Consider the following 115343-nt stretch of genomic DNA (forward strand, 5'->3'; position numbering starts at 1 on the left):
GAAACTTACGCGATGATCAAAGCGTTGAACAAACTCACTAGGCTAGGTATGCCAGAAAGTCAGTATATTGTTTGAGATGTAGTCATTTTAGAAGCATTGTGCCTTGAACTCGATTTAAGCAACAGAGCCTTGCTCTTGTTGAATCTGGGTCCTCTTCTCGATCCTGTCTAATTTAGGGTCAATACCTTCCTTCAGAAGTTTGCGCATCTCAAACGCTTTGTCACGAGCACCATCAACATTGAGCATGTCGAGGCTACCCAATCCCAAGAAGGTTCTGTTTTTTGTACCTGGCTTTATGTAACGAAACTCCCAGTATTTGAGGTTGTTGGGTTTCACTAGTAGATAGAGACCACCACCATCAGGTAAACGATAGATTCGATCTCGGCCCTGTGCTTGTTCGATTTCCTTGTCTTTCAGGCGATGTATTAAGTGCGACATATTGCCCCCTGGTATGACTGAGCTACACTCAGAAAAAGTTAAGTTTTTCGCGTCATACCACTTAACCCTAAGCTATTGATTTATTGAGAATCAAAGCTGTAACTCATGTAATTCCTAAGTTCCTAATCACTTGAATAGGAGCTAAGCAAATTAGGTTCAAATGGTATATTCCCGAAGTCGGGAAAGATTAAAACATACACTTTGTCATACCCCAAAATGGTGAACGAACTAGGACATCTTTGGACGTTATCGGACGATAAATTGTTGATTTAGAAGTATAATAGGTATAAAAAAAGACGCCCTAGGACGTCTTTCTTCAAGAAATTGGCGGTGAGTGAGAGATTCGAACTCTCGATACGTTGCCGTATACACACTTTCCAGGCGTGCTCCTTCAGCCACTCGGACAACTCACCGTATTGTTTGTTAGCGCTGTTGGCTAACGAGGCGCTAATTTAATGATTATCCTTGATGGGGTCAAGTGCAAATCGGGAAAAAAGCGCTCTTTTTTAATTGTTTGCTTACTTTGTGATTAATTCGATCAAATGATCGGCAAATCAGACGCTTTGGTAGTAACCCGGTACTCGGAACCAGCGGCGACATAGGTCTAGGAAGTAGCCGTAAAGTACGCCCATTCCGCATGATACTACTGCGTTACTCGATACTGCGGTGATGATTTGGTCAGTCGATGCGCCTACAGTAAATAGAATCGCTGCGTATACTGGCGACTGAAATGCTACATAGGCAATCAGGTCTGAAATGGCCTTCATGGTGCCCGAACCTGATACTTTCGCGCCTTGTCTTAGTGCCCAGTCACGGAAAACGCCATATGGCCATGCAATTGCAATATTAACGGGGATCGACAGTAAACGTGATGCCAGTGACTGTTCGAACGTCATGCCAGATACTAATACTTCGATTAGCATGCCAGAGACGAAACAGAAGACGACCATAGCAAAAGTGTCTGCTGCGGCGTTACGAATACAAAAAGGAGCTTTGGGTTTCAATTCAGGAATCTCACGGAATAATAAACTATCAAAAAATGCTTTTGGCAATTCATATAACTAGATATCTTTTACTATCTAGATTTCGTCGCTATTAGAACACCAATTTAGTAGTTTTACATACCGTATTTGAAGTCACTTGGTAAATTAATCACCAATTTTGAAGTTCAAACTAGATAAACTCGCTATTTGTTGTAATTTGATTACATTTATTGACTATGCCACTGATATTCAGTGAGTTAGTGGCACGTTATGTACAATAGTTACAGCTCTAAACAATTAGATGCTCTTGGCTAAGCAGAGTTTACTCAGGCTTACGGGGTGGATGGTGCCGAAATGGGTGTTTTATGAAATCTAATGAGTTGAATAACAAGCTAGGAAGGTGCAGTGACGCCAATAACAGCGTCACTACGAAGGGTTAACGCAGAGGCTCTACGTTCGAACGGCGTTTGCTTGAAAACTGGAATAGCTTGTTGGCGTATTGATACAGAGCATCGTCTAATACTCTTTCATCAATGGGCTTACCAACAATAAAGTCGGCGCCAGCGCCTAACATGCGCTCTCGAGTCTCTTTAAAGACATCGGCGGTACAACCGAAGATCAAGGTATCTTTTTCACGGCCGAGCATATTACGGATACCCGCGATAGCCTCTACCCCATCCATAACAGGCATATGGTTATCCATTAAGATAAGATCAAACTGTTGGGTTGAGACGGCTTTTAGTGCCAGTTCGCCGTTTTCTACCGAAGAAGTGATAAAGCCTTTACGCTTCATAAAGGTCTCGATAATGATGGTGTTGGTGCGATTATCCTCGACGATAAGCGCTTTGAGTCCACGATAGTCGAGGTGACGTTCAATATGGACATCTAACGCTTTTGGTTTGCATGGTTCAAGTTGGACGCGAACCGTAAACTCAGATCCCATCCCTTCCTGACTGGTGAGCGTGATGTTGCCTCCCATACAGTGAGTAATCTCTTGCACTATCGCAAGACCAAGCCCAGTACCTCCAAAGCGGCGCGTGGTGCTCGATTCGGCTTGCTCAAATGGCTTAAATACTCTTGATTGCGCATCGGGTGAGATTCCTATTCCAGTGTCTTTAACTCGGATAACGAGCGCAGTCACTCCATCATTCACTTCTTCAGACAAGTAGACTTCCACCATTCCTTGCGAAGTAAACTTAACCGCGTTGTTGAGCAAGTTAAATAGGATTTGGCGCAGGCGCGCTTTATCGCCGGAATACCAGCGAGTTTCATCAACTTCCGAGAAGACGCTAAAACGTAGCCCTTTCTCATTACATAAGGTGTGATACACGCTGTGCATACTGCCAATGATGGAGCTTAGCGGGAATGGACGATTTTCAAGCTCAAGGTGCCCTTGCTCAATCTTCGAGTAATCCAATATCTCATTCAACAGAGACATCATATGATCACCTGAATCATAAAGGGTTTTGAGTAGTTTACGCTGCTCTAGATTAAGGTCGGTTTTAAGCAGGATTTGAGCGGTGCCCAATACGCCATTCATCGGTGTTCGGATTTCATGGGAGAGCGTGGCTAGGAACGCCGTTTTTGCTTTAGTGGAAGCCTGTGCTTTGACGCGTTCTTGGTCTAAATAAATGGTTTTTTCATTGAAGGTGTCAATAAGGTAGCGAATCTCGTCCGGACTTTGATAGTTAATATCGATACTGCCGCCCTCTTTGGACTCATCGACTTTCTTAGCAATATCAGTAATCGGCTTAATGAGATATTGGCTAATAAGATAATAGCCAAACATCAAACAAAGCAGCATGACAGGCACGATACCCAACTCGACCGCCATTACGATGTCTGACACTTGATCAGATACCAGTCGTCTCGCATTGACGACTTCTAGACTCCAATCAAAATCACCAAATTGACGCTGGCTGACGTAGATATCACGCCCTACTCTGAAGTTGTGCTCGGTAATCACATGATTGTTCGTATCGCGCACGATCACCCCAAGATCGTGCTCTCTTGCTTTACTTTTGACGAATTTCACTAGGTTTTCCAATGAAAGATCGACGGTAGCAACTCCGGCAAATTGACCATTTAAGTAATAAGGGGCCGAGGCCGTTATCATTTGCACGTGGGTATAAGGATCGATGTACACCTCAGACCATGTAATAGTATTCACGGGCTGATTTTTTACTGAGGTGTACCACGGCTCTAGGTGATAGCCGTCAGCTTCGGGGTTGTTCCAAAGATCAATTTTATCCACCGTTCCATCACTGGTACGGTTATAGAACAGGCTGGTGAGTTTAATGTTGGGGTCTACCGAATACGGTTCAGGCCAAATTCCACCACTCACGGCGATGCCATCATTGAGCTTAAATACCTGACAGAGTGCCTCATCGAGTGCGGTGCGGTTTTCAATGGACTGCGCCATAGCGACGATGCTTTTCAATACACCCACAGAGCTGGAAAGTGGCGCTGAGATCTCGGCGGCGAGAAACTCGTTTTTGATATCGAGGTTTTCTTCTAGCTTGGCTCGAACTGGAGACTCCACCACCATATAGGTGATGCTTCCGAATACCGCGATAAACAGAGCTAGGTACAGCGCTAGCGCGACGACACTTTTCTTTTTGAGAGACTCGTTGATAACCATAACTAGAGAAGCGATCCTTTTCTTCTTGTTCGACTCAGATAATTTCGTCTATTTTATTCGTCTGTAGCTTGTTACTATTAAGCATCATTTTCGCCTTTACGGTAAAGCATTTTGACATTAAAAGACATACTTTCCCTTCCTGAGTTAGAAGGTAAACTTCTTAACGAAGCGCAAACACAAGGCTTTGTCACCTCGATGGCCGCTGCGCCACATACGTTACCACCTGAAGAGTGGCTACCGTTTCTGTGGGGTGGTGAGGAAGTAGCACCATTCACATCCGGTGAGCAGTTAGAAACTTATGCACAAGCAATTATTGGCTTGTGGAATGACTTCCGCCCTGCTCTATTAGACGGCGAATGGCAGTGGCCCGAAGGTTGTGAGCTAGACGAAGAAGAGATCGTGACGTTGGCAACCAAAGACTTCTGCGAAGGTGTTCTTCAAGGTTGGCAATTGGCTAGAGATGACTGGGAAACCATCATGCCAGAGCACAGTGAAGACAACGCTCTGTTAGGCGGGGTGCTACTGTCATTGAGTATGCTTTACGACCCAGAGACATCTATCGCAACGCTACAAGCACAAGGTATTGAAGGTTTGGAGCAGTTTGCTGAAATCTATAATGCCATGCCAATGATGCTTTGTGGCATTACGCAAAAAGGCGCGGTACTGGCTGAGCAGCAGTAATGCAAAAAGCTCCTCATTATGAGGAGCTTTTTATCATTTCTAGAAACGATAACCCATCGACACAATTAGCTGATTCCAGTTCAGAAAGCTGTATTCCGCCATCAAATTCCACTCTTTCTCATAGCCAAAGTCGTAGACTGCTGCGAGTGACATGTTGGATGTTTCTTTGCTTTTTAGGTTTACGTCAAAGCGCAGTTCATCAGCAAGGTTCAAACCACCAACTTGCAAGTCGGTTAAGCTACCTGTCACGTTCTGCTCAATGCTCTGATACTGATAACCCAATAGCATCGTTAGCTTACCGTAAGGTACGTCATAACGCTGACCAACTCGCACCGCACCGATTTTGGTTAAAATGGTACTGTCTGTAGTGGTGGTCCAAGCATTAGTTACCGCACCCGCTGCCGTGACAATAATCGGGTTGAATCCATCGATCACTTCAAACTGCGTCGCAAGTACCGCACCAATACCTAAGTTGTAAGCTTCATATTCGATGTTGATTGGTATGGTCGCTGGTACAGGAAACGGTCTGCCATTACGTGTTGCATTGGAAAGATCGGCGCTGATCTCCTTATTTCCTTCGGTATAGCCTGCTAAGCCATAAACATTTAGGAATGGAAATACCCATGCGTCGAGTCTAAGCTGAACACTCTTATCAGACCCTTTAATCGATACATCATCTGCTGGTACGACATAATGATTAGGCTTGTTACGACCGCCAAGTAGCCCGCCTGTTGCGTCAATTTTGAAATCATCCGTCGCCACATACTCAACATCTTGAGAGTTCATATAGATGCCAAAACCAACGGGAATCGGTAACTCATAACCTAGGTCACGAGCCTGCTCACCCCAAACCGGTAGACCACTCCAGTGCGCTTGGTTTTTCTCTCTTTCTACTTGTTGTTTCAGTTCATCACTCGCCGCATATACAGTATTTGATACCATATAAAGAGATGTAACAACGAGTATGGTTAGTAATCTAATCAAAACGGTTTACCTAAAAAGCTTCAGTAAAGTTGAAATAAAATGCCGAGCCATGTTTACCCATCCCTAAATCAAGGCGGATATTCATGCGCGGTTGAAGTTCATAGCGATAGCCAATGCCATAAGACAAAATAGCGTGTCCCGACAAATCTTCGACAGACTCTCCCACCGAGCCCACCCCCGTCCATGCGGTAATGCCATGGTTAGATAGCGCGCCTGAGCTTCGACGGAATGTATGTCGGTATTCTGCGGTTACTTCTGCCGTCACCTTGTCACGATATTGGCCTTGATAGTAGCCGCGCATCGAGTTTGCGCCGCCTAGTTCAGGCATGTCGTAATACGGAGTATCACCAAAAGCTTGTTGGAATCGACCTAACACTGCCAACACTCGACCCTTCTGGAAACTGTGGAAAGTTCGATATTCCACGTCCAGTTTCTGGTACTCAGCTTGACTGCCTAGTGCTTCGCTATACAGCAGCACCTCTGTTCTAAACAAAGAACCACTCCAAGGGTTAACGGCAACGTCACGAGAATCGTATTGAATGCTGCCACCTAGACCCCATGTAAAAGGTTTATCTTTGAACTCGTTAAAGTTCTCATCCAATATCGCCGAATCAGGTTCGGTGGTTGGACTAAAGTAATTCAGCTTAATTGCGGGGCCTGCAAACCAGTTGTCGACAATTCGAAAGATCAAATTGCCTTTATAATTGTTGGTGTTGGCTTTGTATTGAGTAACATCGCCAAAATCAAACTGTTGCGCGGCATCATAGCCGATACCCCAATAGTGTTTGCCTTGAGTACCTGCGTTCCATGCGCCTTGGAATTGAATATCATCGTTATTCCAAAACAGGTCATGTTTAGCTCTTAAACCATAGCCCACTTCCGAATCAACATAATTACCGATGATAAATGCCGAGACACTTGAGCGCTGGAGTTGTTGCTGTTCACGGTCGGTTTTGAATGAATACAAACCACCTACCGCAACAAGCACACCTTGTTCCGGAGTAAATGCAGGTCCACCTAGGAAGCTGAACATGGGTAACCCATTCACTTCACGGTAGTATTTTTTTGCGTACTTTAGATCTGAGATGGTCTCTGAATAGCGGCTATCGGTATTGTCGTCTTTTAGTTTTGAGATAGCGTCATCGTATTCGTCTACCTTAGCGTCTGCTTTAGTAACGTCGTGTTCGAACACCATGTCTTCTTTCTTGGTTTCAAGTTGAGCATAGCTAGGTATAACGACATCTTCTTTCGCGGCCACAATAGATGGTGCAATAGCAGAAAGGACAAGTAGCGACAGCAAGTTTACGCGCATGAATTGTAAGGTTCCCATAACCAATGAATGAACGTTCATTCATTTTTTAAAAAAAGCGCGCGCATAATAAACAGAACACATTTCCGTATCAAGATATTTTTCTTTCTCAAATTATTCACATTTCAAATATCGATGAACAATTTGATGACATAGGCTTGTGGCTAGAGGTTTTTCCAAGAAAAATTGTCAATTCGCTCGTCGGCGATATAGAACAATTTATTGCCAGCGGAAATGGATTGTTCGAGATCGGGGTTAAGAATGATGCCATTTCCTACATCCACTGCGATTAAAGTCGCTTGGTACTCCACTTTCATCCAGTTGAACAAGGCTTCGACCGATGAGTCTGGAGCATCGTTTGGGTAGTGAACCGAGTATTGTGTCATGCCTCGTGTTGAGCTTAATAGCTCTTGATGTAAGGCACTTGAACCAGGGTCAACCGCGGCCTTAGCAAGCATTTCCGCTCCTACAGCTGGGATGCATTCAGAGTTTGGACAGTGTTGATGTAGAAGGTCGCTCAGCGCTTCGTCTTTGAAATAAACCAGCAGGTGAGCATTAGGGTTGCGGTTTGAGCAATAAAGCGCCGCAGAGAGGGTTATATCGTCTTCGGGGTTATCAATAAGAATACAACTAGCGGTTTCGATGTTGGTTTTTTCCATTTCTCGTCCGTCGGTGTAGCTGTTCACTTTGACAAAAGAAATCTCACCGGGAAGCGGGTTTTCGATATCCGAACGACTGCACAACACTATAGGTCTGCGACCCGTCTCTTCATGTTGCAGCATACGAATAAGATGAATAGTACGTTGACCATTCCAACCCAACATTAGAATATGATTTTCCACAGTTACTTTCCTTTTACCGAGTTGTCCAGAACGCCAAGAATCGAGCCCGAGTGCTGCTAAGCGGCCAAGTAACGCCGCAAACAACATCAGTCCCCCAGGGATGACAAATAAGATAGCTACCCAACGACCTGCTTCTGTCGTTGGAGATAAGTCGCCATAACCAACGGTTGAAGCGGTAACGACGATAAAATAGATGAATTGAGAAATAGGAACCGTCAGGTCGGTTTCGCCACTGGCTCTGAGTAATACCCATGATAAGCCAGCATAAAGCAAAATGGCGGCCGCTAAGCTTTTAAACCTGAGTTCGAACAGATGAGAATGAAACCATTTTCTGAGTTGTAACCAAATCGCCACTGACTTCCCTATTCGTAGACGGATCATGTGTTAAGCATATATGAAAATGGCGAACAACATATACGAAAAAACCAGTCCGAAGACTGGTTTTTTGAGAACGGCGTTAACTTTAGTGGTTACGCGTTGCCTTTCACTTTAATTTGCAGTTGCTCAGCAAAGTCCAACATGCGATTTAAAGGAATCAGCGACTTAACGCGTAGCTCGTCATCTACGAAGATTTCGTGCTCTTCACCGCCATCTTTCAGTGCTTTTTCAATTGCACGTAGACCATTCATCGCCATCCAAGGACAGTGTGCACAACTGCGGCATGTTGCGCCAGCGCCTGCTGTTGGTGCTTCGATAAGTTCTTTCTCTGGCACCATTTGCTGCATTTTGAAGAAAATGCCTTTGTCAGTCGCAACAATCATTTGCTTGTGCGGTAGCTCTTTGGCTGCTTTGATTAGCTGGCTGGTAGAACCAACAGAATCCGCCAGTTCAACGACGCTAGCCGGAGACTCCGGGTGTACTAGAATCGCTGCGTCTGGATAAACTGACTTCATGTCTTTCAATGCTTTGGCAGAGAACTCGTCATGGACGATACACTCACCTTGCCATAAAAGCATGTCCGCACCAGTTTGGTTCGCGATGTACGAACCTAGGTGACGATCTGGACCCCAAATAATTGGTTTGTCTTCAGCGTCTAGGTGCTCGACGATTTCAAGGGCGATACTTGATGTCACAACCCAGTCAGCTCGTGCTTTTACGGCTGCAGAGGTGTTGGCGTAAACCACAACCGTGTGGTCAGGATGCGCATCGCAGAATTCAGTGAACTTGTCCGCTGGACAGCCAAGGTCTAGAGAACATTCCGCTTCTAGAGTTGGCATCAGAATGCGTTTTTCTGGCGTTAGGATTTTTGCTGATTCGCCCATAAAGCGAACGCCAGCAATGATCAGCGTCGACGCATCGTGTCGGTTACCGAACTTCGCCATTTCAAGAGAGTCACCCACGAAACCACCCGTCTCTTCTGCAAGAGCTTGGATTTCAGGATCGGTGTAATAGTGTGCAATCAAAACCGCGTCTTTTTGTTTTAATAGCGTTTTGATGTTTGCAATGTATTGCTGTTTCTCGTCATCACTTAGAGGAACAGGCTTAGGGGGAAACGGATATACCGTATCAATAGTGTCTAAGATGTGGCTCATAGCGCATGCTCTATGCTACTTCCAAATAGTCCGAGCATTGTACACGGATATTCCTACAAGGACAAAGGCAGGCCTGAGGTAATCGACCAAAGTTGAATAGAAAGTGGCCGTATCGGGCTAAGAGTGTGATGGGTTGTAAAGAAGCGTTGAGGTTGGAAGATAAAACAGTTATATCCACAACTGCCACAGCAGTTAATATGGTATTGGTCGTCACCCCTGCGGAGGCAGGGGTCTTATTTCAGCGAGTACTGAACGCGCTTTTAGTAAATTCCTGCCTGCGCAGGAATGACGATCCCTGGTGGTTGGGAGCGCTTTAGGTAAATGCCTGCCAGTGCAGGCGCCCGGCTATAAAAGCGACAACGCACTTGTCTGATTATTACTTCAAATTGGACTGAGCAACTTTTGCAGAAGAACTACCTGGGTACTCAGCAATTACTTGCTCGTAGTACTTTTTCGCTTCTGCTGCTTTGTTGCCGCGCTTCGCTAGGTCGCCCAATTTAACTAGTGCATCTGCACGTTTGTTGGATTCTTTAAAGCCTAATACCGCTTTAAAGCTCTTTTCTGCTTCTGAATCTTGGCGTTTAGCAAAGTAAAGCTGACCTAACCAGTAATGCGTGTTCGGCATAAAGGTTGAGTTTGGATAGTCTTTTTGGAATTGCTTGAATGCTTCGATAGCACCGGCGTAGTCACGTTTTTTCAGGATAAGGTCTACAGCATTTTGATAGGCAGTTTGCTCATCAGCGTCTGTGCTGAATTTGCCTTGAGGTGCTGTGCTGTCTTTTGCTACAGGAACTGGGACTGCGGCCGTGCTTGCTTGAGAGCGAAGTTTATCGATCTCAATGAATAGTTCTCTTTGACGCTGCAACATTTGCTCCATATCGTAGCTATTGCGTTCTAGCTGACCACGTAGAGTTGCGATTTCTTGCGTCATTTCATCGAGCTGTTGCTGCATTTGCAACTGAACTCGGTTTCGGTTCTGAAGCAGGCGTTCTAAACGTTGAACGTCAGTTTCATTGGTTGCAGCATGGGCTGCTGAAATAGAGGCAGCAGTTGCCGAGGAAGATGTTGCGCTCAAGTCGGTAACCGGTGCTTTTGTCGCGTAAGCTGTGCTTGCTGCGCCGGCTAGTAACGTAAGCGTAACAACGCGCTTAATGTTACTGTTCATAAAGGTTATTACCTCAATTGCCGTGGCTTAAAACAATGAGTCGCAGCGCAAAGGCTGCGACTCAACAATCTTAAGCAGATTGAATTAGTAAACTAGAACTGCGCGACGGTTTTTCGCGTACGCGTCTTCAGATTGACCTAGTACTAGTGGTTTCTCTTCACCGTAGCTTACGATAGAGATTTGGTCAGCTTGTACACCAAGAGCTTGGATGTACTTAGCTACAGCTTGTGCACGACGCTCGCCTAGTGCGATGTTGTACTCAGGAGTACCGCGCTCATCAGCGTGACCTTCGATAGTCACTTTTAGTGATGGGTCTTTGCTTAGGTATGCTGCGTGTGCTGCAAGCATATCTTCGTAGTCACCAGCAATTGTAGAGTTATCGAACGCAAAGTAGATAGTTTGGTTTTCACGAAGCGCTTTTTCTTTTAGCTCTTGCTCAGAAAGTTGTGCATTCTCATCGATTGGAGTAGCAACAACAGTTTCTTGCTGTTGTTGGTTAGAAGTTTCTGCACCTGTTGATGACGCAGCGTCATCAGTTGAGCTACATGCTGTCATCGCAAGAACTGGCAGTGCGATTAGCAACCCCTTAAAAACTTTGTTTAATTGCATTGTTATTTCCTTAACCTAAAAATTTAATTGCTATAAAAACGGTGACCATGCTGGGGCTCTTACACGCCCATTTGTAGCCGGTAATCTAGCTTTAAATCGTCCATCGATGGAGACCATAGAAAGGACGTTAGTTTTGTTATAAATAGAGCTATATATCACCATGCCACCATTTGGTGCGATGCTTGGTGACTCATCTAGCAGTGTTTTCGTGAGGATTTGCACTGAACCTGTCTCTAAGTCTTGTTTTGCAAGATTAAATCCAGAGTTCGAGCGATTTACCATCACGAGGTAGCGACCGTCAGGGGTGATCTGCCCACCGAGGTTTTGTCTACCCTGCCATGTGATACGTTTGGTTTTACCGTCGGACAAATTTACTTCATAAATCTGAGGGTTACCACCCCTATCCGACGTAAAAATAAGGGATTTGCCGTCTGGTTTCCAGAACGGTTCCGTATTATTTGACCTACCGCTAGTAATTTGACGCAGTTTTCTTGTTTCAAGATTTAACGTATATACATGCAGTTGCCCAGTCTTTGATAGTGTTAACGCTAACGTCTTGCCATCAGGAGAAAATCTTGGCGCACCATTGTGACGTGGGAATGACGTAATCTTTTCACGCTTACCGGTGTAGATGTTCATGATGAAGATTTCAGCTTGCCCGTTTTGGAAACTTACATAGGCAAGTTTTTTCCCATCTGGAGACCAAGCCGGAGACATTAGTGGCTGCTTAGAACGTAGAACAAGCTTCTCGTTATAGCCATCATAGTCAGCAATACGCATTTGATATGGGTACTGATCTTTGTCATTAACAACGACATAAGCGATTCGCGTTAAGAATGCACCACGCTCACCAGTTAGTTCTTCATAAACAAGGTCAGAAATGCGGTGAGCATATTCACGTAGGCGATTGCCTGGAACGGTTGCTTTCTTCTTGAATAGGACGTGGTCGTTCGACAGAACCAGTTGGCCATCACCACTTAGAGCCTTTGATTTGCCGCCAGTCAATTGACCACGCACCACATCAACCAGTTGGTAGCTTACTTCGTAATTACCTTCTGCGTTTTTCACGATGGTACCCGTTAGCAACGAATCAACACCAATGGATGTCCACGCTTCAAAGTTAATGTCTGACGCATCGTATGGCGTTTGCGGCATTTTACTAGTTGCTACAGGACTAAACTTACCACTTCGTTGTAAGTCTGATGCAATCACGGCCGAAACATCATGAGGAAGTTTTCCCTCACCTTCCCATTTAAATGGGACAATAGCGATAGGTCTTGCGGAATCAATACCGTCGGTAATGACAAGTTCTAAAGCGGCATTTGCAGTCTGAGCAGCGAAGCTCAGCACTAATGCCATTCCTAATAGTATTCGCTTAATCACGAGGTCTTCCTTTTTACTCTGGAACTACGGTCAGATTAATATTTTTAAGTTGTTGGTTCACATCCGCTTCTTTTGAAAGCGGGAAGGTCCCAACCTGAGCTATCGCACGCTTAGTCGCGGCACAAAGTCTGCTATCTCCATCGAGTACTGCAACTTGACCAGCGATAGCGCCGTTACCCGCAGGTATCAGTTTCAAGTTAACTCGACATTGCTTTCCCCGAAAGCTGTCCTCTAGAAGCAGCTTTTGTTGAATCAGCTGAGTGTAGATGGCGCCCATACGTTGTACTTCTGATGCAACGTGTTTTGAGCGCGCACTAGTATTCAGAGCTGCTTCACTTTCAAGGCCAGAGAAAATGTTATCTAGAGCGGCTTCTTGCTCCTTGCGCTCACGCTCAAGTTGCTGCAAACGCTCCTTCTCTATTCTGGCCTTTTCTGCTGCTTCTTTGGCGGCTTTCTCTTTAGCAATACGTTCTTTTTCGGCACGCTCAGCGGCTTCTTTCTCACGCTGGGCTTTTTGTTGTGCTTCTTTGATCGCTCGTTCTTTTTCTAAACGTTCTTTCTCGGCCTTAGCTATCGCCGCCTCTTTAGCGACTCGTTGTTGCTCAGCAACACGAACAGCTTCTTCTTTGGCTTTACGTTCAGCTTCAGCTTTTGCAGCGCGCTGCCTTTCCACTTCGCGGCGTTTCTCCGCCTCACGCGCTGCTTGAGCATCTTTCGCTTGTTGCTGTTTTAACTTGCGAATGCGCTCTTCTTCTGCTTTGCGATTACGCTCCAGTTGCTCACTTTCACGGCGTAACTTATCAAGGCGGTCTTGTTCTTTTTTAGCTGCGGTTTCGCGCTGCTTGCGAATCTCTTGCGCTTGTTGGCGCACTCTAGCAGGGTCGATGACCACCGCTTGCACCATGCCTGTTGGCTCCGCTTTGTTCATTGTGAAGTCTGTCCCCCACAATAAAGCGACAACCAGCATCAAGTGAGCAAACAAAGAGATCGCTATTGGCTTTCCGTAGCTAGAGTTATTCTTCTTATTGCTTTTCATACCGTTGCGATGGCTATTCCCTGATATCGGTTAGTAGGCCCACTTTTGGGATACCGGCCTGACTTAACTCATCTAACAACAACACTACCTCTGCGTAAGGGGTAGCTGCATCACCGCCTACTGCCACTGGCGAGTTTGGATTGATCGACAGTTCAGCTCGAACGCGAACAATAATGTCTTGTAAGCTAAGGCCTCTTTGCATATCTTCGTTATTAACGCTCAAACCAAAATTCCCATCACGGTCGACTTCAACAATGATAAAACTTGCGTCGCTGTCACCGGCTAGCTCTGTTGCTGGTTTAGCGGTGGACGTTTTTGGTAGTTCTACATCCACACCTTGAGTGACGAAGGGTGATGTCACCATAAAAATGATAAGTAGAACTAGCATGACGTCGATATACGGAACGACGTTAATTTCACATGTCAGCTTGCGTTTCTTTGGTTGGTAGCCAGCCATTACTGCTCCCTACCCGCCATTGCTTGTCTGTGCAGGATACTGTGGAACTCTTCTGAGAAGGTCGCGTAGTTGTGCTCCAACTTGCCTACTTTATTGCTGAGTCGGTTGTACGCCATTACTGCTGGGATAGCTGCGAATAGGCCCATTGCTGTTGCGATCAGTGCTTCTGCGATACCAGGTGCTACCATCGCTAGTGTGGCTTGTTTTACTTCACCCAGTGCGATGAACGCATGCATGATGCCCCAAACGGTACCAAAGAGACCGATATATGGAGAGATAGAACCAACGGTTGCTAAAAATGGTAGGTTTGTCTCTAGATCTTCTACTTCGCGAGAAACCGCAACACGCATCGAACGCCCCGTTCCTTCCATAATGAAAGCCGGTGATTCAGCGTTAGATTTACGAAGTCTTAAAAACTCAGTGAAGCCGCTATAGAAAATCTCTTCCGTACCAGAAAGGTCGTCTTTTCTTTTTTTCACATCTTGGTAGATCTGCGAAAGATCGGCACCTGACCAGAACTTATCTTCAAACTCGTCTGAGTCTTTAGTAGCCTGTTTTAGCACCTTGCTGCGTTTGATGATCATCGCCCAAGATACGACTGACATCCCAAGCAGAATCAACATTACCAATTGAACCAGTAGACTTGCCTCTAGAATGAGGTCCACAAACGAAATATCAGCCGTCACTGTTTTTTAACTCCAATAAGATAGTCGAAGGGATAGCCTTCGGCTTCATTTTTATATTATCGATACATGCCACTTTAACGAGAGCCTTTGCAATTGTCACATTTTGCTCATCAACAATTTCTTGTTGAAATGTTAATGACGCTCGTTTGAATTCAGAAATATGTGTCTTCACTGTGAGGTGGTCGTCTAGCCGTGCACCGCGGATAAAATCAATATCGATATGACGAACGACAAAACCTACTTGTTGGTCAAGCAACTGACGTTGGTGTACGTTTCTGCTACGAAGCAACTCGGTTCTGGCGCGTTCAAAGAAATTGAGATAATTCGAATGGTAGACCACACCGCCTGCGTCGGTGTCTTCATAATAGACAGTGATGGGGAATTCGAAATACGGTGATAACTGAGACAAACTGGTAACTTCCTAATGAATACTGCGCTCTAATATAACGCAAGTGATTGTGTTTGTTATAAGAGCTGACAAAAAATTTTGAATAAAGTGCCAAAATTTACACTCAACTGATGAAGTTATTAGCAGTTTCGAAAGTTTGTTTGTTTCAAAAGGTAAAAAACCCGAGCATAGCTCGGGTTTTCTTTAGATAACGTACATTAACGTTAAGTAACTCAACACAGTTAGTGACAAGTACGGACTGAACACCGCTTGCCAGAGCCAGAACCTCGGTCGGAATCCGACTCCAAACACCATGCTGGCACAGACAGACAATACAAATAGCAATCCTAAGAATGGCGAGAAGCCACCAATGGCGTCATCGTATTGGTCTGGACTCCACATAAACAAACCGACATTTACAAAGCCGAGTATCAGGGATAAGACGCGCAATAGCGTCTTATCTACTGGTTTGTGAAGTTGCTCTAACTGTTGGTTAAGGTTACTCACTGTCTTCGTCCATCATCTCACTATGCTCTAGCCAAAGAGCATTGATGATGCCAAATGCACACGCAAGTAATACACCTAAAATCCAAGCGAAATACCACATATCAAATGCTCCTTAGTAAAGTGAATTTTTGTTTTCTTCGATGAACTTGTCATCAAGACGACCAAACATCTTGTAGTAAGTCCAAGCTGTGTAGCTAAGAATTACTGGAACCATTACGAACGCTACTGCTGTCATTAGGTTCAGAGTCAACTCACTTGAAGTCGCATCCCACATAGTCAAGCTATGGTTAGGGTTTAGGCTACTTGGCATTACGAATGGGAACATTGCAAAACCAGCCGTAAAGATGATGCCACCGTTCGCTAGAGAAGAAGCAATGAACGACACTGCACATTTCTCTAGACGCGAAGCCAGTACTGCTAGTAGAGGCATCACCACACCTAGTGCTGGAGCAATCCAAAGTAGTGGGTACTTCTCAAAGTTCGCCATCCACGCACCTGCTTCACGAACCACTTCTTTATTAAGTGGGTTCGATGCTGCATTGCCGTCAATTGCGCTTACGATTGAGTAGCCATCGATGTTTTGAATCCAGAAACCTGCTGCTACAAAAGCCGCAACAACCAATAGACCCATTAGCTGTGCTGTGTTGCGAGCACGAGTATGGATATCACCTGTTGTCTTCATTTGTAGCCAAGTTGAGCCTTGTAGCAAGATCATGAACAAGCTTACTAGACCGCAAAGTAGCGCAAATGGGTTTAGTAGACCAAAGAACGAACCATGATACGTTGGCATCATGAATTCACTCAGTTGGAACGGTACACCTTGTAGCAAGTTACCAAATGCCACACCAAAGATGATTGGTGGAACAAAACCACTGATTGAAATAGCGATATCCCAAACGTTACGCCATTTGGTGTCTTCTAGCTTTGAACGGTAGTCCAAACCGATTGGACGTAGCCATAGTGCTGCTAGTGTCACAATCATTGCAAAGTAGAAACCGGAGAACGACGTTGCATAAACAAGTGGCCATGCAGCGAATAACGCACCACCAGCAGTGATCAACCATACTTGGTTACCATCCCAGTGAGGGGCAATCGAGTTGATCATTACACGGCGTTGGCTGTCCGTTTTACCTAGGATAGGCACTAGAGCACCTACCCCCATATCAAATCCATCGGTGATTGCGAAACCAGCCAATAGTACGCCGATCAGAATCCACCAGATGAGTCGTAAGACTTCGTAATCAAACATTCTTTTTCTCCTTGCTTACGCTTCTACTTGGCGACTAACTTTGTTCTCTACCGTTTCGTCATTTTGTTCGAAATGGTAACGACCAGTCTTCAAGCTACTTGGACCTTTACGTGCGAATTTCACCATCAAGTAAACTTCAGCAATTAGGAACACAGTATAGAGGGCGATGATTGCGAACAGTGAAGACCATAACTGGCCTACCGTTAACGCTGACGCGGCTACGTGAGTCGGTAGAATTTCACCAACAGCCCACGGTTGACGTCCGTATTCAGCAACAAACCAACCTGCCTCGATAGCGATCCAAGGTAGTGGGATACTGAATAGCGTTGCTTTGAGAATCCATCTCTTCTGTTCGATTTTTTGACGACATGTTTGTACAAACGCTGCGCCGAATACGAATAGCATGATAAAGCCACAGGCAACCATGATACGGAATGACCAGAATAGTGGCCAAACTTTAGGGATAGAGTCATCCGCTGCTGCTTGGATTTGGTCTTCAGTCGCATCAACAACTTTGTCTGTGTAGCGTTTAAGTAGTAGACCGTAACCTAGGTCATCTTTCACTTCATCAAACGCGGCAACGTTAGCTTCGCTGCGGTCACCTGCACGAAGTTTTTCTAGCAGCTCGTACGCATACATACCGTTACGAATACGATCGACGTGCTCTTCGCGTAGGTCACGAAGGCCAGTTACTGGAGTATCTAGAGAACGCGTTGCGATAATACCCATTACATATGGGATCTTAACCGCGAAGTCGGTGTGCATTTCTTCTTGGTTTGGTAAGCCAAACAGAGTAAATGCTGCCGGTGCTGGCTCAGTGTGCCACTCTGCTTCAATAGCTGCGAGTTTCACTTTTTGAACATCACCCAGCTCGTAACCTGATTCATCACCAAGTACGATTACCGATAGGATAGATGCCATACCGAACGAAGCTGCGATAGCAAACGAACGACGAGCAAATGCAACATCACGACCTTTAAGTAGGTAGTAAGAGCTGATACCTAGGATGAACATTGCACCCGTTGTATAGCCTGATGCTACTGTGTGAACAAACTTAACCTGAGCTACTGGGTTGAGTACTACCTCAGCGAAGCTCACCATTTCCATACGCATTGTTTCAAAGTTGAACTCAGCGCCTACTGGGTGTTGCATCCAACCGTTTGCAACAAGAATCCAGAGTGCAGAGAAGTTCGAACCAAGCGCAACTAACCATGTAACGGCTAAGTGCTGACGTTTTGAGAGCCTATCCCATCCGAAGAAGAAAAGTCCGACAAAAGTGGATTCGAGGAAGAAGGCTACGAGGGCTTCGATAGCAAGCGGGGCACCGAATATGTCGCCAACATAATGGGAATAGTAAGACCAGTTGGTACCAAACTGGAATTCCATAGTAAGACCGGTGGCAACACCTAGAGCGAAGTTAATACCAAATAGCTTACCCCAGAACTTTGTCATGTCCTTGTAGATTTGCTTATTGGTCATTACGTAGAGGGACTCCATGATGGCTAGCAGGAACGCCATACCGAGAGTCAATGGAACGAACAAGAAGTGATACATTGCCGTGAGTGCAAATTGCAGTCTCGACAGATCAACAACGTCTATCATGGTAACTCCTTTTGTGTCAGCTGAACGACACTTTCTACATTTAGCTTCAAGGACTTTGTTTAATAGACATTAAACTTGTTGAGCAAATCATCATCCTTGTTGCAAAAATGTACCTCAATGGTTAGTTAATTGTTAAGCTTGCGCTAATATAGCTGGCGCTAATATTACTGTTAAATTGACTCGGTTTCAAAAGGTTTATTTGTAGAGTTGCTTTGATTTACATCAATAAACACAAAGAGTTGATTGTACAATCTTTAATCACATTGATGCAGATCAATTTCAATGAATTTATGTAAGCAAATTAAGGGAAGTGTGAAGGGGAGGAAGAATTGGGAATACCCCTTTAGTAGCAAGGGATTATAGCGTGAAGTGTTAGCTATATGAAACAGAATTGGACTTCAAATCACACAAAACGATAGATATGACAAATAAAACAAAGCCGCATATTTGCAATATAAATTTACAATAATGCGGCTTAATAATTATTCACAAAAAGGAACTATTTGGATGAAATCTGACAATTATCAATGTTTATCGATACCGAAGTGTAAATAAGCTCGGTCAGACGCGATACGGCCACGAGGTGTGCGTTGTAAATAGCCTTGTTGTATCAAATAAGGCTCAATCACATCTTCGATGGTGTCTTTCTCTTCACCAATGGCTGCTGCTAGGTTGTCGAGACCTACAGGACCACCTGCGAACTTCTCCATAATTGCTAGCAAGAGCTTTCTATCCATGTAGTCAAAACCTTGATGATCGACATCAAGCATATTCAGTGCTTTGTCTGCGATATCCGCACAAATATGACCATTGCCTTTCACTTCCGCATAATCTCGAACGCGGCGCAGTAGACGGTTGGCAATGCGAGGTGTACCACGAGCACGACGAGCAATCTCCAACGCGCCTTCTGGTTCCATTGACAAGCCAAGACAAGACGCGCTGCGTTGCACGATCTTTTGCAGATCAGCAATTTTGTAATATTCCAAACGCTGAACAATACCGAAGCGGTCGCGAAGTGGTGAAGTCAGTGAACCAGCCCTGGTTGTCGCGCCAATCAAAGTGAACGGAGGCAAGTCAATCTTAATAGAGCGTGCAGCAGGGCCTTCGCCAATCATGATATCCAGTTGGTAGTCTTCCATCGCGGGATACAAAACTTCTTCAACCATTGGACTTAGACGGTGAATCTCGTCAATGAACAAGACGTCATTTTCTTCGAGGTTGGTCAACAGCGCAGCCAAATCCCCTGCTTTCTCAAGCACCGGACCGGACGTGGTGCGAATGTTCACTTCCATTTCATTGGCGACGATATTGGCTAAGGTTGTCTTACCTAGACCCGGAGGACCAAATATCAACAAATGATCAAGCGCCTCATTACGCAGTTGTGCCGCTTTGATGAAAATTTCCATCTGGTCACTAACATGCTCTTGGCCTTCATAATCGGCCAGTTTTTTAGGACGTATTGCTCGGTCAATCACGTCCTCATCTTTGAAAACAGGATTTTCAGGCGCTATTAAGCGATCGGCTTCAATCATGTCACGCTGTCTCTTTGCTATTCATTCAGCTTATTTAATAAAGGTGAGATTTAATTTCTCACAACTTAAACCATAGCACGCAGTGCTTCACGAATCAGCGCTTCGCTGGTCATATCTGGTTTCGCAACTTGAGAAACTACTTTTGATGCCTGTGTAGGTTTATAGCCCAACGCAAGCAGTGCACTGACCGCCTCTTCTTCCGCGTTGTCGGCATTCATAGCACCAACACTATCAACTGGTGCAGCGTCAGTCGCAGGCGTAAACAAGTCACCCGCGCCCCAACCTTTCAAACGATCTTTCATTTCAACAACTAGACGCTCAGCAGTCTTTTTGCCGACGCCAGGTAGCTTAACAAGAGTAGAAATGTCTTCACGTTCTACACACGCAACAAACTGAGTAGCCGACATGCCGGATAGGATACCAAGACCTAGTTTTGGACCAACACCATTGGCTTTGATGACCTCTCTGAACAGTGCACGTTCACGGACGGTATTAAAGCCATAAAGTAATTGCGCATCTTCACGCACTACAAAGTGAGTGTAAATGATCGCCTCTTGGCCAATTTCAGGTAGTTCGTAGAAACAGCTCATCGGCATTTGAATTTCGTAGCCAACGCCGCCCACTTCAATTAACAGTTCTGGCGGTTGCTTTTCGATTAGAGTTCCACGTAATCGTCCTATCACAGTTCAATGTCTCATGTTAGTTGCAATAGGGCTTAGGATATAGAATAACTGGATAGGTATCCAGTTATTCTAAGTAAAATTTAAGGCATAACAGAGCGTAGGCGCTCGGAGAGTTCAGTGCCCTCATGGATTTGCTGACCAAGCTGATCACTAATCGTTTGAATGTCTTCGGCAATCGCTTTACTGCCGACAACAGACTCCGCCACATCACTGCTTGCTTGGTCTAATTCGCCGATGGCTAAATTCTGTTGAGTGACCAACTCACTGAGCTCGGTAATTTCTGAAGAAATGGTTTGCACTTGTTCTATCATCATACTCAACTCAGAGACTGTGGTTTGAATGGTTTTTTGTCCGGAGTTGATTTCTTGCTGACTGTTGTTGATAAGAGTGCGAATCTCATCCACTGAATTACTGGTTTTAGACGACAGTTCTCTGACCTGCTCAGCAACGACGGCGAAGCCACGACCATGTTCACCTGCCCTAGCTGCTTCAATAGCAGCGTTTAACGCAAGCAAGTTGGTTTGCTCTGCCACGGAAGTAATCAGCTCAATAACCGACACCACTTTCTGATTACTGTTATCGATATTGGTGATGGCCTGCGTCGAAGCATTCAGCATTTCCGAGCTGCTCTCTGCTTGCTGCTTTATTGAATCGGTTTGGGTAATCACTTGCTCCATAAAGTTCACCGACTCTTGGGTGAACGACGACAGCTGTTCCAATTGCTGACTCATTTCCTCTGCGGCACTGGCTTGAGAAGCGCTGTTGAGGCTCAGTGACTGTACGTTACTTGTCAGTTGGGTAGATTGCGTGTTCACTTGATGAATCACTTCATCTAACTCTTGAACACTTTCGTTAACAGCGAGTAGCATGCTATCAAGTTTCTTCTCTCCTTCTGACGCTTTTTCTGCTTGTAACGCACTCTCTTTTTGCGCTTTTTCAGCGCGTGAAATCGCACTTTCTTTCTGTTTTGAAGTAAAACTTTGCGCGAAGCAAATGACAAATAGCGGCAGTAACATGCCAGACCAAATCTCTATATTCTGCTTAGATGCCGACAAGTTAATCGTTGGGAATTGATAGCCGGAAGTATGCAAATAGGTCATCACAGCGGATACCGCTAGAATCCCGACGCTCCACGTTAATGCCATAATACGAGATGCGGAAAGATAGAAGGCTACGATCAACAGCGGGGCCCAGAACGCTTGCGTCGAATCAACGATTCCACCGCTTTGGAAGATTATATTCACCGCATGCAGCACCATACCAAAGAAACCGATGTTCAGTGCAAGTGTGATCATCTTACTAAAACGAAGCACTGCTAAAGCAATAACTTCGACTAAGATCAACGCGATAGAGGTGAGAAATAGAGACGCGTGGCCATTGGATTGCCACTTAATCGCGCTGTATAAACCAACCACCAAAGCCACAACTGAGAAGACCGCGGTGATTTCCGCTTTACGAAGGGTGTTACGAGAAAGGCTATCCGAATTATTGATAAAATAATGCCACATGCCGTTGGAGTTCCTTGTTATTTGATTATTCGGACATTTGGTCCTTTGAATTAACTCATCGGACCAATATTAGGAAGTTAACAAATAATTAACAAGGTGAATTAGGCGAAAAGCTCTAAAAGTGTGGACTGGCTATCGTTAAAATTATCGGTATGGCGTTTATATCGCCACACTTCCTTGATGGATTCATGCGATTAATTTGATTAGCGATAACGCCCTTTTTTTGCGCCTGTTGCTTTACCCGCTAAAGCGACAAGTGTTTTGTTGGTGTTTGCATGACAGATTGCGACACCTAAGGCGTCAGCCGCATCAGCTTGAGGTTTGGACGGCAATTTCAGCATCGCCATAACCATGTGCTGAACCTGTGCTTTATCTGCTCCACCCGTACCCACTACCGCTTGCTTGATTAAGCGTGCTGCGTATTCGTAGACAGGCAAGTCGTTATTCACGGCAGCAACAATTGCGCTGCCTCTGGCTTGTCCTAACTTAAGCGCTGAATCAGCGTTTTTAGCCATAAACACCTGTTCAATAGCAAACACGTCTGGCTGAAATTGAGTAATGATCTCACTCACACCTGCGTAGATTTGTTTGAGTCTGCCCGGTAACTCTGCTTCTGATGTACGGATACACCCGCTACCGAGGTATTGCAAATGGCGACCCTGCTGACGAATTACACCATATCCGGTGATACGCGAGCCAGGGTCGATTCCTAGTATTATTGACATGACTTCTCGTTAATTACTCAAGGCTTGCTGCGACTTCGTCAGAGATATCACCGTTGTGATAGACCTCTTGCACATCATCAAGGTCTTCCAGTGCGTCAATCAAGCGCAGTAATTTTGGTGCCGTCGTCTCATCAAGCTCTGCTTTAGTTGACGGCACAAGCGTCACTTCTGCATTGGCGGCTTGATAACCAGCGCCATCTAGCGCATCTTTCACCGCACCAAAGTCAGCAGGTGTGGTGTAAACATCAATAGCGCCATCGTCTCCGGTTTCAATATCATCAGCCCCACCTTCTAGTGCGACCTCCATCACTTCGTCTTCGTCCAGACCTGGAGCATAAGAGATGACGCCCTTTTTATCGAATAGGTAGTTCACACTCCCGTCAGTACCAAGGTTGCCTCCTGCTTTAGAAAATGCGTGGCGTACGCCAGATACGGTTCGATTACGATTGTCGGTCATGCATTCCACCATGACTGCCGTTCCACCGGGACCGTAACCCTCGTAGATGATCGTTTCCATATTGTCATCGCCTTCCCCACCCGCACCACGACTCACGGCACGATTTACCGTATCACGAGTCATATTGTTGGAGAGTGCTTTATCAATAGCGGCACGAAGACGAGGGTTGTTTTCAGGTTCACCACCACCTTCTTTAGCGGCAACGACAATTTCGCGAATTAATTTAGTGAAGATTTTGCCGCGCTTGGCATCTTGCGCTGCTTTACGGTGACGAATATTCGCCCATTTACTATGACCTGCCATAACAAATCCTTTGAGTTCTATGAAGTTGGATTACTTTTTATGTTGGTATAACTATACAGATTTTGGAAACAAAAACTCCCGCTATTGCGGGAGTTTTGGGTATGTTGTGATCTTGGGTTTTAGTTTTGGTGCTCGCAGTTAGAAGATCCCTGCCTACGCAGGGATGACGATAGCTTGAGCACACCAAAGGTTGATGTGTTATTCCTGCGCAGGCAGGAATCTACCCAAGGCGTGCGACCTAACTAAAAAACCACGTCGTACCTTAAGAGTCTTTCTTCTCTTTCGCCGCCGTCACTGCAATCGCTAGCTCTTCAAGTGCTGCTGGGTTTGCTGCACTTGGTGCATCTGTCAGTAGACACGCTGCCGCGGTTGTTTTCGGGAATGCGATTACGTCACGGATGTTTTCCGTACCGCAAAGTAGCATAACAAGGCGGTCAAGACCGAATGCAAGTCCTGCGTGTGGTGGTGTACCAAACTTAAGTGCATCTAGTAGGAAGCCAAACTTCTCACGTTGCTCTTCTGCATCGATACCAAGGATCTCGAATACTGCTGCTTGCATTTCTGCGTTATGAATACGAACAGAACCGCCACCTACTTCATAGCCGTTTAGAACCATATCGTACGCGTTTGAGTTTGCTGCCGCTGGGTTCGCTTTTAGCTCTTCCGCAGTCATGCCTAGAGGAGACGTGAATGGGTGGTGCATCGCGTGCAGGTTACCCTCGTCATCTTCTTCGAACATTGGGAAGTCAACAACCCAAAGTGGTGCCCACTTAGACTCATCAGTAAGTTCAAGATCCTTACCAATCTTAAGACGAAGTGCACCCATTGCTTCAGCAACTGTGTTCGCTTTGTCTGCACCAAATAGGATGATATCGCCAGACTCAGCTTCAGTGCGCTCAAGAATACCGTTGATCACTTCTTCGTTTAGGAACTTCGCTACTGGAGACTGGATACCTTCCATACCTGCGGAACGGTCGTTAACCTTCATCCACGCAAGACCTTTCGCGCCGTAAATACCAACGTACTCTGCGTAACCATCAATTTGCTTACGAGTTAGAGAAGCACCGCCTGGTACACGGATAACCGCTACGCGACCTTTTTCGTCGTTAGCTGGGCCTGAGAACACTTTGAATTCAACGTCTTTTAGTAGATCAGCAACGTCTACTAACTCAAGCGGGTTGCGTAGATCTGGCTTATCTGAACCAAAACGACGAATCGCTTCAGAGAAAGGCATAACTGGGAACTGACCTAGGTCTACGTTCAATAGCTCTTGCCACATATCGCGAACCATTTTTTCTGTCACTTCACGAACTTGATCCGCAGACATAAAAGAAGTTTCGATATCGATTTGAGTAAATTCAGGCTGACGGTCAGCACGCAAGTCTTCATCACGGAAGCACTTAACGATTTGGTAGTAACGGTCGAAACCAGACATCATCAGCAGCTGCTTAAATAGCTGTGGTGATTGAGGTAGTGCGTAGAACGAGCCTTTGTGAACACGGCTAGGCACTAAGTAGTCACGTGCACCTTCTGGTGTCGCTTTAGTTAGTACTGGTGTTTCGATGTCTAGGAAGCCATTGTCGTCAAGGAAACGACGAACAAAGCTTGATGCTTTAGCGCGCAGCTTAATACGATCGCTCATTTCTGGGCGACGAAGATCGATGTAACGATACTTAAGGCGCTGCTCTTCAGTATTGGTTTGGTTGAAGTCTAGTGGCAATACATCACTGCGGTTGATGATTTCAAGGCCAGTTGCCAAGATCTCAACCTCACCAGTTGCCATGTCTTTGTTAACTTGGCTTTCTGGACGAACACGAACTTCACCAGTCAGCTTGATGCAGAATTCGTTGCGAAGTTGGTTTGCCACTTCGTAAGCATCAGCCATATCTGGATCAACGACTACCTGAACGATACCTTCACGATCTCGCATATCGATAAAGATAAGACCGCCTAAATCTCGGCGACGGTTTACCCAGCCGCACAGTTCTACAGTTTGTCCTGCAAGGGACTTGTTCAGGTGACCACAGTAATGGCTACGCATAGTGAATTTCCCAATTTCCAATAGTGATAATGAAACGTATAGTATGGGCGAGTGACTATTATCTAGCCAACTTACATTACACCCATAAAATCAAAGGTTCATTTATACTCGGAAAATCGTCTAAAATCGACCTAATTTGACAGAATTGTTGTGTTTAATTGCCAGTTGCGGCACTAGAACTCTTGAAATGGATAAAATATCAACAAATCCTGTTGATACGACTGAAGCTAGAACATTGCAATCAATACACGAGATGCCATAGATGGAAACGAAAGCAAGGGAAGATGATGAGCGAGCTTAAGTTAAGATTAGGTTTAACCATGTGGTCACACAGTGATTGGCAGCACTCATTCTATGGTAAAGGTACCAAGCCAAATGAGCGCTTGGAGCGTTATGCATCTGTTTTTCACACTGTGGAAGGCAATACCACCTTTTACGCTACACCGAATAATTCTACTGTCGATAGCTGGAATCGTGCGACTCCTGAAGATTTCCGGTTTACCTTCAAACTCCCAAAACAGATCACCCACGAGCAAATGCTCACTCAATGCCGAGCAGAGCTAAACAACTTCCTCAAAGTTATGGAACCGCTGCACTCGAAAATTGGTATGTGGACGATTCAGCTTCCGAGCAGTTTTGCTCCCGAACAACTCGCATCACTGCAATCTTTTTGCCAGTGGTTCCCTAGCGACATGCCGTTGGGGGTTGAGGTTCGCCATTTGGGATTTTTCAATAAATCTGATGACGAACGACGGTTTAACCAATGGTTAATGGAGCAAAATATCGACCGCATTATTATGGATAGTCGTCCTGTTTTCGCGGCCAAGCCGGATACCCCTGCCGTCATCGATGCTCATGAAAAGAAACCAAAAGTACCTGTTCACGCTATTGCAACCGCAGAACATCCAATGATTCGCTTTATTGGTCACCCAGATATGGAACAAAATCTTCGCTTCTTTAAGCCTTGGGAAAACAAACTTGCCGAGTGGGTTCAACAAGGTAAGCAGCCTTACGTTATGATTCATACTCCTGACAATGTCGAAGCGCCTGAGCTTGCCATTAAGCTTTATGAAGTGCTAAGCCAGCATATGGCGACGCTACAAACAACGCTTTCCCCACTCAACGCAATTCCAGCATTGCGCGACGATCATCAAATTTCAATGTTCTAATTCATTACTGTGTGTCTATCTCTCACTGATTTGACCTAACACAAGTTGCGATACAGCTACGTAGGATGACTTTTCTTGATGAATAACGTAAAATGCGCGCCTTTTTTATTGCCTCTGAACTTGTACTTAGCAAAGCGCTGAACCAAGTTTAGGACTGAGTGAGACCGCATGGGGAACAATGATATGCAGAACAAAGATACGATATTCTCTGCACCTATCGACAAAATTGGTGACTTTACCTTCGACGAACGCGTAGCGGAAGTCTTCCCAGATATGATTCAACGCAGCGTGCCGGGTTACAGCAATATTATTTCTGCTATTGGAATGCTGGCTGAACGCTTTGCAAAGCCTCACTCCACTATTTATGACTTAGGCTGTTCCTTGGGCGCTGCTACGCTATCTATGCGTCGTAACATTACTCAAGAAGGTTGCCAAATCATTGCGGTCGATAACTCTCCAGCTATGGTTGAGCGTTGCAAACTTCATGTGAATGCTTACCGCTCTGATACTCCAGTTAGTGTCGTTGAAGCTGATATTCGTGATATTGATATCACCGACGCATCCGTTGTGGTGCTTAACTTTACGCTTCAATTTTTATCTCCAGAGGATCGCCGAACTCTGCTTGAAAAGATCTACGCGGGTTTGCGCCCGGGCGGTATTTTGATCTTATCTGAGAAATATGTGTTCGAAGACGAAAGCGCCAATGAACTATTGATCGATTTGCATCATGACTTCAAACGCGCCAATGGCTACAGCGAGCTCGAAATTAGCCAAAAGCGCAGCGCCATTGAGAACGTCATGCGCCCAGACTCAATTGCAATGCACAAAGCACGCTTTGAAGAGATCGGTTTTAGTAGCTGTGAAGTTTGGTTCCAGTGTTTCAACTTCGGCTCTATGTTTGCTATTAAATAGCGCATTACGACCATTACCTAGATATACCATTAGCGAGATATCGCTAAGTTTAAAATTAGAGAATCCAATGTTTAATTTTGCAGACTTCTACCAACTTATTGCTCAAGATACACGCCTACAGCCATGGCTTAATGTGTTGCCTCAACAGCTGACTGACTGGCAAAACGCTCAGCATGGCGATTTTGATCGTTGGTTAAGAGCCCTAGCAAAGATTGATGTGGGTCAGCCTGATAACGTAGAGCTGAAAGATAGTGTAACGATTTCAAACTCTGAGCCACTGCCCACTGGCGAAATGAAAAAGCTTGAGAGCTTACTGCGTACTTTCCACCCTTGGCGTAAGGGTCCGTACCATGTTCATGACATTCATATTGATACTGAGTGGCGCTCTGATTGGAAATGGGATCGTGTGCTTCCACATATCTCACCGTTAAAGAATCGCTCTGTGCTGGATGTTGGCTGTGGTAACGGCTATCACATGTGGCGCATGCTAGGTGAAGGTGCACGTCTATGCGTCGGTATTGACCCATCACACCTATTCTTGGTTCAATTTGAAGCGATTCGCAAAATGATGGGCAACGACCAACGCGCTCATTTACTGCCATTGGGTATTGAACAGCTTCCTGAACTGCAAGCGTTTGATACGGTATTCAGCATGGGTGTGTTATATCACCGCCGTTCGCCGCTCGATCATCTTATTCAACTAAAGAACCAGTTGGTACCGGGTGGCGAGCTGATTTTAGAAACCTTGGTGATTGAAGGTGATGAGAATGCAGTCCTAGTACCGCACGATCGCTACGCTCAAATGCGCAATGTTTACTTTTTCCCGTCAGCACTTGCACTGAAAGTTTGGCTCGAGAAAGTTGGCTTTGAAAATGTACGTATCGTTGATGAGAACGTGACGACAATCGGTGAGCAACGCACTACCGAATGGATGACACATAACTCGTTGCCTGAGTATCTAGATCAGAACGATCCTAGCAAAACTGTCGAGGGCTACCCTGCTCCTCGTCGTGCTATCTTAATTGCTGATAATCCAAGCAATTAATCAATCGTAAGTGTTGTATACGTCTCACTTTATCGAGTTTTGACATGACGTTTATAACTCTAACGGAGCTCTGACAATAGGGAGTATCAAACTCCCTTATTGATCAGCTAAAATCCATACCACTTCCTGTTCCATTATTTACTGTTTTAGGGTTTAAGATGTACAAACGCTTGGCACCACTTGTCGCCATCGGTTTACTTTCCGGCTGTTCCACTATTAATCACCAAGAACTTCACCAAAGTACACTCAATGCAATCGAACAGTCCGAGCAACGCCTCGAGAATCGCCTCACCAATATCGACCTGCAGTTGAGCAACCAAACTGACTACATAGATAGTTTGGAATCTGAAATAATCGCACTTAATGAACAAATTAAGGTACTAGAGAACAATCAAGTAGAAGGACTGGAGAAAATTGATGACTCCAAGCCTCTGCCAGCAATCGTTGCTGTGCCTTCAATTTCAAGCCCTGTAATCTTAGGCTCTGTTGAAAAAGTAAAACTCGATGTTTTAAAACAAACCTTCGATGCGCGTGTCGATACTGGAGCAGCAACCTCTTCATTAAATGCTGCCGATATTCAAGCGTTTGAGAGAGATGGGAAGCAATGGGTGAAATTTCACCTCGTTAATGACAAGGTTAAAGAGCAGGAAAAACGTTGGATTGAAGCCCCTGTACTCCGATACGTTAAAATACGCCAATCTACCAGCGATGAAATGGAACGTAGAGCTGTAGTTGAATTGTGGATCCGTGTAGGAAAAATCCATGAAAAAGCGCAATTTACACTGGCGGATCGCTCGCAAATGACCCACCCTATACTACTAGGAAGAGAATTTATCAAAGATATTGCTTTAGTGGATGTAAGTCAGCAATATATACTTTCATCTAACAAATAAATCTCTTTTGAATAACACTTTCAGGGAAAGCAATTACAATAATAAGGTTGTTTATGACTTCACGTATTCCATTTTACCTATCAGTAGGCTTACTGATTGCCGCAGGTATTGCGCTTAGTGTCATCAGACACGAGACGTACGGCGTTCCATGGACTCCAGGTGAAACTCGCCAAGTCTGGGATATCGAAGCTAGAGTTGAATTTAACGCCATTGGCAAGCCCGCCAAAGTTTCTTTAGCGGCACCTTATACTCAAGAAGGCTTTACACTCATTGGAGAGTCAGCATCTTCACCAGGCTACGGTGTTTCGTATGTTGATTCTGATGCAGGACGCCGAGCAGAGTGGTCAATCCGCCAAGCCCAAGGTCCTCAAACCATCTACTACAAAACTCAATTTCTTGTTGATGACCAAGCGCTCGCTAACTCGACACCTCCTACAGAAGAAATCATTAAACCGACCTTTGATGGCCCAGAAGAAGCCGCTGCTATTGCCCTCGTAGAACGCGCCACCTCTCGCTCTTCTGACAATATCACTTTCACTCGAGAACTTATCAAAGCACTGAACGATGGTGATAGCCAAAACTCGGCGCTCATTCTGAACAGCATGACTAAGTTGCAAGCAGCCTCTAAGCTTCTTGCGTATGCTGATGTTCCCAGCAAAGTTGTCGGTGTTATTGAATTAGAAGATGGTCGTCGCCGTCAATCCAGCCAACAAATGTTGCAAGTATGGGATGGCAAAAAATGGCAAATTTTCTCTCCGGAAACAACCGAAGGTAAAAAACAACAGAACCTATTGGTTTGGGATGAGTCTAACGTCTCTTTGCTTGATGTCGTCGGTGGTAAAGACAGTAAAGTTCATTTCACCATGATTTCGCAAGAGGTATCCCCTCAAGAAGCAACAAACAGTAAAGTTGATGCTGACGGTCTTCTTAACTTCTCTATTCATAGCCTACCTCTCGAAGAGCAAGCCATGTTTAAGACCATCATGCTAATACCAATTGGTGCCTTGATTGTTGTATTCCTGAGAATACTGATTGGCCTGAAGACCTCAGGTACTTTCATGCCAGTACTGATTGCCGTAGCATTCGTTCAAACACAGTTAGTCACCGGTATTGTCGGCTTCTTGCTGATAGTGGGTACTGGTCTGGTGATCCGTAGCTATCTATCTAAACTCAACTTACTATTAGTTGCCAGGATATCAGCGGTTATCATCACCGTTATTTTGATTATTTCAGTCTTTACCGTCGTTGCCTTCAAGATTGGTCTCACCGAAGGTCTGTCGATTACCTTCTTCCCAATGATCATCCTGTCTTGGACAATCGAACGTATGTCGATTCTGTGGGAAGAGGAAGGCGCGAAAGAGGTTGTACTGCAGGGTGGTGGCTCACTACTCACAGCGGTTCTGGTTTATCTTGCGATGACCAACCCATATGTACAGCATCTAACGTTTAACTTTATCGGTCTGCAATTGGTTATCCTTGGCGGTATCCTAATGCTAGGTACTTACACAGGCTACCGTCTGACTGAGCTACGCCGTTTCAAACCTCTAACGGAGGACTAATTTATGCTACGAAAGCTAACCAGTCCTTTTAAGTTACGTGAACGCGGTATCATGGGTATGAACCAGCGTAACCATAGTTACATTGGTCGCTACAATGATCGTTCTAAATACCCGTTGGTTGATGACAAACTTAAAACCAAGATCATCGCAGAAAAAGCTGGCGCAACCACGCCAGCCTTGATTGGCGTTATTCGAAGCCAAGTTGAAGTTAAAACCATCCACGAGATGGTCAAAGACTGGCCAGGATTCGTAATTAAGCCAGCTCAAGGCAGTGGTGGTAAAGGTATCTTAGTAGTCACAGAGCACAAAGATGGGGTCTACACTAAACCATCTGGTTCCACCATTAACAAAGAAGACGTTGAACGCCACATCAGTAACGCGCTAGCGGGACTGTTTTCATTAGGTGGTAAGAACGATGTAGCAGTGGTCGAAAACCTCATCAAGTTTGATGACTGCTTTGAAGGCTTCAGTTACGAAGGGGTTCCTGACGTTCGAATCATCGTGTTCCAAGGTTATCCAGTGATGGCGATGATGCGTCTTTCTACATCTGCATCGGACGGCAAGGCCAACCTTCACCAAGGTGCAGTAGGTGTTGGTATCGATATCGCTACCGGTAAAGCGGTTAGAGCTGTTCAGTTTGACCAACCTGTAACTCACCATCCAGACACAGGCAAAGAGCTTGCAACGCTCGCAGTACCTCACTGGGAACGACTCCTTACTCTTGCCTCTAGTGCTTATGAGATGACAGGCCTTGGCTATATGGGTACGGATATGGTGTTAGATAGGGAAGAAGGTCCAATGGTGTTGGAGCTTAATGCTCGTCCTGGTCTTGCGATTCAAATCGCCAATGGATGCGGTATCCTACCAAGACTTCAGCACATCGAATCGTTAGGCGAACCAAACCCGTTCACCTATCCTTCTCCAGAAGAGCGCGTTGCCTATGCGGCTAAGATGTTTGGGCACGCTAATGAGGAGGAAGCGTCATAACGTTTCCTTGATGATGTCTTTCCTGCGTAGACTTCTTTCTTCGCGGGATTGTAGAAATAAAAACGCGACCCACTTGGTCGCGTTTTTGTTATTACCTTAATGTTCAGCTTGAGCGGTTACACCTTAAATTGGCTCATCAACCCTTGTTGCTCCCCAGAAAGCTGGTTAATTTCTTTGCCCACTTTTTCTGAGTCTCCCGCCTTCTCTAAGATTTGAGCACTTAAATCACGAATGTTACTTACGTTTTGATTAACTTCCGCCGATACAGATTGCTGCTCTTCTGCTGCCTTAACAATCTGGCTATTCATATCGTTAATCGCAGAGATAGACTCGAAGATGCTGCTCAGTGCTGCCACGGCTTGCTGAACATGCGTCGCCGTAGAATCTGCAAGTTGTGACCCTTCTTGAATCGCGCTCACCACATCGCGTGTTCCCTTCTGGACACGCTCAATAACTTCTTGGATTTCGCCGACCGAATCATGAGTACGACTTGCTAGACTTCTAACCTCATCTGCAACTACCGCGAACCCACGACCTTGCTCCCCTGCTCGCGCTGCTTCAATGGCAGCATTGAGTGCCAGTAAGTTAGTCTGCTCGGAAATGCCTTCAATTACCGCGAGGATCTCTGTGATATTAGTGTTGTTCTTCGCTAGCTCTTCTACCACCGGAACGGTAGCTTTCATCTGTTCAACCAAACGAACCATTTCACTGGCTGACAGTTCAACGACTTCCTGACCTTGGCTAGCAGACTCATTTGCTGAAGCCGCAGCTTGCACCGCAACCTCAGCATTTTGCACCACGAGTGACGCCGTTTGTGTCATCTCTTCTGACGCAGTGGCAACGAGGTCAACTTCTCTAAATTGAGCTTCACTACTCTCTCGTGTCGCAACCGCTGTGGCATTGGCACTTTCAGCTGTACCAGCAATGCGTTCAGTGGTTACGGCAACTTGTTGGATCGTCGTTTGCAATTTTGCTAAAAATGCATTGAACTGCTCTGCAAGCTGACCTATCTCATCGCCCGATTTGACTTCCAAACGCTGCGTTAGGTCCCCCTCTCCACTGGCAATATCCTCTAAGCGAGTAACTACCTCTCTAATTGGCTTAACTAGACGTAGCGACATTAGAGCAATGATGACGAGCCCTACAATGACAAAGCCAGCACCCACTAAGACTTCAAATACAATTCCTTCTTCTAACTGCTTAGAGATAATGCTATCAAGCTCAATAGCATCACTGAGAACGCTGCTACGAGGCATATCAAAGAATACGCCCCATGTCTGATTAGCAATAGTGACTGGATTAAATACCGTTAACCACTGACCATCTGCACTCCATTGAGCGCTAGCTTCTTCTCCAAACATCAGGTCTGTAATCTGCTCTGACGATAAAATGGCACTTTGATAAGGAGAACCAACTTTAATACTCGAATCGTCACTGGCAATTACACTTTCATCGAGGCTGATGATGTTCACGTGTCCACTACCATTAAAGAGGCTGGCATCTGACTCCATAACGGTATTGGCGAGCTCAGTCAGTTTAAGGTCGATACCTAAAAAACCAATTAACATGTTATCGACTTCAATTGGAATTGATAGCGATGAAGTGAGGTGTTGCTGATCACCAATGGCACTGAGTCGTGGGGTACTGACACACGATGCTTCGGTAGCGAGAGGACAATAGAAGCGTTCCCCATCTTCTAAAGCGTCAAGTTTACGCTTAGTTAGAACCGTGCGGACGGCATTCTCACCCGTCTCAGTGATTTGCCAATAAGTCGCAAATTGTCCAAGCTCATTAGAACCAACATAGTCGGCTCCCTCATAGTTTGAATCTTCTCCATCAAGCATATTTGGCTTGAAGACTAAGTATGCGCCTTGGATAGAAGGAAACTCGATAACGGCCCGTCGAATCATTTCATCCAGTGCCGTTCGCAGATCCTCACTGGAGACGAAATTTTCTTCTGCGTTATACTTTTGAAACTTAGCGTTGGCGATCAACATTTCCGCACGGTAAATCGCTTCATTGAAATAATCTTTGACTTCTCGTGCGTTAATATCCGCACGAGCTTCAAGTAACGCCTGTGATTTTTCAACCACCGATTCGGAACTGAGTGTCTGAATTGCTTTTTGGCTGTTGATGGCGTTATAGAGTGAAAAGCCTATCAAAGCTATGGAAGTAAATAGCAAGCAACAGCCTGCTAACACCGTGATTTTCCACTGCACGGAAAGAGTTCGCATAGTACATCCTTTTTGCAAACGTGAGCCAGTATGTTTTTTTATCGACGTATTGTCGTTTTTATTTAGCGATTTATTACATCATTTTTACATCTTCACCTCAACTGAAGCGTTGTACGTTCAGGATGCTCAATGCTAGTATTTTGACCCTGATATAAAAATCACAGGATTAGTGAGAAATGAAAGTCATCAGTTTTAATATCAATGGCCTACGCGCTCGACTTCATCAACTTCAAGCTTTGATTGATAAGCACCAGCCAGACGTCATTGGTTTGCAAGAAATCAAAGTTCATGACGATGCCTTCCCAGTAGAAGCGGTAGAGGCTATGGGCTATAAAGTCTATTTCCACGGCCAAAAGGCACACTATGGTGTTGCTATGCTGTGTAAGCAGGAGCCTATCTCGGTCCAGAAAGGGTTCCCTACCGACAACGAAGATCATCAAAAACGTATGATCATGGCAACATTCGAAGATGCTAATGGCGACAAAGTGACCGTGTTAAATGGCTACTTCCCTCAAGGGGATAACATTAGCCATGAGACCAAGTTTCCTTATAAAGAAGCTTTCTACAAAGATCTGATGACCTACTTGAATGAGCACCATAGTAATGATGAGAAGCTTATCGTTATGGGTGACATCAATATCAGTCCAATCGACCTAGATATCGGCATCGGTGAACCAAATCGCAAGCGTTGGCTCAAGACTGGTAAGTGTTCCTTCCAACCAATTGAACGTGAGTGGTTACAGACCCTACTCGACTGGGGCTTCGTAGATACATTCCGTCAGTTGCATCCAAACGTCGATGATCAATTCTCATGGTTTGATTACCGCTCTCGCGGTTTCGATGATAATCGCGGCCTACGAATTGACGTGGTATTAGCAACGAAGAGTCTTGCTGTAACGTGTTCAGAAGCAGGTATTGATTACGAACTACGTGGCATTGAGAAGCCATCTGATCACGCGCCAATTTGGTCTGTGTTTGGCTAAGCCAAGCACTAGTTTGCGCTATTATAACGTCATTCCTGCCTAGAGCAGGAACCTGCCCAAAGCGCGCACCTAGTCCCAAAAAAGTCCACTACACCACAACGGTAGATCCCTGACATTTGCTAGCGCAAATTCAGGGATGACGTACGCCTTAGTTGACGCCTAACTTCCTGTCATTCCTGCCTCCGAGCAGGAATCTACCCAAAGCGCAGTGCAAAAACAAAATCCCCGATGATCACTTTTGCAACAATCGGGGATAATAATTCTAATTATTCTTTCTTAAGGAATAACTACATCACTGTGACTCTAGTGGTCTCATATACGCTAGGAATCGCTTCTCTGCTTTCTTAAATACCCAAAGAATAATGAAGGTCAGTCCCATATAGAACAAACCTGCGGTCAGGAATGATTCAAATGGCGCATAGTAACGAGAGTTCACTAGGCGAGCAGCACCGGTCAAATCCATAATAGTGACGATACCAGCTACCGCCGAACCGTGAAGCATGAAGATAACTTCGTTACTGTATGCAGGTAAGGCTCTACGTAATGCGCTTGGCAAAATAATGCGACGATAGGTCTTCCAAGGACTCATTCCATAAGCTTTTGCAGCTTCGACTTCACCTTTTGGTAAGCCATTTATCGCACCGCGGATAATTTCTGCCGTATACGCTGATGTGTTAAGTACAAACGCGACTAACGCACAGAACCATGCGTTTTCCCACAACGTATCTTTGACTGGGAAGAATTGGTCCATGCCGTAGTAAATCAAATAAAGTTGAACCAACAGTGGCGTACCACGGAAGAAATAGATAAAACCCCACGATGGTAAACTGAATAAATAATTTGTGCTGTTTCTAGCTACCGCTAAAGGTATTGCCACACACAAACCAATCACAAGGGCTAGCGACACCAACCAAGCGGTAGTCCAAAGGCCATCCAGATAGACTGGGAAACTTTCTACTATCAATGAAAAGTCCATATCTACCTCACATGAATACTAAATTTGCGCTCTACCAGCTTTAAGAAACCGGTTGAGATGCTGGTGAACAGTAAGAAGATAATCGCCACCGACATATAGAAGGTAAATGGCATCTTGGTTGAACCTGCCGCTAATGAACTCACGCGTACCATGTCTTCTAGTCCAATGATGGAGACTAGTGCAGTTGTCTTAAGAAGTACCAGCCAGTTATTGCCAAAACCCGGTAAAGCATGTCGAATCATTTGAGGTAGAAGTATACGTCTAAATGCTAAGACAGAGCTCATACCATAGGCCTTCGCTGCTTCCATTTCACCTTTATCAACGGCCATGATTGCACCGCGGAAAGTTTCGGCCATGTAAGCACCAAAGATAAATCCGATAGTTAATACCCCTGCAACGAATGGAGATACATCAATATAGTCAGGTAAGTATGAAGTCCACTCATGGTTCGGGTCGCTGGACATAAACCAGTTGTTAAGCCATTCGTTGACGGCGTACAAACTGTTATTGAGCAGTATTTGTCCGCCAAAGAAGATTAGCATCATTAAAACGAGATCTGGGATGCCTCGAATAATGGTAGTGTAAAGTGTCGCTATCGCACGTGCCCACTTATAGGGAGCAAGCTTAGCGAGCGCGCCTAACATACCTAAGAGCATAGCAAGCAATAGCGAAAGTATTGCCACTTCTATGGTCAGTACGGCCCCTTTTAATATTGAGGCTTCATATCCTTGTAAATCGAGCATAGTTCCTTCCAACAGCACAGCAAATTTGTTGGTAAGTCATACTAAAAAACACCTGTGACACGCTTTTTAGTAAAAGGGCCTGAGACTAGCTCAAGCCCTTATCGTTATTTAAGCTAAGTGATTAGTCGCCGTATACATCGTAATTGAAGTATTTAGCGGCAATCTCTTGATACTTACCTTTCTCACGTAGAGATTTGATAGCCGCATCAAGTTGCTTAGTTAGGTCTTTGTCTTGTTTACGAACTGCGATACCCATGCCTTCACCAAACCACTTAGGATCTGTCAAAGAAGGGCCAACGAACTCGTACGCGTCACCGCCATCTTTATTGATTACACCTTCTTCAAGTGCTGATGCATCACCAAGAACAGCAACGATACGACCGTTTGCTAGATCTAAGTACGCTTCATCGAAAGAGCCGTAACGAACGATTTCCACTTGGTCACCGTAGTTATCTGTTAGGTACTTGTCGTGCGTAGTTGCACGCTGTACACCTATTTTCGCACCATTTAGGTTATCAAAGTCCAAGCCAGCGCCTTTCTTAGCGATAAACTTGTTAGGGATTTGTGCGTATTTACCAGTAAAGTCAACTTTCTTCTTACGCTCTTCCGTAATAGACATTGCTGCGATGATTGCGTCATATTTACGCGCCAATAGTGAAGGAATGATGCCATCCCAATCTTGAGGAACGATCACACACTTCGCCTTAAGCTCTTCACATAATGCGTTTGCCATATCAACGTCAAAACCTTTTAGTGAACCGTCAGCTTCAGTCCAGCTAAATGGAGGGTAAGCACCTTCAATACCAAAGCGCACAGTTTTCCATTCCTTAGCTTGTGCTACCCCAGTTGCCGCCGTTGCAGCAAGTGCTGCTACCATTAACCACTTTTTCATTTCCATACTCCTGTGATTGAGATTTTTGTTATTAATGTTGTGTTTGTTTGATTTTTCTCGGAACCTAGGTTCCGACACGCCACCCTCTATATTAGTAGATGGATGAGATAAATTGTTGTAAACGTTCAGATTCAGGGTTAGTGAACAGTTTGGCGGGATCGCCCTGCTCTTCAACTAGACCTTGGTGTAAGAACATCACATGATTTGAAACGTCACGGGCAAACGCCATCTCGTGAGTCACTACCAACATGGTGCGACCTTCTTCCGCAAGATCTTGCATTACACCCAGTACTTCACCCACAAGTTCTGGGTCCAAAGCCGAAGTTGGCTCATCGAAAAGCATAACTTCAGGCTCAACCGCCAGTGCACGAGCGATAGCAGCACGTTGCTGCTGACCACCAGAAAGGTGTCCTGGGTAATAATCTTTGCGCTCATACAAACCTACTTTTTTCAAAAGCAGTTCTGCATTTTCAATAGCTTGAGCTTTAGGCACGCCCAGAACATGAACGGGTGCTTCAATAATATTTTCCAGCACCGTCATATGAGACCACAAGTTGAAACCTTGAAATACCATAGCCAAGCGAGAACGGATTCGCTGAACTTGTTTTTCATTGGCAGGAAGAGACTCACCCGAACGATTGCGCTTCATTTCGATTAACTCACCGTTAACCCAAATTTCGCCTTCTGTGGGTGTTTCAAGAAGGTTGATACAACGAAGAAATGTACTTTTTCCAGAACCAGATGAGCCAATAATCGAGATGACATCACCTTTGTGTGCAGAAAGGGAAATCCCCTTTAAAACTTCATTTTGACCAAAGGTCTTGTGCAGTTCTTTTATGTCCAGCGCTGGTACATCATTCATGCGCTTGTGCTCCCTGTATATTATTGACTGCTATGCCTATTGTTAGAGGCGAAAGGTACTCCGACCTTTTATTTGTTCGATACAAGCTAGCACTACAATGTACAGTTTGCAACAAACTATTAACCTGTTTTCATTCTTAACACAGCGATTGTATCTGACGATTTATGCAATTTAAAGAGTTTATAACTTATAATTGTGAATAATCTTTACTGGATGCTGCACATTTAGTCATTGATGATTTTTTATTCTTCCGGTGCTTTTATTGCGCAAATGTTACATAAATCAACTGTGATTTAGACCTTATCTCTGCCAACAAGTTAAATGCCGGAATATAAGCCTATCTAATGGTACATTAGTAAAGATAATGAACTAGTTGAGTGTTTTGATAGTTAGATCAAAAAAGCCTCTCAGTGAGAGGCTTTGGTGGTTTATACGGTGGCTGACTTAATTATCGTAGCGGTGCAGATAAAACGACCGTGTTTGAGCAATGTTATTTACCGAGTATCTCAAATCTTGCAGGGACTTGACGATGCTCATATTATCTTTACCTACGTTACCGGAGCCTCCGTGACGGAAAGCTGTCATGAAATCTGCCAGTGGCATATCTTTGTCTTTTTCTGTAAACAAGTACGATTGAGAAATATGTGATGTTGAAGTGATTCTTAAGCTATCTGCAACACTGTTACTAAAGTCACTCAGGTCAAGCTGAGGTACTCTTACAGTCGGCGAAATATGCGTATATACCGCGTGCTTAACAACATATCCATTGTGTCCTTGTTCATACGCTGTTCTTTGGAGCCCCTTTTCTGAATCAACAGCAATACTTGGGCGAACATCAACTACCTCGTCCGAAACAGATGGCTTAGCATTGTTTGCGTTGTTGGACATAAATAAACTCTCGTCATCAATAGATATAGACCATGTAGTTCCAATTACATCCTGATAACTAGCCTCCCAACCCGATACTGCAATGGAACCGCTTATGTTATATGTCCAAGACTCACCAAGACGCTCTTCTGGGTGGTAATAATTAGCTTGAGTGCCGTTTAAAGGAAGTTCTGCGAGCTCGTACATGAAGTTATTATGTATAGCATTCAGCTCAATTTTGCTAGAAACAATCTGCGAATTGGTTGCATTAGCAATGCTCGAAGTACCAGCAAACTGCATCACATTATTATTCCAACCGTTAAAGCCGTATTGAAATAGTTCACTACGATCTGTTGTTCTATATTGTGAGATCATCGTGCTCTCTCCACTGAGACCTTCTATGGAAGCAAGAGAGTTGTTTGTGCTCGTTTTGGTGTCCAATTGAGAATCGAAGTAAAATTGGAAATTTGGGTTTCCAGTCGCACTTTCATCATTATCGTAGGATAGATTAGAAATGGTTCTTGGAGAATCATTACCACCTGTCACACACGACCCTTGTACTACCGGATTAAGTACTGAGAGCTCAATGCTTCGCATACTTGCATCCGCGGTTAACACCTCTTTCGAAAAAGACTGAGCGAATATTTGGTTTCCATACTGCTCTTGAATCGTCACGAATCCGTCATCAGGAATATTTTCTAGTGCGATTCTCAAACTCCCTTTTGAACTGGATACAGCAGTTCCATATTGGTTGCCATTTGAATCCGAATAAATAGCTTTGACCAAAGCATCTAAAGACGTGCCAATAGACACATAATTCGTAGCTTTCGTTACGGGAGTGGCACCGCTGTTATCTTCATATATGTCATAAACTCTACAACTGGAACTAGGGTTGTAGTTGACCTCCACTGGCTTAAGAAAATTAAACGTGTAGTAAGTTAAACTTGGGCTAGGTGGCGCATCCTCGCCGCCACCGCCGCCACCACAACCAACCATTGCACCCGAAATTGCTGCAACTAATGGCAACATTACTATTTTATTCATCGTTTGTTCCTAACCCGTACGTAAGCGGCAACAAGTTGCCGTCTCTATATCATTTTCATAGTTATCGCAATCTCCATGCCAACTCCGTTAACTAACCGAGCAACCAATACTTATTGATAAAAATGATGTTGTTCATAAAATTTTCATATTGAAAGTCGCTTACGCTCACTGTTAATAAAGTGCGCTGATTCAAACAACTGTTGTAGTTTTCTTTCACATTTTTTCTTAAAGTGATCAAGATCAATCAAGGTCTTAGTGTTGCTTGTTAGACTCGGCTCCATTGATATAGCACGAATTATTCACCCCATTTTTAGGAATCTCGTCTATTCTTAGCACGTCGTTAACGTGCAGCAGCCTAGCCAAGTCGGTGTGAACCAGTTCGTTTATCAAGCCAAACGACTAACTTTTTATATATATGAGGAATCTATGTCAGACGCAGTTAACAAAGCGCATTCTGATTCGGATATCGAGACTAAGAGCTATCAAGAGCTTCACCGTCCAGCATCTGAGTTTGCCAGCCGCTCTGAATACCTAGACCACGAACTTCAAATCATGAAACCGCGCCGCTTTGGTTTAAACCTACCAGGCCGTGACTTCCGCTTTGAACTAGAAGATTTAGTACCTGCTCTTGCTGGTACCATCGGCATTATTGCAATGTACTCTGCAGTAATGATGTCATGGGCTGACGGTCTAACCGCTGCTTGGGATCACGTAAACCTTGGGAAAGAGTTTGCGATCGAAGTTGCACGTGTAGAAATGCTAATCCCAGCACTTCTTTTCTGTGTTCTTGCATCAGGTTTCATCAACCCAAGAGCTAACCTTGCTGGTAACCACGGTCCGATGATCCCACTTATCGGTTCTATCGCGCTTGCTGGTGCTCACCCTCTTGCTCTTGCAATCCTTCTTGGTGTGTTCGGCCTATTGCTAAGTTACTTCAAAGGTGGCTCAAAGCTTGTAAACCTCACCTCCCAAGGCACGGCGGGGGGCTTATTAATCTTCCTCGGCTTCACCGGTACGATGAGCCAAATCGGTTCCATTCAAGAATGGGCAGTAGGTTTGCAATCTGCGAGTGTTGAAGCAGGCAGCATGGGTTATGTTGGCTTGGTCGTACTGGGCATCAACATCGCTGTGTACGCCTACCTCGCTAAGATCAACATGCGTTGGCTTGCTATTCCGGTTTGTGCAGTTACGGGTCTTCTACTAGCCCTTGGTCTAGGTGCTGGTTTCGACTTAACGTTCGAAACTGAAATGGGTCTTCCTAACCTAAATCCAGTTTACTGGTGGGGCAGTACAGAAGAAGGTTGGATGCTAGGTCTTCCAAACCTACAACACTTTATTGCTTCTCTACCATTTGCGATTCTAGCGGTTGCGATGTGGTCACCTGACTTCCTTGGTCACCGTATTTTCCAAGAACTTAACTACCCACGTAAGACTGAAAAAGTACTCATGGATGTAGATGACACAATGACTATGTGTTCTATCCGTCAAATGGTAGGTACTGCGGTTGGTGGTGGTAACATCACTTCTTCTTGGGGTACTTACATGATCCCAGCTGCGATCGCTAAGCGTCCAATTCCAGCAGGTGCGATTCTACTTGGTTCTCTATGTATCATTGTTGCTATTCTTGGTTTCCCAATGGACGTAGCAGTATGGCCTCCAGTAATGCGCGTTGCGCTACTAGTGGGTGTATTCCTTCCTCTACTTGAAGCTGGTATGCAGATGGTAAAAGAGACTAAGGATTCACAAGCGGCAGGTATCTGTATCTTTGCATCAGTCGTTGCTAACCCAGTGTTGGCATGGGCGCTAACCATGTTCCTAGATAATAATGGTCTAATTGGTGACAAAGAACGTGCTTCTCGTCTATCTTTTGTAGATAAGATTGTCATCCCTGTGGGTGTGTTTGTTATCTGCTTAGTAGCGATGCTAGCTGTAGGTATGTTAGAAGGCCAGTACGGCATTCCAGCTTTCCTATAATATCTAGTTGATTATTTGGGCAGTGACATTCACTGCCCATATTTTTATCAAACTTTTTTAACTTTTATTGATTTAGTTTAAGTTTTACAAATTATTTTTAGTGTAAGCTTGATTTTAACGTAGGGAATGACAATATCTATATCCATACTAACCCTAAGTGGTTATAGATATTTTTATTCAAGTGTACTGGTTCATCCTCCGGTGAGCATGCGTAAAAGCGTACAGTACGTGTTTTTTCTACTAAAAAGGTAGGTATGTCATGGCAGAGCAATTTGCTAAAGCTTGGGAAGGTTTTGCTGCAGGTGAGTGGCAAAACGAAGTTAACGTTCGTGATTTCATCCAAAAGAACTACACTCCATACGAGGGTGACGAGTCTTTCCTAGTTTCTGAAGGTACTGAAGCAACTAACAAGCTTTGGGCTAAGGTAATGGAAGGTATCAAACTAGAAAACTCAACTCACGCACCAGTTGATTTTGATACTTCAGTTATCTCTACCATCACTGCTCACGATGCAGGTTACATCGAAAAAGATCTTGAAACTATCGTAGGTCTTCAAACTGAAGCGCCGCTTAAGCGTGCAATCATCCCTAACGGTGGTATCCGTATGGTTGAAGGTTCATGCAAAGCGTACAACCGCGAACTAGACCCACAAGTTAAGAAAATCTTCACTGAATATCGTAAAACTCACAACGCTGGTGTTTTCGATATCTACACTCCAGACATCATGAAATGCCGTAAGTCAGGCGTTCTAACTGGTCTTCCAGATGCATACGGTCGTGGTCGTATCATCGGTGATTACCGTCGTGTGGCTCTTTACGGTATTGACCGTCTAATGCAAGACAAGCTAGCTCAATTCGCTTCTCTACAAGAGCGTTTCGAGAACGGCGAAGATCTTCAAATGACTATGCAGCTTCGCGAAGAAATCGCAGAGCAACACCGTGCACTTGGCCAAATGAAAGTTATGGCTGAGAAATACGGTTGCGACATCTCTCGCCCAGCTGAAACAGCTCAAGAAGCTATTCAGTGGACTTACTTCGGCTACCTAGCTGCTGTTAAGTCTCAAAACGGTGCTGCAATGTCTCTAGGTCGTACTTCTACTTTCCTAGATATCTACATTGAGCGTGACATCGCTGAAGGTAAGATTACTGAAGTTGAAGCTCAGGAAATGATCGACCACTTCGTAATGAAGCTACGTATGGTTCGTTTCCTACGTACTCCTGAGTACGATGATCTGTTCTCTGGTGACCCAATCTGGGCTACTGAGTCTATGGGTGGTATGGGTCTTGACGGTCGTACGCTTGTTACGCGTTCAAACTTCCGTTTCCTAAACTCTCTATACACTATGGGTCCTTCTCCAGAGCCAAACATCACTGTACTTTGGTCTGAGCAGCTACCTGAAGGCTTCAAGAAGTTCTGTGCAAAAGTATCTATCGATACTTCTTCTATCCAGTACGAGAACGATGACCTAATGCGTCCAGACTTCGAGTCTGATGACTATGCAATCGCATGTTGTGTATCTCCAATGGTTATTGGTAAGCACATGCAATTCTTCGGCGCTCGTGCGAACCTAGCTAAGACTCTTCTATACGTTATCAACGGCGGTGTGGACGAGAAGCTTAAGATTCAAGTTGGCCCAGAAATGCCTAAGATCACTGACGAAGTTCTAGACTTCGACGATGTATGGGGCAAACTAGACCACTTCATGGATTGGCTAGCTAAGCAGTACGTAACTGCACTAAACAGCATCCACTTCATGCACGACAAGTACAGCTACGAAGCTGCACTAATGGCTCTACACGACCGTGACGTTCGTCGTACTATGGCTTGTGGTATCGCTGGTCTTTCTGTTGCTGCTGACTCTCTAGCTGCTATCAAGTACGCTAAAGTTAAGCCAGTACGTGACGAAGACGGTGTTGCAATCGACTTCGAAATCGAAGGCGACTATCCTAAGTTCGGTAACAACGATGCTCGCGTAGATGACATTGCTTGTGAACTAGTAGAAGTATTCATGAACAAGATCCGTTCACTGAAAACTTACCGCGACGCTGTGCCTACTCAGTCTATCCTAACTATCACTTCTAACGTGGTATATGGTAAGAAAACTGGTAACACTCCAGATGGTCGTCGCGCAGGCGCTCCTTTCGCACCAGGTGCTAACCCAATGCACGGCCGTGACGAGAAAGGTGCTGTAGCTTCACTTACTTCTGTAGGTAAACTACCGTTTGCACACGCTAAAGATGGTATCTCTTATACTTTCTCTATCGTTCCAAACGCTCTAGGTAAAGAAGAAGACAGCCAACGCGCTAACCTTGCTGGTCTGATGGATGGTTACTTCCACCACGAAGCTGGCATTGAGGGTGGTCAACACCTGAACGTGAACGTTCTTAACCGTGAAACTCTAGAAGACGCTGTTAAGCACCCTGAGAAATACCCTCAGCTAACAATCCGTGTATCTGGTTACGCTGTTCGCTTCAACTCTCTAACTGCAGAGCAACAAGCTGACGTAATCGCACGTACGTTCACTGAATCTCTATAATCTAAGATTATACTGATTGAGATAAAAACCTCGCTTCGGCGAGGTTTTTTTTATTTCTATCTATTTTTAATTTCTGCCTAATTTTGATTCCTATCTACAAAAAAGTACTTAGTTCTCACTGGTTAAGGATTGTTTACAATTTCGCTACGATAGAGATACTTTTTCATCTATAGATCACTGACTAACCTTTTTCTTTCGTGTCACACTCAACTTAATAATAAAACATCTCTACTAGCCGTATTTGAAGAGAGTGACACATATGAAAGCAGCCGCCATTTTACCTTTGATTTTTGTCAGTAGTGTTGTCTTAGCCTCTGAGCGCTCTACCGTCTCATTTTCACTCGATAATGACGGTATCTTTGGCACAGACGAAGACTATACCAACGGTATTTTTCTTTCTTATACCAGCAGCGCCATCACCCCTTGGGCTTTATTCAAACCGCTTAGTCTGTCTTATTGGGGAAGCGCTTCTCTTGATAAGTTTGAATTTCAGCTTGGACATAAGATGTGGACCCCTTCGGATATTGAAGCCACTGTACCTCTGGCTAATGACCGCCCCTATGCAGGTTATTTCCATGGCGAATTGAATTACATTAGTTTGCACCCTCAACAGGCACAGCGTTTCAATCTCACATTAGGTAGCACTGGTGAAGGGTCATTTGCCGATAAAGCGCAGCAGTTGGTGCACTCGATTGTGGGTTCAGCAGACCCAAAAGGCTGGGAATATCAGATTGAGGATCAAGTCGCAGGCAGTATTGGTTACTTAACTCATCTAAATTGGAAACGCGAGCCACTTTTTGGCAATACCGGATGGGAAGTCTCAAACGTCACCGAAACAAACCTAGGGAATTTTAGAAGTGATGTTTCCACGGGGATGATGTTTCGCTTTGGTTCAGAACTTGGAGGTAACTTCGGTTCTGCAAACATCAGTACAGAAAACCCGTTTAAGGCCGGGATGATCGGCGCCTCTAATAAAGGCTGGTTTACTTATTTTGGCTTAAAAGCTCGCTACCGATTTAATGATCTTACTATTCAAGGAGAGAGACCCGGAATACCAGAGCCAAGTGATGCTTACGACGTCACTTTACAGCCGTGGCAAGGTGAGGCAGTTCTTGGTGTGACGTGGTATAACGCCTATGTTGGTATTAGTGCCTTTGCCGGTTCTAAGTCCGCAGAATATAAAGAAGCGTCAAAGTCTATCTATGGCAATGGAGGAATTTCGCTTTTTGCTTTCTTCTAAAATGAAATAGGCACCTTCCTAGGTGCCTATTTCATCGACATATTCCTTTACCGTAGCGTTTATTATACCGTCTTAAATCTCTCACATTCTTGATAGAGCTCCGTAGAACGCTTATCTACCCCATCACTGGTTTCTTTCAGACTCTGACTACTCGCCTCAAGTTCACCCATAGAGTCACTGATTTGCGCCATGTTGCTGGCCATCGATTGCGAGGTTGTCGCAAGTTCCTTAACAGAGGCAAAAATCACTTCAGTTTGAGAACTAGCTTCTTGTGCCTTATTCATGATCTCTTCAAGTGCGGTTTTCGCTTGATTCCCTTGCTCTCGACCAGACTGCATGGAACTGTCAGATTGAGCAATAAACTGAATAACTTGCGTGCTTTCCTGTTTCATTGTGTCTATCGTACCAGAGATTTCCTCTACCGCTTGTACTGTCCTTACTGCGAGACTTCGCACTTCATCTGCCACCACAGCAAAACCTCGACCTTGCTCTCCTGCCCTCGCCGCTTCAATCGCGGCATTCAGTGCCAATAAGTTGGTTTGCTCAGCAATACCATTAATGATTTCCATCACTGAGTCTATCTTTTGGGAAGCTTGCTCCAGCTGTTCGATATGGGTAGCGGCTTCTTCCAGAATAGTGCCAACTTGTTCAAAAGCAGCGATGGTATCTACAATAACTTCACCACCCGCTTGCGCAGACTCTGCTGAGGTTTTACTAATGGTTGCCACATACTCTAAAGAACCAGAAATTTCTTGTGTGGTAACACTCACCTCTTCAGTCGCGGACGCCAATAACTGCGTTTGTTCAATAACTTGACTTTGGTGCTGTCTTAGTTGATTGATTCCGCTGTCTAGCTCACCAGAACTGTTCGATAGTTGCTGACTGTTGGTTTTCACACCGTCAACCAAAGTCCCTAAGTTTTCGCAACTCACATTGATGGCTTGCTTAAGTTGGTTGAACTCATCACGATGATTGTTACTCACGGCAAGACGCGTCGAAAGATCACCTTGTTCTATTAGTTTAAGTGCCGACAGTGTTTGCTTTAACGAGCGAGCCAGAGAGACATTTAATGTGAGGAAGATAGCTGTAGTAAATAGCGCTAATAAAGCACAAGCTATACCGACGGAAGCCTTAGTCATGCTCGATACATCGGCGGCTTGATTACCTAGTGAAAGTGCTTGTTGATTCAGTGCTAGAGCGGCTTTATCAAAGGCCTCTAAAGTAATCGCCTGAGCTTGGTCTAACTTCTTCTCTAAACCAACTAAAGTACCTGACAGCTCAACCACTCGCGCGAAGCCGAGTTCCAATGCTTTGACTTCATTCTCATAAAGCTCCAACATGGCATAGGTATTTGATGCATTAACAAATCCTGCAAGAGCTCGCTTAAAGCCTTTTTCGTTTTGTTCGTTGGGCTGAATTAAGTATTCCTGCAAACTGGTCACTACTTTCTGAAAATCTGAAGTCAGCGTCACCATACCTGTTTCTTTGATAGCGGCATCGATCTTGGCGTTATTCTGCTGTAGCTGCTGTAGCAATCCGTCATTCACGGAGAAACCCAACTCTGATTTGATGGTCAGCCAAGGGCTCAAATTAAAGATAAACGACTCTAACGTATTGGAAACATTATCACTCTCAGTAGTCAAACCGGCTTGCTTTAAGAACGCTAGGTCTTGCTCCGCACTGGTTTCCAATCGGTCCATGCTATCTTCAAACGCATCCATGCCACCAGCTACTAATGTGGTTCGTCGATTAACGGTATCCATCAGCAAAACTTGAGTAGAGGCTAAATGTGCGCTGGCTCGCTCCATTTCACTACTGCTGGTGAATTTCTCGCTTAAACTGGAAAGTGAGTTAAAAATAAAAAACACCAAAATGATGAACCCTGACCAAAGAGTGAGCATCGAAAAGGCAGTTTTTTGTTTTTGTGATAAGGCTACTTCCATGTATTTCCCCTTGTGACGATAAGCATGTCGATCTCCTGACCGATATTATCTACAACAGACGCAACCAGTTGATACTGGTTTAAAGTAAGCAAACTAGCAATCTATGTACCATGTATTAATAATATAATTAACAACGCTATAACATTATTTCACTATGGGCAACAGAAGTCGGTTTTTGATCGATACAGACTATGAATGGGGTACCACTTTTCCTGTCGTAGGGGGCCATTTTGTAATAAAATGACGCGTAAAAATAAGTAAGTAGAGAAGAGCATATGTCAACAACTGGTCGCATTCACTCATTCGAATCCTGCGGTACGGTCGATGGACCTGGGATCCGTTTTATTGTCTTTCTTCAAGGCTGTCTCATGCGTTGTATGTATTGCCACAACCGTGATACCTGGGATACTCATGGCGGCAAAGAAGTGTCCGTCGACGAGTTGATTGCCGAGGCAAAATCCTACCGTCACTTTATGAATGCATCTGGTGGTGGTATTACTTGTTCAGGCGGTGAGGCCATGCTCCAACCTGAGTTTGTCCGTGACTTCTTTCGCGCCGCTCAAGCGGAAGGCATTCATACCTGCTTGGACACTAACGGCTACATCCGTAAGCATACTGATGTTATCGATGAAGTTTTGGATGCTACCGACTTAGTGATGCTCGATATAAAGCACATGAAAGATGAAATTCATCAGGACTTCATCGGTGTATCTAATCGCCGCACATTAGATTTCGCTCGTTATCTACACAAAATTGGCCAAAAGACATGGATTCGCTATGTTGTCGTCCCGGGTTATACTGACGATCCAGAAGCGGCTCACATGCTTGGCGAGTTTATTAAGGATATGGACAACATCGAAAAAGTCGAACTGTTGCCATACCACAAGTTAGGCGCACATAAGTGGGAAGCGCTCGGTTTTGAGTACCCTCTTGAAGGGACACAACCGCCGACCAAAGAAGTCATGGATAACATCCAAAATATTCTTCTGCAATATACTGATACCGTTAAATACTAACAGTAGATTCGGAAATCTTTTGACACGAAAAAAACGCGCTAGAAAGCGCGTTTTTTTGTAATAAATACGTGTTGAGATCATGTTACACAATATCGAGAAGCTGATAACCTGTCGGTATAGCGAATTCATTCGTAAACTTATAATGATGACTTTTTAGTGAGGCTTTTCACCATGGAAATGACAAATGCTCAACGTCTAATCCTATCTAATCAATATTACCTAATGGCTAAGCTAACGCCGGAAAATGCAGAAAAGTACAAGCGCCTACAAACAATTGTAGAGCGTGGCTATGAACTGCAAATGCGTGAAATGAACAAAGAGTATGGCTGTTTAGTTGAAGACGAGTGTCGTGAAGTAATCGACATCATGGAAATGTACCACGCAATGCAAGAATCCAATAAGATGCTTTCAGATGAAGAGCGTAACGATGTAGACCAGCGTCGCTTGCAGTTCTTAGGGTTTGATATCGCAGCTGAAGCACAATTGGTTAATTATGTTCGATTTCTAATCGATTCTGAAGGGCTTTACCCACAATTCGACAAAGGCGATCATCACTTCAATAGCCATGTGCCTATGCTTGAGAAATATCGTCGTATGTTAGTGACATGGCGAAATTGCCCACGTCAATACCACTTATCAGCAGCAGAATTCAGACAGATTTTTAACGCTTAACTTTAACGCGTTAAAACAATCAGTTATCAAAAAGCCCTCTTCCTCCCTAGGCAGAGGGCTTTTTTTGAGCAACTTTTCTTACTCTCAACCGGTCTAATCTAATAATCGGGACTCACGTATAAAAGTTGAGACTGGGGGATAATCAGCAGACTAAATTGAGGAAGTTTTGTAAATAAATGCATAATTGATAAGCATAAATCTGAAAACCCTACTAGTCTTAAAAATGACATGGAGTCGCATTGTATATCTGTCAATGGTCAGCTTTGCAGGTTTAAGGGGAATCAGCTATGAGTATTTTCGATCATTATCAAGCGCGCTACGAAGCCGCAAAAGATGAAGAATTGTCTATCAAGGAATTCTTATCTCTATGTAAAGACGACAAGAGTGCTTACGCCAATGCAGCGGAACGTCTTTTACTCGCAATCGGTGAACCTGAGGTTATTGATACCGCTCAGGATCCTCGCTTAAGTCGTATTTTTTCAAACCGCATTATTTCTCGCTACAAAACGTTCGAAGATTTCTACGGCATGGAAGATGCCATCGAACAAATTGTGTCTTATCTCAAGCATGCCGCTCAAGGTCTAGAAGAAAGAAAACAAATACTATACCTTCTAGGTCCAGTAGGTGGCGGTAAATCTTCGCTTGCAGAGAAGCTTAAAGCATTAATGCAGAAAATGCCTATTTACGTGTTATCTGCCAACGGCGAGCGCAGTCCGGTCAACGATCACCCGTTCTGTTTGTTCGATGTTTCAGAAGACGGAGACCTACTGAAAAGTGAATATGGTATTGAGAAACGCTACCTACGCTCAATCATGTCACCTTGGGCAGCGAAACGCTTACACGAGTTTGGCGGCGACATTACTAAGTTTAAGGTTGTTAAAGTCAGGCCATCTATTTTAGACCAAGTCGCGATAGCTAAAACTGAACCCGGTGATGAGAACAACCAAGACATTTCCGCTCTAGTTGGTAAAGTTGACATTCGCCAACTTGAGCACTTCTCACAAGACGATCCAGATGCGTATAGCTATTCAGGTGCGTTGTGCCGCGCAAACCAAGGTTTGATGGAATTCGTGGAAATGTTCAAGGCACCAATTAAAGTCTTGCACCCACTCCTAACCGCAACACAGGAAGGTAACTACAACGGTACTGAAGGACTTTCAGCCTTGCCGTTCGATGGTATGATATTGGCGCACTCGAACGAATCAGAATGGCAAACCTTCCGCAATAACAAGAACAACGAAGCGTTCTTGGACCGTGTCTACATTGTTAAGGTGCCATACTGCTTGCGCGTCTCTGAAGAAGTTAAAATTTACCAGAAACTTCTTGATCATAGTGAGCTCTCAAAAGCACCTTGTTCACCAAGTACCCTAGAGCTTCTAGGTCAATTCAGCGTACTATCGCGCCTAAAAGAGCCAGAAAACTCATCTCTATTCTCGAAAATGCGTGTTTATGACGGTGAGACATTGAAAGACACCGATCCTAAAGCGAAGAGCTATCAAGAATACCGCGACTATGCCGGCGTCGATGAGGGCATGTCTGGCCTGTCTACTCGTTTCGCCTTTAAGATCCTGTCACGAGTCTTCAACTTCGACCAATCTGAAGTCGCAGCAAACCCAGTGCACCTGTTCTATGTCATTGAACAGCAAATTGAACGTGAACAGTTCCCTCAAGAAGTGGGCGAGAAGTATTTAGAATTCCTTAAAGGTTATCTAGTACCTCGCTATGTGGAATTCATTGGTAAAGAAATTCAAACCGCTTACTTGGAGTCATACTCAGAGTACGGACAAAATATCTTCGACCGATACGTCACCTATGCGGACTTCTGGATTCAAGACCAAGAGTATCGTGACCCGGAAACAGGTCAGTTATTCGACCGAGCTTCACTTAACGAAGAGCTAGAAAAAATCGAAAAAACCGCGGGTATTAGTAATCCTAAAGATTTCCGAAACGAGATCGTTAACTTTGTGCTTCGTGCTCGTGCTAATAACAATGGTTCAAACCCCGTTTGGACAAGTTACGAAAAACTTCGCACGGTTATCGAGAAGAAAATGTTCTCCAATACAGAAGAACTACTACCTGTTATTTCATTTAATGCGAAAACATCATCCGAAGACCAACGTAAGCACGACGACTTTGTTAATCGTATGATGGAGAAAGGCTACACCGAGAAACAAGTACGATTGCTGTCTGAGTGGTACTTGAGAGTTCGTAAATCCTCATAAGTACACCTGACTGTTTATCTCAGCCCCGAGCGAAAGCTCGGAGGCTGTTTGGTGAGAGGAATACAGGGAGTAACTCATGGCACAATTTATCGATAGACGCTTGAACGGCAAGAACAAAAGTGCCGTTAACAGGCAGCGTTTCATACGCAGGCATAAACAGAAAATCAAAGAATCGGTTACCGATGCCGTCAATCGCCGCTCCATTACCAATACTGAGACTGGCGAGGATGTTTCGATTCCTGCAAAAGATCTTAGTGAGCCGATTTTCCATCAAGGCCAAGGAGGCGTGAAAGAGCGCGTTCATCCTGGTAACGACCAATTCATCACAGGGGACAAAATTGAACGCCCACCAAAAGGCGGACAAGGCGGTGGCTCTGGTCAGGGGGAAGCAAGTCCTGACGGTGAAGGTGAAGACGAATTCGTGTTCCAGATTTCTAAAGACGAATACCTTGATATTCTGTTTGAAGATCTCGCACTACCGAACCTCAAAAAGAATCAAATCAACAAAATTAAAGAATGGAAAACGCATCGAGCAGGTTATCAAACTGCTGGTATGCCTTCTAACATTGCCATCGTTCGTTCCTTACAACAGTCGTTAGCACGACGCACCGCGATGACAGCGGGCAAACGACGTATGCTCGATGAGCTTTGTAAAGAGCTTGATGACGTCCAGATGAGCGAGCCAGCTAAACCAATTGAGGAAAACCGACTTAAAGAAGAGATAGCAGAGCTTCGCAAAAAAATCGATAGCGTACCTTTTATCGACACCTTCGATCTTCGTTTTAAAAACTATGAAAAACGTCCAGTTCCTTCAAGCCAAGCAGTGATGTTTTGTTTGATGGATGTATCTGGGTCAATGGACCAAGCAACCAAAGATATCGCTAAACGCTTCTATGTGTTGCTGTATTTATTCTTAACACGCACCTATGAGAACGTTGAAGTGGTGTTTATTCGACATCATACACAAGCGAAAGAAGTTGATGAGCACGAATTCTTCTATTCTCAAGAAACTGGTGGCACCATCGTTTCAAGTGCTCTCAAATTGATGAAGGAAATTGTAGAAGACCGTTATCCTCTTGGAGAATGGAACATCTATGCAGCGCAAGCTTCAGATGGCGATAACTGGGCTGACGATTCACCTCGTTGCCGTGAATTACTCGTCAATAAACTGTTACCAGCTTGCCAATATTACTCTTACATAGAAATTACTCGTAGGACACACCAAACACTGTGGCATGAATATGAAAAGTTAGAGAATGAATTCGACAACTTTGCAATGAAGAACATTCGTTCTGTTGAAGACATATTCCCAGTGTTTAGGGAGTTGTTTCAAAAAGAGACCGCATAGGGAGACGTGCATATGACGACAGATACTAAAGTTAAGTCAAAGGTACTTCCAGACGGTCCTGATTGGACTTTCGATATGTTGGAACGCTACCACAAAGAAATAAAGCGTGTCGCAGAGCACTACCGTCTCGACACCTACCCTAACCAAATCGAAGTCATTACGTCAGAACAGATGATGGATGCTTATTCGAGTATAGGGATGCCCATTAACTATAATCACTGGTCATTTGGTAAGAAATTCATCCAGACAGAACAGGGATACAAACATGGGCAAATGGGTTTAGCCTATGAAATCGTAATCAATTCCAACCCATGTATTGCATACCTCATGGAGGAAAACTCAGTCACCATGCAGGCTCTGGTTATGGCACATGCCTGTTACGGTCACAATTCCTTCTTTAAAGGCAACTATCTATTTCAAACATGGACGGATGCTAGTTCTATTATTGATTACCTGCTTTTCGCTAAGAAATACATTGCTGACTGCGAGCAAAAGTATGGTGAAGAGGAGGTAGAGCAAATTCTAGACTCGTGCCATGCCTTAATGAATTACGGTGTGGACCGTTATAAACGTCCAGAAAAAATCTCAATTGCAGAAGAGAAAATTCGCCAAGAGGAACGCGAAACCTATTTGCAATCACAGGTCAACGACTTATGGCGCACCGTACCTAAAAATCGAACACCTGAAGAAGACCAAAAGGTACGCTTCCCTAGTGAACCTCAGGAAAATATCCTCTACTTCATTGAAAAGAACGCGCCATTACTTGAACCGTGGCAACGTGAGATCGTCAGGATCGTGCGTAAAGTAAGTCAATATTTTTATCCACAAAAGCAGACACAAGTAATGAATGAAGGTTGGGCGACCTTCTGGCATTACACAATTCTTAATCACTTATATGATGAAGGTCTGGTTTCTGACAAGTTCATACTCGAGTTCTTGCACAGCCACACCAGTGTGGTTGCTCAGCCCGCTTATAACAGCCCTTATTTTAGTGGTATAAACCCTTACGCTCTAGGCTTTGCAATGTTTAGGGATATTAAGCGCATCTGTGAAGAACCAACGGACGAGGATAGAGAATGGTTCCCAGAGTTGGCCGACAGTGATTGGCTCGATGCTATGCATTTTGCTATGCACAACTTCAAAGATGAGAGCTTTATTAGCCAATATTTATCTCCGCATTTAATGCGTGAGTTTAAGTTTTTCTCCATTCTCGATGATGACCGAAAGAACTTCGTCGAAGTCTCCGCTATTCATGATGAAATGGGATATCGTCAGATACGTGAAAAACTCGCAGCGCAGTACAACCTGAGTAATCTCGAGCCGAACATCCAAGTTTACAATGTGGATGTTCGAGGAGACCGCTCGCTTACATTACAACATGTTCCACATAATCGCATTCCTCTGGATAAAGGCCATGACGAAGTTTTGAAGCACCTTTATCGACTTTGGGGGTTCGATGTTATTTTAGAAGAAGTGAAGGAGTCTGGACGAAGGGAAATTCTTGGGACTTGCCCTAAACGGGAACCTTATAATTCTACTATCTAACCTTTCTACTGGTCGTGGGTCCCTACCTGCGACCAGATAATTTTTCGCACTACCTTTCCTTCAATGGTAAGCTTGTCATTGGTTCTTTATCCTTCGTTTCAACTCGTATCTTATGAACAAATTACTCTTAGCTTTCGGTGTAGTCTTACTTGCCATCATCGCAACCCTCTCATGGGTGTTTATACCTACCCACGAAACAATGGGTAAACAAACTCTCAGCACCCCTTTGAGCGATGAATTCAAGCTCGTCGCGCACCGAATTCATTCTACCGACCCCGATGCTGGTCCTAAATACGCCTACTTTGTCTTGTCTGACGCAACGCCAATAGATAACAGTGAGCCTTTTCTGGTCACTTCCGACCAATTCACAAAGTTAGAAAGCGTCAAAGACAATGGTTTCACCCTAATCGTAAATGGTCGCATCTACCAATATCATAATGATTTATGGATAGAGAAAACTAACGGACAACTACATCGTTGGCACGTAAGCATCAACGCAAGGTACATTCGTTAAGCTGGATTCTCTATCCAACGAGACAACTTTCTGGCCTGTAACAGCGCGTTGAACTTTACTTGAACGCGCTCATGCGCCAATCGTCCCATCATCACTCTTTGGCTAAAGCTGAGCTGAGAAAACTGCACAATGCTCGCCCTAAGCGCTGTGACATCTTTTTCATGGACAACGAAGCCCGTCTCTGGCGTCACAATTTCTTTGCACCCCATGATGTCTGTAGTGATAACAGGCGTACCTACCGCCATAGCTTCCTTAAGGACTAGAGGCCCCGTATCTACATTACCCGTAGAGGCCATACAAAATGGTGCGACTAAGCAATCATAATTTGGCAGCGACTTTTTCACCCAATCGTGGGGCTTTGCACCACAAAAGCTTACTCTATCGGACAAGCCAAGTCGTTGTACTTGTTGCTTTAGCTCGGCTTCTAACTCTCCAGTACCAACAATATCGAGGAGAATATTGAGTTTCTCGGCTATCGGAGCCATCGCTTCCAACAAGTGCTGCACACCTTTCTGCTCCACTAGGCGACCTAAAAAGACAAGTGAGATTTCGGGGCGAGGTAATTTAGGCGAGTACGTAAATTGCTCGGTTTTCACTCCACAGTGTAACAATTTGATATTTTTACCTGCCATGTTTTTAAAGTCGTCCAGCATGTCACGACAAACAGCGACTGCGAAGTCACAGGCGGCAAGTTTCTCTCCGACGTCAAAAGGGGACTCATAAACGTCGTGGCCATGTGCAACAAAAGAGCAACTTATTCCCAGCAGCTTTGCTGCAACAATGGCGTGTGCCGTGGTGTGCTGGCAAAAGTGAGCATGAACGTGCTCGACATGATGTTCAGCAAGTTGAGTGGCTAACTTGGCGCCATAAACGAATAATGAACGCTTAGGCAGTGAGTTCTGATTACGAACAAACTGTGCTGCCGCTAACAGATTTTTATACCTAAACTCCGACAGTGCCGACAAACAGAAATTTTCACCGATTTTGATAACGTCATAATCGAAAGTCGATTGCGTTTGTTCCAATTCAAAAGCAAACACACAGACGGGATGTCCACAAGCTCTAATCGAATCAACTTCTGTTTGAATAAAAGTCTCACTCAACACCGGGTATGTAGGCGCAATGAACGCGGTCTTCTTCATTCTTCCGTCCCAAAAGCTAACTATGTCTTTTGTTCAAAGCAAGATACGCGCCAAAGACACAAGACTTGTTAAGCAACCACTTATCACTTGAATATCGCTCTATTCGCAATTCGATAATCAATTTGCCGAATCTGACACTTCTTAGCTAACTGAAAACAATCAATTTGCAATAAGTAATCCTAAGCACATGTTTTAAAACAATATCAGTCTTGGCATATATAGTGCTACTTGTCGTATACCGCTGCAGATATGAGAGCTAAAGGATATGGCTAAAATCTCGATTATCATTCCAACTTTCAATTGCGTTAAGTATTTGCCTAAAGCAATTGAAAGTGTGTTTTCCCAAACACATCAGGAACTAGAAATCATTGTTGTCGATGACAATAGTACTGACAGCACCTCACATTATCTTAGCAGCATCAATGATTCGCGAATGCAGACAATCACGACATCAGGCCTCGGGGCTTCGGGTGCTAGAAACTTAGGAATTAGCAGAGCTAGCGGCGAATACATTGCCTTTCTTGATGCTGACGACTTTTGGATGCCAACCAAGCTAGAAAGGCAACTCAACTTTCATCAAACCCACCCAGAGCTTGCGGCTACCTTTACTAACTACCAACACGTCACCGAACAATATGAAGCCATCATCGACTGCTTTGGCTATTGGAATAAGTTTCAAGCTGACAGTCGTCAACATATTGTGATGGACGATGCCTTGGAATTTGTCCTTCAAAACAACGTCATTGGTACTTCAACGGTAATGATTAAGGCTGAGATCTTTCGAGACATCGCGCCTTTCGATTCCAGCTTAGAGTACGGAGAAGATCTCGATTTGTGGCTACGCATTTGTGAGCAACACCCATTAGGTGCACTGAACTCTATTGAAGTAGGCTATGTCATGCGACAAGGGTCAACTACTCAAACTAACGATAATCGACTACGTAACTTAAAATCTTTAGAAGCCATCTTGCACAGGTACACATCCGCTCACCTCTACTGGAATATTTCTTCCGCTGCTTTAAGACGTTCAAAAGCACGCATTCTTGAAGGCTATGCAGACTATCACCGCTGTCTTAATCAACCTTTATTGGCGATCATACTTGACCTACGCTCACTATCCTTGGCTCCAGAAAAACGACGTTTACGCAGTCTACTAGGAGACTGTAAAAGCATCATTATTCAACCAGGTAGGTCTGCATCATGAACTCGCTGAAGCAATCCGCTTACTACGCCGTCGGCATCTTGATGATGAAAGGGGTGTCACTCATCATGATTCCCTATATCACACATAAGTTGTCGCTAGCCGAGTATGGTTCACTGGAGGCTTTAGTGTTACTCGCAGACATAGGTACTATTCTATTCAGTTTTGGCATAGTCGATGCCATGTATCGATATATTGGTACCTCAGAAGGTGCCGAGAAGCAGCAGCTTATCTCAAATTGCTTTACGTTAAGTATCATCGTTTGTATTGTTGGCGGTAGCCTCATTGGAATATCCCTCCCCTGGTTGATTCACGCTTTACCTGTTAACTTCGAAAGCTACCAAATTTTATTACTGCTCATTCCAACCATGATCGATGGTGCAATATCCATCCCGTTAACATTAATGCGTATGAATGCCATGGCGAAACGCTTCTGCATTCTTAATGTCATTAAAGCGCTCGTTCAAGCGATGATGACCTTTGTTCTACTCGAAGCAGGGTATGGTATCGATGGTGTATTAATATCAGCAGCCTGCTCTAGCTTGCTTCTGCTAATGTGCTTGCTCAAGTATCAATGGAGTCAAATGGGGAGTTTTGGTTATCTAGGCTCGTCACGTCTAATTTTGAGTTTTGGTTTGCCCGTGCTGGTGGGCGGTGCATCAGTTTATATGATTAACGGGCTTGATCGTTGGTTCCTTGCCAGTTTTGTTGGTGTGGAACAACTTGCTATCTATGCCGTCAGTGCTAAATTTGCTCTAATACTTGGGCTTGCTCTCCAGCCCTACGCGCTGTGGTGGTTTCCAAATCGAGTAGCGATACTAAACGGAGCCAATGGTAAACAAGAGTGTGCAAATAAGGCAGTTCTCGGTGTGAACATTGCAATCTTGCTTGCTACTGTAATGATTCTAACCGCACCGAGCTTCGTTACTTTGATATTACCAACCACCTATCAATCAGCAAGTACACTTCTGGTTGCACTCCTTGTCATCGGCGTAATTAAAAACGCCGGAGATTATTTAAATTTGGGATGTTACAGTGGCGATTCCAGTAAGGCACAAATGTGGATTCAAGGCATCTGTGCCGCAATTGCGGTAATTGGCTATTTTGTGTTGGTACCTATATGGGGACTCGTTGGGGTGATAGTTGTTCTCGCAACATCATACTTCGCGAGATTAGTCATGCTGTATGTGGTTAGCCAATCACTTGAATTTTTACCCTACGACCACAGTAAATGGTTGATGTCACTTTTTATTTCACTTACGGCCTATTTACTGCATAACATTGTGACATCTTCACTACACGAGCTTTCTCAGCTCTCCATCGGGGTATTAATTAGTCTATGCGTGGGAGCTTGCTATCTAAAATTGGCGATTGTTCCTTTGCCTGATGTGAAATTCAACAAAGCGCAGAAGTCGAGTCACTCCCATACTTGATCCCATAAGATACAATACCAATAATGACCGCTTATCATAGATATAAACAGAGCTAAGCAGCCTAATTCCTAGTTGAGTGCTATAACTTTGCCCAATCAATTAGTACATTAGGCAACAGATATGAAATATATTTTCGCTCTACTACCATTAGTTCTATTGGCAGGTTGTAACTCTTCCAGTAGTGAGACTGAAGTCGCACCACAGTCCCCACCAGTCCACCTTCCAGAAGGCTCTGAACCAGACCGACCTCACCCAGATATTGGTGACCCAGGCCATTTACCGGGAGAGCTTACACCCGATAGGTTACCCCATAGCTTGGTTCAATGAAGTATCAGCTCGGTTTGGTATGTCACTAGAATCACTAGGAGCGGTATGCCGCTATCAAGGCGATTACCCTCAAATTAATATCCATGTATCGTGCCAATGGGACGGAGAAGAGCTGACCATTGTCTACTACGTTTCACGAGGTATAGTTGACCCTGATTATTTTTATGAACATGCCTTTATTTGGGTCGTCAGTGACGAGAAAATTGGATTGAGCGAAATTTGGCCTGCGATTAATCACGACGCGATTGGTCACTCACACAGAAACATAGACATTGCGGAAGATGCGGCAAGTTTCAACATTCGTTATCAATGCGAAGACGCCGACAAAAAATGTCGTTCACTAGTCCATACTTTAAATATCTCTACTGACCATACAAAAGTCCTTTCTGATGGCACACACTATTATGGTAATACAGACTTTGATATGGACGTCTATAAGAATTCAGAGCGATTTTATTTTAGAGTCGATATTACCGATCTAGACACTGGATACACGTATAACAATACCCTGCATTTATTGGATGACTTTCCACCACTGATGTATGACGTACTTGCTCCTGCATTCGGCTACTAACCCACAAATAAAAAGAGTCAGTAAGGTAACTTACTGACTCTTTTTATTGATTGAAAGATTATTTATGGCGTTCTTTCAGCTTATTAACCACATCATTCATCGATAGACCTTGGTCCTGAAGTAAAACCATTAGGTGATAAATTAAGTCAGCTGATTCGCATATTAGCTCCGCCTTGTCACCCGACGTTGCCGCAAGCGCGACTTCAACGCCCTCTTCGCCCACTTTCTGCGAAATACGTTTGGTACCACGGGCATAGAGGCTCGCGGTATAAGAAGATTGCGGATCCGCATCTTTTCGAGCGGCAAGCAATTGCTCAAGCTGATGAAGCCACACCATTTGAGACTCTTCTTGTGGGTCACCATCAAAACACGTAGTCGTACCTGTGTGACACGTTGGTCCAATTGGGTCAACCTTCACGAGTACCGTGTCGTTGTCACAATCTAGAGCGATATTACGAAGTTGGAGTACGTTGCCTGACGTTTCTCCTTTCGTCCACAATCGGGATTTCGTGCGAGAGAAAAAGGTCACTTGCTCAGTTTCCAAGGTCTTTTCCAACGCTTCAGGATTCATATATCCCATCATTAGAACTTGGCTAGACTGAAAGTCCTGAATAATAGCAGGTACAAGACCATCTACTTTTTCCCAGTCGATACGCTCGGTGAGCGCTACTGCTGCTTCACTCATAGTCTGATCTCCACACCTTGTTGTTTTAGATATTGCTTAAGCTCACCGATATTGATGATCTGCTTGTGGAATACGGAAGCGGCCAACGCACCATCAACATTGGTTTTGTTGTACGCCTCTGCAAAGTGCTCCATCGCACCCGCACCGCCAGAAGCAATGAGAGGCACCTTACACACTTCGCGAACCATATTAAGCTGCTCGATGTCATAGCCATTTCGCACCCCATCTTGGTTCATCATATTAAGTACGATTTCCCCTGCACCGCGCTTTTGTACTTCTTGAACCCAGTCGCGAGTCTCCCACTTAGTGGCTTTAGTACGTGATTCGTCACCGGTGAATTGATACACCTGATACTTACCCGTTTCTTTATCAAAGTAGGAGTCGATACCGACGACAATACACTGAACACCAAACTTGTCGGCAAGCTCGGTAATCAATTCAGGGTTAGCCAAAGCTGGCGAGTTGATTGATACTTTATCAGCACCAAATTCTAAGATACGTGCCGCATCTTCAGCAGACTTAATACCACCAGCGACACAGAATGGAATATCAATCACTTCTGCCACTCGCGCTACCCAGCTTTTGTCCACTACACGGCCATCGCTTGAGGCAGTGATATCATAAAAGACTAACTCATCTGCACCTTCTTCTGCATAACGTGCAGCTAACGGAACGATATCACCAATAATCTCGTGGTTTCGAAACTGAACGCCTTTCACCACTTGACCGTCACGGACATCCAAACAAGGAATTATTCGCTTTGCCAACATTGGAATGCCTCCTCTGCGGTAAATTTACCATCTAATAACGCTCGGCCAACAATCACGCCCGATACGCCCGTGCCTTTTAGTGCTTCAATATCGGCAAGGCTACCGATACCACCTGAAGACTGAAACTGCACTTGTGGGTACTGCTTGCACAGGTCTACATAGAGTTCGACATTACTACCTGCTAATGTGCCGTCACGTGAAATATCAGTGCACAGCACATGCTTTAAGCCCACGGTTAGATAATCATTAATTAACGCTTCAATGGTGACGCCAGAGTCTTCTTGCCAACCTGAGATGGCGACTTTGCGTGTACCGGTTTCATCGATGTTAATATCGAGTGCTAGCACAATTTTCTCTGCGCCATATTTTTCCATCCACCCTTTAACCAACTCTGGTTGCTTAACCGCTGTCGAACCAACGACAACACGTTGAGCACCAGCCTCAAGCAGATCAACTACATCTTGCTCAGTGCGCACACCACCACCAATCTGTATGTTTGCTGGCGTTCCTGCTAGTAGTTTGGCAATTAAATCAAGCTGGCGCGCTGATGTGTCTTTCGCGCCAGTCAGATCGACAAGGTGTAGCCAATTTGCTCCGGCTTGATGGTAGAGGTTGAACTGCTCAATCGGATCGACCTTATATTCAGTAACCTGACCATAATCGCCTTGATATAGACGAACCACTTGTCCTTCAATTAAATCTAATGCTGGAATAATCACAATCATTTCCTTCAAAGCCTCACGACCGTGTGAAGCCGATAAATTCTATCGATAACTTCTTGTTAGTCAGGAATTACACTAACTCTAGGAAGTTTTGAATCAGTTTTGAGCCTGCTTTGGACGAGCGCTCTGGGTGAAACTGTACGCCGTAGTAGTTGCCACTTTGTATCGCAGCACTAAACGGTTTGCCATACTCGCATTCAGCAATGGTGTAGTCGCCGACGGGCATCCCAAAACTGTGCACGAAATAGAAGTATTCACCCTCTTCAATCCCTTGAAACAGCGGATTGCCAGCCACAGCCTTCACGGTATTCCACCCCATATGAGGAAGAGGTAAGTCTCCTGTTTCCAGACGTTTTACTTCACCTTCACAAAGGCCCAAACATTCAACAAGCTCGTCCGCCTTTTGGCCCTTCTCTTGTGAAAGCTTGCCCAACAGTTGCATACCCAAGCAAATACCAAGTACTGGTTTCTCGACCTGCTTGACCAGTTCGATAAGATCGCGCTCTTGAAGGTTTTTCATCGCTTCACTTGCCGTACCTACACCTGGCAGAAACAACTTGTCAGCACCCAGAACCACTTGAGGTTCCTTAGAAATAACAACATCGTAGCCAAGACGCTGAATAGCAAACTTTACTGACGAGACGTTAGCACAACCGGTATCAATAATGACTACATTCTGTTTGCTGCTGGCCATTACAAGACTCCCTTACTACTTGGTAACTCGTTACCCTCTACCTTAATGGCTTGACGCAGTGTACGGCCGAAGGCCTTAAACAAACTCTCAATGATGTGATGATCATTATCGCCAGAAGAAGATAAGTGAAGTGTACATGCGAGCGTGTCAGTCAAAGATCGGAAGAAGTGAACGACCATTTCTGTAGACAAGTCCCCCACCTGCTCACGAGAGAACTTGGCATCAAATTTAAGATATGGGCGACCAGATAGATCTAAGGCACATTGCGCCAAGCACTCATCCATTGGCAAGCTAAAGCCAAATCGACCGATACCGCGCTTATCACCCAGCGCTTCTTTCAAAGCTTGCCCAAGAGCCAAAGCGGTATCTTCAATAGTGTGGTGGTCATCAATGTGCAGATCGCCATCCACAATGCACTTCATCTGGAAACCGCCATGAGTGGCAATTTGATCAAGCATGTGGTCGAAAAAGCCCATGCCAGTTGAGATTTCATTACCACCCGCTTCATCAAGGTTTACAGATACCTTGATATCCGTTTCTTTGGTAGTACGAATTACTTCCGCTGTACGTGCTTTTACCGTTAAGTCTTTTAAGATTCTTGGCCAACCCATGGTCTCCGGATTGTACTGAATTCCACGAATCGCCATATTTTCAGCTAGCTGAAGATCAGTTTGTCGGTCACCAATCACAGCAGAGGTTTTGAAATCCACTTTGCCACTTTGAAGATACTCTTTAACCAAACCAAGTTTTGGTTTACGGCATGAACAGTTGTCTTCATCAAAGTGCGGGCAAATTAAAACATCATCAAATTTAACGCCTTGAGACTCAAAGATTTCCATCATCATATTATGAGGAGCGTCAAAGTCTTCCTGAGGATAGCTAGCAGTACCTAAACCGTCTTGGTTAGTCACCATCACAAGGCGGTACCCTGCGTCTTGCAGAGCCAATAAACTTGGAATAACAAACGGCTCGAGTTTGAGTTTATCCAAACGGTCAACTTGAAAATCCACTGGAGGCTCAACAATTAACGTACCATCACGGTCTATAAATAATATTTTCTGTTGGTTGCTCACTTTATAAATCCTTTTCTTGATGGCTAGCTTATGCCGCTGTTTGTTCTAGTTGATTGCGAATAAATGACAATGTCTTCTCACATTCGTCACGATTACCAACACTGATTCTTACGCAGTTTTCAATCGGTGAATTTCTAAGAATAATTCCCGTATTCCACGCTGCTTTAAATAGCTCATCGCCATTAGCAAATTCAACGAGTAGATAATTACCCCAACCTTCATATACGGTAACACCTGGTAAGGTCGATAAACCTGCTTGTAGGTAGGCACGATTGGCATTGAGATCCAGCACCTGGAACTTAGCGCGCGCTAACCCTTGTTCCGATAAGGCTTGCACCGCGATTTCCGCGACAGGGATTGGTACCGGATATGGTGCAATCACTTTAAGCAGTACGTTGATTAGCTCTTCATTGGCAAGCGTAAATCCGCAACGAAGACCAGCCAAAGCGAAGGCTTTTGATAATGTACGTAAGATGGCTAAGTTCGGATATTGGGCCAACAAATCAACGGTTGACGCTTCCGGACAAAAGTCGATATACGCTTCATCCATGACAACAATAGCTTTATCTTTGGTCATCTCCAATAAAGCGATAATGTCTTCGCGCTTAACCAAGTTACCCGTTGGGTTGTTTGGGCTACAAACGAACAGTACTTTGACGCCATCTAAATTAGCTTCGATTTCCGGCAAATTGAGTTGCCAATCAGAAGTCAAGGGTACCGTTTTACGGTTAACGCCAATGGTTTCAGCACTGATGGCGTACATGCCATAGGTCGGCGGACAGAATAAGATGCTATCTTCACCCGGCTCACAAAAAGCACGAATAAGTAACTCAATGCCTTCGTCAGCACCACGAGAAGTCAGTGTTTGTTCTGGTTTAACACCAGCGTATGCCGCATAGGCTTTGATTAGCGCTTTAGGCTGACATTCGCTGTAGCGATTAAGACGTGCAAAATCTGTTTTATATTCATTATTAAATGGTGATTCATTAGCATTGAGCCAAATATCACCGCTACCGCCAATACGTCGTGCTGACATATATGGTGTTAGCTGTTGAACTTGTTTACGAGCGAGCTTTTCCATTAGTTACTCTCCTGCGCAAGCTTCTCGACACGAATGGTCACAGCACGTTTGTGCGCATCCAGCCCTTCTGCCTCGGCCATAGTGACAACCGTTGGAGCCAGATTTCGTAACCCATCGGCAGTTAATTCTTGTACCGTCATTCGCTTCGAAAAGTCAGCTAAGCCCAAGCTTGAATAAGTACGAGTGTAGCCATAAGTCGGCAGTACGTGGTTAGTACCTGAAGCGTAATCGCCTGCAGACTCTGGTGACCAATCGCCCAAGAAGATCGAACCTGCGTTATCAAGTAGCGGTAACAGTTCACGTGGTGCTTTGGTCTGGACAATTAAGTGCTCAGGGCCATAGTAGTTTGAAATAGACACACACTGAGTGATCGATTCAGCGATAATAATGAGACTTGAGCCTAATGCTTGCTGCGCGATATCAGCTCGCGACAGTTGCTTGAGCTGTTTATTCACCGCCTCTGTTACTTGGTCTGCAATCACTGGAGATGGAGTGACAAGCACTACTTGAGAGTCTGGACCATGTTCAGCTTGGCTTAGTAGATCGGCCGCGACAAAGTCAGCATCCGCTGTTTCGTCGGCAATAACCAACACTTCAGATGGGCCAGCAGGCATATCGATCGCTGCTCCACGGAAATCATTACTCACTTGACGCTTGGCTTCGGTAACATAGGCATTGCCCGGACCGAAGATCTTATCTACTTTTGAAACACTCTCTGTGCCATACGCCATCGCCGCTACGGCTTGACCACCACCGACGTTATATACTTCATCGATTTTACATAGCTTGGCAACATAGAGGATTTCATCCGCAATAGGCGGTGGGGAACATAGTACCACCTTACGACAACCAGCAATCTGAGCAGGAACCCCTAGCATAAGCACGGTTGATGGCAGTGGTGCGCTGCCGCCCGGTATATACAGCCCAACGGTATTAATAGGACGAGTCACTTGCTCGCAGACAACGCCTGGCTGAGTTTCTACTCGCAGTGGTTCAGGACGCTGAGCTTTGTGAAACTTAGCGATATTAGAATACGCTTGCTCAAGCGCTTGTTTCATTGTTTCAGAGAGGCGCGATGATGCAGCTTCAATCTCTTCGTTAGAGACTCGAATTGAGTCAGGTCGAACTCGATCAAACTTTTCTGTAAGATCTAGCAGCGCTTTATCACCTTCGCTACGTACTTGCTCGATAACCGCCGATACCGCAGAAGTAATATTTGCGCCTTCAGTAATCGCAGGACGCTCAAGAATAGACTCTTGTTGCGACTGACTTAATGATTGCCAAACTACAGTTCTCATGGCCTTACCCCATCATTTTCTCAATCGGAAGCACAAGAATAGAACTCGCTCCAAGTTCTTTCAGCTGTTCCATAGTTTCCCAGAACAAGTTCTCTGTACTAACTAGGTGAACCGCCACACGCTCTTTATCTGAAGAGAGAGGTAATACTGTCGGATCTTCTGCACCCGGCAAAAGCGCTTTGATTTGCTCAAGTTTTGCGACTGGTGCGTGCAGCATGATGTATTTAGACTCTTTCGCTTGCTGAACGCCTTGCATGCGCGTTAGTAGCTTCTCGATAAGCGCCTCTTTATCAGCATCAAACTCGCCTTTACGCTGGATCAGTGTCGCTTTCGAACGGAAGATCACCTCTGCTTCTTTTAATCCATTCGCTTCCAGAGTCGCACCAGTAGAAACAAGGTCGGCAATAGCATCAGCTAGACCAGCTCGCGGTGCAACCTCGACCGATCCTGTCAGCATACAAGTACTGAAATCTACACCTTGCTCATCCATATAAGCTTTCAGTAATTGCGGGTAAGTGGTCGCAATTCGTTTGCCTGCTAGATCTTGTGGACCGTTGTACGTTTCATCTTTGTCGATGGCAATAGATAGACGGCAACCACCGAAATCAAGACGACGAAGCGTTACAAACTCATTGGGTTCACCAAGTGCTTTGCGGTCTAAACGAACTTCTTCTAGCTCGTTCTCACCAATAAAGCCAAGATCGACGACACCATCCATGATCAAACCAGGGATATCGTCATCACGAACCAACAGTAGATCAATTGGCATATTTAACGAGTGAACAACAAGACGCTCACCCATTACGTTGAACTTAACTCCGCATTTTTTTAGTAGGTCTTGGCTTTCTCTGCTAAGACGACCTTTCTTTTGTATTGCGATTCTTAGGCGTTGTGTTTGCATTGCTGTATCCCTGTGCAAGATATTGATTTTAAATTATAAAACGAAAAAACCCTCGGGAGCTTTGGTCTCCCGAGGGTTTAATTCTTTAAATCTTAAATCGAACCTCCGAGAGTTTTACCTATCTCTCGGGTATGCGTTCATCTCCCGAAAGATTAAGCTGGGTGATGATGGTGATGATGAATGTTCATATCAAAATTTAGCATACTTATGTTTAGGTCCTTTGTGTCTGTACCTTCACACTAACGAAGCTCATTATGATTTTCAACCACTATTTTGCAGATCAGCGCTTTTTTTTTTCGTACTCGCCAACAAGTATGATTTGTTATTACGAATATCGGCAGAAGTAAGCCAAAAGACATAAAAAAAGGAGCCTTGGTAGGCTCCTTGATATTAAAGCAATTTATTTACGCATTCGCTTCTTTAGCCATTCTTGCTTTAGATAAAGCAGAAAGAATGAAACAGACAAGTACAAACGTCACTGTTGCAGCACCGAATGAAAGTGCTACCGACGTTGTCATACCCAATGTGATAAAACCAACACAAGAAACAAATGCCACTGACAATGCATATGGCAGCTGCGTAGACACGTGGTCAATATGGTTACAGCGTGCACCTGTCGATGACAAGATGGTCGTATCTGAGATTGGTGAACAGTGGTCACCAAATACTGAACCCGCTAATACCGCACCAAGCATTGGAAGCATCATTGCGATATCCGTTGCACCCGCCATATCACCTGCGATTGGTAACATAATTCCGAATGTGCCCCATGATGTACCGGTCGAAAATGCCATAAGACCAGAAAGCATAAACAGAATAACTGGTAGCCAATGGACATCAATATTACCCTGCACTGTTGACGATAGGTAAGCGCCTGTTTTCATGTCACCAATGACAGAACCGATAGACCATGCAAAGAACAGAATCAAGATTGCGCCAAACATCGACTTAGCACCAATCCACATGGTTGTTGCAATATCAGCCGCAGAAAGCTTCTGTTTTACGACGGTATAGACCGCAGTTAATAAACCAGCAGAGCCACCGTAAATTAAAGAAGTACCAACATCCGTATTCTCAAATGCACCAAGAACATTAAATGCAACACCATCTGCAGCCAGAGCTTGACCACCAGTAAAGATCATCGCAGCTACCATCGCTCCAATAAGGACAACAATAGGTAGGATCAGATCTGAAACTGAACCAAAGTCGCTTTCTTTAATATCCAACTCTTCATTCAGCTCATGAGCTTCAGCAGAATCGTTCTCTTTATCTTTATCAAAACCAAGACCTTGTTTTGCACGAAGCTCATGCTTACGCATTGGGCCCACATCTAATTGGAACCAAGCTACAGCGAACACCATTAACAGCGCAAATACTGCGTAAAAGTTCATTGGGATTAGGCGAACATACGCACCAATCGCTGAGTATTCAGTAATACCATGTGAGATAAGAATACCGCTAACGATAGTCATAATGTATGCACCCCAGCTCGAAGCTGGCATAAGCACACACATAGGAGCAGCCGTTGAATCTAAGATATAAGCAAGCTTAGCGCGCGATACGTAAAAGCGGTCAGTAACAGGACGAGAAATCGCGCCAACTGCTAAGCTATTGAAGTAATCATCAACAAAAATGAACACACCAAGGAATGCAGCAAGTAGCTTTGAGCCACGTTTGCTTTTCACGCGTGCTTGTGCCCACTCAGCAAACGCTTTGGTACCACCTGACAACGTTAATAACGCCGTCATCATACCAAGTAGCAATAGGAAACCAACGATACTCATGTTCCAGGTGTTTAGACCACCATCTTCAATAACAACGCCAGATACTGTGTCATAGACATAGCCTGCAGCATTCATTACCGAGTAATCGTTAAGTAGAAAAGCGCCTAATACAATACCTACACCTAGGGAAAGCAAAACGCGACGTGTGATAATCGCCAAACTCAAAGCTACGATCGGCGGTAGCAGTGATAATGGTGACGAAGCAAAATCGATTAAATTCATGATCTTCAAAAACCAGTTTTAATTATGGTTAGAGATCTACTGCAGACATGCGTATCTATAAGTTCATACGCAAACGTTGAACTAAGCGAAAGGGAAGTGAACACTTCACCCAACCCTACAGTAGCGCTCCATAGTTTAACAATATAATAGACTATGGCAGTGTTGTTCGTTTCGGATACAACCCCAGCGAGAGCGCTTGATAATCAACTCTCACTTCGGCGACAGCGCCTTTTGTTGTCGTTCATTGGCATCACCCCAACGACAAGGACTTTTCGCAGTCGCGCCTCTACATCAAAAGAAAAATCATTCACTACTATGCGCTAGCATGTTGAAAGAATGTTCTTACTTTTGCATTAGGTGGACGTCATTGTACTTACCGAAGCATCAATTGCAACATGAATGTTGCTATCACCTTGTAAACAGTGTTGCAACTTAGTTATAGCGCAAGGTTCAAATCGACCATTAACTACTCAGAGATAAACATTTTTTGAACGACCATCACTGACAACTTAATTTTATAGAAGTTCATTTATATCGATCTCAATCAATTCCTTAATACTTACAAATAAACTATAAGTCTGGCTAAGCATACTTAGTACAATATGCAACAAAATCCACTCAAAGTCCGTCTTTTGTGTAGTTCATACCAAGATTCAGTAATTATTAATGTTCCAATTTCATGCGCTATATACGCCACTATGTACTTCTATCGTCGTCTATTATCAGGTTTTTGTAAGAATTATTATATTTCTTCTCTTATCCACTAAGAAAATATTGTCAATTCAATATTTGCTGTTTATTATTAATCCGAACCAAATAATAATCTCATGGGAACTGTCATGTCTGAATTAACCAAAACTCTACTAAATATTCGTAGCCTACGTGCATTTGCTCGTGAGCTAACTATAGAACAACTAGAAGAAGCACTAGAAAAGCTAACTACTGTTGTTGGTGAAAGACAAGAAGCGGAAGCAGAAGAAAGAGCAGCGAAAGAAGCACGCGAAGCTAAATTAAGCGAGTACGCTCAAATGATTGCTCAAGACGGTATTGACGTTGAAGATCTTATCGCTGCACTATCTGGTGAATCTAAAGGTAAAGCGAAGAGTAAACGTGCTCCTCGTCCAGCAAAATACAAATATGTAGACGCTAGTGGCGCTGAAAAGACTTGGACTGGTCAAGGTCGTACGCCTTCTGCAATCCAAACTGCTCTAGATGCAGGTAAATCTCTAGAAGAATTCGAAATCTAATATCTTTAAGTAATATTAGATTTATAAAAAAAGCGCCTTTCGGCGCTTTTTTATTATCGTTCCCAATATGCCTCTTCAAGGCTATCTTCTTTCTCTGGCAGACCACGAGAAAGACGTGGAGAATGTTGAACCAGCACTTCATAGCTTGCTCGATTTGAGTATTTACATACTTGTGAGAAAGAAGAGTAAGTAAGGTATGGGTGTTGGTGCTTACTTGAGTTTGGCACATTTTCTTTATGGTATTTATTCGCTGCCATATCATGCAGTAATGCAGATAAAGCTGCGTCGCCCGCACCATTGGTATTCTTGATTTTTTCTGGCCCACCCATATAAGGAGCAATATGTGAATAAACTTTTGTAGGATTTTCACATGCAGACTTTATAGCAGGTCGGCTAAATTCATATCGGTTAAATTCAGCAATACACCCTGGTAATAATGGTAACGAAGTTTCTCTTTTGGCAGCATCCTCTGTATAACCAGCCATAAATAAACCGATTGGTCCAGCAGTACATAAAACAAGATCAACCCAATCAAGTGCTTTATCCGCAGCAGCCAATGGATCTTTTTCACCTGTTAATGCTTCAGCTTCATCCTCATTCATAGCAACAACCGAAACATGCTGTTTCAAAAAGTCTTGCCAATATTCCGGATCATCTTGAATAACGAAGCGAGTTCCCAACGTTAATACCACAGGTACGTCGTATTTCTTCGCATATTCTATTGCCTGCATGGTTGCTTCCGGCATTGGGTCACCATCTTTGCAACGAACTAAATAGGCTGTTAATACCAACGCCGAAGCTTTCTTAAAAATTTTCTCAGGAATACTCTCAGCACGAAGTTGGTTCATTTGACCTTCGCTAATTGCAAAAGTTCGCTCGCCGTCTTCAGTAATTAACGTAAAACAACGTCCAATTGCACCATCGACGCCTTGTAAATAGTTTAAGTCCATACGGCTAGAAGTATTACATAGATATCGATAGCCATAACTACCGATTCGGATATCAGCACTCATTACACCTAACAATACCGATTTGTCATCTGCCAACACGGAAAAGTTATGTAATGTATTCCCTATTGTGCCCCCAGCAAATTCATTGGTAATTAGCTCTTGCTGTTTCAGTTCGTTATACAGATTTTCAGCTGCTTGGTCATCAATAACCAGAGAGTGCCCTTTGCTCAGCCCAAATTTCTCAATAACACTACTATCCACTCGCGCTTCTATATCAACTAGTGTTTGGTCAATACCGATAATATGGGTTCTCGACATTTTTTTACTAGTTTGAGATTGGCTGACTAATGGGTCACGAGCGTGAACCGGAAAGTAATGCTTCGATTTTCTTTGGCCGGGGAATTTCATAAGGATATCTTCGTAACAGGAATGTAAGGGCGACAATTCTAACTCTGTATAGTTTACCTCGGCAACATAGGCAACCTTAGCAAACGTTTACGCTACAATTTTTTTTATCACTGACCTTGTTTTTCACTCTATTTGTACACACATTCATGCTCTTAGAAAGTGTGATTTAGTTCGCGGATCTGTATTGCGCCTTCGGTTTCTGCTAGAATCTGCGTCCAATTGATATAGGTGGTATTTTAACATGTCTGATAACAGCCAAAAGAAAGTGATTGTCGGTATGTCCGGCGGTGTAGACTCCTCTGTTTCTGCCTACCTTCTGAAACAGCAAGGCTACCAAGTAGAAGGCCTGTTCATGAAGAACTGGGAAGAAGATGATAATGAGGAATATTGTACTGCAGCGGAAGATTTAGCCGACGCACAAGCGGTCTGTGATAAGTTAGGTATCCACCTACATACGATCAACTTTGCAGCAGAATACTGGGATAATGTATTCGAGTATTTCTTAGCAGAATACAAAGCAGGTCGTACGCCAAACCCAGATATTCTTTGTAACAAAGAAATCAAATTCAAAGCATTTTTAGAATTTGCAGACGAAGTTCTCGACGCAGACTATATCGCAATGGGTCACTACGTTAGCCGTACCTTCCCTGAAAACGGTGAAAAACCACAAATGCTTCGTGGTTTGGACAGCAACAAAGACCAGAGTTATTTCCTCTATACATTAAGCCATGACCAGGTAGCTCGTAGCTTGTTCCCTGTAGGCGAGTTAGAGAAACCAGAAGTACGTCGCATTGCTGAAGAACAAGGCTTAATTACCGCGAAGAAAAAGGACTCGACAGGTATTTGTTTTATTGGTGAGCGCAAATTTACAGACTTCTTGTCTCGCTATTTGCCAGCACAACCGGGTAAAATTGAAACACCGGAAGGTAAAGTCATTGGTGAACACCAAGGTCTGATGTACCACACATTGGGTCAACGTAAAGGGTTACATATTGGGGGCCAAAAAGGTGGCGGCGGTAATGAAGATCCATGGTATGTTGCTGAAAAAGATCTTGAACGTAATGTATTGATTGCGGTTCAAGGTGCTGATCATCCGTTACTTAAATCAAACGGACTGCGTGCATCTCAACTTCATTGGGTGAGTCGCGAAGCGATTAAAGAACCAATGCAATGCACAGTGAAAACGCGCTACCGTCAACAAGATATCCCTTGTACGATTATCCCAATTGACGATGACAACATTAAGGTTATCTTTGATGAACCACAAGTAGCTGTCACTCCGGGACAGTCTGCTGTCTTCTATAGCGACAATGTTTGCTTGGGCGGCGGCATCATCGAAGAGCGTATCTAACATTTATTCGTTTATTATCTTAGGAGAGCTACGTGGCTAATACACTTTATGACCGTACAATAGCATTTGCAGGAATTTGCCAAGCCGTTGCCCTTGTTCAACGAGTTGCTAAAGACGGTTACTGTGATTCAGACGCGTTCGAAACTTCTATCAAAGCTATTACCAATATGAACCCATCCAGTACGTTAGATGTATTTGGTGTTGAATCCGACCTTAAAGTTGGACTCGAGTGTTTGGTAAAAGGCATTGATAGCACACCAAGCGGAAGTGAGATTACTCGTTACATCATCAGCTTAATGGCACTAGAGCGTAAACTAAATGGGCGTAATGATGCCATGTCTCAACTTGGTGACAGATTACAAATGGTCAGTCGTCAACTTGAGCACTATGAGCTTCTTGACGAGCAGATGATCAGTAATTTAGCTAGCGTGTATTTAGATGTCATTAGTCCGATTGGTCCTAGAATTCAAGTCACAGGCACACCGGCAGTACTTCAACAAACTGGCACCCAACAAAAGGTGCGCGCGCTTCTGTTGTCAGGTATCCGCAGCGCAGTGCTTTGGCGACAGGTAGGTGGCAAACGACGTCACCTCGTGTTCGGTCGTAAGAAAATGATCGAACAAGCTCAGATTCTACTCGCTAGAATGTAATCATCGACTCGCGACCTTGTCGCGAGTTATTTTTTCCTACCAAAATAAATTTAGCGCAAACGTTTGCGCAATGTTCGTGACAAATGCCGCAGTTATTGGTATAAAGCTCACGAAATTTAGAAACCCAATTCAGGAGAACATCATGGAACTGTCAGCATTGACTGCTGTTTCACCAGTAGACGGCCGTTACGGTAGTAAGACAACTGCACTTCGCAGCATCTTTAGTGAGTTTGGCCTACTAAAGTACCGCTCTATCGTTGAAATTCGTTGGTTGCAAAAACTAGCAGCAACGGATGCGATCAAAGAAGTTCCAGCATTCAGTGTCGAAGCTAACCAGTTTCTTGATGAGCTAGCCGCTAACTTTAGCGAAGAAGATGCGGCGCGTATTAAAGAGATCGAGCGTACTACTAACCACGATGTAAAAGCGGTTGAGTACTTCCTAAAAGAGAAAGTCGCTAGCGTTCCTGAACTGCACGCAGTAAACGAGTTCATCCACTTTGCATGTACTTCTGAAGATATCAACAACACGTCTCATGCTCTTATGCTTAAAGAAGCACGCGATACTGTGGTTCTTCCTGAGATCCGCAATATCATCGATGCGATCAGCAAACTAGCTGAAGAGTACCGTGACATTCCTTTGCTTTCACGTACCCATGGCCAACCTGCCTCACCTACTACTATGGGTAAAGAGATGGCAAACGTTGCTTACCGTATGGAGCGTCAATACAAGCAAATCGAAGCTGTAGAGATCCTAGGTAAGATTAATGGTGCGGTTGGTAACTACAACGCTCACCTATCTGCTTACCCAGAGCTAGACTGGCACAAGTTCAGCGAAGAGTTCATCACTGAGTCTCTTGGCGTAACTTGGAACCCATACACAACTCAGATCGAACCGCACGACTACATCGCCGAGCTATTCGATGCGATTGCACGTTTCAACACGATTCTAATCGACTTTGACCGTGACGTATGGGGTTACATCGCTCTAGGTCACTTCAAGCAAAAAACTGTTGCTGGTGAAATCGGCTCTTCAACTATGCCTCACAAAGTTAACCCGATCGACTTTGAAAACTCGGAAGGTAACCTAGGCCTAGCCAATGCAGTGTTCGCTCACCTAGCACAGAAACTACCAGTTTCTCGCTGGCAACGTGACCTTACTGACTCAACGGTACTTCGTAACCTAGGTGTTGGTTGTGGTTACGCGATTATCGCTTATACGTCGACATTAAAAGGCATCAGCAAACTTGAAGTTAACCGTGAAGCACTTCTTGCTGAGCTAGACAAAAACTGGGAAGTACTTGCAGAGCCAGTACAAACCGTTATGCGTCGTTACGGTATCGAAAAGCCTTACGAGAAACTTAAAGAGTTAACTCGTGGTAAACGTGTAGATGGCGAAGCAATGCGCAGCTTCATCGATGGCCTGGAATTGCCAGAAGAAGAGAAAGCACGCTTGAAGTTAATGACGCCAGCTAACTACATCGGTCAAGCAATCGAGCTCACCGATAAGCTGTAATCATTAATCAGTACATAAACTCAAAAAGGCTGCTTATATTGCAGCCTTTTTTGTGGATATCATCAACGATAAATGTTCTGGACCAACTCTATCAAATCCTACTGTTTTTGAAAAAACAGTGTGATCTTTCCTACCTCGATACCAAACTTGCGGATACTCGTTAGGTTAAATACGTGTTTATCATCTTGTCGATACAACCAATCATCGAAAGCCACAGTATAGGTTGAGCCATCAACCTTGAGTTCGAAGTCGTACTGCCATTGTAAAGCGTTACCCTCTTCCTTGCCGGTTGCCGCGCCAATGATATCGTCGGCCACCCCACGATAAGAACCATCTTGGAGCTTCTCAATGGTCCAAATCCTTTGGTCAATTTCCCCGTCATCAAAAACGAAGTCTTCAACCAGGACAAGCTTGTTGTCCTGCACTGTGCCGACAATAGTGACGTCAAAACGTCGGTTCTGTTTATTGGAATAGTCTTGAACCATTCCCCAAGCTTTTGTCTCTCCTTCAAAGTACCCGAACAAGTCAAATCTAGGTTCACTGTTTTTATAATCTGACAGGTCTGCACTACAGGCACCTAACATGAGTACAAGAGGCAGTATAAGCCAACGAAATAACGTCATCTATTCATCCCTATAAGTTGGGCTCTAAGTTTCGGATACTGGCTATTTGGAGCTAGCCAAATACCAAGGAAGCCGTCGTTCAACGACTCATCATCAATAGACCCTACTAGCTGCAGCGGCTTCTGATTCGTAAGATAATAGAATTTGCCCGAAGTCCCATCACTGACATAAATGAGCTGCTGTCCATCTGATACACTCGGAAAAATATCGTATAACTTGGCAATCCATTGATTTCTTGTCACTTTATCGACACCCATTTTTTGCCATTGGTCAAGCGTCGCATCTAAAAGTTGTTGTCGACTGATGTCCCTTTGATACTGAATTCTTAATGCTATGGGATGGGGAGAAACGTCTTCTGACACTTCGTAAATGCCTTGAGGTGCAAGCAATTGGGAACGATAAACGTCAAAGAACAACCAACTGAGTTGCGCCTCCCCAACGACTTGCCACTGGCCCCACGCTTGATAACTGACGGGGGAATCTTTGGAGGCGACTGCGTTATGAGAACTCAGTAACAAGCTCAGTAAGGTCGCCAAAATTATCCTATGTCTCATGAGTCCACTTTCTCTCGTTTGGTCTTGGATATCGCACGATTAAGTAAACGATTAAGACCCATTCAATAAAAAGGATTCCGAGAGTGACCAGCAGCGAGTACTGCGTGGTTACAGCTCCAAGCTTAAAACCCGCCAAGTAACTAATCGCACCACCGAATCCACCAATTATTGATACGAGGAGAATTGGGTAAGACGTCAAAAAAGTTTTCAAATAAAACGCATACCAAGAGAAAATTAACCAAAGCGCCATAAGCCATACTGGCAAAACGTGAGTGTCGAACACAAGTAGACTAGCGAACATGTTCAGACTATCAATAACTAGGCCAGCGACAACCAACAGCGACAGTTGCAATAAACGAAGGTTTAGCATTCGATACGAAACAAAAATGGTCACAATACTCAATGTCAACGCTAGCCACTGAAACCTTGTTTGACCAATGACTGACAGTAACCAGATCACCTGAAACCAACTACTGATAATGAGAAGTTTCCACCCTGGTGACATATTGTGACCTCCATTATTTAGCATCAAACGTTTTATTAACGACCACGCTGGAAGGTAATATGAACGGTACTGATACTTTTCGCCCTAAACCCGCCTTCGCAATAACAAAAATAGTAGCGCCACATACGAATAAATCGCTCGTCGTAGCCTAAGGTTCTGACTCTCTCTAAAGATGCTTCAAACCTTAGACGCCAATCCACCAATGTATTCGCGTAATCCAAACCAATATCAAACAGATCTCTCACGATGAGATCCGTGTGTCTAGTACTGTTAGTGGTAAGCGCTGTGATGGAAGGCAAGAAGCCCCCAGGGAAAATGTACTTCTGTATAAAATCGACATTATCGGCATAGTAATCGTATCGCTGGTCAGCAATAGTAATAGCCTGAATCGCCATCAAACCTTGAGGTTTTAATAAAGACTGGCACTTTTGCAGATAGGAAACTAAGTATTGCTTACCAACTGCTTCAATCATTTCGATGGAAACAAGCTTATCGAATTCTCCCTCGAGTAAGCGATAGTCTTGCTTCAAAAGAGTAATCTTATCTTCGAGTCCTGCTTTTTCGACCTGCTGTTTTGCGTAATCAAACTGCTCATCCGAAATAGTGGTTGTGGTAACGTGACATCCATAATTTTTGGCCATATAAATCGCCATACCGCCCCAACCTGTACCTATTTCTATTACGTGATCTTCCGGTACTAACTGCAATTGTTGACAAAGCCGCTCCATTTTATTGAGTTGGGCTTGCTCTAGCGTATCTGTCGGGATTACATAAATGCCCGAAGAGTAGAGCATTCTCTCATCGAGAAATGTCTCATATAGACTGTTACCCAAGTCATAATGAGCTTGAATATTCTCTTTTGACTTAGTAACCGTATTGCGATTCACCCAGTGCCCAAGTTTATACATCACTTTCGTGAGCAGACTTGATTGATCTTCAATAGAGTCAAGAGCGGCTAGGTTGACCGCCATCAACTCCATTAACGCGGATAAATCAGGACTATCCCACCAATCATCCATGTACGCTTCACCCGCTGCGATACTGCCTCCTTGAATTAGTCGACGGTAAAACTCTGGGTGTTTCACTTCGATAATCGCTGTCGGTTCCCCATCTTTGGGTTTACCAAAGCGTTCACCAACATGTTTGCCGACGCTTCCTTCTTCTTGAAAGCTCTCTATGATGGTTAAACAACCAATCTCAAGTTTGTATAAACATTTGAATGCAATACTTTTCGCGGTTTTTTGTAAACCAGTTAGGGCTCTAGGCGCCTCTATTGAGGTCGTATTTAACATGTTGAATTCTCCCTAATTCTTTGAGTTCGTATGCTGCGAAAATTCGTCAGAAGGTGCAGGATGAGCCGAAGCCTTCTTGGGTTTAGAATGGTCATAGATGGGTGTTCCTTTAAGCCATAACTTTAAGGCGTGCCAATATATCCCCACCACGACTTTCACCGTCATAATTGGGGTTGTGACCAATTGTCGGATTAAATTCTTCGAGGTAAATGCACGCCCTTTCATTGACAAAGTGGCATCAAATACTTTTTCTGACTTGTGACACGCTAAGTACACAAACAAGCGCTGCCCTAACGGCTTCAGACGCCACTGATACTGCTGATCTAAAGGATTAAACGGAGAGACGTGGAATGCCTTGTCATGGCGCCAATTTTGATGATTTACACCTTTGTCTGCCTCTATAGCGTAATAATGTCTTTCATTCCAAGGGGTGTTACTTACTTCTGCCAACAGATAACGCCAGTTATTCTCTTCATCATATAGGTAATAGAAGTTGACCGGACTGAAATACAGACCAAGGTATCTCAGATGGCAAACCGCAACCACTCTACCCTCGATTCTTTCACCAGTGAGCTCCTCAACTTTACCTTGCACCGCTAACTTCAAATCGCCTTCACCTAGATAGTCTTCTCGGCGAAATCGAGCCCAGTGCCACCAACGTTCCCCAAAACCCCAAACTTTTTGCTTTAAAGAGTCAAGCTCATCTAAATCGATAGCAGGCATGAATAATGGATAATCTAAATGGTGTTTGGTAGGCGTATAGCGACGATGCGCTACGTGCCCAACCATAAGTTGGCTGTTGGAAACCATCACGCAGCTCCTCGTACAGAAGCGGAAGCATTGTTAACACTGGCTAAAATACCTTCAACAACATCCAACGCACTCTTCACACCATCTTCATGGAATCCGTTATACCAATAGGCTCCGCAGAACCACGTGTTATTTTGTCCCCACAGTTTTTCTCTATGTTGCTGTGCTTCAATACTTTGGGTCGTGAACACCGGATGACTATAGTTAAAGGTTCTGAGTATTTTGGAGCGGTCAATCACGTTAGATGAATTGAGCGACACGCAAAATGTCGTATCAGATTCAATATGCTGAAGAATGTTCATGTCATAGGTCAATGTCGGCAATCGAATTTGTTCATCTTCCGAGCCATCTAACGCATAGTTCCACGACGCCCATGCAGACCTTCTCACTGGAAGTAGACTTTCATCGCAATGCAACACTACTTCATTTGATTGATACTCCATAGCACCAAGAATCGATAATTCGGATTGTGTCGGCTCAGCAAGCATCGCTAGTGCTTGGTCGCTATGACAAGCAAAAATCACTCTGTCAAAACGCTCTGAGTTGCCATTAGACATCACCGTAACTCCAGCAGAATCTCGAGACACCGAGGTAACAGGAGAGTTCAACCGGATCTGATCGGCAAAGCCCTGCGTAAGCGGACCGATATAGCTGCGTGATCCACCTTCAATCACATACCACTGCGGTCTATTAACAACATCAAGCAAACCATGATTTAGGAAAAAGCGCAGAAAGAATCCAAGCGGGAATGCTCTCATATCGGCTAGAGTCGAAGACCAAATTGCTGCGCCCATTGGCAGGATGTAGTTTTGAGTGAAATAGTCAGAGAAGCGATGATGACTTAAAAAGTCGCCTAGCGTTTGAGTTGCTAGCAGGGATTTGTCTGACTCTGCAGACGATTTAGCAAGCTTATTGAACCTTAAAATTTCAAAGATAAAGCGGTAAAAGGTTGGATTGAGTAGGTTGCGTTTTTGGGCGAACAAGGTTGATAACGTATGACCGTTGTACTCTAAGCCCGTGGCTGCGTTCTTTACACTAAAACTCATTTGTGTAGGAACACCCTTTACTCCAACCTCTTTCATCATTCTCATGAAATTGGGATAAGTTCTATCGTTATAAACGATAAATCCAGTATCGATGGCATAGGACTTTCCCTTTACCTCAACGTCCACTGTGGCGGTATGACCACCAATATAATCATTGGCTTCAAACAGGGTTACATCGTGATGCTTATGTAAATAGTAACCACACGTTAAGCCTGAAATTCCTGTACCGATAATTGCTATTTTCATAGAAAGAAAGTCCTTTATCTATCACGATTGATTTAGCAAGCGTGTTACTAATTTAGTTTGTAAGCCATAAGGCATGATACCGACGAGGCGAAGAATCCATGTGAAGCGCTTGGGGAAATAGATGTAAGCTGCCCGTTTATCTATTCCCGTTTGAATCGCGTTTGAAGCTTCTTCTACCGATACCATCATCGGCATATCAAAATCGTTTTTATCCGTAAGTGGGGTTTTCACAAATCCAGGGAAAACACAGCTGATGGCAACCCCTTTTTTTTTCCAATCGAGCTGTAGAGTGCGCACTAAATAGGTGATAGCGGCTTTCGAAGCACCGTAAGCTTCAGCACGAGGCAGAGCCAACTCACCCGCTATTGAACTGACGACCACAACATGATGTTCCGAAGACAATCTTGTCTGCATTTGTTCTAGTACATTCACGGTCCCCATCACATTGACTGTCATCACTCGCTCTATCAACGCTGCGTCAATCACCCCTTCATCGATGTATTCGCAGTCACCAGCATTGACTATCCACAGCGTTGGAACTAGTTCAATCTTGCTAAATGCCTGTGCTACCGCTTCCCTATCGGTTACGTCAAACGAAAGTGGAACGATGTTCTCTCTGCCCGCTTGTAACGAATGAAGTTTCGCCTCTGAACGCCCGCAGGCGTAGACAAGATAACCTTTTTCAGCATAATCATTAGCCAACTGCCATCCTATGCCAGATGACGCGCCGGTAATGAAGACGGATTGATGCGAGTGCGTCATTACTTACCCAACCTCTGTTTAATATTCTTAATAACAAAACCGAGTAGAGGAATGTTCTCGTAAAGCATTTCCCCTAAGTCGAAGTAATCTCGGTGAAAGATGACTCGATCTCCGCTGAAACGAATGTGACTAACCCCATTTACTTTTACAGCTTCTCCCCCATTAAGCTTGGGATGCTGTAACTGCATGGTCCAAGTCAGAAAACCTGAATCTTCTACCTGTTGATGATGACGAATGTCAAAATCACATTTGATAACGTTGGTATACAAAGAGTCAAAATAAGCGGACAGTTGATCCCACCCCTCTAAGCGATGAGCTGAGTCCTCAAACACCACATCCTTGTGATAAATCTGTTCAAGAAGATGCAGGTTGTTCTTGTTTAGCTTCTGATACACCTCGCTAACCATTTCTATATTCATAACAACCCTTAATTCGTTTTTTCAAAAGTCTCTAAAGTACAAGCTAGTACAGCCTGAAAGTTATACAAGATCTGGAAAGTACAACTTTTTGTATAAGTGTTACGGTGGGGAGGTTTGAAAGGATCAAAAAAAAAGCTTGGAAATTTTTCCAAGCTTTTTAACAAGTTCTAAGAATTAGTATTGCTGATTTCTTAACGCATCAATACGCTTTTCTAGTGGCGGGTGGCTCATTAGAAGTTCGGTCATGGATCGCTTACCGTTGATGCCGAATGCCATCATGGAACCTTCAAGATGAGACTCTTGGCTCATTTTCAATCTTTCTAGTGCTGCAATCATCTTTTGTTTGCCAACAAGACTTGCCGCTCCCGCATCCGCATGAAACTCACGATGGCGGCTATACCACATAGTAATAAAGCTCGCTAGGAAGCCAAACACCAGTTCAAGCACCATAGAAACACCGAAGTACACCATCATGTTAGTGCCGCCTTCGCCTTCATCGCTGTTATTGTTTGACGCAACAATATTTGCAATAAAGCGAGACAGGAAGATAACGAACGTATTCACGACACCTTGCATTAGCGTCATGGTAACCATGTCGCCATTCGCGATATGACTAACTTCGTGGGCAAGTACCGCTTCTGCTTCGTCTCGTGTCATATTGTGTAATAGGCCGCTAGATACAGCCACCAAAGAGTCATCTCTCTTTGCACCCGTCGCAAATGCGTTTATATCTGGAGAATCATAAATCGCAACGGTTGGCATACCGATGCCCGCCTGCTGAGATTGTCGACCGACGGTTTCTAGTAACCAATGCTCTGTTTCATTACGAGGGCTTTCGATCACCATTCCACCAACTGAACGTAGCGCCATTTTCTTTGACATCATCAAAGAGATGAATGAACCGCCAAATCCAAATACTGCCGCCATGACTAATAAACCCGACAAACTGCCTGGTTGCATGCCAGTAACTGCATAGACAATGTTAAGAACAACACTTAACACTAGAACCACAGCAAGGTTAGTTGCTAGGAAGAGTAATACTCGCTTCATTCACATTTCTCCAAATTAAGAAGCTTGATTATGACGAAAATGCCATTTTGCTTATAGTTTTAGTCAAAGTTCTACGGCCCAAGTTTGAGATCCGTGTGGCATTTTTCGATTTCACTATATACATATAGTCTTAGATTTAAAAATCAAGGTTAAGCTTTAAATTGAAACAAACAGTTAATATCTTGATTACTTCATAAACTATAAGCCCATGAAATAACAGAAAAGCACATCAACTACCGATGATTGCAATTATACGCATATAAAATATGGAGCTAAGATTTCATTGTGATTGATGAAAAGGTCTTAGACTTTGGTCGTATTGTGAGTGATAAGTGTGCGAGTTAAAGTCCAGTGAGATTGAACACTCCATGTAGAAAAGGAAAATACCATGGTAGAGAACAACAACTTTCAGATGGCAATTGATTTGCTTTGCTGCCACCTCGGTATCAGCGAAGACGAAGCTCGTGAGCAACTAGGTATTCAAGACACTACTGAGCTAGACATTCATCTTATGGAAACTCAGTCTGCACTTATGGGCCTATCGGAAGATAAGTAACTTCCTACATGTTATCCAATTAAAAAGGGCTGTCATAATGACAGCCCTTTGCATTTATATGCTTTCGAGTACATCTAACTTGATATATTTGCCTAAGTCTCGCTTCTTACAGCCAGGAACGTAAGGCACCTCCCCTAACTTGGGTGCATCAATTTTGTTTTCTAGCATCTCTATAATTTCAGCGTAATGCTCCACACCAGGGTTTACGCGGTTAGCTACCCACCCGACTAATTCAAGACCATCCGCTTTAATAGCTTCAGCAGTAAGCATAGCGTGGCTCAAACAGCCCAATTTAATACCTACGACCAAGACAACTGGCAACTTTTCTTGTTGAACCCAAGTCGACAGACAATCGTCTTTCGAAACTGGTACGCGCCAACCACCAGCGCCTTCAACTAACACAAAGTCACTGTTTTCTTTATGCTGGTGTAAGGTTGTAGAGAGCTTGTCGTAACTAATTACTTCATCATCGGCTATCGCAGCAATATGCGGCGACGCAGGTAACGAAAGCGCATAAGGATTGACTAAGTCGTAGTCGATATCTTGATTCGCAGCCGCTTGAAGATGTAACGCATCTGAATTTCTCAGACCGTGTTCTGTAATTTCGCATCCTGCTGCGACAGGCTTATACCCTATCGTTGATTTTCCTTGTGCACCTACAGCACTTAATATCGCTTTTGATACAACGGTTTTCCCAACTTCAGTATCCGTACCGGCAATAAATAGTGCTTTCATCATAATGCAACTGACCCCAAACAAATTTGATAACTAGCAGGTAGCAACCCATCTTGGTTTGCGTATTTTTGATATTCCATTTCAAGTGCCTTGAGAGCCTGTTTACCAGTAAACCCTTTTGAGCGACCTTCTACGTGATTGGCTCCTATGCCTTTCAAGTCCTTCATCAAACCAAGTGCGGTGCGATACCACATAACCATTTCCGGCAAGTCTAGTTGATGGTCACGACATCCAGATTGCGCTAACGCAATTTTTACCTGATTCAACGTCGTAAAGTCGTTTACATGTTGATATGCATCAATTTTACCCCATGACCTCTTGAGTTCTTTAAGAGAGCCATCGACAAGAGATGAGAAGAATACAGCGCCTCCAGTTTTGGTCACGCGTTTCATCTCTCGCAGTGGTATCGACAAATCCGCACACCACTGTAATGCCAAACTGGAGACTACATAGTCAAATTCAGCTGACGTAAAAGGTAGCTGCTCAGCGTCTGCCAATTGATAAGTCACATTTTCGATACCACAACGACGTTGAGCCTCTGCTAGCATCTCAGCAGAGAGATCAGCGCAGACCACGTTAGCGCCTCTGCGCAGTAACTGCTGCGCGCAGTATCCCGTTCCACAGCCAAGATCGAGTACTCGGCATCCAGATAAGTCATTGGGCAGTTTGTCCAGCAAACGGTCCGCCACTTTTCGTTGCAGTTCAGCATGCTGGTCATAATGCTCCGCAGCGCGTCCAAACGCTGCGGAAATTGCATCTTTATTTGGTAATGGAGTATGTAAATGAGCTAACACTTCGGTCATTTATCCTGCCTCCGAAAAACGTGTCAAATGGGTGGCAAGCATTAGCACATCTTGATGCTGATGCGACGCAGAGAGAGTAATACGCAACCTTGCTCTTTCTCTGGGTACCGTTGGAGGACGAATAGCCGTGGTCCACACACCTTTTTCTTTTAAAGAAGAACAAAGCGCTAAAGCGCGAACTGAATCACCGACAACCCAAGGCTTAATTGGCGTAGAGGTGGAAACATATTCTGGGCAATCGCTTAACAGCTCCTCAAACATGGTAGACAATTCCATCCATTTTTCTCTGCGCCAATGTTGCGTTTGAATCATTGACAGAGCCTTTAACAGAGCACGGGCATGAGCTGCTGAAAATGCCGTTGAATAAATGTAGTGACGAGCAAATTGGGTTAGATATTGGCCCATTTCTTCTGAGCAAAGTATTGCAGCACCATTAAGACCAAACGCTTTGCCAAACGTCACGACTAATATCTCTGGCTTGAGTTCACTGATCCCACAGGCTCCCGATCCATTGTCGCCAATTACCCCAATGCCATGAGCATCGTCGACCATCGACAACATACCGCGCGTTTGGCAAATTCCGACAAACGCTTCGATATCGGATAGATCGCCATCCATACTAAACACACTTTCGGTGACCGCGAGTGTTGAACGCTCGGCTCTAGCCAATGACTCCAGATGGGCAAGATCGTTATGACGAAAGCGCTTCATATCTGCGCCACAAAGCATACCCGCTTCCATCAGTGAGGCATGATTGAGTCTATCTTGAAGTAACAAATCCCCCTTAGTTAATAGCGTGAGCAGCAGCGCTTGATTGGCAGCATAACCTGACGAAAAAAACAGTGCAGTATCAAAACCCAACCATTCAGTAAGCGCAGATTTCAATGACTCATGCTGTGCGGAATAACCCGTCACTAAAGGAGAGGCTCCACTACCCACTCCAAGCTCTGAGATGGCTTGCTGATAGCTGTCTTTTAGCTCAGAACTTGACGCTAGACCTAAGTAGTCATTGGAAGAGAAGTTAAGGAATGACTGACCGTCTTTATGAAAAACAGATTGATTCCCTGACTCCAATGTTTGGACAGAGCGAAGCAAGTTGCTCCGCTCCCTTTCCATTAGAGCATCCGAGATGCGCTGGTTAAACGCTCGCATCATAGAACAAATCGTCTTTTGTTGGACGCGCAGCAACACGCTCTACTACTCTATCTAGTAACTCGCTTTCTTGGATTTCATCTGGCTTTTGCGATGTCTCTTCGCGATTAATACCCAACTTCTTAAACAATTGAAGATCGGTATCTTCATCTGGATTAGGGGTCGTCAGCAACTTACAACCATAGAACACTGAGTTTGCTCCGGCCATGAAACACAGGGCCTGCATTTGCTCATTCATGTTTTCTCGCCCAGCAGACAAGCGCACTGCTGACTTTGGCATCATAATACGGGCAATCGCAATTAGACGGATGAAGTCGAACGGTTCTACATCATCCACTTCTTCTAACGGCGTGCCTTTTACTTTGACCAACATATTGATAGGCACGCTTTCTGGTTGCACTGGTAAGTTGGCTAACTCCATCAGCAGACCGGCGCGGTCATTAGCACTCTCACCCATGCCAATAATGCCACCTGAGCAAATCTTCATACCAGCATCACGAACATGGCTAAGAGTGTCTAAGCGGTCTTGGTAAGTTCTTGTGGTAATGATGTTGCCGTAAAATTCAGGTGAGGTATCAAGGTTGTGGTTATAGTAGTCAAGTCCAGCCTCAGCTAAGTGACTTGCTTGATCTGGCGTTAGCATGCCTAAGGTCATACAGGTTTCTAAACCCATATCTTTTACGCCTTTAATCATATCTGTTAGCAAAGGCATATCGCGCTCTTTGGGGTTTTTCCATGCAGCCCCCATACAGAATCGCGTTGAGCCTGCATTTTTCGCTTTTTTAGCAGCATCTAGTACACGCTCCACTTCCATCAAGCGTTCAGATTCTACGTCTGTTTTATAACGTGCACTTTGGGGACAGTATTTACAGTCCTCTGGGCACGCACCGGTTTTAATCGACAGCAAAGTGCTAACTTGGACGTGATTTGTTTGTTGAAACTGCCTGTGCACCAATTGCGCCTCAAACAGCAGATCCATAAAGGGTTTGTTCATCAACGCTTGCACTTCGGCATGGGTCCAATCGTGTCGTACTTCCACTGGTTTATCCTTTGCTCACTTATAATTAGTCTTGGCTAGTGTACTGACAAGCGGTACACTGTCAACACCGACCACATCAACAAGTTTACACTTGGTTAATTTTCAATCAGAGCTTATTTCATGGATTTAGAGTTTGATAAACAGCATATCTGGCACCCTTACACTTCTACCCTTAACCCTTTAACTTGTTACCCCGTCATCTCTGCTAATGACGTACTTATTAAACTAGAAAATGGCCTTGAACTCGTAGATGGCATGTCTTCTTGGTGGTCTGCAATACATGGGTATAACCACCCAAAGCTCAATCAAGCGTTGATTCAACAAAGTGAAAAGATGGCTCACGTCATGTTTGGTGGCATTACTCACCAACCGGCAATCGACGTCAGCAAACGGCTGTTAGCACTGGCACCTGATAATCTGGAACACATTTTCTTAGCTGACTCTGGTTCGGTCTCTGTTGAAGTAAGTCTAAAGATGGCTCTGCAATATTGGCATGCAAAGGGAGAGAGCCGACCTAAGTTCCTGACGTTAAGTCACGGTTATCATGGTGACACCTTTGCGGCTATGTCGGTAACCGATCCCAACAACTCGATGCACAGTTTGTATAAAGGGTTTCTTCCGGAGCATATTTTTGCGAAATCGCCAACGATCGGTTTTGACGAAGAGTGGGATGAGGCTGATATTGCCGACTTTAAAGCAAAGATTGACCTACACCACCGCGAGATCGCCGCAGTAATCCTTGAACCTATTGTTCAAGGCGCTGGTGGGATGCGAATTTACCACCCCAAATTTCTTTCCCGAGTACGTGAGCTTTGCGACCAATACGGTATTTTGCTGATTTTGGATGAAATCGCTACGGGCTTTGGAAGAACAGGAAAGCTGTTTGCTTGCGAGCACGCCAATGTCCAGCCAGACATTATGTGCGTTGGCAAAGCATTAACTGGCGGCTATATGACTTTGTCCGCTACACTCACGTCGAAGCATGTCGCTGATACTGTATGTGGCGGGGAAGCTGGCTGTTTTATGCACGGGCCTACTTTTATGGGGAACCCTTTGGCTTGCGCTGTTGCTTCAGCCAGCTTAGAACTCATTGCCGAGAACTACTGGCAGCAACAAGTCAGCAGTATCGAAGCACTGTTTGCTGAGCTGCTCCCTTCCTTAACTCGCCACCAACAAGTTGAGAACGTGCGTTGGCTTGGCGCAATTGGTGTGGTTGAAACCAAACACCCCGTAAATATGGAAGTGATTCAGAAGCATTTCGTCGAACAAGGGGTTTGGATTCGACCTTTCGGCAAGTTGATCTATATGATGCCACCTTACATAAGCCAGCCGGAACATATTGACGCCTTAGTTAAAGCGATTGATTTAGCGTTGGAAAATGAAGCTTGCTTCGTTGAATCAAGCGCAGGATAACGTGTACTGAAAAGCGGTTTGACGCTTGGTTTCAAACCGCTTTGTATATCGATGATAATTAACGTAGTTGGCTATCTTTACTCGCCCGACGATTAAACAACGCCTGACGTTGAGTTAAGTGCTCTAGCGATTGCTGACATTGAATACAAAATCTCACACCCTTTATCGCTATGCGTCTCGCTTCAGGAATTAACTCCCCACACTCATCACAATAAAGCGCACTTTCTCCGCGACTCGTCGCGCTTCTTACCCGTGAAATCTCATCGTCAATGGTATTTTGAATCTGTTGGCTGACACTATCGTCATTTGCCCACCCTACGGCCATATGCCCTCCTCAGTTAGGTCGAGAAATGAATACTTACCGTGGTAAGGCGGACATTATAACTATTGGGGTTAGGTTAATAATCAGTCGAAATTAGGAAAGACTATTACATTGTTGTAATAGTTAAATCAGACGTCGCATACCTACACAAGGGGAAAGTTGACTTCTAGATATAAAAAAGCCCAGCAATGCTGGGCTTAATAATTAGTAGGTTATCATTAACCGATATGTGTTGCGCCACTCATGTACTTTTGAAGTACAGCTGGAATCGCGATACGACCATCTGCTTCTTGGTTGTTCTCTAGAATAGCAACCATAGTACGGCCAACCGCTAGGCCAGAACCGTTTAGAGTGTGCACCAGCTCAGGCTTCTTTTCACCTTTACGGCGGAAGCGAGCTTGCATGCGACGAGCTTGGAAGTCCCACATGTTTGAGCAAGAAGAGATCTCACGATACGTCTCTTGCGCAGGAACCCAAACTTCAAGATCGTAAGTTTTACGAGCACCAAAGCCCATATCACCAGTACAAAGTACCACTTTACGGTATGGAAGTTCTAGCAACTGAAGTACTTTCTCAGCATGACCTGTTAGCTCTTCAAGCGCGTTCATTGAATCTTCTGGCTTCGTGATTTGTACCAATTCAACTTTATCGAACTGGTGCATACGAATAAGACCACGAGTGTCACGACCATAAGAACCCGCTTCAGAGCGGAAACAAGGCGTGTGCGCCGTCATCTTAAGTGGCAAGTCCGCCTCTTCAGAAATAGTGTCACGAACTAAGTTCGTCACTGGCACTTCTGCTGTCGGGATAAGAGACAGTTTACGTGGCTCTTCATCGCTCGCTTTTTCAGTTAGTGGCTCAGTGTGGAAAAGATCTTTACCAAACTTAGGTAACTGACCAGTACCAAACAGGCTGTCCGCATTCACTAGATAAGGAACATACATTTCTGTATAGCCGTGTTCTTCCGTGTGAAGATCCAGCATAAACTGAGCGATTGCACGGTGAAGGCGAGCGAATTGGCCTTTCATAACGATAAAGCGTGCACCAGTAATCTTCGTTGCGCTAGCAAAGTCTAGACCATCACCCATCTCACCAAGATCAACGTGATCCTTAACTTCAAAGTCGTAAGACTTAGGCTCACCCCAACGTGAGATTTCTACGTTGTCGTTTTCATCTTTACCTTGAGGAACGTCGTCCGCTGGCAAGTTAGGAACAGACAGTGTGATGTCTTCAAGTTGAGCCATTACCGCAGTGAGCTCTTCTTTCTTCGCTTCAAGATCGCTACCTAGTGTACCGATCTGCTTTTTGATCTCTTCAGCGCCTTCTTTGTCGCCTGCAGCCATTTTCTGGCCGATCTGCTTGGAAATGGAGTTACGCGTGGATTGTAAATTCTCAACTTCTACTTGAATGGACTTACGTTGCTCTTCAAGTTTACGGATAGTCTCTACGTCTAGCTTAAAGCCGCGACGTGCTAATTTTTCAGCTGTTTCATCCAGCTCTGTACGAAGTAATTTAGAATCCAGCATTGCCAATCCTATGCTTTTTAGTTGTGAATACCTCTACAACTGATTACTTTCCAACCAGTTGTAGATATTGATTTGTTAACCGGATAAAGATAACTAAAAGCCACTACTTTTCATAGCGCTTTTGTGGGCTTTTTGCGTCTAAATCCGCCAGATAATCTAACTTTTCGCCAATTTTGGTTTCGAGACCACGATTTGTTGGCTGATAATAGCGAGTTCCTTCCATTTCGGGCGGAAGATATCGTTCACCAGCCGCATACGCACCCGGCTCGTCGTGAGCGTACCGATACTCTGCTCCATACCCCATATCTTTCATCAGTGAAGTCGGTGCATTTCTAAGATGATGCGGGACTTCATATTCTGGTAGGTTATGGGCGTCAGTTAAAGCCTGTTTCCACGCGGTATACACGGCGTTACTTTTTGGAGCGCATGCCAAATAGACAATCGCTTGAGCGATGGCCCTCTCACCCTCTGCGGGTCCGACACGAGTAAAACAGTCCCATGCGGATAGTGCAACTTGCATCGCTCTAGGATCAGCGTTGCCTACATCCTCTGACGCAATGGCTAATAGTCGGCGTGCGATATAGAGAGGGTCACAACCCGCCGCTATCATGCGCGCAGACCAATATAGCGCTGCATCTGGGTTTGACCCCCTAATGGACTTATGTACCGCAGAAATCAAGTCGTACCAGATATCGCCTTTATTATCGAAGCGATTGACTTTCTCGCCTGCGACTTCCGCTAATAGAGCTAACGTAATGTCCTTCTCACCCTGTGCATTATCTTCGGCCATATCGTAGAGCAGCTCTAGGTAGTTCAGCGACATACGCGCATCGCCATTAACCAGCTCCGCTAAACGCTCCAGAACGTTGTCATGGAAATTTGCCGCGATAGTTCCCAAGCCTCGCTTTTCATCATCTCTTGCTTGCTCCAGTACCAATAAAATATCGGCTTTGTCCAAAGACGTCAGTTTGTAGACTCGAGCTCGAGACAATAGTGCATTATTAAGCTCAAATGAGGGATTTTCGGTGGTCGCACCAATAAAGGTTACTGTGCCATCTTCAATATGAGGTAGAAACGCATCTTGCTGGCTTTTGTTAAAACGATGGACCTCGTCCACAAACAGAATCGTTCGTTTACCAGCCAGCTTGTTCTCGCGAGCTCTTTCGATAGCCGCACGGATATCTTTAACACCTGACGTCACTGCCGAGACTCTTTCTACCTCTGCATCCGCATAATTTGCAGCCACTTCAGCAAGCGTCGTTTTACCTGTACCTGGTGGGCCCCAGAGAATCATTGAGTGCAATTGACCCGCTTCAAGCGCACGTCGAAGCGGTTTTCCCACACCCAGAATGTGCTGCTGACCAATATATTGCTCAACATTTTCTGGGCGCATTCTAGCAGCAAGGGGACGAAAGTCTTCGTCCCCTGAAAAGTCAAAACTGAAATTACTCACGCAATCTCCTAGTTCCTTTGGTCGTCCACTTCGACGCCATTAGGAATCACAAAGGTAAATCGATCGGCAGAAGGTTTGCCTACCTTAATGTTGTCAAACGCAAAGGTCCCTTTCTGACCATCTTGCTCAATAACATTAAAGCCATGCACAATACCTTTGCTATCAATATTAATCTGGAACTGCCCTTGTGTTGAATCAACAGCAGTAGGAATCAGGGTAAATACATCGCCCTTTTGATTGACGTTGTAATTGTCCCAGTCACTGGCGCGATTACGAGTCAATAATACAAACGGGGTTTGCTCGGTCGCTTGCTCCTGATTGTAAATACTGACTTGCTCAATGAATGGGCTGTAGTACCACAAGTTGTTGCCATCTGATACCAAGACATTTTCGTCAGGCATGGTTGTCACCCAGCGGAACATGCTAGGACGTGATATTTCAACGTTGCCCTCGCCTTCCATCACGACCTCACCTTCAGGGCTAGTGACTTTTTGAGTGAAGGTAGCACTAAATCCGTCGTTTAGCTGTAGTCTGTCGCTTAGCTCCTGCTGAGGCGTCGCAGTTGCTAGAGCAGAAAAACCTAGCGTGGAAAAGCTCAAAGCGGCGAGCGTTAACCATTTCTTCATGTAGTCTCCTCAGAGCTTATCAATCATCATTAATCTTTAGGTGGCGGCGGTGCGAGTACCTCGCGATTACCATTATGGCCTGGCGCACTAACAATACCTTGCGCCTCAAGTTGCTCTACGATGCGAGCGGCACGGTTGTAGCCAATCTTAAATCGTCTTTGTACGCCTGATACCGAGCCTCGACGAGACTGAACAACGTGCTCGACTACTTGGTCGAACAACGGATCCATCTCTTCATCACCTTCCATTTTTTCACCTGGAAGTAGAGTTTCTGGTGATTGTTCACCGCTGGTAATCTCTTCAATGTAGTTAGGTTTACCACGAGCTTTCCAGTTATTCACCACCGCATGCACATCATCATCCGATGCAAATGCACCGTGAACACGCGTGGTATGACTTGAACCAGGAGGCAAATACAACATGTCACCCATACCTAATAGCGATTCCGCGCCGCCTTGATCGAGAATGGTTCGTGAGTCTGTTTTTGTCGATACCGTAAAGGCCACACGTGTTGGGATATTCGCCTTAATAAGACCAGTGATAACATCAACAGAAGGTCGCTGCGTCGCAAGAATAAGGTGTACACCTGCCGCACGTGCTTTTTGCGCCAAACGAGCAATCAATTCTTCAACCTTCTTACCAACTACCATCATCAAGTCAGCAAATTCATCGACGATAACGACGATGTAAGGCAGTTTCTCGAGTAATGGCGGCTCAGGATCCATACTGTCCCCAGCTTGCCACAGTGGATCATGAATTGGATGTCCAGCTTCAGCAGCCATCTTAAGTTTGTCATTAAAGCCTTTAATGTTACGCACACCTAGTGCCGACATTAACTTGTAGCGACGCTCCATTTCTCCTACACACCAACGTAGTGCATTGGAGGCGTCTTTCATATCCGTTACAACTTCAGATAACAGATGAGGGATACCCTCATAGACCGATAGCTCAAGCATTTTCGGATCGATCATGATAAAGCGAACGTCTTCTGGTGTCGCTTTATATAGCATACTCAGAATCATAACATTCACACCAACCGACTTACCCGAACCGGTTGTGCCTGCCACCAGCACGTGAGGCATCTTCGATAAGTCTGCAACGACGGCATCACCTGCGATATCTTGACCAAGCACGACTGTAGTAGGAGATTTCGCTTCAATAAACGCTTGACTGCCCACTACGTCAGAGAAGAAGACCGTTTGACGAGACATGTTCGGCAGCTCTAGTCCAACATATGGTTTACCAGGGATAACCTCCACCACACGAACTGCCATTGCTGACAGTGAACGCGCTAAGTCCATCGACAGACCTGAAATACGACTCACTTTAACGCCCGGAGCAAGATCAAGCTCAAAACGGGTGATCACTGGACCAGGGAAGATATCCACCACTTCGGCTTTTATCTTGTAGTCAGCCAATTTCGATTCAACCAAACGAGCGATATTTTCTAATGCCTCGCGGTCGATGAAATTCTCACGCTTCTCTGGATGGTAAAGAAGTTCCAAGGTCGGCATTGGCTCTGCTGGCTTAGGAAGATTCTGCTCTTGCTGTACTAAGAACGGATTCATCTTAGCCACTTGTGCTTTTTGAGCATCTGCGACTAAGTTCTGGAACGCAGCGGAATCTGGGTCAACGGCTTCAGGTTCAGGCTCATTACTTTCTTGAGGCACTGAAGCGTGCGACGTTTCCTCTTGCTCGAGCGCATCAATATCGAATGTAGGCTCTACATGGGTACGAGACGGTTCAACTTCAAGTTCCTCAAAATTCCCCAACTCGCTACTTGCTTTAGGCACCGGCTCTGATGGAGCAACGTTAGTCGCCTCATCAACACGATTTGTGTCCACCGATACAGCTTGCGTTGTCGACTCACTCACTTCCCATGGCATGGTATCAATATTGACACTCTCAGTCGCAGTTTCAGCCTGTGCGGAGGTAGACGATAATGCTGCTCCAATGGCCGTAGAGGTTAGTGGTATAGAGGCATCCGATTCCGGCTCATCATTATCTTGTGCAGCAAAGTCATCACTAGAGCGCGCCGCCATCTCGAGTTCTTCGATAGTAGCGCCCAATTGACGAGTTCGTTCAACCTGAGGTTCGTTGCTGGTCTCAGAATGAACCGATGGCTGCTCTTGTACTGGTGCGTCAAATACAGGCGTGACAGGCTCAATAGTCGGTGCTGCAGGATGATATTCTGGCTCTGGTTCAACTTCAGACTCAGGGATTGTCATCGTCGGCTCAACACGCTGTGTGTCCGTGTCTAGCTGTTGCCAATCCGAAGAGAACAGTGGGTCGAACTCTTCTTCTTTGTTTGATGCGGGTTGAGCCGCGACAGTGTTAACTGGTTCTGGTACATGGATGTTGTATTGTTTCTTCGCAACCGGCACCGTATCTACATTATCGGTTTCAGACTCATTCGCTTTTGCTGAGAAGTGTGGCATATCTTCAGCCGACTCTTCTCGCTCAGGCTGCGATAAAACAGGCTCATACACTTCTTCTTTGGTACCACGTGCTTTATTAACGACGTTGGAAGACATAGACAGCACAGAATCGCCAATCCATTCGACAATACTCAGCCATGAGACACCAGTTAGTAGCGTAAACCCAGCGCCCCAAAGAAATAATAGAACAATGGTTGTGCCAAGTACGTTAAGCGTAGGTAGAGAGAGGCTCGTCAGAACATCACCAATTACGCCGCCCGATGAAAAATACCAGATATCATCGAAGTTGATATCTGCAAGACCGCAACTGGTTAAGATGAGTATCACCAGACCGAGGATACGCGTTCCCCAGATCATCAAGTCAATTTCATCGTCTTCATCGCGATTGCGGAAAAAGACCCAGGCACTAAAAGCCACAATGAATGGTATTGGGTATGCCAAAGAACCAAAGACAAAAAATAAGGTGTCCGCCAACCACGCTCCGACAATACCCCCTGCATTTTGAATGTCTCCTCCCCATGAGGTCTGTGACCATGAAGGATCAGCAGGGTTAAAGGTAAATAGCGCTACAGCGAGTAGGATGGACGTAAGCACAGCCAAGATAAAGCAACACTCTCTCAGCCGTTGAAATCCGTTTAGGCGAAGCGCGTCTTGCTCTTCGCTCGTCTTGATAATCGTTTCGACTCTTTTTTTGTCCTGTTTGAACATAACCAACATCTAATTATTGAAAACAGCCCGAGCGGCAAAAGCCGCTCGGTGTATTCATTGATTTAACCACATCAAGGATTAAAACCCAATCTAGGTAGAGAATAAAGCATGGATTTTCATTACTTTAGTCAGCTTCCTGTAAGACTTACTGTAACTACAGTTTAGCGGGTTTTAATCACAAGTTGGTTGGTTTGCTTCACTTCTTCCATTACAACGTAGGTACGAGTGTCATTAACGCCCGGTAGACGAAGTAAGGTATCCCCAAGAAGCTTACGATAAGCACCCATATCCGACACCCTTGTTTTCAAAAGATAGTCGAAATCACCAGAAACTAGGTGACACTCTTGAATGTCATCCAGCTTTTGTACTGCAGTATTAAACTGCTCGAACACATCCGGCGCACCACGGTTCAGTGTAATCTCCACGAAAACAAGTAGTGACGCATCTAAATATTGAGGGTTAAGAAGAGCAGTATAGCCCGTAATATATCCCTGTCTCTCAAGTCGACGTACACGCTCTAGACACGGAGTAGGAGAAAGTCCCACTCGTTTAGAGAGTTCGACGTTTGAGATTCGACCATCTTTCTGCAACTCATTTAGAATGTTGCGGTCAATTCGGTCTAGTTCCTTGGACGGCTTCTTATAGTTGTCTGCCATTTTTTATTCCACCTTGTTACTTCCTTGCAAAAAAATATACTACAACTCTGTAATATTCAGTATCAAATTTTGTTTATTAGCTTCTATACTAGTACGTAATTCGACAATAACACCCTACAAACAGTTAATACAACCACAATATAATGAGGAGTCAGGATGATAATTGGCGTACCTAAGGAAATTAAAAACCACGAATACCGTGTTGGTATGGTTCCAGCAAGCGTTCGAGAGCTAATCTCAAACGGCCACGATGTTTACGTTGAAACTAACGCTGGCGTTGGTATCGGTTTTTCAGACGATGATTACATCGCTGTAGGCGCATCCATTCTTCCTACCGCTGCTGACGTTTTCGCGAAAGCAGAGATGATTGTAAAGGTCAAAGAACCTCAAGCTGTCGAGCGTGCTATGTTACGTGAAGGACAAATATTATTCACTTATCTTCACCTAGCACCAGATTTTCCACAAACTGAAGAGCTAATCAAGAGCAAAGCTGTCTGCATTGCTTATGAGACTGTAACAGATAATATGGGTCGCTTGCCACTATTAGCACCAATGTCTGAAGTCGCTGGGCGAATGTCTATACAGGCTGGTGCACAAACACTCGAAAAGTCCAATGGTGGACGTGGTCTACTCCTAGGTGGCGTACCTGGTGTAGAACCAGCGAAGGTCGTCGTCGTTGGTGGTGGCGTAGTCGGTTCTAACGCTGCCCGCATGGCTGTAGGTATGCGTGCAGACGTCACAATCCTCGACCGCAATATTGATACATTACGCGTTTTGGACGAAGAATTCCAGGGTCGTGCAAAAGTCGTTTATTCTACTGAAGACGCTCTAGAGAAGCATGTTCTAGAAGCTGATCTTGTCATTGGCGCTGTTTTAGTACCTGGTGCTGCTGCACCTAAGCTAGTCACCAAAGAACATATCGCTAAGATGAAGCCTGGTGCGGCAGTCGTTGACGTTGCTATCGACCAAGGTGGTTGTTTCGAGACATCGCACGCAACCACTCATGCGGACCCAACTTACATTGTTGATGATGTGGTTCACTACTGTGTAGCAAACATGCCAGGCGCAGTTGCACGTACATCAACCTTCGCACTGAATAACGCAACTCTGCCTTACATCATCAAATTGGCGAACAAAGGTTATCAACAAGCACTGACAGAAGACAAAGGCTTCCTAGACGGCTTGAACGTTATTCACGGTAAAGTGACTTGTAAAGAAGTAGCAGAGAGCTTCGATCTAGAATACGTTGAGCCAGCAACGGCTATTGCGATGTTTAACTAATCGCACATCTATTTTGAACGTTATGTTCTAAGCCTCAATAAGTTAAAAACGGGCGTCATGCCCGTTTTTTAATACGCTCTCTTCGCGTGAATCAGAATATTTCTTGGCGTCACACTGGGTTCACAAAATGTACTGAGTCCCACATTATACCCCTGCTCTTGTAAATATAAGGCTTTGTCCAAAGCCAGCCACACTTCCAATGGTCGCCTGAAAACGCCTTGTACTACGCTTAATGCTTCCATTTGCCAATATCGTTGGTGACCCATTTGTTCAAAATGACCAAAATCAACATCAGGTAAGTCGAGTTGCTTATTATTAGCCGCCCATTTGCACAATGCTTTAAAACCACTCGATAGCTGCGATTTTTTTATACTCGGTATAGGTAAGTAGCCTTCACTTAACTTATGACTCTGGCATAAAGCATCAAAGCCTAAACGAAACACCATCTCTTGTTCACGATGACGACGAACACGCTCTCCTCCTGTCACAGTTTCTTGAAGTGGGATTCGCAACTCATGTTTACTTAGTGACAGTTTTGCGGCCTTCCCCTCTTTGGACAATGGCGAGTAATTCTCTCCTTGGATAAGGTGATAACAACACGGTGATATCGTCAGTGCAGATAAACGATGCTCTACGGCATGTTTAACAAGAGTAACGTGTAGATCGCCACATGCATGAAGCGCAACAGCATGTTGAGTTGGCTTAAAGACCAATTTAGATTGCGGAGAAAAAGCATCGCCTTGAACAAACCGCATGGGTAACGCGCGTTTATCGGCTTCTTCCTGCCCTGCTTTACAAAGTGCTAATTGAAATTCAAAGCTTGTAACGGACTGCTTCGACTCTGAAGCCAATAACCGCCCTAAAAATCCTTTCCCTGAACACCACTCTAGCCATTCATTACCAGCATGGTCATTCAAACACGCCGTTGTCATCTGCTTTATTTGTTCTAGTTTACGGCCAGGAATCCCGGCATCGAGACCTCTTGGCAACACAAGCTCCTCTGCCGAATGCATTGAGCTGAGTTCAATTGCGATATGAGCAGTTCGAACATCGGAAATATACGGCTCTAACGCTTCAATGGCGCACTCAGTCGATGATTTGAGTTCCAGTATCTCTTGCGGGGACAGTGTTTGGAGCCATTCAAACAATTGAGGCGCTGACTCTCGCCATAATACTTGTTCAGAGATCACTTGATGAAAAGGATCATGGCGCCAATAGTTTTGATGACGAAGAAGAAATGAAGTGATGTCTGCAAACGACTGATGCATTTGCGTTCCCCTATTCCCGGTGCAATGCGTTAATCGCACCGATTGTAGGAGGAAGTCTTCAACAACGAAAGGAGTTTATGCTATCGAACGGGTAAGTCGATATCTTTAAACATCTCTTCAATTTCCACATTGGACTTAAGAGAGATGGCTTGTTCAACAACTGGGCGAGTCAAATGAGGAGCAAAACGCTCCATGAAATCATACATATACGAACGCAGGAACGTGCCTTTTCTAAAGCCAATACTGGTAGTACTAGCACCAAATATATGGCTTGCATCAATGGCGACAAGATCGGTGTCTTGCGATTCGTCCATGGCCATACTAGCAATAACACCTACACCAATCCCCATTCTTACATACGTTTTAATGACATCAGCATCAGTTGCAGTAAAGACTACTTTAGGCGTCAATCCAACCTTGTTAAAAGCAGTATCAAGCTCTGAACGACCCGTAAAGCCAAATACATATGTTACCAATGAATACGCAGCTAAATCTTCAATGGTGATCTGTGGTTTCAGTGCCAAAGGATGGTCTTTTGGTACCACGATAGAGCGATTCCAGTGGTAGCAAGGCAACATGATGGCGTCCTGATAAAGATGCAATGCCTCTGTCGCGATAGCAAAGTTAGCGGTGCCTTTGGCAATCGCCTCTGACATTTGTGACGGTGTACCTTGGTGCATGTGCAGAGACACTTTAGGATAACGAGCCGTAAACCCTTTAATGACCTCAGGAAGCGCATAGCGAGCTTGCGTATGGGTAGTCGAGATATTAAGCGTTCCCATTTCAGGGTGAGTATGCTCACCGGCAACCGCTTTAATACTCTCAACTCGAGAAAGGATTTCTTGAGAGATACGAATGATGTCTTCACCAGCCGTAGTGACTTGCGTAAGATGTTTGCCACTGCGCTCAAAAATCTGAATACCTAACTCGTCTTCTAGTAAGCGAACCTGCTTACTAATACCCGGTTGAGAGGTATAAAGACTCTCTGCCGTGGCAGACACATTCAGGTTATGGTTCACTACTTCGACAATGTATTTTAACTGCTGTAACTTCATCGGCTTCTCATCATCCCTGTTGATATTGCATTGAGCCCATCACAACTCAAAACAAGCATATAATTATTAGTTATAACGAATTACTAGAAAGATTAACAGTTTTTTTGACTACAAAATGCTCATTTGCATTTTTGCTGGATGAAAAGCTATCGAATTCCTTGCTTTATGACCGAATCGACAACTTAGCAGTGTTGATGCTTTTGTCTTTGGTGTATCCTGTTTATCGAATTGTAGGGAAACTCATTGTAGATACAAAACGTTATGAATATTGGTTTAATCATCGCACTGGTTGCACTGTTGCTTGTCCTGATCCTTGGGTACAACATCATGCTGCAGTACAAATTAAAGGCGGAAGCGACACGACGTCAAGAATCCGCTCGCTACGTAGCCTTAATTGATGCTACTGAAGAACTGATAAGCGGTGCTAGTTACCTCCCTTACAGCAAAGAATTGATGCTGTGCCTTCATAATCGCATTCTCGATGCTCTAATGAACATGTATGAGCTCGATCCTAAGAATAAACACCTTGCCCAAAGAGTTGAGTCTGCCAAAGGTCAAGTTCAGCAGATTCAAGACAGTTATGAAGGTAACGACGCTACATCGTTTAAAGTACCAACGAGCGATAAGCAAGCCATTATCATGCTTAAACTGGTTAAACGCCTACGAGACACTGTTCGCACTGAACACAATAAAGGCCGGATGGATACACAGTCGTATATGGTTGAGAATGCTCGACTCGAAACCATTCAGATTCGAATCAATATCGAAAATGTGGTTAAACGCGCTCACGAATCTATCGCAAAAGGTCAACCAGGTACCGCCGCTCAACTGCTTAAAAAAGGTATTGATGCGCTAAGCACAAAAAATGACAACTACTCGATGCAAGCCAAAGAGAAGCTGTCTGAAATGCTAGAGCAACTTCAAAATAGCCGACAAGCTAAAGCCGAAGAAAAACAGCAACAAACCAATAGGGAGCGTGATGACGACATCAACGCACTGTTTGGTGAAAAGAAAAAATGGTAATCTTTACCGGTTCATAAAAGGTCGCTTTGGCGGCCTTTTTCAATTAGCTCAACGAAAAGTATTATGATTACTTCATCTCAAATAGACGCGATTCTTTCTCCGATTAATCAGTTTCTACAATGTCCAACGCCTAACGAGTGGGTTGAAGAAGCAAAAAAGCCCGACAACCTACCTACCATACTTATCGACCACTTATTGTGTGAGTTGAAAGCAGGCCAGTCGGCGATGTTCCTGATTCGCAAATACGCAGTAGATAAACAAAGCGCAACTGTGTTGTTTGATTGGTTTAAGCCTTATGAAGAGTTTGCATATCGCCGTATTGGTAATATGGAAACACTGCGTGGTAAGAGCAATATTTCTAAGTCCATTATCGCCAAGTCCGACTCACCTTATAGCCAAAACTTAATCGATAAAATGGTGTTACTGATTAAGGAAGAGCTGCACCACTTCTATCAAGTATTGGAAATCATGGAACAGCGTGGTATTGCTTATGAACCAATACCCGCAAGCCGATATGCGAAAGGATTACTGTCGAAAATGGCAACTTATGAGCCTAATACCCTAGTAGATAAGCTCATTATTGGTGCCTATATCGAAGCTCGATCGTGCGAACGTTTTGCTAAGTTGGCACCTCACATGGATGACGATATCGCAAAATTCTACATATCACTATTGCGTTCGGAAGCGCGCCACTACCAAGACTACTTAACGTTGGCAGAGCAGGTAGCCGGTGAAGATATCAGTGAACGAGTGGCTTACTTTGGTAAGATCGAGGCGGAGCTAATTTCGTCTCCAGATAATGACTTTAAGTTCCATAGCGGAATACCCTCTTAAGCCTATTTAGCAAGCAGCATAAAAAAGAGCCAACATCTTATCGACATTGGCTCTTTTCTTTTTAATGGCTTAGCAATTTGGTTTAACGCAAAGACGCATTGATGTCTGCTAGAACCTGAGCAGGGTTTTCTGCTTGAGTAATTGGGCGACCAATCACAAGATAATCAGAGCCCGCCTGAATCGCCATATCTGGTGTCATGATACGTTTTTGGTCACCAACTGCAGCACCTGCTGGACGAATACCTGGAGTAACTAGTTTAAACTCTTTGCCAAGTTGTGCTTTAAGCATGCTTGACTCTTGAGCAGAACAAACTACCCCATCCAAGCCCGCATCTTTGGTTAGGTTAGCCAAACGAAGAACGTGCTCCTGAGGCTCAACATTAATACCGATACCCGCGAGATCTGACTGCTCCATACTCGTCAGTACAGTCACACCAATAAGCAGCGGTCGGTCTTTACCATAAGGTTCTAGAATCTCACGTGATGCCGCCATCATACGCTCACCACCGCCAGCATGAACGTTTACCATCCAAACGCCCAACTCTGCTGCAGCTCGTACTGCTTTCGAGCAAGTATTAGGAATGTCATGAAACTTAAGATCTAGAAATACAGAGAAGCCTCGTTTATGAAGCTCTCGAACGAACTCAGGACCAAATAGTGTGAACATCTCTTTGCCCACTTTTAGTCGGCAAGAGCTTGGGTCAATTCTATCGACAAAAGCTAATGCATCGGCTTGGTTATCATAGTCCAGTGCAACAATCACTTTTTGGTCAATCATTTTCGCTCCTCGTTGAAAGTTGAGTTTTACTCAAAAAAAGCAGCACATAAGTGCTGCATTAAAAATTCTGTGTCGGAGGCTACTCGCCATCCAGTCCTCGTATAGGCTTGATCGTACCCCATCCTTTACATGAAGGACAATGCCAATATAACGAATGCGTTGAAAAGCCACATTTACGGCATCGATAGTGCGGCTTAGTTTTTAGTTGCTCACCCACCAGTGATTGCAAAGTCGTTAAGCTCTCCTTCGCTCGGCCCTCTTCCGCATTCGCAAGATGATAGTCCATCAGGCGGTAGAAACCTTTCATGGTTGGGCTACGAACCAGCTGCCGAGTAAGCAACGCCTGTGCGGCCTCCGTTCCTTCGTGGTTTGCAACTAGCTGCGCTAACATCAACTCAGCAGAAACACCGGCACCTTTTTCAATACTGGCTCTCAGAAATTCAACCAAACCCTGTTCTTGCCCTAAGTGGTGATAACACTCAGCCAAGGTAGGGAGAACTTCACTGATAAAGTCTTTATCTTGTTCTAGCACTGACTCAAGGTAAGACACGGTTTTAGCGTAATCTTCATCTTCCAGATAAAGTTTACCTAATGAAATGCTGGCACGAGCACACCTAGGGTCAACGGCAAGGGCCTTTTTAAAGTTTTGGATCGCCTTATTAGTATTACCATCGGCTTTTTCGATCATAGCCAACTCACACCAAAAATGAGCGATGCTGTTCTTCACTCGCTTCTTGCCCATCTTTTGTAATGCTGTGGCATACTCAATCGCTTTATACCACTCACTGGTTTGCTGATAGATTGCCAGCAGTTGCGTTAGAGCAGCTTCACGATGTTCAGGTTCATCAACCAATTGAACGAAGATCTTTTCTGCACGGTCAAGAAAACCTGACACCATATAGTCTTTAGCAAGCTGTTGCAGAGCGAGGTTTTTCTGATCGATGGTCAACCCAGAACGGGAGATAAGGTTTTGGTGAATTCGAATGGCTCGGTCTACTTCGCCGCGTGAACGAAATAAGTTACCCAAAGCTAGGTGAGTATCAATAGTCTCATTATCGACTTGTAGCAGTTCGATAAAGTGATCAACCGCTTTATCCGATTGATCAGATAGCAATAGGTTAAGGCCCGTCATATATTGACGAGATATTTGATGCGATTGCTCCTGTCGATCATGCTTCACGCTGCGCTGACCCATGTACCAACCATAGGCTGCAGCTATCGGAAGAAGCAGGAATAATAGCTCAAGCATTTAGTAAATAGACCCTAACCCTTTGTGTTTGATTAGCTATTTGAGCTAACCACTTCTTTAGATTCTGATGGTTTTTGTTTCGCTAACTGTTTCTTTAACTTGCGTACCGTCAATTGAGACTTGAGGTGTAAGCTGCCAAAAATAACCCAAGAGATAACAAAACCTACGACAAACACACTACCCAGCAAGGTCGATAGATGGAAATCACCTTGGGCCAGCAAATAATTAAAAGTCACCACTTCTTGGTTCTGTGAGCCAAGAGCTAAGGTCACTAAAAAAAGTACTATCAGTAAAACTATTTTTATAATCTTCATGCGTTTTTACCACAGTTATTGGATAGCTACGATTATGCAGGAAATTGGATTCACACACCATGCCCTCTAACAATATTCTGTTAATCGTGGCTAAAATTAGAGTATATAGACTATTCCATAGGCACCTTTGGTGATAATTAAGCGACTATGCTCACTCGACCACAAAACAAAACGGCACACTAATAAGTATGCCGTTTTATCGATTAACGAGTATTTACAGACTGTCGTTCACGCGCTCACGTAACTCTTTACCTGGTTTGAAGTGTGGTACGTATTTACCATCAAGTTCCACTTTATCACCAGTTTTAGGGTTGCGACCTACACGAGGTTCACGGTAGTGAAGAGAAAAGCTACCAAAACCGCGGATTTCAATACGGTCACCGCTCTCTAACGTATTGGCCATATGTTCTAGAATATCTTTTACCGCATCTTCAATTTCCTTTGCGGACAAATGAGTTTGCTCCGCGCAGAGTCTTTCTATCAGTTCAGACTTAGTCATAGGTAGGTACCCTCGTTACTCTTTATCTTTAGTATCTTTATATTCAGTGAATAGTGGTCTATTTGTCATTTTACAACAACAGTGCACTAACTGCCTGTATAAATTGATAATAGTCTATATTTTGAAAAGATAAAAACAAAAAAAAGGAGCCTTACGGCTCCTTTTTCACTAATGGCGTAAATTATTCGCCTTTAGCAGCTTTGAATGCATCAGCCATAGCATTACCGAACGCGCCTTCTTCTTGCTTGTTCAGTGAAGCCATTGCTTCTTGCTCTTCAGCTTCATCTTTAGCTTTAACAGATAGGTTGATTACGCGGTTCTTACGGTCAACACCTGTGAACTTCGCTTCAACGCTGTCGCCAACGCTTAGGATTAGAGACGCATCTTCAACGCGGTCACGTGATACTTCAGAAGCACGGATGTAGCCTTCTACACCTTCTTCTAGTTCGATAGTAGCACCTTTAGCGTCAACTGCAGTAACAGTACCGTTTACTAGAGTACCTTTCTTAGTGTCTGCAACGTAAGCATTGAATGGGTCATTTTCCATTTGCTTAACGCCTAGAGAGATACGCTCACGCTCAGCGTCTACTGCTAGAACAACTGCAGAGATCTCGTCACCTTTCTTGTACTCACGAACTGCTTCTTCACCAGCAACATTCCAAGAAATGTCAGATAGGTGAACTAGACCGTCGATGCCGCCTTCTAGACCGATGAAGATACCAAAGTCAGTGATAGACTTGATCTTACCAGTAACTTTGTCGCCCTTAGCTTGCATTTCAGCGAATGACTGCCATGGGTTAGCTTTACACTGTTTCAGACCTAGAGAGATACGACGACGTTCTTCGTCGATATCAAGAACCATAACCTCAACTTCGTCGCCAACATTAACAACTTTAGATGGGTGAATGTTCTTGTTAGTCCAATCCATTTCTGAAACGTGTACTAGACCTTCAACGCCTTCTTCGATTTCAACGAAGCAGCCGTAGTCAGTTAGGTTAGTAACACGACCAGTTAGCTTGTGACCTTCTGGGTAACGCTTAGCGATTGCTACCCACGGATCTTCGCCTAGCTGCTTAAGACCTAGTGATACGCGAGTACGCTCACGGTCGAACTTAAGAACTTTAACTAGGATCTCGTCACCAACGTTAACGATCTCAGATGGGTGCTTAACACGCTTCCACGCCATATCAGTGATGTGTAGAAGACCGTCAACACCGCCAAGGTCAACGAATGCACCGTAGTCAGTAAGGTTCTTAACGATACCTTTAACTTCAGTACCTTCTTGTAGAGTCTCAAGAAGTTCGTCACGCTCAACGCTGTTTTCAGATTCGATAACAGCACGACGAGAAACAACAACGTTGTTACGCTTCTGGTCTAGCTTGATAACTTTGAACTCTAGCTCTTTGTTTTCTAGGTGAGCAGTGTCACGGATTGGACGCACGTCAACAAGAGAACCAGGAAGGAAAGCACGGATACCGTTTAGTTCAACAGTGAAACCGCCTTTAACTTTACCGTTGATGATACCAACAACAGTTTCAGCTTCTTCGTAAGCTTTCTCAAGAACGATCCAAGCTTCGTGACGCTTCGCTTTCTCACGAGAAAGTTGAGTTTCACCGAAACCGTCTTCAACAGCGTCTAGAGCTACGTCTACTTCAGCACCAACTTCAACTTCAAGTTCGCCAGCAGCGTTCTTGAACTGTTCAGCAGGGATAGCAGACTCAGACTTAAGACCAGCGTCAACAAGAACGAAACCGTTCTCGATAGCTACTACAGTACCTTTAACGATACTACCTTGTTGGAATTCTGTTTCGTTTAGAAACTCTTCAAAGAGTTGAGCAAAAGATTCAGTCATTATTTAATCTTCAATAAGTAAACGTCCATGGGCATCCTACCGCATGGGGTTGATAATTTAGTCGGTCATCATCCTTGCGACCAACGGCTCAAAGCTCACCAAGTCTATGCCTGATAGAGGCTACTTCGTGAGTTTAGATTCGATATATTGTAGCGCTTTTTCCAACACCTGCTCGATGTTTAGCGAAGTTGAATCTAGCACTAGAGCGTCATCTGCAGGACGAAGAGGTGCAACCGCACGGTTACGATCTCGATAGTCTCGTTCTTCGATCTCGCTCAAAAGGTCGTCAAATCTAACATCTAAACCCTTTAGTTGCAACTGCTTAAAACGCCTTTGCGCTCTTTCTTCTGCACTTGCATCTAGAAAGATTTTTACTGGTGCTTCAGGGAAAACAACAGTTCCCATATCACGACCATCGGCCACCAAACCAGGCTCGACATTAAATGCTCTCTGACGACGTAGCAGAGCCTCTCTTACGCGAGGCAGCGCTGCGATTTTTGATGCCGCATTGCCAGTTTCTTCTTTACGAAGTTCACCTGACACATCTTCACCTTCAAGGATCACTTTAACCAGTTCTCCTTCAGCGACAAACTGCACATCTAGGTGCATCGCCAATGGGACTAGCGCGTCTTCAGACTCAAGATCCACGCCATGATGAATTGCAGCTAACGCTAAAACGCGGTAAATCGCCCCAGAATCCAGTAAGTGATAGCCTAATTTCTCAGCTAGCAACATACACAGTGTGCCTTTGCCAGCACCACTTGGTCCATCCACAGTAATCACTGGTGTGTTTGAGGACATGTTTTACTCCACGTTGTTTTTTCATAAGCTCGACTTTGAAGGTCCAACTCATTTTTGTTCTTAATTTTACGGCGCAGAATTATATACCCAATAGCCTCAAGATGCCATTTTCTTTACCTTCAAACATAAAAAAGCGCCAACAAATAACCTTGTTGGCGCTCTATTCATTTAATGTATTTATACTATTGGTTTTTGGCCGCGACTAATCAGTTTTAGTAGCACGTTATCGGCAGCCTCGCCTGCTACACCTGCCAGTTTATCGGTGATCTTCTTCTTTTGAACATAGTGGATAGACAACACGGTTTTGTCCTTACACGCTTCGATAACAATATCATCCGATGCTTTAATTTCATCCACCAGCCCTAGCTCTTTGGCTTGAGTACCAAACCAGTGCTCACCCGTCGCAACTTTATCCAAGTCGAGAGCCGGACGATGTTCGCGAATAAAGTCTTTAAACAGACCGTGCGTTTCTTCTAGTTCTTGTTTGAACTTGTCACGAGCTTTATCCGTGTTTTCGCCAAACATTGTCAGCGTGCGCTTGTACTCACCCGCTGTAAGCTGTTCAAATTCGATATCATTTTTCTTCAATAACTTATTGAAGTTCGGCAATTGTGCAATCACGCCAATAGAACCAACAACAGCAAATGGCGCTGAGACAATCTTGTCAGCAATACACGCCATCATATAGCCACCACTTGCCGCGACCTTGTCTACAGCGATAGTCAAAGGTAATTTCGCCGCTTTAATACGGTCAAGCTGTGAAGATGCCAAACCATACGCATGAACCATACCGCCACCGGATTCAAGGCGTACTAGTACTTCGTCGCCATCACGCGCTACAGCCAGAATCGCGCTCACTTCTTCACGTAGCGATGCCACTTCTTTCGCATCAATGCTGCCATTAAAGTCGAGAACGAATAGGTGTGGTTCGCGTTTGCTATCAAGCTCACCATCTTTTGACGCTTTTTTAATCTCTTTCTCGCGCTGCTTGGTTTTCTCTTTTTCCGCTTTCTTTTCTGCTTTATCACGAGCTTTGATGAACGCGTCATCGTGTAAGTGGTGTTCTAATTGCTCTACTGTTTGTTTACGTTGTTCAGTTAAGTTAGTGATTTCAAGTTCGCCTTTTGCGCCACCAGAGCGTCCACCAACTGACTTAGCAATAACCAACAACGCGACAATCGCTACGACAACAGTCACGATCTTGGCTAAAAATAATCCGTAGTCTAATAAAAATTCCAATGTGTTAATCCCCTGTACGACGAATTAGTGTATTGTAACCATCTTGTCACGATTACCAAGAATTATTCAAAACTAAGGAAGTGTTCAGTGGAATATTCAACCGCTCCTGAGGCGCTAAAAGGTAAAGTTATTCTAGTCACAGGCGCTGGTGCCGGCATTGGTCGCCAAGCTGCTTTAAGTTATGCCGAACATGGCGCAACAGTCATTTTATTGGGTCGTAATGTTAAGAATTTAGAGTACCTCTACGACGAAATTGAGAATGCAGGCTACCCACAACCCGCTATCATCCCGTTAGATCTAAAGGGTGCAACTAAGCAGAATTACATCGATATGGCGGAAACGATTGAAGGACAATTTGGAAAACTCGATGGCATTCTCCACAACGCCAGCGTCTTGGGCACATTAAGCCCTTTCGATCAAATTGACGAAGAGACCTTCGACGACGTGATGAAAATTAACGTCAAGTCTGAGTTTCTGATGACGCAAGCCTTGCTGCCTGCACTGAAAAAAGCAGAGGCAGGACGAGTAATCTTCACTTCCTCTACCGTTGGCCATTCAGGTCGTGCTTTCTGGGGCACTTATGCGATTTCTAAGTTTGCAACAGAAGGCATGATGCAAATTTTAGCGGATGAACTTAGTGATACTGAAATCAGAGTCAATGCCATCAACCCAGGTGCTACACGTACTCGTATGCGTGAAAAAGCGTATCCAGGAGAAGACGCCAATACGCTCAAAACACCGAAAGATATTATGCCATTGTATCTACACCTGATGGACCCTAGTGTCACCGACGTTAATGGTCAGTGCATTGACGCTCAGCCAAAGCGAGTGGTTAGCTAGTATTTTTCCATGAATCCGTCATTCTCAGTAGATCTAAGAATGACGGGTATTCACCATTTGCATCAACGACTCACATTATGATGCTCAGACAGAAACTCCCCTGCCATTGCAAAACCGTGCTCATAATCTTCCATTATTTGGTCTTTCTGGCTCAGCAACCCTTTTGACGATAATTCATGTTTCGGTTGAATGTGCCATAGGTTTACATCCTCCGGTGGTGATAACAGAAACTGCTCCACTTCCGCATGATTAGCATAGTGAGACACCAACATATCCAAATGACTTGTACCGCTGCGACTGAAAGGTACACGCTTGTTTTGAATGTCGATCAGTCGGCTAAGCTTTTCTTTGTCTTGGATCCAATTAGATAACTTAAGTTTATCGGCCGCTTTGAGTTTGTTCTGCTCTCGGTATGATTCCAAGCGTGGTCCTGTTAAGCGTTGATAATCCGCTTTAATGCTCTCTAACTTCTCAGAAAAGTTCTTATGGAATTCTGACAACTTTTCCTTAGTGCCAGAGATTTTTAAGTGGTTAATGTGAGTATCCAACCCTGCTTCAAGTTCTTTCTTCCACTTATCTAGTGAATCTTTTACTGACGCAGTCACCGCATGTTGCTGTTTCGGCTGCGGAATGGTACTGATGACCACCATGTTGTTTATCCCTCGACGGTAAGACTCTTCTACTGGGATAGTCGCAGAGACACCACCATCGACCCATTTTTTGCCATCAAATTCAATGTCATGATAATAGAGCATTGGAATGGCACAGGTCGCTCTTAGTACATCAAACCAATTCTCCGCAAAAATCGGATAGTAGTAATCTTTAAGCTCTTCAACATCGGTAATACAAGCGAGTGCGATTCTATCTTCACCAAGGTACTGCTCACCCTTAGCAAGATCCAAAGGAAACTCACCACTGTTTACAAACTCAAACGCCCAGTCCAAATCCATTGGCTGCTGTTTTTGTAAGAACTTATTGAAGTCGAAAAATCGGTCTCGGGTGGTGTAATTCATAATGAAATCTAGCCCTAGACCACGTTGCTTAGTGACAAAAGAAGAGACATTCAATGCCCCTGCCGATGTGCCAATATAGAGTGAGAATGGGTCAAAATTCACATCGATAAATTTATCAAGTACACCTGCAGCAAACGCCCCTTTTTGGCCGCCTCCTTGTACAATCAACGAGTATTTTTCATTTTGTTTGAACACGACCACTTCTCCTATCCGAACCGACGATGGTGCAATCTTCCTTTGAGATTAAAATATTTGCTCTAGTCTGAACACTGCTTTTTTCGTGTTTTTTGTTACCACTAAATTCGGCTAACGCTTTGTTTATGTTAACTGTCTCCTAATATTCGTGTACCTCCTGATAATACAAGGCTTGCAGCCGTTAAGAATTATTATATACTGTATATATATACAGGTATTTATTATGCATGAATTGATTAGCGAATTACAAAGTAAACAATTGATTTGGAAAGGCGCAAGAGCCGAGTCTTTCAGTGAGTGTCATTCAACAGGGTTTGCTGAATTAGATCGTCGTTTAGGTGGAGGCTTCCCAATTTCTGGTGTTATTGATATTCAATCACCCCTTGGTATCGGTGAACTGAGACTATTAATGCCCTACGCACAAGCACAAACAACAGAACGACTTCTGGTGTTCATCAACCCGCCTGGTTATCTATGTGCGGAATACCTATACGCTCAAGGAATTGATCCTGCCAAGATCTTGCTGATTTACCCTGAGTCAGGGAAACACGCACTCTGGGCAGCAGAGCAATGCTTAAAGAGTGGCGCATGTTGTGGTGTCTGTTTATGGCAAGATGGGCTCGAAATCCATCAAGCAAAGCGCTTACAAGTAGCTAGTGAAGTCGGACACTGCTTACAGTTCTTATTTAAGCCAGCCTTATCCGGAAGCACATCACAAGTATTCTCACTACCCGTCTCCTTGAGTTTGAATTTGACTCCTCATGAAACAGGGCTTTCCATCTCTATCACTAAACGTAAAGGCGGCTTTGTTCGAGACAGTTTTGTTATTGATATGAGCACTTATTGGCCTGAGTTAACACTTTCTACAAAACCTCATACTTCTACCGTGATTCCTTTCCCAATGCAGCAACAAGGATAAGTGGAACAACGATGTTACTGTGGTTATATTTGCATTTCCCGACTCTGCAACTCGACACTCTATTTTATAATAAAGACAGCCACCATGATGCTGATGTCGCTGTTGCTATCGTCGATGGTCGCCGCCATGAAGTCATTCAAGCCAACCAGTATGCCCTGGAACAAGGTGTTAAATTAGGAATGGGGCTTGGTAGTGCAGCCGCACTTTGCCAGGATCTTCAAGTACACCCATACGACCCAGAAATGGAAGCTAACCGGTTGAATGATATCGCTCAATGGTTGTATATGATCACCTCTGATATTTGCCTATTTCCGCCTAATGGATTGTTAATCAAAGTAACTAATATGCTTTCACTCTATGATGGCATCGACAATTATTGGTCGACTCTATACGCACACCTTAGCCATCTTGAGGTTCAAACGTTTTACTCTACAGGCCAGTCACCTTTCAGTGCGATGTTAATGGCGAAGCAAGGTAAAAACTGGATTGAGCCACAGCTCACTCATCTGAAACAAGCCATCCTGAGCTACCCCTTAACATGTACTGAGCTACCTAATAAACAAGTAGAGAAACTACAACGAGTCGGCATTCAGACCATCGACGATTTACTAGTACTACCTTTACCTGAAGTAGCAAAACGTTTTGATATCGACCTCGTCAACTATGTAGGAAGACTGACTGGCCAATTTAAGCATCCTGTGGAGTTTTACCACCCTGCAGAGCACTTTAGCCAATATCTGGAGTTGCTGTTTGATATTGAAAATATCGACTGGCTGCAAAAACCATTGACGCGGTTATTCAAGCAATTAGAGGTATTTTTGAAGCTTCGTGACAAGGTCGCGTTTGAATTACAGCTCACGTTACATCAACGAGATCATGGCGATAAGCCTGTGACTTTTCATTCCGCTCAAGGCGATTACCTGGCCACGAAATGGCAAGCACTTTCTAGGTTAACTTTGGAGAGTATCCAGCTTGATGGTCCCGTAAATGGCTTAACGCTTTCTATCGTTCGAGCTGAAGAAACTCAGGTGAATGAACACGATCTCTTTGATGGTGTGAAAGGAAGTCAAACTAGCCTTGAGCTCATATCGACCTTACAAGCCAAGCTTGGCTTACAAGCGGTCACATCCCTCAAGCTCACTGACGATCCAAGACCTGAATTTGCCACCCAACCTATGACGCCAACAGCCAATGATAAAGCCGAGGTAAATACCTACTTACTCAAAAAGCTCCGCCCTAGCTTGCTCTACCCTAAGCCAGTTTTATTAGAGCAGCGTGTTTCTGTCATTTTAGGGCCAGAGAGAATCATCAGCGGTTGGTGGGATGGTAATGACATTAAGCGTGATTACTACGTTGCTCGTAACGAACAAGGACAATGGTTGTGGTTGTTTCGAACCGAAGATAAACAGTGGTTTATTCATGGGTTATTCAGTTAGTCCGGAAAAGTAAAACAGATATGAAATACGCCGAATTATTTTGCCAAAGCAACTTTTCGTTTTTAACCGGTGCTTCTCATGCTGAAGAGCTAGTATTGCAAGCAGAGTTCTTACAGTATTCCGCTATTGCTATTACGGATGAATGCTCCGTCGCAGGTGTAGTGCGGGCTCATACCGCCATTAAGCAGCATGGTCTATCGCTAAAACAAATCGTCGGTAGCATGTTTTGGCTCAATGATGAGTGTCAGTTCATTTTGCTTAGTCCAACACGGGAAGCCTACGCTGAACTCTGCCGTATTATAACGAATGCTAGACGGCGCTGCGAGAAAGGCGATTACCAACTATCAGAATGGGACATCATGTCATTACGTCATTGTCTTATTCTATGGCTACCGACAGGCAGAGAGTCTGATGTGAGATGGGGTCGCTGGTTGGTACAGTATCACCACCAGCGTCTTTGGATTGGCTTACAACGTCACCTAACTTCCAATGAACATCGCTATATACAACATTGCGAGACACTGTCTGTTGATTTTCAGCTCCCCATTACCGCTTGTGGTGGCGTTTTGATGCACACCGCAACTCGGCTTCCGCTGCAACACACATTAACCGCGATAAAACTCAATACCTCTATCGAAAAAGTATGCAGTCACTTACTGGTTAATACCGAGCGAAGCTTAAGACCCAAAACTAAATTGGAGAAACTGTATCGCTCTGAGTGGTTAAACGAGAGTGTATATATTGCAAGCTTATGTGAGTTTAAGCTCAGCAAACTTCGTTACGAATATCCTAGTGAGCTTATCCCTAACGGCAAAACACCAATGGGGTATCTCAGAGAGTTAGTCGAGCGTGGTAAAGCACAGCGATTCCCCGAAGGACTGCCTTCACATGTAGAGCAAACTATTAATAAAGAATTAGCCTTGATTGAGGAACTGGATTATCCGTTTTTCTTTCTCACTATTCATGACATCGTCATGTTTGCCAAACAACAAGGCATTCTTTACCAAGGACGAGGTTCAGCGGCGAACTCTATCGTCTGTTACTGCTTAGAAATAACCGCTGTTGATCCGAGACAAATCTCGGTCCTGTTTGAGCGTTTCATTAGTAAAGAACGTAATGAGCCGCCCGATATCGACGTTGATTTTGAACATGAGCGCCGCGAGGAGGTAATACAGTACATCTATCAAAAGTATGGACGAGAGCGTGCTGCCCTTGCAGCAACCGTGATCTCTTATCGTTTTAAAAGTGCTGTGCGTGATGTAGGTAAAGCCTTAGGGGTTAGCGACACTCAACTCGATTATTTCATCAAGAACATCAACCGCCGTGATCGCTCACAAGGTTGGCAAGCTCAACTTATCGAGCTAGGGCTGAAGCCTGATTCACTGAAAGGTCAGCAGTTCATTGAGCTCGTCAATGAGATCACAGGTTTTCCACGGCACCTCTCGCAACATGTGGGTGGATTTGTCATTTCATCAGGGCCACTTTATGAATTGGTTCCAGTAGAAAATGCCGCCATGGCTGAACGTACTGTCATTCAATGGGATAAGGATGACCTTGAGAGCCTTGGTCTACTCAAAGTCGATGTCCTTGCCTTGGGAATGCTAACCGCAATCCGCAAATGTTTTCAGCTGATCAATAAACACTACGGTCGAACACTGACCATTGCAGACATCACTCGCCGACAAGATGATCCTAATGTGTATGCCATGATTCAACGCGCCGACACTATTGGTGTATTCCAAATCGAATCACGAGCACAAATGAGCATGTTGCCACGTTTAAAGCCCGCTACGTATTACGATTTGGTCATTCAAATTGCCATTGTGAGGCCCGGGCCGATACAAGGGGATATGGTTCATCCCTTTCTGAAGCGTAGAAACGGAGAAGAAACCATTTCTTACCCTTCCAAAGAAGTCGAATCTGTCCTTTCTCGCACTCTAGGGGTGCCTATTTTTCAAGAACAGGTCATCAAGCTTGCGATGGTTGCAGCAGGGTTCACTGGCGGTGAAGCGGATCAACTACGCAGAGCCATGGCAGCTTGGAAGAAAAATGGCGATTTATTTAAGTTTC

General features: G+C 44.4%; 105 protein-coding genes, 1 tRNA gene, 1 riboswitch and 1 other annotated feature (1 of these 108 running past the window's edge). Of the genes, 34 read left to right on the forward strand and 72 right to left on the reverse strand.

All coding sequences use genetic code 11. The features are described 5' to 3' along the window. Positions 1-114: 114 nt before the first annotated feature. The 4 genes from MMA19_RS19255 to MMA19_RS19270 all read right to left on the reverse strand — a co-directional run bounded on the left by MMA19_RS19255 (position 115) and on the right by MMA19_RS19270 (position 4062). Positions 115-438, reverse strand: a complete 324-nt coding sequence (locus MMA19_RS19255) for an Arm DNA-binding domain-containing protein (protein WP_240206998.1) — start codon at positions 436-438, stop codon at positions 115-117. 325 nt (positions 439-763) lie between these two features. Further along, positions 764-851, reverse strand: a tRNA-Ser gene (locus tag MMA19_RS19260). 141 nt (positions 852-992) lie between these two features. Next, positions 993-1442 (reverse strand): L-alanine exporter AlaE, encoded by a 450-nt coding sequence (locus tag MMA19_RS19265; RefSeq protein WP_038223284.1) that lies wholly within the window; start codon positions 1440-1442, stop codon positions 993-995. A 415-nt stretch (positions 1443-1857) separates the two neighbouring features. Then, complete coding sequence (locus MMA19_RS19270) at positions 1858-4062, reverse strand: ATP-binding protein (RefSeq protein ID WP_240206999.1); 2205 nt, start codon at positions 4060-4062, stop codon at positions 1858-1860. A 111-nt stretch (positions 4063-4173) separates the two neighbouring features. On the opposite strand from MMA19_RS19270, the gene MMA19_RS19275 reads away from it, so the two are divergent. After that, positions 4174-4743: a UPF0149 family protein gene (locus MMA19_RS19275; protein ID WP_038230123.1), complete on the forward strand. Its 570-nt coding sequence runs from the start codon at positions 4174-4176 to the stop codon at positions 4741-4743. 39 nt (positions 4744-4782) lie between these two features. Here the strand turns inward: MMA19_RS19275 and MMA19_RS19280 are convergent, their stop codons facing one another. From MMA19_RS19280 to aspS, 21 genes are all read right to left on the reverse strand, one after another. After that, complete coding sequence (locus MMA19_RS19280) at positions 4783-5727, reverse strand: hypothetical protein (RefSeq protein WP_240207000.1); 945 nt, start codon at positions 5725-5727, stop codon at positions 4783-4785. Positions 5728-5737: 10 nt separating this feature from the next. Continuing rightward, complete coding sequence (locus tag MMA19_RS19285; RefSeq protein WP_161493951.1) at positions 5738-7039, reverse strand: BamA/TamA family outer membrane protein; 1302 nt, start codon at positions 7037-7039, stop codon at positions 5738-5740. Between the two features lie 161 nt (positions 7040-7200). Beyond that, positions 7201-8232, reverse strand: a complete 1032-nt coding sequence (locus MMA19_RS19290; RefSeq protein WP_038230119.1) for an ion channel — start codon at positions 8230-8232, stop codon at positions 7201-7203. Between the two features lie 116 nt (positions 8233-8348). Continuing rightward, positions 8349-9410: a quinolinate synthase NadA gene (nadA, locus tag MMA19_RS19295; RefSeq protein WP_006075300.1), complete on the reverse strand. Its 1062-nt coding sequence runs from the start codon at positions 9408-9410 to the stop codon at positions 8349-8351. A 376-nt stretch (positions 9411-9786) separates the two neighbouring features. Then, a complete protein-coding gene (ybgF, locus tag MMA19_RS19300; protein ID WP_006075299.1) occupies positions 9787-10575 on the reverse strand; it encodes a tol-pal system protein YbgF in 789 nt (262 codons plus the stop codon). Between the two features lie 84 nt (positions 10576-10659). Next, on the reverse strand, positions 10660-11184 hold the full coding sequence (pal, locus tag MMA19_RS19305; protein ID WP_006075298.1) for a peptidoglycan-associated lipoprotein Pal: 525 nt from the start codon (positions 11182-11184) through the stop codon (positions 10660-10662). 30 nt (positions 11185-11214) lie between these two features. Further along, a complete protein-coding gene (tolB, locus tag MMA19_RS19310) occupies positions 11215-12567 on the reverse strand; it encodes a Tol-Pal system beta propeller repeat protein TolB (protein ID WP_062460277.1) in 1353 nt (450 codons plus the stop codon). Positions 12568-12580: 13 nt separating this feature from the next. Beyond that, positions 12581-13603, reverse strand: coding sequence for a cell envelope integrity protein TolA (gene tolA, locus MMA19_RS19315; RefSeq protein ID WP_006075296.1), 1023 nt, complete (start codon positions 13601-13603; stop codon positions 12581-12583). A 13-nt stretch (positions 13604-13616) separates the two neighbouring features. Then, positions 13617-14060, reverse strand: coding sequence for an ExbD/TolR family protein (locus tag MMA19_RS19320; RefSeq protein WP_006075295.1), 444 nt, complete (start codon positions 14058-14060; stop codon positions 13617-13619). Beyond that, a complete protein-coding gene (gene tolQ / locus MMA19_RS19325) occupies positions 14060-14746 on the reverse strand; it encodes a protein TolQ (RefSeq protein WP_006075294.1) in 687 nt (228 codons plus the stop codon). Before tolQ ends, MMA19_RS19320 begins: the two co-directional genes overlap by 1 nt. Beyond that, positions 14736-15155 (reverse strand): tol-pal system-associated acyl-CoA thioesterase, encoded by a 420-nt coding sequence (gene ybgC, locus MMA19_RS19330; RefSeq protein WP_006075293.1) that lies wholly within the window; start codon positions 15153-15155, stop codon positions 14736-14738. The genes tolQ and ybgC overlap by 11 nt, the downstream gene beginning before the upstream one ends. A 183-nt stretch (positions 15156-15338) precedes the next feature. Then, the gene (gene ybgE / locus MMA19_RS19335) at positions 15339-15641 is read right to left on the reverse strand and encodes a cyd operon protein YbgE (RefSeq protein ID WP_240207001.1); all 303 of its coding nucleotides are present in this window, start codon (positions 15639-15641) and stop codon (positions 15339-15341) included. Continuing rightward, positions 15634-15741 (reverse strand): cytochrome bd-I oxidase subunit CydX, encoded by a 108-nt coding sequence (cydX, locus tag MMA19_RS19340; protein ID WP_006075291.1) that lies wholly within the window; start codon positions 15739-15741, stop codon positions 15634-15636. The genes ybgE and cydX overlap by 8 nt, the downstream gene beginning before the upstream one ends. A gap of 12 nt (positions 15742-15753) precedes the next feature. Next, on the reverse strand, positions 15754-16890 hold the full coding sequence (gene cydB, locus MMA19_RS19345; protein WP_031495488.1) for a cytochrome d ubiquinol oxidase subunit II: 1137 nt from the start codon (positions 16888-16890) through the stop codon (positions 15754-15756). Between the two features lie 15 nt (positions 16891-16905). After that, a complete protein-coding gene (cydA, locus tag MMA19_RS19350) occupies positions 16906-18492 on the reverse strand; it encodes a cytochrome ubiquinol oxidase subunit I (RefSeq protein WP_038230109.1) in 1587 nt (528 codons plus the stop codon). Positions 18493-19016: 524 nt separating this feature from the next. Further along, complete coding sequence (ruvB, locus tag MMA19_RS19355; RefSeq protein WP_006075045.1) at positions 19017-20024, reverse strand: Holliday junction branch migration DNA helicase RuvB; 1008 nt, start codon at positions 20022-20024, stop codon at positions 19017-19019. Between the two features lie 65 nt (positions 20025-20089). Beyond that, a complete protein-coding gene (gene ruvA / locus MMA19_RS19360; RefSeq protein WP_006075044.1) occupies positions 20090-20707 on the reverse strand; it encodes a Holliday junction branch migration protein RuvA in 618 nt (205 codons plus the stop codon). Positions 20708-20787: 80 nt separating this feature from the next. Beyond that, positions 20788-22215 (reverse strand): methyl-accepting chemotaxis protein, encoded by a 1428-nt coding sequence (locus MMA19_RS19365; RefSeq protein WP_006075043.1) that lies wholly within the window; start codon positions 22213-22215, stop codon positions 20788-20790. A 203-nt stretch (positions 22216-22418) separates the two neighbouring features. Next, positions 22419-22940: a crossover junction endodeoxyribonuclease RuvC gene (gene ruvC / locus MMA19_RS19370; protein WP_006075042.1), complete on the reverse strand. Its 522-nt coding sequence runs from the start codon at positions 22938-22940 to the stop codon at positions 22419-22421. A gap of 13 nt (positions 22941-22953) precedes the next feature. Beyond that, positions 22954-23700, reverse strand: coding sequence for a YebC/PmpR family DNA-binding transcriptional regulator (locus tag MMA19_RS19375; RefSeq protein WP_240207002.1), 747 nt, complete (start codon positions 23698-23700; stop codon positions 22954-22956). A 262-nt stretch (positions 23701-23962) separates the two neighbouring features. Then, a complete protein-coding gene (aspS, locus tag MMA19_RS19380; RefSeq protein ID WP_006075040.1) occupies positions 23963-25741 on the reverse strand; it encodes an aspartate--tRNA ligase in 1779 nt (592 codons plus the stop codon). A 287-nt stretch (positions 25742-26028) separates the two neighbouring features. On the opposite strand from aspS, the gene MMA19_RS19385 reads away from it, so the two are divergent. From MMA19_RS19385 to MMA19_RS19410, 6 genes are all read left to right on the forward strand, one after another. Further along, positions 26029-26910 (forward strand): DUF72 domain-containing protein, encoded by an 882-nt coding sequence (locus MMA19_RS19385; RefSeq protein ID WP_240207003.1) that lies wholly within the window; start codon positions 26029-26031, stop codon positions 26908-26910. Between the two features lie 183 nt (positions 26911-27093). Then, complete coding sequence (gene cmoA, locus MMA19_RS19390) at positions 27094-27822, forward strand: carboxy-S-adenosyl-L-methionine synthase CmoA (RefSeq protein ID WP_006075038.1); 729 nt, start codon at positions 27094-27096, stop codon at positions 27820-27822. Between the two features lie 67 nt (positions 27823-27889). After that, a complete protein-coding gene (cmoB, locus tag MMA19_RS19395; RefSeq protein ID WP_031493418.1) occupies positions 27890-28867 on the forward strand; it encodes a tRNA 5-methoxyuridine(34)/uridine 5-oxyacetic acid(34) synthase CmoB in 978 nt (325 codons plus the stop codon). 158 nt (positions 28868-29025) lie between these two features. Continuing rightward, positions 29026-29760: an ATP-dependent zinc protease gene (locus MMA19_RS19400; protein WP_006075035.1), complete on the forward strand. Its 735-nt coding sequence runs from the start codon at positions 29026-29028 to the stop codon at positions 29758-29760. Positions 29761-29813: 53 nt separating this feature from the next. Beyond that, a complete protein-coding gene (locus tag MMA19_RS19405; protein WP_006075034.1) occupies positions 29814-31319 on the forward strand; it encodes an inactive transglutaminase family protein in 1506 nt (501 codons plus the stop codon). Between the two features lie 3 nt (positions 31320-31322). Continuing rightward, positions 31323-32306, forward strand: a complete 984-nt coding sequence (locus tag MMA19_RS19410) for an alpha-L-glutamate ligase-like protein (protein ID WP_038230096.1) — start codon at positions 31323-31325, stop codon at positions 32304-32306. A 116-nt stretch (positions 32307-32422) separates the two neighbouring features. Here MMA19_RS19410 and MMA19_RS19415 read toward each other — a convergent pair whose 3' ends face one another. Further along, positions 32423-34540, reverse strand: coding sequence for a methyl-accepting chemotaxis protein (locus MMA19_RS19415; RefSeq protein WP_240207004.1), 2118 nt, complete (start codon positions 34538-34540; stop codon positions 32423-32425). Between the two features lie 176 nt (positions 34541-34716). Between MMA19_RS19415 and xthA the strand changes: the two genes are divergently transcribed. Then, positions 34717-35523: an exodeoxyribonuclease III gene (gene xthA, locus MMA19_RS19420; RefSeq protein ID WP_240207005.1), complete on the forward strand. Its 807-nt coding sequence runs from the start codon at positions 34717-34719 to the stop codon at positions 35521-35523. A 292-nt stretch (positions 35524-35815) separates the two neighbouring features. Here xthA and MMA19_RS19425 read toward each other — a convergent pair whose 3' ends face one another. The 5 genes from MMA19_RS19425 to MMA19_RS19445 form a co-directional block, all read right to left on the reverse strand. Next, complete coding sequence (locus MMA19_RS19425) at positions 35816-36499, reverse strand: ABC transporter permease (RefSeq protein WP_006075030.1); 684 nt, start codon at positions 36497-36499, stop codon at positions 35816-35818. Positions 36500-36501: 2 nt separating this feature from the next. Beyond that, on the reverse strand, positions 36502-37242 hold the full coding sequence (locus tag MMA19_RS19430; protein ID WP_038230091.1) for an ABC transporter permease: 741 nt from the start codon (positions 37240-37242) through the stop codon (positions 36502-36504). Between the two features lie 121 nt (positions 37243-37363). Next, positions 37364-38134, reverse strand: a complete 771-nt coding sequence (locus MMA19_RS19435) for an ABC transporter substrate-binding protein (RefSeq protein ID WP_031494603.1) — start codon at positions 38132-38134, stop codon at positions 37364-37366. 91 nt (positions 38135-38225) lie between these two features. Beyond that, positions 38226-38996 carry an ABC transporter ATP-binding protein gene (locus tag MMA19_RS19440; protein WP_006075027.1) on the reverse strand — a complete coding sequence of 257 codons (771 nt, stop codon included), beginning with the start codon at positions 38994-38996 and terminating at the stop codon, positions 38226-38228. Between the two features lie 444 nt (positions 38997-39440). Further along, complete coding sequence (locus tag MMA19_RS19445) at positions 39441-40907, reverse strand: flagellar sheath protein A (RefSeq protein WP_240207006.1); 1467 nt, start codon at positions 40905-40907, stop codon at positions 39441-39443. A 426-nt stretch (positions 40908-41333) separates the two neighbouring features. Between MMA19_RS19445 and MMA19_RS19450 the strand changes: the two genes are divergently transcribed. The 3 genes from MMA19_RS19450 to MMA19_RS19460 all read left to right on the forward strand — a co-directional run bounded on the left by MMA19_RS19450 (position 41334) and on the right by MMA19_RS19460 (position 46657). After that, complete coding sequence (locus MMA19_RS19450) at positions 41334-42881, forward strand: DUF3360 family protein (protein WP_031494604.1); 1548 nt, start codon at positions 41334-41336, stop codon at positions 42879-42881. A 259-nt stretch (positions 42882-43140) separates the two neighbouring features. Beyond that, positions 43141-45417: a formate C-acetyltransferase gene (gene pflB, locus MMA19_RS19455; RefSeq protein WP_124940904.1), complete on the forward strand. Its 2277-nt coding sequence runs from the start codon at positions 43141-43143 to the stop codon at positions 45415-45417. A gap of 259 nt (positions 45418-45676) precedes the next feature. Further along, on the forward strand, positions 45677-46657 hold the full coding sequence (locus MMA19_RS19460; protein ID WP_240207007.1) for a lipid A deacylase LpxR family protein: 981 nt from the start codon (positions 45677-45679) through the stop codon (positions 46655-46657). A gap of 62 nt (positions 46658-46719) precedes the next feature. Here the strand turns inward: MMA19_RS19460 and MMA19_RS19465 are convergent, their stop codons facing one another. Continuing rightward, entirely contained in the window at positions 46720-48600 is a 1881-nt protein-coding gene (locus tag MMA19_RS19465; protein ID WP_240207008.1) for a methyl-accepting chemotaxis protein, read from the reverse strand. 275 nt (positions 48601-48875) lie between these two features. On the opposite strand from MMA19_RS19465, the gene pflA reads away from it, so the two are divergent. From pflA to MMA19_RS19495, 6 genes are all read left to right on the forward strand, one after another. Further along, the gene (gene pflA / locus MMA19_RS19470) at positions 48876-49616 is read left to right on the forward strand and encodes a pyruvate formate lyase 1-activating protein (protein ID WP_006074139.1); all 741 of its coding nucleotides are present in this window, start codon (positions 48876-48878) and stop codon (positions 49614-49616) included. A gap of 171 nt (positions 49617-49787) precedes the next feature. Beyond that, the gene (locus tag MMA19_RS19475) at positions 49788-50288 is read left to right on the forward strand and encodes a YfbU family protein (protein WP_006074138.1); all 501 of its coding nucleotides are present in this window, start codon (positions 49788-49790) and stop codon (positions 50286-50288) included. A gap of 287 nt (positions 50289-50575) precedes the next feature. Further along, positions 50576-52510 (forward strand): PrkA family serine protein kinase, encoded by a 1935-nt coding sequence (locus MMA19_RS19480; RefSeq protein ID WP_006074135.1) that lies wholly within the window; start codon positions 50576-50578, stop codon positions 52508-52510. Between the two features lie 76 nt (positions 52511-52586). After that, a complete protein-coding gene (locus MMA19_RS19485; protein WP_006074131.1) occupies positions 52587-53858 on the forward strand; it encodes a YeaH/YhbH family protein in 1272 nt (423 codons plus the stop codon). A gap of 12 nt (positions 53859-53870) precedes the next feature. Further along, positions 53871-55403 (forward strand): SpoVR family protein, encoded by a 1533-nt coding sequence (locus MMA19_RS19490; RefSeq protein ID WP_006074130.1) that lies wholly within the window; start codon positions 53871-53873, stop codon positions 55401-55403. Between the two features lie 112 nt (positions 55404-55515). Continuing rightward, positions 55516-55917, forward strand: a complete 402-nt coding sequence (locus MMA19_RS19495) for a hypothetical protein (protein ID WP_240207009.1) — start codon at positions 55516-55518, stop codon at positions 55915-55917. Here MMA19_RS19495 and MMA19_RS19500 read toward each other — a convergent pair. Continuing rightward, positions 55914-57059, reverse strand: a complete 1146-nt coding sequence (locus MMA19_RS19500) for a glycosyltransferase (RefSeq protein ID WP_240207010.1) — start codon at positions 57057-57059, stop codon at positions 55914-55916. The two genes, MMA19_RS19495 and MMA19_RS19500, sit on opposite strands and share 4 nt — an antisense overlap. Positions 57060-57324: 265 nt before the next feature. On the opposite strand from MMA19_RS19500, the gene MMA19_RS19505 reads away from it, so the two are divergent. From MMA19_RS19505 to MMA19_RS19520, 4 genes are all read left to right on the forward strand, one after another. After that, the gene (locus MMA19_RS19505; protein WP_240207011.1) at positions 57325-58263 is read left to right on the forward strand and encodes a glycosyltransferase family A protein; all 939 of its coding nucleotides are present in this window, start codon (positions 57325-57327) and stop codon (positions 58261-58263) included. Next, on the forward strand, positions 58260-59693 hold the full coding sequence (locus MMA19_RS19510) for an oligosaccharide flippase family protein (RefSeq protein WP_240207012.1): 1434 nt from the start codon (positions 58260-58262) through the stop codon (positions 59691-59693). Before MMA19_RS19505 ends, MMA19_RS19510 begins: the two co-directional genes overlap by 4 nt. 120 nt (positions 59694-59813) lie before the next feature. Further along, positions 59814-60020 (forward strand): hypothetical protein, encoded by a 207-nt coding sequence (locus MMA19_RS19515; RefSeq protein WP_240207013.1) that lies wholly within the window; start codon positions 59814-59816, stop codon positions 60018-60020. A 19-nt stretch (positions 60021-60039) separates the two neighbouring features. Next, a complete protein-coding gene (locus MMA19_RS19520; RefSeq protein WP_240207014.1) occupies positions 60040-60594 on the forward strand; it encodes a hypothetical protein in 555 nt (184 codons plus the stop codon). Between the two features lie 58 nt (positions 60595-60652). On the opposite strand, the gene hisIE is transcribed toward MMA19_RS19520, so the two are convergent. The 9 genes from hisIE to MMA19_RS19565 form a co-directional block, all read right to left on the reverse strand. Then, a complete protein-coding gene (hisIE, locus tag MMA19_RS19525) occupies positions 60653-61279 on the reverse strand; it encodes a bifunctional phosphoribosyl-AMP cyclohydrolase/phosphoribosyl-ATP diphosphatase HisIE (protein ID WP_038230069.1) in 627 nt (208 codons plus the stop codon). Beyond that, a complete protein-coding gene (gene hisF / locus MMA19_RS19530; RefSeq protein ID WP_006074116.1) occupies positions 61276-62049 on the reverse strand; it encodes an imidazole glycerol phosphate synthase subunit HisF in 774 nt (257 codons plus the stop codon). Before hisF ends, hisIE begins: the two co-directional genes overlap by 4 nt. Next, positions 62031-62768, reverse strand: a complete 738-nt coding sequence (hisA, locus tag MMA19_RS19535; protein ID WP_006074114.1) for a 1-(5-phosphoribosyl)-5-[(5-phosphoribosylamino)methylideneamino]imidazole-4-carboxamide isomerase — start codon at positions 62766-62768, stop codon at positions 62031-62033. The genes hisF and hisA overlap by 19 nt, the downstream gene beginning before the upstream one ends. 73 nt (positions 62769-62841) lie before the next feature. Continuing rightward, complete coding sequence (gene hisH / locus MMA19_RS19540; protein WP_006074112.1) at positions 62842-63465, reverse strand: imidazole glycerol phosphate synthase subunit HisH; 624 nt, start codon at positions 63463-63465, stop codon at positions 62842-62844. Further along, positions 63465-64538: a bifunctional histidinol-phosphatase/imidazoleglycerol-phosphate dehydratase HisB gene (gene hisB, locus MMA19_RS19545; protein ID WP_240207015.1), complete on the reverse strand. Its 1074-nt coding sequence runs from the start codon at positions 64536-64538 to the stop codon at positions 63465-63467. Before hisB ends, hisH begins: the two co-directional genes overlap by 1 nt. Positions 64539-64566: 28 nt before the next feature. Continuing rightward, a complete protein-coding gene (gene hisC / locus MMA19_RS19550) occupies positions 64567-65619 on the reverse strand; it encodes a histidinol-phosphate transaminase (RefSeq protein WP_240207016.1) in 1053 nt (350 codons plus the stop codon). Continuing rightward, on the reverse strand, positions 65619-66917 hold the full coding sequence (hisD, locus tag MMA19_RS19555; protein ID WP_240207017.1) for a histidinol dehydrogenase: 1299 nt from the start codon (positions 66915-66917) through the stop codon (positions 65619-65621). The genes hisC and hisD overlap by 1 nt, the downstream gene beginning before the upstream one ends. 4 nt (positions 66918-66921) lie before the next feature. Then, positions 66922-67818, reverse strand: coding sequence for an ATP phosphoribosyltransferase (hisG, locus tag MMA19_RS19560; protein WP_006074105.1), 897 nt, complete (start codon positions 67816-67818; stop codon positions 66922-66924). A gap of 40 nt (positions 67819-67858) precedes the next feature. Further along, positions 67859-67995 (reverse strand) — a sequence feature (His leader region). A gap of 227 nt (positions 67996-68222) precedes the next feature. After that, positions 68223-69824: a Na+/H+ antiporter NhaC family protein gene (locus MMA19_RS19565; protein ID WP_038230062.1), complete on the reverse strand. Its 1602-nt coding sequence runs from the start codon at positions 69822-69824 to the stop codon at positions 68223-68225. Between the two features lie 113 nt (positions 69825-69937). Next, positions 69938-70121: riboswitch (Lysine riboswitch) on the reverse strand. A gap of 542 nt (positions 70122-70663) precedes the next feature. Here MMA19_RS19565 and MMA19_RS19570 point away from each other — a divergent pair. Further along, on the forward strand, positions 70664-71071 hold the full coding sequence (locus MMA19_RS19570; RefSeq protein ID WP_038230058.1) for an H-NS family nucleoid-associated regulatory protein: 408 nt from the start codon (positions 70664-70666) through the stop codon (positions 71069-71071). 53 nt (positions 71072-71124) lie between these two features. Here the strand turns inward: MMA19_RS19570 and MMA19_RS19575 are convergent, their stop codons facing one another. Beyond that, complete coding sequence (locus MMA19_RS19575; protein WP_038230056.1) at positions 71125-72429, reverse strand: inosine/guanosine kinase; 1305 nt, start codon at positions 72427-72429, stop codon at positions 71125-71127. Positions 72430-72670: 241 nt separating this feature from the next. Between MMA19_RS19575 and mnmA the strand changes: the two genes are divergently transcribed. From mnmA to purB, 3 genes are all read left to right on the forward strand, one after another. Beyond that, the gene (gene mnmA / locus MMA19_RS19580) at positions 72671-73780 is read left to right on the forward strand and encodes a tRNA 2-thiouridine(34) synthase MnmA (RefSeq protein WP_038230055.1); all 1110 of its coding nucleotides are present in this window, start codon (positions 72671-72673) and stop codon (positions 73778-73780) included. Between the two features lie 32 nt (positions 73781-73812). Continuing rightward, positions 73813-74430 carry a high frequency lysogenization protein HflD gene (hflD, locus tag MMA19_RS19585; protein ID WP_006074097.1) on the forward strand — a complete coding sequence of 206 codons (618 nt, stop codon included), beginning with the start codon at positions 73813-73815 and terminating at the stop codon, positions 74428-74430. Positions 74431-74572: 142 nt separating this feature from the next. Further along, the gene (purB, locus tag MMA19_RS19590; protein WP_240207018.1) at positions 74573-75943 is read left to right on the forward strand and encodes an adenylosuccinate lyase; all 1371 of its coding nucleotides are present in this window, start codon (positions 74573-74575) and stop codon (positions 75941-75943) included. A 98-nt stretch (positions 75944-76041) separates the two neighbouring features. Here purB and MMA19_RS19595 read toward each other — a convergent pair whose 3' ends face one another. The 9 genes from MMA19_RS19595 to htpX form a co-directional block, all read right to left on the reverse strand. After that, positions 76042-76566 carry a DUF3833 domain-containing protein gene (locus MMA19_RS19595; protein WP_240207019.1) on the reverse strand — a complete coding sequence of 175 codons (525 nt, stop codon included), beginning with the start codon at positions 76564-76566 and terminating at the stop codon, positions 76042-76044. Beyond that, positions 76563-77120, reverse strand: coding sequence for a chalcone isomerase family protein (locus tag MMA19_RS19600; RefSeq protein WP_006074091.1), 558 nt, complete (start codon positions 77118-77120; stop codon positions 76563-76565). Before MMA19_RS19600 ends, MMA19_RS19595 begins: the two co-directional genes overlap by 4 nt. Continuing rightward, positions 77110-77625, reverse strand: a complete 516-nt coding sequence (locus MMA19_RS19605) for a DUF2878 domain-containing protein (protein WP_240207020.1) — start codon at positions 77623-77625, stop codon at positions 77110-77112. The genes MMA19_RS19600 and MMA19_RS19605 overlap by 11 nt, the downstream gene beginning before the upstream one ends. A 35-nt stretch (positions 77626-77660) precedes the next feature. Continuing rightward, a complete protein-coding gene (locus MMA19_RS19610) occupies positions 77661-78917 on the reverse strand; it encodes a cyclopropane-fatty-acyl-phospholipid synthase family protein (protein ID WP_240207021.1) in 1257 nt (418 codons plus the stop codon). A 12-nt stretch (positions 78918-78929) separates the two neighbouring features. Continuing rightward, the gene (locus tag MMA19_RS19615; RefSeq protein WP_240207022.1) at positions 78930-79727 is read right to left on the reverse strand and encodes a DUF1365 family protein; all 798 of its coding nucleotides are present in this window, start codon (positions 79725-79727) and stop codon (positions 78930-78932) included. Then, on the reverse strand, positions 79727-81019 hold the full coding sequence (locus MMA19_RS19620; RefSeq protein WP_240207023.1) for an NAD(P)/FAD-dependent oxidoreductase: 1293 nt from the start codon (positions 81017-81019) through the stop codon (positions 79727-79729). Before MMA19_RS19620 ends, MMA19_RS19615 begins: the two co-directional genes overlap by 1 nt. 21 nt (positions 81020-81040) lie before the next feature. Beyond that, positions 81041-81781, reverse strand: coding sequence for an SDR family NAD(P)-dependent oxidoreductase (locus MMA19_RS19625; protein WP_240207024.1), 741 nt, complete (start codon positions 81779-81781; stop codon positions 81041-81043). Beyond that, positions 81781-82200 (reverse strand): nuclear transport factor 2 family protein, encoded by a 420-nt coding sequence (locus MMA19_RS19630; protein ID WP_006074077.1) that lies wholly within the window; start codon positions 82198-82200, stop codon positions 81781-81783. Before MMA19_RS19630 ends, MMA19_RS19625 begins: the two co-directional genes overlap by 1 nt. A gap of 174 nt (positions 82201-82374) precedes the next feature. Beyond that, positions 82375-83250, reverse strand: coding sequence for a protease HtpX (gene htpX, locus MMA19_RS19635; protein WP_240207025.1), 876 nt, complete (start codon positions 83248-83250; stop codon positions 82375-82377). 388 nt (positions 83251-83638) lie between these two features. On the opposite strand from htpX, the gene MMA19_RS19640 reads away from it, so the two are divergent. Continuing rightward, a complete protein-coding gene (locus MMA19_RS19640) occupies positions 83639-83806 on the forward strand; it encodes a hypothetical protein (protein ID WP_006074074.1) in 168 nt (55 codons plus the stop codon). A gap of 54 nt (positions 83807-83860) precedes the next feature. Here MMA19_RS19640 and bioD read toward each other — a convergent pair whose 3' ends face one another. Genes bioD through bioB form a run of 4 tightly spaced genes read right to left on the reverse strand, consistent with a single transcriptional unit; the run spans position 83861 to position 87535 of the window. Continuing rightward, the gene (gene bioD / locus MMA19_RS19645) at positions 83861-84544 is read right to left on the reverse strand and encodes a dethiobiotin synthase (RefSeq protein ID WP_006074073.1); all 684 of its coding nucleotides are present in this window, start codon (positions 84542-84544) and stop codon (positions 83861-83863) included. After that, positions 84541-85344, reverse strand: coding sequence for a malonyl-ACP O-methyltransferase BioC (gene bioC, locus MMA19_RS19650; protein ID WP_031494197.1), 804 nt, complete (start codon positions 85342-85344; stop codon positions 84541-84543). Before bioC ends, bioD begins: the two co-directional genes overlap by 4 nt. Beyond that, positions 85345-86499: an 8-amino-7-oxononanoate synthase gene (locus tag MMA19_RS19655; protein WP_240207026.1), complete on the reverse strand. Its 1155-nt coding sequence runs from the start codon at positions 86497-86499 to the stop codon at positions 85345-85347. Beyond that, positions 86483-87535: a biotin synthase BioB gene (gene bioB, locus MMA19_RS19660; protein ID WP_006074067.1), complete on the reverse strand. Its 1053-nt coding sequence runs from the start codon at positions 87533-87535 to the stop codon at positions 86483-86485. The genes MMA19_RS19655 and bioB overlap by 17 nt, the downstream gene beginning before the upstream one ends. A gap of 120 nt (positions 87536-87655) precedes the next feature. Here bioB and bioA point away from each other — a divergent pair, with 120 nt between their 5' ends. Continuing rightward, positions 87656-88948, forward strand: coding sequence for an adenosylmethionine--8-amino-7-oxononanoate transaminase (bioA, locus tag MMA19_RS19665; RefSeq protein ID WP_240207027.1), 1293 nt, complete (start codon positions 87656-87658; stop codon positions 88946-88948). A 58-nt stretch (positions 88949-89006) separates the two neighbouring features. Here the strand turns inward: bioA and MMA19_RS19670 are convergent, their stop codons facing one another. The 6 genes from MMA19_RS19670 to lrp all read right to left on the reverse strand — a co-directional run bounded on the left by MMA19_RS19670 (position 89007) and on the right by lrp (position 96677). Next, positions 89007-89273: a DksA/TraR family C4-type zinc finger protein gene (locus tag MMA19_RS19670; RefSeq protein ID WP_006074064.1), complete on the reverse strand. Its 267-nt coding sequence runs from the start codon at positions 89271-89273 to the stop codon at positions 89007-89009. Between the two features lie 215 nt (positions 89274-89488). Further along, positions 89489-90796, reverse strand: coding sequence for a serine--tRNA ligase (gene serS / locus MMA19_RS19675; RefSeq protein WP_006074062.1), 1308 nt, complete (start codon positions 90794-90796; stop codon positions 89489-89491). Between the two features lie 103 nt (positions 90797-90899). Further along, entirely contained in the window at positions 90900-92189 is a 1290-nt protein-coding gene (locus MMA19_RS19680) for a replication-associated recombination protein A (protein ID WP_216613685.1), read from the reverse strand. Between the two features lie 68 nt (positions 92190-92257). After that, a complete protein-coding gene (gene lolA / locus MMA19_RS19685; protein WP_006074059.1) occupies positions 92258-92875 on the reverse strand; it encodes an outer membrane lipoprotein chaperone LolA in 618 nt (205 codons plus the stop codon). Positions 92876-92904: 29 nt separating this feature from the next. Beyond that, entirely contained in the window at positions 92905-96021 is a 3117-nt protein-coding gene (locus tag MMA19_RS19690) for a DNA translocase FtsK 4TM domain-containing protein (RefSeq protein WP_171391716.1), read from the reverse strand. 161 nt (positions 96022-96182) lie between these two features. After that, on the reverse strand, positions 96183-96677 hold the full coding sequence (gene lrp, locus MMA19_RS19695; protein ID WP_004734558.1) for a leucine-responsive transcriptional regulator Lrp: 495 nt from the start codon (positions 96675-96677) through the stop codon (positions 96183-96185). A gap of 156 nt (positions 96678-96833) precedes the next feature. On the opposite strand from lrp, the gene ald reads away from it, so the two are divergent. Beyond that, positions 96834-97958 (forward strand): alanine dehydrogenase, encoded by a 1125-nt coding sequence (ald, locus tag MMA19_RS19700; RefSeq protein WP_006075567.1) that lies wholly within the window; start codon positions 96834-96836, stop codon positions 97956-97958. Between the two features lie 68 nt (positions 97959-98026). Here the strand turns inward: ald and MMA19_RS19705 are convergent, their stop codons facing one another. Next, positions 98027-99226, reverse strand: coding sequence for a methyltransferase (locus MMA19_RS19705; RefSeq protein WP_240207028.1), 1200 nt, complete (start codon positions 99224-99226; stop codon positions 98027-98029). 80 nt (positions 99227-99306) lie between these two features. Next, complete coding sequence (gene cysB / locus MMA19_RS19710; RefSeq protein WP_006075565.1) at positions 99307-100281, reverse strand: HTH-type transcriptional regulator CysB; 975 nt, start codon at positions 100279-100281, stop codon at positions 99307-99309. 261 nt (positions 100282-100542) lie between these two features. Here cysB and MMA19_RS19715 point away from each other — a divergent pair, with 261 nt between their 5' ends. Continuing rightward, positions 100543-101304, forward strand: coding sequence for a hypothetical protein (locus MMA19_RS19715; RefSeq protein WP_006075564.1), 762 nt, complete (start codon positions 100543-100545; stop codon positions 101302-101304). Positions 101305-101367: 63 nt separating this feature from the next. Further along, positions 101368-102138 (forward strand): tRNA isopentenyl-2-thiomethyl-A-37 hydroxylase MiaE, encoded by a 771-nt coding sequence (locus tag MMA19_RS19720; RefSeq protein WP_240207029.1) that lies wholly within the window; start codon positions 101368-101370, stop codon positions 102136-102138. A gap of 82 nt (positions 102139-102220) precedes the next feature. Here MMA19_RS19720 and pyrF read toward each other — a convergent pair whose 3' ends face one another. The 7 genes from pyrF to sohB all read right to left on the reverse strand — a co-directional run bounded on the left by pyrF (position 102221) and on the right by sohB (position 108870). Next, a complete protein-coding gene (gene pyrF / locus MMA19_RS19725; RefSeq protein WP_006075561.1) occupies positions 102221-102916 on the reverse strand; it encodes an orotidine-5'-phosphate decarboxylase in 696 nt (231 codons plus the stop codon). A 79-nt stretch (positions 102917-102995) separates the two neighbouring features. Then, positions 102996-104165, reverse strand: a complete 1170-nt coding sequence (lapB, locus tag MMA19_RS19730) for a lipopolysaccharide assembly protein LapB (protein ID WP_038230014.1) — start codon at positions 104163-104165, stop codon at positions 102996-102998. Between the two features lie 32 nt (positions 104166-104197). Next, positions 104198-104479: a lipopolysaccharide assembly protein LapA domain-containing protein gene (locus MMA19_RS19735; protein WP_038230012.1), complete on the reverse strand. Its 282-nt coding sequence runs from the start codon at positions 104477-104479 to the stop codon at positions 104198-104200. A gap of 214 nt (positions 104480-104693) precedes the next feature. Beyond that, positions 104694-104978, reverse strand: coding sequence for an integration host factor subunit beta (gene ihfB, locus MMA19_RS19740; RefSeq protein ID WP_088876954.1), 285 nt, complete (start codon positions 104976-104978; stop codon positions 104694-104696). 181 nt (positions 104979-105159) lie between these two features. Further along, positions 105160-106830, reverse strand: coding sequence for a 30S ribosomal protein S1 (gene rpsA, locus MMA19_RS19745; RefSeq protein WP_038230008.1), 1671 nt, complete (start codon positions 106828-106830; stop codon positions 105160-105162). 120 nt (positions 106831-106950) lie between these two features. After that, entirely contained in the window at positions 106951-107631 is a 681-nt protein-coding gene (gene cmk / locus MMA19_RS19750) for a (d)CMP kinase (protein WP_031496510.1), read from the reverse strand. Between the two features lie 177 nt (positions 107632-107808). After that, on the reverse strand, positions 107809-108870 hold the full coding sequence (gene sohB / locus MMA19_RS19755; RefSeq protein WP_038230006.1) for a protease SohB: 1062 nt from the start codon (positions 108868-108870) through the stop codon (positions 107809-107811). Positions 108871-108957: 87 nt separating this feature from the next. On the opposite strand from sohB, the gene MMA19_RS19760 reads away from it, so the two are divergent. Continuing rightward, positions 108958-109710 carry a YciK family oxidoreductase gene (locus MMA19_RS19760; RefSeq protein WP_006075070.1) on the forward strand — a complete coding sequence of 251 codons (753 nt, stop codon included), beginning with the start codon at positions 108958-108960 and terminating at the stop codon, positions 109708-109710. A gap of 62 nt (positions 109711-109772) precedes the next feature. Here the strand turns inward: MMA19_RS19760 and MMA19_RS19765 are convergent, their stop codons facing one another. Continuing rightward, positions 109773-110918, reverse strand: a complete 1146-nt coding sequence (locus MMA19_RS19765) for a patatin-like phospholipase family protein (protein WP_006075071.1) — start codon at positions 110916-110918, stop codon at positions 109773-109775. 223 nt (positions 110919-111141) lie between these two features. Here MMA19_RS19765 and imuA point away from each other — a divergent pair, with 223 nt between their 5' ends. The 3 genes in view from imuA to MMA19_RS19780 are tightly spaced (at most 20 nt apart) and all read left to right on the forward strand, a layout consistent with a single transcriptional unit that may run on beyond the window. Beyond that, the gene (gene imuA / locus MMA19_RS19770; protein WP_240207030.1) at positions 111142-111837 is read left to right on the forward strand and encodes a translesion DNA synthesis-associated protein ImuA; all 696 of its coding nucleotides are present in this window, start codon (positions 111142-111144) and stop codon (positions 111835-111837) included. An 11-nt stretch (positions 111838-111848) separates the two neighbouring features. Next, positions 111849-113273: a DNA polymerase Y family protein gene (locus MMA19_RS19775; RefSeq protein WP_062460364.1), complete on the forward strand. Its 1425-nt coding sequence runs from the start codon at positions 111849-111851 to the stop codon at positions 113271-113273. Positions 113274-113293: 20 nt separating this feature from the next. Beyond that, on the forward strand, positions 113294-115343 hold the 5' portion of the coding sequence (locus MMA19_RS19780) for an error-prone DNA polymerase (protein ID WP_240207031.1). 1022 nt of this gene lie beyond the right edge of the window; 2050 of the gene's 3072 nt are visible here — the first part of the coding sequence; it begins with the start codon at positions 113294-113296; its stop codon lies off the right edge, out of view.

Source organism: Vibrio sp. CyArs1 (assembly GCF_022432925.1).
In the GTDB taxonomy this organism is placed as follows: domain Bacteria; phylum Pseudomonadota; class Gammaproteobacteria; order Enterobacterales; family Vibrionaceae; genus Vibrio; species Vibrio mediterranei.

Coding starts and splice junctions, on each gene's coding strand:
- MMA19_RS19255 (WP_240206998.1), bottom strand. CDS start 438: ATGTCGCACTTAATACATCGCCTGAAAGACAAGGAAATCGAACAAGCA.
- MMA19_RS19270 (WP_240206999.1), bottom strand. CDS start 4,062: ATGGTTATCAACGAGTCTCTCAAAAAGAAAAGTGTCGTCGCGCTAGCG.
- MMA19_RS19285 (WP_161493951.1), bottom strand. CDS start 7,039: ATGCGCGTAAACTTGCTGTCGCTACTTGTCCTTTCTGCTATTGCACCA.
- nadA (WP_006075300.1), bottom strand. CDS start 9,410: ATGAGCCACATCTTAGACACTATTGATACGGTATATCCGTTTCCCCCT.
- ybgF (WP_006075299.1), bottom strand. CDS start 10,575: ATGAACAGTAACATTAAGCGCGTTGTTACGCTTACGTTACTAGCCGGC.
- pal (WP_006075298.1), bottom strand. CDS start 11,184: ATGCAATTAAACAAAGTTTTTAAGGGGTTGCTAATCGCACTGCCAGTT.
- tolA (WP_006075296.1), bottom strand. CDS start 13,603: ATGAAAAGCAATAAGAAGAATAACTCTAGCTACGGAAAGCCAATAGCG.
- MMA19_RS19320 (WP_006075295.1), bottom strand. CDS start 14,060: ATGGCTGGCTACCAACCAAAGAAACGCAAGCTGACATGTGAAATTAAC.
- cydX (WP_006075291.1), bottom strand. CDS start 15,741: ATGTGGTATTTCGCTTGGATTTTAGGTGTATTACTTGCGTGTGCATTT.
- cydB (WP_031495488.1), bottom strand. CDS start 16,890: ATGTTTGATTACGAAGTCTTACGACTCATCTGGTGGATTCTGATCGGC.
- cydA (WP_038230109.1), bottom strand. CDS start 18,492: ATGATAGACGTTGTTGATCTGTCGAGACTGCAATTTGCACTCACGGCA.
- ruvB (WP_006075045.1), bottom strand. CDS start 20,024: ATGATTGAAGCCGATCGCTTAATAGCGCCTGAAAATCCTGTTTTCAAA.
- MMA19_RS19365 (WP_006075043.1), bottom strand. CDS start 22,215: ATGTGGCATTATTTTATCAATAATTCGGATAGCCTTTCTCGTAACACC.
- ruvC (WP_006075042.1), bottom strand. CDS start 22,940: ATGTCAATAATACTAGGAATCGACCCTGGCTCGCGTATCACCGGATAT.
- MMA19_RS19375 (WP_240207002.1), bottom strand. CDS start 23,700: ATGGCAGGTCATAGTAAATGGGCGAATATTCGTCACCGTAAAGCAGCG.
- aspS (WP_006075040.1), bottom strand. CDS start 25,741: ATGCGTAGCCATTACTGTGGTCACCTGAACAAGTCCCTTGCAGGACAA.
- MMA19_RS19385 (WP_240207003.1), top strand. CDS start 26,029: ATGAGCGAGCTTAAGTTAAGATTAGGTTTAACCATGTGGTCACACAGT.
- cmoA (WP_006075038.1), top strand. CDS start 27,094: ATGCAGAACAAAGATACGATATTCTCTGCACCTATCGACAAAATTGGT.
- cmoB (WP_031493418.1), top strand. CDS start 27,890: ATGTTTAATTTTGCAGACTTCTACCAACTTATTGCTCAAGATACACGC.
- MMA19_RS19400 (WP_006075035.1), top strand. CDS start 29,026: ATGTACAAACGCTTGGCACCACTTGTCGCCATCGGTTTACTTTCCGGC.
- MMA19_RS19405 (WP_006075034.1), top strand. CDS start 29,814: ATGACTTCACGTATTCCATTTTACCTATCAGTAGGCTTACTGATTGCC.
- MMA19_RS19410 (WP_038230096.1), top strand. CDS start 31,323: ATGCTACGAAAGCTAACCAGTCCTTTTAAGTTACGTGAACGCGGTATC.
- MMA19_RS19415 (WP_240207004.1), bottom strand. CDS start 34,540: ATGCGAACTCTTTCCGTGCAGTGGAAAATCACGGTGTTAGCAGGCTGT.
- xthA (WP_240207005.1), top strand. CDS start 34,717: ATGAAAGTCATCAGTTTTAATATCAATGGCCTACGCGCTCGACTTCAT.
- MMA19_RS19425 (WP_006075030.1), bottom strand. CDS start 36,499: ATGGACTTTTCATTGATAGTAGAAAGTTTCCCAGTCTATCTGGATGGC.
- MMA19_RS19430 (WP_038230091.1), bottom strand. CDS start 37,242: ATGCTCGATTTACAAGGATATGAAGCCTCAATATTAAAAGGGGCCGTA.
- MMA19_RS19435 (WP_031494603.1), bottom strand. CDS start 38,134: ATGAAAAAGTGGTTAATGGTAGCAGCACTTGCTGCAACGGCGGCAACT.
- MMA19_RS19440 (WP_006075027.1), bottom strand. CDS start 38,996: ATGAATGATGTACCAGCGCTGGACATAAAAGAACTGCACAAGACCTTT.
- MMA19_RS19445 (WP_240207006.1), bottom strand. CDS start 40,907: ATGAATAAAATAGTAATGTTGCCATTAGTTGCAGCAATTTCGGGTGCA.
- MMA19_RS19450 (WP_031494604.1), top strand. CDS start 41,334: ATGTCAGACGCAGTTAACAAAGCGCATTCTGATTCGGATATCGAGACT.
- pflB (WP_124940904.1), top strand. CDS start 43,141: ATGGCAGAGCAATTTGCTAAAGCTTGGGAAGGTTTTGCTGCAGGTGAG.
- MMA19_RS19460 (WP_240207007.1), top strand. CDS start 45,677: ATGAAAGCAGCCGCCATTTTACCTTTGATTTTTGTCAGTAGTGTTGTC.
- MMA19_RS19465 (WP_240207008.1), bottom strand. CDS start 48,600: ATGGAAGTAGCCTTATCACAAAAACAAAAAACTGCCTTTTCGATGCTC.
- pflA (WP_006074139.1), top strand. CDS start 48,876: ATGTCAACAACTGGTCGCATTCACTCATTCGAATCCTGCGGTACGGTC.
- MMA19_RS19475 (WP_006074138.1), top strand. CDS start 49,788: ATGGAAATGACAAATGCTCAACGTCTAATCCTATCTAATCAATATTAC.
- MMA19_RS19480 (WP_006074135.1), top strand. CDS start 50,576: ATGAGTATTTTCGATCATTATCAAGCGCGCTACGAAGCCGCAAAAGAT.
- MMA19_RS19485 (WP_006074131.1), top strand. CDS start 52,587: ATGGCACAATTTATCGATAGACGCTTGAACGGCAAGAACAAAAGTGCC.
- MMA19_RS19490 (WP_006074130.1), top strand. CDS start 53,871: ATGACGACAGATACTAAAGTTAAGTCAAAGGTACTTCCAGACGGTCCT.
- MMA19_RS19495 (WP_240207009.1), top strand. CDS start 55,516: ATGAACAAATTACTCTTAGCTTTCGGTGTAGTCTTACTTGCCATCATC.
- MMA19_RS19500 (WP_240207010.1), bottom strand. CDS start 57,059: ATGAAGAAGACCGCGTTCATTGCGCCTACATACCCGGTGTTGAGTGAG.
- MMA19_RS19505 (WP_240207011.1), top strand. CDS start 57,325: ATGGCTAAAATCTCGATTATCATTCCAACTTTCAATTGCGTTAAGTAT.
- MMA19_RS19510 (WP_240207012.1), top strand. CDS start 58,260: ATGAACTCGCTGAAGCAATCCGCTTACTACGCCGTCGGCATCTTGATG.
- MMA19_RS19515 (WP_240207013.1), top strand. CDS start 59,814: ATGAAATATATTTTCGCTCTACTACCATTAGTTCTATTGGCAGGTTGT.
- MMA19_RS19520 (WP_240207014.1), top strand. CDS start 60,040: ATGTCACTAGAATCACTAGGAGCGGTATGCCGCTATCAAGGCGATTAC.
- hisIE (WP_038230069.1), bottom strand. CDS start 61,279: ATGAGTGAAGCAGCAGTAGCGCTCACCGAGCGTATCGACTGGGAAAAA.
- hisF (WP_006074116.1), bottom strand. CDS start 62,049: ATGTTGGCAAAGCGAATAATTCCTTGTTTGGATGTCCGTGACGGTCAA.
- hisH (WP_006074112.1), bottom strand. CDS start 63,465: ATGGCCAGCAGCAAACAGAATGTAGTCATTATTGATACCGGTTGTGCT.
- hisC (WP_240207016.1), bottom strand. CDS start 65,619: ATGGAAAAGCTCGCTCGTAAACAAGTTCAACAGCTAACACCATATATG.
- hisD (WP_240207017.1), bottom strand. CDS start 66,917: ATGAGAACTGTAGTTTGGCAATCATTAAGTCAGTCGCAACAAGAGTCT.
- hisG (WP_006074105.1), bottom strand. CDS start 67,818: ATGCAAACACAACGCCTAAGAATCGCAATACAAAAGAAAGGTCGTCTT.
- MMA19_RS19565 (WP_038230062.1), bottom strand. CDS start 69,824: ATGAATTTAATCGATTTTGCTTCGTCACCATTATCACTGCTACCGCCG.
- MMA19_RS19570 (WP_038230058.1), top strand. CDS start 70,664: ATGTCTGAATTAACCAAAACTCTACTAAATATTCGTAGCCTACGTGCA.
- MMA19_RS19575 (WP_038230056.1), bottom strand. CDS start 72,429: ATGAAATTCCCCGGCCAAAGAAAATCGAAGCATTACTTTCCGGTTCAC.
- mnmA (WP_038230055.1), top strand. CDS start 72,671: ATGTCTGATAACAGCCAAAAGAAAGTGATTGTCGGTATGTCCGGCGGT.
- purB (WP_240207018.1), top strand. CDS start 74,573: ATGGAACTGTCAGCATTGACTGCTGTTTCACCAGTAGACGGCCGTTAC.
- MMA19_RS19595 (WP_240207019.1), bottom strand. CDS start 76,566: ATGACGTTATTTCGTTGGCTTATACTGCCTCTTGTACTCATGTTAGGT.
- MMA19_RS19600 (WP_006074091.1), bottom strand. CDS start 77,120: ATGAGACATAGGATAATTTTGGCGACCTTACTGAGCTTGTTACTGAGT.
- MMA19_RS19605 (WP_240207020.1), bottom strand. CDS start 77,625: ATGTCACCAGGGTGGAAACTTCTCATTATCAGTAGTTGGTTTCAGGTG.
- MMA19_RS19610 (WP_240207021.1), bottom strand. CDS start 78,917: ATGTTAAATACGACCTCAATAGAGGCGCCTAGAGCCCTAACTGGTTTA.
- MMA19_RS19615 (WP_240207022.1), bottom strand. CDS start 79,727: ATGGTTTCCAACAGCCAACTTATGGTTGGGCACGTAGCGCATCGTCGC.
- MMA19_RS19620 (WP_240207023.1), bottom strand. CDS start 81,019: ATGAAAATAGCAATTATCGGTACAGGAATTTCAGGCTTAACGTGTGGT.
- MMA19_RS19625 (WP_240207024.1), bottom strand. CDS start 81,781: ATGACGCACTCGCATCAATCCGTCTTCATTACCGGCGCGTCATCTGGC.
- MMA19_RS19630 (WP_006074077.1), bottom strand. CDS start 82,200: ATGAATATAGAAATGGTTAGCGAGGTGTATCAGAAGCTAAACAAGAAC.
- htpX (WP_240207025.1), bottom strand. CDS start 83,250: ATGAAGCGAGTATTACTCTTCCTAGCAACTAACCTTGCTGTGGTTCTA.
- MMA19_RS19640 (WP_006074074.1), top strand. CDS start 83,639: ATGGTAGAGAACAACAACTTTCAGATGGCAATTGATTTGCTTTGCTGC.
- bioD (WP_006074073.1), bottom strand. CDS start 84,544: ATGATGAAAGCACTATTTATTGCCGGTACGGATACTGAAGTTGGGAAA.
- bioC (WP_031494197.1), bottom strand. CDS start 85,344: ATGACCGAAGTGTTAGCTCATTTACATACTCCATTACCAAATAAAGAT.
- MMA19_RS19655 (WP_240207026.1), bottom strand. CDS start 86,499: ATGATGCGAGCGTTTAACCAGCGCATCTCGGATGCTCTAATGGAAAGG.
- bioA (WP_240207027.1), top strand. CDS start 87,656: ATGGATTTAGAGTTTGATAAACAGCATATCTGGCACCCTTACACTTCT.
- MMA19_RS19670 (WP_006074064.1), bottom strand. CDS start 89,273: ATGGCCGTAGGGTGGGCAAATGACGATAGTGTCAGCCAACAGATTCAA.
- serS (WP_006074062.1), bottom strand. CDS start 90,796: ATGCTGGATTCTAAATTACTTCGTACAGAGCTGGATGAAACAGCTGAA.
- MMA19_RS19680 (WP_216613685.1), bottom strand. CDS start 92,189: ATGCGCCCAGAAAATGTTGAGCAATATATTGGTCAGCAGCACATTCTG.
- lolA (WP_006074059.1), bottom strand. CDS start 92,875: ATGAAGAAATGGTTAACGCTCGCCGCTTTGAGCTTTTCCACGCTAGGT.
- MMA19_RS19690 (WP_171391716.1), bottom strand. CDS start 96,021: ATGTTCAAACAGGACAAAAAAAGAGTCGAAACGATTATCAAGACGAGC.
- lrp (WP_004734558.1), bottom strand. CDS start 96,677: ATGGCAGACAACTATAAGAAGCCGTCCAAGGAACTAGACCGAATTGAC.
- ald (WP_006075567.1), top strand. CDS start 96,834: ATGATAATTGGCGTACCTAAGGAAATTAAAAACCACGAATACCGTGTT.
- MMA19_RS19705 (WP_240207028.1), bottom strand. CDS start 99,226: ATGCATCAGTCGTTTGCAGACATCACTTCATTTCTTCTTCGTCATCAA.
- cysB (WP_006075565.1), bottom strand. CDS start 100,281: ATGAAGTTACAGCAGTTAAAATACATTGTCGAAGTAGTGAACCATAAC.
- MMA19_RS19715 (WP_006075564.1), top strand. CDS start 100,543: ATGAATATTGGTTTAATCATCGCACTGGTTGCACTGTTGCTTGTCCTG.
- MMA19_RS19720 (WP_240207029.1), top strand. CDS start 101,368: ATGATTACTTCATCTCAAATAGACGCGATTCTTTCTCCGATTAATCAG.
- pyrF (WP_006075561.1), bottom strand. CDS start 102,916: ATGATTGACCAAAAAGTGATTGTTGCACTGGACTATGATAACCAAGCC.
- lapB (WP_038230014.1), bottom strand. CDS start 104,165: ATGCTTGAGCTATTATTCCTGCTTCTTCCGATAGCTGCAGCCTATGGT.
- MMA19_RS19735 (WP_038230012.1), bottom strand. CDS start 104,479: ATGAAGATTATAAAAATAGTTTTACTGATAGTACTTTTTTTAGTGACC.
- ihfB (WP_088876954.1), bottom strand. CDS start 104,978: ATGACTAAGTCTGAACTGATAGAAAGACTCTGCGCGGAGCAAACTCAT.
- rpsA (WP_038230008.1), bottom strand. CDS start 106,830: ATGACTGAATCTTTTGCTCAACTCTTTGAAGAGTTTCTAAACGAAACA.
- cmk (WP_031496510.1), bottom strand. CDS start 107,631: ATGTCCTCAAACACACCAGTGATTACTGTGGATGGACCAAGTGGTGCT.
- imuA (WP_240207030.1), top strand. CDS start 111,142: ATGCATGAATTGATTAGCGAATTACAAAGTAAACAATTGATTTGGAAA.
- MMA19_RS19775 (WP_062460364.1), top strand. CDS start 111,849: ATGTTACTGTGGTTATATTTGCATTTCCCGACTCTGCAACTCGACACT.